The organism is Mesorhizobium sp. YR577, assembly GCF_900116595.1.
In the GTDB taxonomy this organism is placed as follows: Bacteria; Pseudomonadota; Alphaproteobacteria; order Rhizobiales; family Rhizobiaceae; genus Mesorhizobium_M.
This window is the reverse complement of the sequence record NZ_FPBI01000008.1, coordinates 169,046-281,351: the sequence shown is the minus strand read 5'-3', so window position 1 is coordinate 281,351 and position 112,306 is coordinate 169,046. Positions and strand designations below refer to the sequence as shown.

Genomic DNA, 112,306 nt, shown 5'->3' with positions numbered 1-112,306 from the left:
GAAGTTCAGCGGCACCGAAAGCTGCATCAGCATGGCGTTGATGAAGACGAAATCGCCGATCGTCTGCGTGCCGGCCATCACCTCGCGCGCCGACATCCACATCGCAACCGCCATGCCGACACCGAAGATGGCGCCCTGCCCGAAGTTCAGCCAGCCAAGCGAGGTCCAGGTTTTTGTCGCAGCGCTCTCGTAGCGCGCCATCGAACGGTCGAAGCGCTCAGCCTCCATGCGTTCATTGTTGAAATATTTGACCGTTTCGAAATTGAGCAGGGAGTCGATCGCCTTGGTATTGGCGTCGGTGTCGGAATCGTTCATCTCCCGGCGGATCGAAATGCGCCAGTCGCTCGCCCACACCGTGAACCAAGTGTAGAGCACGACGGTGACGGCGACGACCAACACATACAGCCAGCCATAGGCGACGGCGAAAATCACCGCCGTCAGCGCGAATTCGAGAATGGTCGGCAGCGTGTTGAGGATGGTGAAGCGGACGATCGTCTCGATGCCCTTGGTGCCGCGCTCGATGATGCGCGACAGGCCGCCGGTGCGCCGCTCCAGATGGAAGCGCAGCGACAGATTGTGCATATGCACGAAGGTGCGGAAGGCAAGCTGGCGCACCGCGTGCTGGCCGACCTGGGCAAACAGCGCGTCGCGCAGCTGGTTGAAGCCGAGCTGCACAAGTTTCACCACGTTGTAGGCAATGACCAGCATGACCGGCGCCAGCAGGAAATCCGGCAGCGGCGGTGCCGGCGCATGGTCGCCGGCGAGCGCGTTCGTGGCCCATTTGAAGAAATAAGGCACCGCGATCAGCACGAACTTGGCGACGAACAGATAGAACGTCGCCCATACCACCCGCGCCTTGAGATCGGCGCGATCGGCGGGCCACATATAGGGCCACAGATTGAGCAATGTTTTGAACGTTGTGCCGGAATCGGCGGAGACAGTCTTATCGGCCAAGAGTTTTACGCCTTTGAATTTCGGTCGTCGCGACTGGCGCAGCAATCTTCAACCAGAGCAGTCACAAGCCCGGAAAATCCGGCCAGTGCCTGCCGGTCGATCTCATAGCGCGACCGCTGCTTTTCGGGGGAAAACCGCACCAGCCCCGCATCGACCAGTATTTTCAGATGCTGCGACACCGTCGACTGCGCCAGATCGAGCTGTCCCACGACATCCTTGCAGCAGCATGCCTCGCTGCCCGAGAGGTAGCGCAGGATTTCTATGCGCGTCGGATGTGACAGCGCCGCGAACCGCAACGCCACGGCTTTCGTGGCGGCGGAACTGCAGGTCTGGAAATCGGGAGTAAGAGGAGCATTCATCGTTCATCGTCGATAGACGATGAACATGGTCCTCGCAAGGCTTTTCCCAGAGAAGGCGGTTTTTACTGCGTGGTGGTCGTTGCCTGGTCGCCGATGGTCTTCATGTCGGCGGCTTCGCCCTTGTCGGTCTTTTCGGGCACCTTGAAGACCTGACCCGGCCAGATGCGATTGGGGTCGCGGATCTGTTCCTGGTTGGCGAGATAGATCGTCGAATAGCGCACGCCGAGGCCATAAACGCGGCGTGAGATACGCCAGAGCGAATCGCCGCGACGGATGATGACCGCGCCGTCGACGCTCTGGAGCTTGGGCGACAGCGCCTCCGGTGCGGCGGCGGCGATCTCGCCGGAGCCGGCAGGCGGCGTGACTTGTGCCTCGGCCGTAGCGACGGGCGCAGTGCCCTGCGCAGGTGCTGCGGCCCCCGTTTCGGGCTGTGCGGGTTTCGGCTGTTCGGCGGAATCGGCAGGTGCTACTGCCGCCACCGCCTCGCCGGGCTCACGCGTAAACGGCACGGCCGCACGCGCCGCGACCTTGACGCCATCCGGCTCAAGCCCGTCGACACGGACGATATAATCGCCGACCGGCAGATCGCGCTCGGTTTCGATCAGGAAGCGTCCGCCGGGAGACGTGATGACTTCGCCCAGCAGAATATCGTTGGCATAGGCGCGCACCTTGCGTCCGGGATCGGCGGCACCGGCGATGAACACCTTGCGGCCCTCGATCTCCACGGCTTCCACCTTCACCGTCGGCCCGCTTGCCGGTGCGGCAGCGGCGGCCGGCTTTTCCGGCTGAGGTGTTGCGGCCGCCTGCTGGCTTGCAGGCTGTTGCGTGGCCGGCGCGGCGGCGGCTTCCCCTGCTGGCGCGGTGGCAGGCGGCGTCGTTTCCGTGGCGCCGGCTTCTGCGGGTTTCGCTGCGGGTTCAGGTTCTGGAATCGAGATCAGCTTGCTCGCAGCGCCCGGCTGCTCGACAAGGGCCAGAACCTGGCCGCTCTTATTCTCGGGGATGGAGACTACCGCGGTTTCAGGCGACGTCGCCACGACATTGTCGGGCGTTGTCGAGCGAAGGACGATCTGATGATCACCGGGCTTCAAAGGCTCTTCGACCACGACGGCGAAATCGCCTTCCGGCCCGGCGATACCGTTTCCGATGATCTTGGAACCGATGACGATTTCCACTTTCGAATTGGGCGCAGCCTTGCCGGCAATCACAACCGAGCCATCCGGCTCAGCGCGAACAACGTCGAAGGACGGCACGCTAATTCCGGGGGCAACCACGGCACCTGCGCCTGCGGCGGGCGCTTCGGCAGCGGGCTGTTCCGCCTTGGGAGCCGTTGTCTCGGGTGCTGCCGGCTGAGACGGCAATCTTGCCACCTTGGTATCAGCCTCGGGCGCTTTAGTGTCGGTCAGTGAGGCAGCCATCGGCGGCGTCTTGCCCAGATAGGGATCCAGCGCTCCGGACACATAGGCCGTTCCGACCGCAGCGGCCGTGCCGCCGGCCAAAAACAATAACGCCCTGATCGCTGTAACTGCCATGTTTCCCTACCCTTTAGCCACCTAAGGCGGGTCTACTCTGTTTTCACGAAGCCGACAAGAAAAAGCCCTAAGAAGGTCTTGACCTAAGTTACGCAGGCAATCACCAATCAGTTGCATGAACCCGATTCGATCCATTTGCGTTTATTGCGGCTCATCACCGGGCCGCAGCGACGTTTACCTCAAGGCCGGTCACACGCTTGGACGCTCGATTGCTGAAGCGGGCCTGCGCCTCGTTTATGGCGGCGGCACCAAGGGCATCATGGGAGCTGTGGCCGATGGCGCTATCCGGGCCGGCGGCAAGGTCACCGGCATCATTCCGCGCTTTCTCATCAACAAGGAAGCGACGGAAAACGCTCTGGGCCGTCTCGATGAACTGCTCATCACCGAGAACATGCATGAGCGAAAGCACATCATGTTCGAAAAATCGGACGCATTTGTGGCGCTGCCCGGCGGCATCGGAACCGTGGAAGAGATCGTCGAGATCATGACCTGGGCGCAGCTCGGCCATCATCGCAAGCCGATCGTCTTCGGCAATATCGAGGGTTTCTGGAACCCGATGCTGGCGCTGATCGAGCATATGAAGGCCGAGGGCTTCGTCCACACCACGCATCTGGTCAATCCGCTGGTCGTCGACCGTGTAGAAGCGATCGTCGCCGCGATCCTCGCCGAGGGCTCCGTAGTCGATGCGCCGACGACCGGCCTGCAATCGGTCATCGACAAGCTCTGACCCCGAACAAAACCCATGGCGGATCGCGCGCAATCGTCCGAAACCGCCAAGACGCCGGAGCTTGACGACGAAGGGCTCGTGCTCGCCTTCGACTTTGCGGCTGATGGCTATCAAACCGAGGATGCCGGCGCTGCAGGCTGGAACTGGAAGAACTATTCGCTGACCGACGCGCGCGGCAGGCGCAAGATCGAGGCGTTGGAGAATCTGCCGGCAATCGTGCGCGCCACGCTGCTTGCCGGCGACGACACGCTCCATATCGACTATGATGAAGGCTGGCTGCACGGCGCCATCACCGACACGCGCCACAAGCACTACACCGACGCCCGCGAAATCGGGCAGTTGCGCTTCGCCTTCAACGAAACCCTGCTCGTCAGCGCCCGCCGGCACCCGTTGCAGTCCGTCGATGATGTTCGCCGCGTCGTTGAGCAACGCAAGAAGCCGTTCCGCTCGCCGAGCGAGCTTATGGAAGCGATCATCGTCAACAGCGTGAACAGGCTTTCGGGCGAACTGATCAAGATCGCGGACGAGCTTGATTCGATCGAGGACAGCATCGTCGGCGATGCCTGGCATGGCGAGCGCGAGCGCCTGACGGCGGTCAGGCGGCAACTCGTCTTCATCCACCGCCACGTCGCAACCGTTTCGGGTCTGCTCCGGCACGTCGAGCACATGCATGACGACGAATTGCCGCCTGCCCTATCCAACACCGTCTCAAGGCTTGCGCAGCGCTCGATAGCACTGCTGCACGACAGTGAGCAGGTGCAATCCCGCGCCCGGCTGCTGCAGGACGAGTTGATCGCCAAGCTCGGTGCGGAATCGAACCGGCTTCTCTACGTGCTTTCGGTGATGACGGCTGTTCTGCTGCCGATGACGATCATCTCCGGCCTGTTTGGCATGAATGTCGGCGGGCTGCCCTTCATGGAAAATCCCGAAGGTTTCTGGCTGGTGGCCATCGGCTCGGGCCTGATAGCGGCAATCGTCTATTTCGCGGTCAGGCGGATCGGCGGAAGAAATTAAACCGGCTCGGTCACCGGTTCGGCGCGCCGGAAGAACATCGACCAGGTGTAGATCGCCAGCGCCAACCAGATAAGCAGGAAGGCAACGACGCGGACGCCGCTGAACGGCTCACCGAAAAGAAACACCGCGATCAGGAACACGATGGTCGGCGCGATGTATTGCATCAGACCGATCGTGGAGAGCCGGAGCAGCTTGGCCCCGAACGCATAGAGCAGCAACGGCACGGCGGTGACCGGGCCACAGCCGAGCAGCAGTGCGATATCGTGAGGGCTGGAAGCCAGGAAATGCCCCTCGCCTCGCGACTGCAACCAGACGATATAGGCAAGTGCCGGTACGAACAGGATCAGGATCTCGAGGAAAAAGCCCTGGCTCGGGCCGATCGGCAGCGTCTTGCGCAGATAGCCGTAGAGCGCGAAGGTGATTGCGAGCGCGAGCGAAACCCATGGTACCCCGCCGGCATCCAGCGCGAGGATGGCCACAGCCAAAACCGCCAGGCAGACGGCCGCGATCTGGAAGCGGTTGAGCTTTTCGCCCAGCAGCACCGCGCCCATGACAACGCTGACCAGCGGGTTGATGTAGTAGCCTAGCGCCGTTTCCACCGCCCTGTCCGAGGCGATCGCCCAGACATAGATGCCCCAGTTGCAGGTGATGATCGTCGCCGTCAGCGCCGCCATCATGATGGTGCGGGGCGAGCGAAGTGCTGCCTTCACATCCGCCGTACGGCCAAGCAGCAGCAGAACGACGCCGGCAATCGGCAGCGACCAGACGATGCGGTGTGCGACCACCTCCACCGCTGGAATGTAAGCAACCGCTTTCATATAGAGCGGCAGCAGGCCCCACAGCAGATAGGCCGAGAGCGCGAAGCCAAAGCCGCGCGTGGCCGCGTTTTCCGAATCCGAAGTCTGAGTCGTCATGCGGCCTCTATGCGCCCCCGAAACGCCCGGCACCATCGTAAACTTATGATGATCGCTTCAGTTTCGCTTATGCCAGGCAGCAGTTATTCCGCCGCCACCAGCCCGGCCATCTCGCGGTTCTTCATCAGCTTATAGACGATGGAATCCATCAGCGCCTGGAACGAGGCGTCTATGATGTTGTCGGAAACGCCCACCGTCCACCAGCGCGCGCCGGTGGCATCATGCGATTCGATCAGCACCCGGGTGACGGCTTCCGAACCGCCATTGAGGATACGCACCTTGAAATCGGCAAGCTCGAGGTCGCCGATCTCGTGCTGGAATTTGCCGAGATCCTTGCGCAGCGCAATGTCGAGTGCGTTGACCGGGCCGTGGCCTTCGGCCACAGACATCTTCTCCTCGCCGTCGACCAGCACCTTCACGATCGCCTCGGAAACAGTCTTCAACTGGCCGTTGACGTCGAAGCGGCGCTCGATCATGCAGCGGAAGGAGGTGACACGGAAGAATTCCGGCACGGTATGCAGCATCTCGCGCGCCAGAAGCTCGAAGCTGGCGTCGGCGCCCTCATAGGCATACCCCTCCGCCTCACGCTCCTTGACCACGGCAATCAGCGCATCGAGGCGATTGTCGTCCCGCGGCACGTCGATGCCGCGCCGCTTGAGCTCGGCGACGAAATTGGCCTTGCCGCCCTGATCCGACACCATGACCTTGCGCCGATTGCCGACGGCTTCCGGCGGGATATGCTCGTAGGTAGCCGGGTCTTTCGCCAGCGCGGAGGCATGAATGCCGGCCTTGGTGGCGAAAGCCGATGCGCCGACATAGGGCGCCTGCGCTTCCGGCGCGCGGTTCAGCAGTTCGTCGAAATTGCGCGACAGGCGGGAAATGCCGGACAGCGCTTCCGCCGAGATGCCGGTTTCGATGCGATCGGCAAAGGCCGACTTCAGCATCAGCGTCGGGATCAGCGTGATCAGGTTGGCGTTGCCGCAGCGCTCGCCGATGCCGTTCAGCGTGCCCTGAATCTGGCGCACGCCGGCATCGACTGCGGCAAGCGAATTTGCGACCGCCTGGCCCGTGTCGTCATGGGCATGAATGCCGAGATTGGCACCCGGAATGCCGGACGCGATGACCTTCTCGACGATGGCGCGCACTTCCGAGGGTTGCGTGCCGCCATTGGTGTCGCACAGCACCACCCAGCGCGCGCCGGCATCGAATGCCGTTCTGGCGCAGGCCAGCGCGTAGCCGGGATTAGCTTTGAACCCGTCGAAGAAGTGCTCGCAATCGACCAGCGCTTCCTTGCCGGCAGCGCGTGCCGCCTCGACGGATGCGGCGATGGCGGCGAGGTTTTCCTCATTGGTGCAGCCGAGTGCGACGCGGACATGATAGTCCCAGCTCTTGGCAACGAAACACACCGCATCCGACTTCGACTGCACCAGCGCGGCAAGCCCCGGATCGTTGGAAGCGGAAACGCCGACGCGCTTGGTCATGCCGAAGGCGACGAACTTTGCGCGCGCCGTTCGCTTCTGGCTGAAAAACGCGGTGTCGGTCGGGTTCGCGCCGGGATAGCCGCCCTCGACATAATCAATGCCGAATTCGTCCAGCATCTTCGCGATCGCAATCTTGTCCTCGACCGAAAAGTCGATGCCCGGCGTCTGCTGGCCGTCGCGCAAGGTCGTGTCGAAGAGATAGATGCGTTCGCGTGCCATCGTCATTTTCCCGCGAAATGGTCGGTCGCCCGGATCAACCGGTCGAGAATGCCCGGTTCGGAGAAGGCATGCCCTGCCCCCTCGACCAGATGAAATTCAGACTGCGGCCAGGCCTTGTGCAGTTGCCAAGCAGTCGCCGCAGGGCAGGCCATGTCGTAGCGGCCCTGCACGATGACGCCGGGAATATCGCCGAGCTTGCCGGCGTCGCGGATGAGCTGCCCATCCTCGACCCAGCCGCCATGGACGAAATAGTGGTTCTCGATGCGCGCGAAGGCCAACGCGTAGTCGTCGCCCCCACGCTGCGCGTTTACCGACGTGTCGGGCAGCAGCGTTATCGTCTGGCCTTCCCAGATGCTCCACGCCTTGGCCGCCTCGATCTTGATGGCATAGTCATCGCCGGTGAGACGCTTGCGGTAGGCAGCCATCATGTCGCCGCGCTCGGCCTCCGGGATCGGCTTCAGGAAGCGTTCCCACTTGTCGGGGAAGAATTGCGAAGCGCCATGCTGATAGTACCATTCGAGTTCGGCGCGGCGCAGCGTGAAGATGCCGCGCAACACCAGCTCGCTGACACGTTCCGGATGCGTCTCGGCATAGGCCAGCGCCAGCGTCGAGCCCCATGAACCGCCAAAAACCAGCCATTTGTCGAAGCCGGCCATTTCGCGCAGGCGCTCCATGTCGGCCACGAGATCCCAGGTGGTATTGTTGTCGAGACTGGCGTGCGGGGTGGATTTTCCACAGCCGCGCTGGTCGAACAGGATGACGTCGTAAAGCTTCGGGTCGAACAGCCGCCGATGTTTCGCCGAAATCGTTCCACCCGGCCCGCCATGCAGGAACACTGCAGGCTTCGCACCGCGCGTGCCGGAACGCTCCCAGTAGATCCGGTGGCCGTCACCGACGTCGAGCATGCCGCTATCGAACGGTTCGATCTCGGGATAGAGCGTGCGCAGTTCATGCATCATAGTTTCAAACCCTGTGTTGGCCAGGCGGGTGTTTCGTGATCGGGATGCTGGAAGGAAATGATGTTCTCCTGATGCATCGCGTCATCGTTGTCGGTGCGTTTCGGCTGATCGAAGATCGTCTCGACCCATGGCAGGCGCGAGCCGAAATTGACCTGGATTTTCGGATCGAGATCGGAACGGTCGTCGAAGGCGCCGATGGCAATCTCCAGCCCGTCCGGGTGGCGATAGGTCAGCGGCGTTCCGCAACGCGCGCAGAAACCGCGGTCGATATTGACCGAGGACTGGAAGTAGCTCGGCTCCTCGCGGGTCCACTCGACGCCATCCTTCGGAGCGCCGACCAGCGGACCGAAAAACCCGCCGAATGCCTTCTGGCACATGCGGCAATGGCAGATCGAGGCGCGCCCAAGCGCACCATGAATGCGAAAACGCACGGCGCCACACTGGCAGCCGCCGGTTCTAACAGATTCAGTCATGATTGTTTCTCCGGCGGCCAGGTTTCGGTGTCATGATCGGGATGCTGATAGGAAACGAGATCGGCAAGGAACGGTGCCGATTCCATGTCGGCCATCGTGTCCTCGCCCGGCAATTGCGGAATGGCGTCGACATAAGGCAGCTTCGCCTCCGTGCCCCACTGGATGGTCGGCGGGATGCTCGCCGGATCGTCGAAGGCAGCGATCGCCAGAGCGACGCCGTCGGGTGCCTCATATGTCAACGGCGTGCCGCAATCGCCGCAAAAGCCGCGATGGGCGAAGTTGGACGACTTGAACCGCTTCGGCTCGCCGCGCGTCCAGGTAAGCTTTGCCTGACGCACCGAGACCAGCGGCAGATAAAAATTGCCGCTCGCCTTCTGGCACATGCGGCAATGGCAGATCGAGGCATCGCCGAGTGTGCCTTCAACATGGAAACGCACCGCGCCGCACTGGCATCCACCGCTATAGACCGGCCTGTTGTCGAGGCTCATGCTTATCCTCCGCTACTCGGGCGCGTGACAGACGGCCTCGACATTGTTGCCGTCAGGATCGAAGACGAAAGCACCATAATAGTCGGCGTGGTAATGCGGGCGCAGACCCGGCGCGCCGTTGTCCTTGCCGCCGGCGGCGAGTGCCGCCTTGTGGAAGGCATCGACCTCGGCCCGCGTCCGCGCGGTGAAGGCATAATGCCGGCCGGGGCCAGTGGGCGAGGCCTCATGCAGCCAGAACACCGGACGCTCCCGCCCATAACCGCCGACCTTGACGCCGCCGGTATATTGCTCCGGCACCACGTAGAGCAGCGACGCGCCAAGCGGCGCAAACGCCTGATCGTAGAAGGTTTTCGAAGCGTCAAAATTGCTGACGCTTATGCCAAGATGATCGATCATCGCCTTACCTCCCAGGTTGTGATGCGCTCGCCGGTGGCGGGGTCCTTGCCGTCCTTGAGCTGGACGCCCTGGGCCAGCAATTCGTCGCGGACGCGGTCGGCCTCGGCCCAGTTCTTGGCTGCAATCAGCGCCAGCCGGTTGGCGATCACTTCGGCGACAGCACTTTCATCGACCTCGGCTACATCCAAGTCAAATCCGAGGAATGGCAAGGCTGCTCGGAGAGAAGCTGCAGCTTCGCCATTGCCGGCTGCTTCAGAAGCCAGTTGCGACAGGACTTGAAATGCTGCCGGCGTGGACAAGTCGTCAGCCATAGCCTCGATGAGCGCAGCCGGGATCGCCGCCGCGCCGTCTGGGGCTAGATCGGCCGCGCGCTTCCACTTGCGCAGCGTGTTCTCCGCCTCCTCCAGCTTGCGGACGCTAAAATCGATCGGCTCGCGGTAATGCGTCATCAGCATGGCCAGGCGCAGCACTTCGCCGGGCCATTTGCGGCCGCCGAATTTGTCCGTCTCCAGCAATTCGTTGATGGTGACGAAGTTGCCTTCGCTCTTCGACATCTTGCGACCCTCGACCTGCAGGAAGCCGTTGTGCATCCAGTAGTTGGCCATGACGTCAGTGCCATGGGCGCAACGCGACTGCGCGATCTCGTTCTCGTGGTGCGGGAAGATGAGGTCGAGCCCGCCGCCGTGGATGTCGAAGACCTCACCGAGATAGGCCGCACTCATAGCCGAGCATTCGATGTGCCAGCCGGGGCGACCCCTGCCCCATGGGCTTTGCCACCCCGGTTCGTTGTGGGAGGACAGCTTCCACAGCACGAAGTCGCCGGGGCTCTTCTTGTGGGCATCGACGGCCACGCGCGCGCCGGCCTGCTGCTCGTCCAGAGGACGCTTCGACAATTGGCCATAGTCGGGCATCGAAGCGGTGTCGAACAGGACTTCGCCTTGCGCTTCATAGGCATGACCGCGTTCGATCAGGCGTTGAATCAAGGTGATCATGTCGGCCTTGCCGTCGGCGCGCGGTTCGACGAATTCGGTGGCGCGCGGCTCGAAGGTCGGCTTCAGGCAGCCCAGCGTCGCGACATCGGCATGGAACTGGTCGGCCGTCTTCTTCGTCACCTTGCCGATCGCCTCGTTGAGCGGCAGGTCAGGGAAGTCGCGCAGCGCGCGCGCGTTGATCTTGTCGTCAACGTCGGTGATGTTGCGGGCATAGGTGACGTGGTCGGCGCCGTAGAGGTGGCGCAACAGGCGGTAGAGCACGTCGAAAACGATGACGGGCCGCGCATTGCCGATATGGGCGAAGTCGTAGACGGTCGGGCCGCAGACATACATGCGCACATTGTCCGCATCGATCGGCACGAAGTCTTCCTTCGTGCGCGTCAGCGTGTTGTAGATTCGCAGGCCTTTAAATCCGTCCGACATTCGAAATCCCAGTCCGTAAAGAAGATCGCCGCAAGGCGAAAACATGCTCCAGCCTGCTGGCCGGGCGTTTGTCCTGTCTGGGGAGAAAAGGCGAAAACGTCCTGACCAGCGCGTGCGCTAGCCGATAATGCAAATGCCACAAATGGCGTAAGGCGTTTTCATGGAAGGCTTTATCGCGCCCGATAGTGTTGCCGTCAAGTCGCATCTTCGCGGGAAACGCGTCGTCTTTTCGATGCCGGGGCGCATCGTAAGTTTTTATTAAACATGTCTATACATGAAATTGGTTAGCTGGCTCGAAATCACGGCACGCGTCACGATTTCGTCCCATTGCACCATCATTGCAGTGCCTTGACGGGACATAACCTTGGGGAAGATGACAATGTCAGCCACCACGAAGAGCGAAGCCGAGCGAATCCGCGCTCAATATGCCACGCTCACGAGCCACTATCGTGCCATCGGTCCGGCAGCGATCCTGGCAGCGGTACTTGCAGCCAAGAAGCGCAAGCCGGCCGCATCAGCCATAGGCAAGGCGGCCTAACAGGCTCAGCCCTATGCCGGCCATGACGAGGCCGATCAGCACGTCGAGTACGCGCCATGCAGCCGGGCGCGCAAATATCGGCTCAAGCAGGCGGGCGCCATAGCCCAGCCCGAAAAACCACACGAAGGAAGCGATAGCCGCACCTGCGCCGTAAGCGGCGCGGGCCGAACCTTCGTATCTGGCAGACAGAGAGCCCAAAAGCACCACCGTGTCGAGATAGACATGCGGGTTGAGGAAGGTGAAGGCCAGGCAGGCCGCGATTGCCGCCTTCAGGCTGCCCTCACCCTTTTTGGCCGCATGCAGCGCTTCCGGCTTCATGGCGCGCCGGAAAGCGATGACCGCATAGGAAAACAGGAATATCGCGCCGCCAATTGTCACGACATTGATCAGCATAGGCGAGGTCGCGATCAGCGTGCCGAGGCCGGCGACGCCCGCCGCGATCAGCAAGGCGTCAGATAGAGCGCAGATCAGGCTCAGGACGAAGACATGCTGGCGCAGCAGGCCCTGACGCAGGATGAAGGCGTTCTGCGCGCCTATCGCCATGATGAGCGAAGCGCCGAGAAGAAATCCCGACAGCGCGGCCGGCCAGAGGGCTGATGAGGGCATAGATGTTTACCTGAGCCTCTAAAACAGTGACATCTGGTCGTCTGAAGGCGGCTTTTTCTTCGGCTCGGGCTTCGGCGTTTCCTGAATCAGCGCCGGATCGATGCGATCCTGGATTTCCGGGCCGGTGTTGGCGACCTTGTTGACGAGATCCGACACCGGGATTGCCTCGAAGAACCCCTGCTCGGCCGGCCGCAACAGATCGGCGACGTCGCGTGGTTCCTGGAACCGGCAGTCAAGCCAGCGCGAGAAATCCTGGGCATGAATGACGATCGGCATGCGCTCGTGGATGTGAGCTATGTCGCTGTTGGCATGCGTGGTCAGGATCGCGCCGGTGTCCATTTCCGAGCCGCCGGGCTCCGCATAGGTCTCCATCAGGCCGGCGAAGGCGATGAGCCCGCCGTTCCGCGGCCGCACCCAAAAAGGCTGGCCCTTCTTCTTGCCGTCCTGGCGCCATTCATAAAAACCGGAAGCCGGGATGAGCGCGCGGCGATGCCGCATCGCAGTGCGGAACGAAGCTTTTTCGGACGCGCTTTCCGAGCGCGCATTGAACAGCAGCGGAAAGTTCCGCGTGTCCTTGACCCAGGTCGGAATCAGGCCCCAGCGCACCAGCAGCGACGTTCGATCGGGCAGGTTCGAGCCGGGCTGGCGCGGTTCGCCGGCCATGACCATCAGGATCGGCTGCGTCGGCGCGATGTTGTAGCGCGGTGGAAAAGCCTCAAGCTCGGGGAGCGAGAATGCCTCGTCCACCTCTTTTGGGCTGGAAGTGAGCGCGAAACGTCCGCACATTCTTGGCTTGGTACCGTTGATCTTGTGAAATCACTGTGGCGGTGGAAATCCGTTGCCGCAACCTGTATCGATTGGGCCATCCGGCCGATCCCCAAATCAATTCACGGCCACGGGAAAGCAGCAGACATGCAGGAAAGGCTGACCATACCCGCAGTTTCGGTCGCGCTCCTGCGCGGCGACCGGGTGCTTCTGGTGAAGCGCGGACAGGCACCCTCTCTGGGGCTTTATGCCTTTCCGGGTGGGCGCGTGGAGGCCGGAGAGAGCGAAGCGGAAGCAGCAGCGCGCGAGCTTTTCGAGGAAACCGGCCTGCGTGCGCGCAATCTCCAGACGCTGGAAGTCTTCATGATCGATGCCGAGCGCGACGGAAAAGCCATCACTTACCGGCTTCAGGTCTTTACCGGCGAGGATGCAGGCGGCGAACCGCATCCCGACAGCGACGCGGCAGAGGCCGGGTTCTTCACCCTGGCGCAGATGGAGGCCATGCCGGTCACAGATTCCGTCATGGAGGTTTCCCGCGCACTGCTTGCCGACGCTGCAATAAGCGGGGAATAGAGCGGCAAGCCGCCTTGCGGCTGTCAAATTGTTTCGCCACAAGGGCTTATGAGCCGCGCCACGCTGTTTTTCACCGCATTTCTCGCTGTCGCCTCCTCGGCCGCGACGGTGCCGGCGCGCGCGGTAGAGGCGCCGTTCGAAGGCAGCCTTATGCGCCTGTCCGAAGTGCTCGGTTCACTGCACTTCCTGCGCAACCTGTGCGGCGAGGAAGGAACCCAGTGGCGCGACCAGATGGAGAAGCTTCTGGAGGCGGAAAAGCCCGACCCGACGCGTCGCGCCAAATTCATCGCCAGCTTCAACCGTGGCTACCGTTCGTTCCAAGGCAGCTATTCGAGTTGCACACCCTCCGCGACGGAAGCCATCGCCCGCTACATGAAGGAGGGCGAGACGCTGACGCGCGATGTCGCCGCTCGTTATGGAAACTAGCCCGCCCCCTGCGATGACCGTCGAAACAACTCATCACATCGATGCGTCGGACCCGGACGAAAACGGCTACTACGACTATTTCTACGAGTACGACATCTATCGATTTTCAGACGGGCAATCGGCGTTTGTCGCCCGATCCTATGTCGACACACCGGCTGAAGTGCATTTCCTGAAATGCGGCCTCGGGTCGGAAGAACGTCTGCTGACCGCTCGCGATTTGCGCGAGCCGCTGTCTGCCGAAGCATGCGAGTACCTCAGGAATCTGGGGAAAACACAGATCAACTGGCTGGATAGAGAGGCCGGGGACTATCGGTCTGTTCCGGACATCGCCAGCATTCGGCCCAAGTGACTTATGCCGCTCTAAGCCTTTCGTTGGTGGCAGGTTGAATCGTGGCGGATTCGCCACACTTCTAAATCAAAGTTTAACCGCCATTTTGTGGGTTAACTTAAGTTTTAGTTATTCCTGTCGGCCCCGTGACGTTTGCGTTACGGTAGCCGTCAAATGACTCGGGGTTTTTGATCTATCGGCCATTTGCAAGGCGCAGACAGTAGAAACATCGCATTTGCAGTGGTCAGTTTTGTCCCTTTCTATCGGGACTTCGCAAGGGACAGCTCAAGGTGGTCCGACCGACCGGGACCATGACTTGAAAGGGTGGAAGATGAGTATGGAGCACACGATCAGCGATATCGACGCGCTGGTCCGGGAAGAAAAGCGCCTGACAGCGGTGGAGTGTCACAACGAAGCCTGGGCTGAAGGTCTGTCCGCCGGCATCGAAGCCGACATCATCGCGGAAGCTGCCCTTTCCACAGCGTTTGTCGAGATTTTGCGTACCAATGGCGAAGCCGCAGCCTTGGCTCTGCTGGACGAGATGCGCGAAAAAGTTATCGCCGGCGAGTTCGAGCCTGTTCGCCTGCGACATTGACACGTCCCCAAACCCTCTTTTTCAGTGTAAGAAACTGACGGGCATCGAATCTGTTGCGATGCCTCGGGAGAGGATGGGACATGCAGGTATCGACGCAGGCGAAATCGCAAAGCCGCAGAGGCGCGCATATGGCGGCTTTGTTGTGGTTTGCGGCAGTCGGCGTTGCGCTGCCCACCACCGTGCTTTTCGGAACTTTGCCCGCCTCGGCCCTGAGCGAAATCAAGCGCGAAGATGCTCCAGCCGCCCCGTCACAGGACGAGGCCGCGCCGGAAAATACCGTCCCCTCGCCTGATCCCATACAGAAAACACCGCTGCCGGACGTGCAGCAGCAGGATGACCAGGCCGAGCCCGACGAAGGACCGGCGGCACCCAACGGCTCCACACACACCAGCGAAGACCCCAACGCGCCGCTGCCGGAAATTCTTTACGACGTCCAGTCGCTGCCCGAACCCGTGAAGCGCATGCGCCAGTTGCTGCTCGACGTGGCAATGAGCGGCGATATCGAGAAATTGCGCCCGCTGATCGGCACCGGCGACGAAGCGACGCAATTGTCGCTCAGCGACCTGGAAGACGATCCGATCACCTACCTCAAGGACCTCTCCGGCGACAAGAACGGCGAGGAACTGCTGGCCATCATGGAAAACATCCTCAATGGCGGCTATGTCCATGTCGATGTGGGCAAGCCCGAGGAACTCTACGCCTGGCCCTATTTCTTCGCCATGCCGCTCGAAAAGCTGACGCCACGCCAGCGCGTCGAGCTCTTCAAGATCGTAACCGCCGGCGACTATGAAGACATGAAGAGCTACGGCGTCTACAATTTCTATCGCCTGGGCATCACGCCGGAAGGCAAGTGGGCCTTCTTCGTCGCGGGCGAGTGACGCGCCGACAGGCACCGCTCACACCGGTCTGAATCAAAAACACCCGCCAAGCATCTGCTTTGGCGGGTGTTTTCGTTTTCGGAACGATTCTGATCAGGCTTAGGCGGGCAATGCCTCGGAGAAGGCCACCGCCTGGCCCTGCCCCGGCGTGACGATCTCGCCTTCCCACATCACGCGGTTGCCGCGGATGATGGTGCCGACGGGCCAGCCGGTCACCTGCCTGCCGTCATAGGGCGTCCAGCCGGCTTTCGAGCCGGCCTGGGCGTTGGTGATGGTCTCGCGGCGCTTCAGGTCCACGATCGTGAAATCTGCCTCGTAGCCCGCCGCGATGCGGCCCTTTCGCGCCATGCCGAACAGCCGCTGCGGGCCATGGCTGGTGAGGTCGACCAGCCGCTCCAGCGAAAGCCTGCCTGCATTGACGTGGTCGAGCATGATCGGGACCAGCGTCTGCACGCCGGTCATGCCAGAGGGCGAGGCCGGATAGGGCTTTGCCTTTTCTTCCAGCGTATGCGGCGCATGGTCGGAGCCGAGCACGTCGACGATGCCTTGCGAGATGCCGTGCCAGACACCGTCGCGGTGCCGCGCGGCGCGAACCGGTGGGTTCATCTGGATCAAAGTGCCGAGCGTCGCATAATCGTCGGCGGAAAGGGTGAGATGATGCGGCGTCGCCTCGCAGGTGGCGACATCCTTGTGGTTTTCGAGGAACGCGATCTCCTCGGCCGTAGAGATATGCAGGACATGGATGCGGGCGCGCGCGGCCCGCGCAATGCGGACCAGCCGTTCCGTGCATTGCAAGGCTGCGATCTCGTCGCGCCAGACTGGGTGCGAGGAGGGATCGCCCTCAACGCGCTCGCCGAGGCGTTCGCGCAGGCGAAATTCATCTTCCGAATGGAAGGCGGCGCGGCGGCGGGTGTTCTTCAGGATCGAGAAAACGCCGTCATCGTCCTCGACCAGCAGGTTGCCCGTGGACGAGCCCATGAAAACCTTGATGCCGGCAGCGCCTGGCAGGCGCTCAAGCTCGGCAACATCCCCGGCATTCTCGCGCGTGCCGCCGACCCAGAAGGCGAAATCGCAATGCATGCGGTTCGTCGCGCGCGACACCTTGTCGGCAAGGGCTCCCTCGCTGGTGGTCAGCGGATTGGTGTTGGGCATCTCGAAGACGGCGGTGACGCCGCCGAGTACCGCGGCGCGGGAGCCTGTCTCCAAATCTTCCTTGTGCTCCAGCCCCGGCTCGCGGAAATGGACCTGACTGTCGACCACGCCGGGAAGGATATGCAGGCCGGTACAGTCGATGACCTCGCCGGCAGAAGCCTGGCCGAGATCGCCGATCGCCGCGATGCGCCCGGCGCGCACGCCGATGTCGCGCAGGCCTGTGCCATCATGATTGACGACCGTGCCGCCCTTGAGGATGAGGTCGAACGTCGTTGTCATCAGCGTCTCTTCCGGCTCTTGCCCCTGCGATGCGTGCGGCTTACGTAATGGCCAACAGATTTGCAAGATCAGGTCACGTCCGAATGCCAGTAGTTCAGCTTCCCGACCGCATTGTGATTTCCATCTCCGGCCCGGATGCCGAGCATTTCCTGCAGAACATTCTCACCACCGATCTGGACGCGCTTGGCGCCGAAGACGCCAAGCCGGGCGCGCTGCTGACGCCGCAAGGCAAGATCCTGTTCGATTTTCTCGTCTCGCGCGATGGCAAAGGCGGTTTGCTGCTGGAGTGCCGTGCCGACATCGCCGACGATTTCATCCGCCGGCTGACGCTCTACAAGCTTCGCGCCAAAGTCGATATTTCCAAGCAGGAACAACTGCTTGTATCCGTCTCATGGAATCCTGATTCAAACGCTTCAGTTTCTGATTCAAGTGCCTCACAAACTGATTCAATCGTGAGGCACGATCGGCGCTTTGCCGAACCGGCTCGCGTGTTCCGCATTTTTGGCCAAGACGCTCCTGCGGGCGACCAGATACAGGCGTGGGAGGATTTTCGTCTCGCCCACGGCATTGCCGAAAGCGGTCCTGACTATGCACTCAGCGACGCTTTTCCGCACGACGTGCTGCTTGACCAGACCGGCGGCGTCGGTTTCGGCAAGGGCTGCTATGTCGGGCAGGAGGTCGTCTCGCGTATGCACCATCGCGGTACGGCGCGCCGGCGCGTGCTGCTGGTTTCGGCGGAAGAACCGCTGCCGCCAAGCGGTACCGATATCAAAGCTGCCGGAAAGACCATCGGTGCGCTCGGCAGTGTTTCGGGCAACAAGGGTCTGGCAATCGTTCGCATCGACCGGGTCAAGGACGCTATGGATGCAGGCACCGCGATAACCGCCGGCGAGGTTGCGGTCTCGTTGGCTATCCCCGGTTGGGCAAAATTCACCTTCCCGCAGGAGCCGGCCTCGACGGAGGACGCATAATGGCCGACAAGGCCGGCGCGCCGGCGCGTGCCTGGCAGCGCATGCTGTCGGGCCGCAGGCTGGACCTGCTCGACCCGTCGCCGCTGGATGTCGAGATTTCCGATATCGCCCACGGCCTGGCGCGCGTTGCCCGCTGGAACGGCCAGACCGGCGGCGACCATGCATTTTCGGTGGCCCAGCATTCGCTGCTGGTCGAGGAAATTTTTGCGCAACAGGTCAAGGAGCCCTCGCCCGATGCGCGGCTTGCGGCACTACTGCACGACGCCCCGGAATATGTGATCGGCGACATGATCTCGCCGTTCAAGTCGGTGGTTGGCGGCGGCTACAAGGCTGTGGAACACAGGCTGCAGCGGGCGATCCATCTGCGCTTTTCGCTGCCCGCCGATATCAACGAGAAGCTGAAGAAAGAAATCAAACGGGCCGATCAGATCGCTGCGTACTTTGAAGCCACAGTTCTGGCCGGCTTCACGATCTCGGAGGCGACGCAGTTCTTCGGGCGGCCACGCGGTATATCGGCCGACAGTTTCGACCTGACCTGCCGACCCGCAAAAGCCGTTCAGTCTGCCTTTCTCAAGCGTTTTTCCGCAATCGAGCGTTTGCGTCAGGCAGGATAAGCCGCTCGTTCATCGAGTTGTTGACAGCCGGCCGCTCCAAACGGTCGAGGAACCATTGCGTCAGCCTCGTCCAGACCTCGTCCTTCTCGCCGGTATCCTCGCAGCCATGGTCGAGGTTGGGGTTGTCGTTGACCTCAATGACGAAAACGCCGTCGCGGGTTTCCTTCAGATCGACGCCATAAAGCCCATCGCCGATGCAGCGGGCGGCGCGCACCGCCGTTTCGACGACATGGGCGGGCGCATCCTTCAAGGTGAATGACTTGAAGCCGCCTTGGTCCGGCTTGCCATTGGCCTTGTGGTTGACGATCTGCCAGTGCTTCTTGGCCATCAGGTAATGGACCGCGAAAAGCGGCTGGCCGCCGAGCACACCTATGCGCCAATCGTAGTCCGTCGGGATGAATTTCTGCGCGATCAGCAGATCGGAATCTTCCAGCCACAGCGTTGCAAGCTGCTTCAATTCCTCGAAATTCGATGCCTTCTTCACGCCGCGCGAAAACGAACTGTCCGGGATCTTCAGCACCAGCGGAAAGCCGAGCGTCTGCGCCGCCAGTTCGAGATCGGCGGGTCCTGCGATCATTACCGTCGGCGGCACGGGCACGTTGTTGTAGGTCATCAACTCGTTGAGATAGACCTTGTTGGTGCAGCGGATCATCGACAGCGGGTCATCAATAACCGGCATACCTTCCTGCTGGGCGCGGCGCGCGAAGCGGTAGGTGTGGTTGGAGATAGAAGTCGTCTCGCGGATGAAAAGCGCATCGTAATTGGCCAGCTTGGCCAGATCCTTGCGCGAGATCGGCTCAACCTCGACGCCCATCTTCTCGGCGATCTTCGCCCAGTGACGCAGCGAACTGATCTCGGACGGCGGCAGTTCCTCATGCGGGTTCACCAGTGTCGCGAAGGTGTAGCGCGCCGGCGTGCGAGCCTTGGTGTCTCGCCATTCGCGGTTGGTGTAGGTCGCCAGGCTTTCGAGAAAGCGCGGCTTTTCCTCCGGTGTCATGCGCGCCAGCGGGTGAAAGCCGATCCTGTGGATCGAGGCCCATTGCTGGTTGTCCTTGATCGACACCTCCAGCGCCGGCGCGCGGAACCAGTCGAACAGCAGCTTGGCGAAACGGTCCCACGCCTTGGACGGGCCGATGCCGAAGAAGAACACCGCCTTGGCCGGAAAGGCGCCGCCAAGGTCCTTGCGGCATTTGTTGAGTGCCAGTTCCAGTTCCGGCAGCGCGTGCTCGTAGAGCTTGTGCTCGGACAGGTCGATCATCGTCTCGACAGTCGGGATGACCTTGTGCCCGCGCGAACTGGCCAGCAGCGAGGCGTAATAGCCGCGGCTCTGGTAGCTGTAGCTGTTCGACAGGTTGATGACCTTGGGGCGCTGCCCGCGAAACAGCGCCGGGTGCGCCAGATAATCGCGGTTGGTTATGATCTTGTGCGGTGTCGCCACCTGATCGAGATCGCTTTGCCTGCCTGTAAGAATGACCCAGGTCATTTTCTCTCACGCTGTTTCGGATGGTGATGTTGGCGGCGTCCGGCTTCCCGCCGGGCGAAGGACAATGAACTCATGGCGAGGAGGTTCCGGCGCCGTTTCCGGGCGGGCCGCTATCGCCGGGAGCACCAACGCCGAGCGGCTTTTCATAGCGCAAGGCGTCCGCCCCATCGGCGTAATAGGCAGGCTTGCGCCCGATCGGCCGGTAGCCGTTCCTCTCATAGAGATCGATCGCGCGAAGATTGTCCTCGCGCACTTCGAGGCGCATGGCCTTTCGCCGCTTGGCGGTTGCCGCGTTTTCGGCAGCCGTCAGCAAAGCGCGACCCAGCCCACCACCGCTGTTTGGCGCGACGGCCAGCGAATAGAGCCGTGCCTTGTTGCTTCCGGCGCGCAGCAGCAGCACGCAGTGACCGGCAAGCGCACCGTCGCGCTCGGCAATCAGGATTGACGCGCTCTTGCTGACGATCATGCGGCGGAAGGCGTTTCTGGACATGCGATCGGTCTCGAAAACCGCGTTTTCGAGCGCCACGAGTGCGCCGATGTCAGAGGCGCGGGCCGGGCGAATGTCTGCGTTCATAGGAGCCAGGAAACCTCGATCGAAAGCGTGCTCGAAGGTGGGCAGAACGTCTCTGACCGAGGCATTGGCGCGACGGCATCGAAAGCGCTATCGCTCCTCGAATTGGGCCGAATTGTGACTTCTTGCAGCGTATGGCGAAGCGCGGAAACTTTGATGACACGGATGGCCGTTCTTCATCCTGCCATGGGGAGAATCACCCCTTCATGCCGTCCAGAAGCTGACGGTAGGCCGAGTTCGCGATCGTCATCAGCGCTTCCTGCGGAAGCGTGCCGGTCACGGCACAGCCATAGCCGTCATCGAGCCAGTAGAGCGAGCGCGTGCCGCCCTCCTCCAGCAGCCGGAAGCCGGTTTCCTTGGTCGTGGCGTCGCTGATGATATAGAGCGACACGCGGTTTCCCGTATGGTCCTGATACATGAATTGCGCTGCCGCCTTGCTTTCAGCCGGCAGCAGCCGCCCGCCGACAAGCTCGAAGCCTTGCGCCGTCAGGTCGGGCGCGATCAGCTTGACGCCGACGCGCTTTGAAAGCCAGCCGACAAGATGATCCTTCTGGTCGGCGCCAACCTCGACGACATGTAGTTTCTCGGCCGCATAGAGCGTATGCGCGGCTATCGCACCATCGGCCAACTGGCTGGCGGCTGCATCGATCGAGCCCCAGCCTGTGACGCCGAGCAGATAGCCGCCGAGCCCACCGGCCACGAAAATCGCTGCAGCAGCAGCCATACGCCAACGCGGGGAGACGATGCGGCGTTGCGGTGTCTCGCCAGATAGCAATCGCTCGAAGCGTTCCGGAACCGGCTCGGTCAGCACGCCGCCGACTGATTTCTGCAAAGCGGCAAGATCGCTAGCAAAGCGCTGGCTACGCGCCTTCATGTCGGGATTGGCTTCCAGCCAAAGCTCGTAGGCTGCGCGTTCCTCGGCCGGCAACTCGCCGTCGAGTGCCATGTGGATGTCGCGTTCGGTGAAATCGCGTGCGGTCATTTCTCGATGACCCTTATTGCCCGGCGCCGCGATCCGTCCTCCAGTATCGTGCGCAATTCCTCACGGCCGCGCGCGATGCGCGACATCAGCGTGCCGGCAGGCACACCAAGCACGTTGGCGGCTTCGGCATAGGAAAAGCCCTCGACCGCGACCATCAGCAGCGCTGCCCGGCGATCCGGGCTGATTGCCTGAAGCGCGTCGAGGATCTCATGCGAGGCAACGCTTTCGGCCTGATGGGCCGGAACCGCCATCGCCTCGCTTGCCTCGATCGGCAGCATGGCAGTCTCGCCGCGCCGCTTTTCCCTTCGCATCTGGTCGACAAAAAGATGATGCATGATCGTAAACAGCCACCGCCTCGGATTATCGCCGGTTCGCCAGCCGTCGAGCTTGCCCAGCGCCCGCTCCAGGCAGTCCTGGACAAGATCGTCGGCGGAATCGCGGTTGCGCAGCAGAGCGCGCGCATAGCGGCGCAGGCGCGGTATTTCGGCGAGTATCGCTGCCCTTCTCTGGTCCATGATCCGGTCGGTATTGCCTTCGTTCCAGTCCGATTGAACTCCTGTTCAGCGAGCCCGACAAGGCGAAACCGAACCGTTTGTACAATTGCTTCAGTCATATAAGAACGCTCGGAACCGCGCCTTTATTCCCGCCGATCCATCAGCATCGCTGAACCTTCGATGCGACCAATTCATTTTGCGGATGCCTGTCGATCCGATAAAAACGGATACTGACTCGGGAGGAACGATGATGACGGCTGCAACGGCAAACACCAGCGCGCGGGCAACCGTTCCGTGGCTGATCATCATATGTGGCTGCCTGATTGCCGCCCTCACCTTCGGCCCGCGCTCGGCGATGGGCTTCTTCCAGCTGCCTATGCTCGCCGAAAAGGGCTGGGACCGCACCACCTTCGGTCTCGCCATGGCATTGCAGAACCTGTTCTGGGGCCTCGGCCTGCCATTCTTCGGCGCGATCGCTGACCGCTACGGCACATGGCGCGTGCTAACGCTGGGCGGCCTCATCTATGCCGCCGGCCTCTACATGATGGCGACGGCGACTTCGGTCGGCATGCTGCATATCGGCTGCGGCATACTGGTCGGCCTCGGCGTTGCGGCCGGTTCTTTCAGCATCGTGCTTGCCGCCTTTGCGCGCCACACACCGCCGGAGCGGCGCTCCATCGTCTTCGGCATCGGCACTGCCGCCGGCTCGGCCGGCATGTTCCTCTTCGCGCCGCTCAGCCAGGGCCTGATCACTGCCTATGGCTGGTCGGATACGCTGGTTTATATGAGCGCGATGATGCTCATCATTCCGGTTCTGGCGATCCCGCTGGCCGGCAATTCGCACAATCCGAATTCCGCCAATGCGATCGATCACCAGTCGGTTGGCGCGGCCTTGCGCGAAGCGCTCGGCCATCGCAGCTATGTGCTGCTGGTTTCAGGCTTCTTCGTCTGCGGTTTCCAGGTCGCCTTCATCACCGCGCATTTTCCCGCCTACATTGCCGATATCGGCATCGATGCGCGCTATGCGGTGATCGGGCTGGCCCTGATCGGCTTCTTCAACATCATCGGCTCGCTGGCCTCCGGCGTCATCGGCCAAAAGTACTCCAAGCCGATCTTCCTCGCCTGGATCTATATCGGCCGCTCTATCGCGGTCGCCGCCTTCCTTCTGCTGCCGCAGACGCCGACCAGCGTGGTGATTTTCGCCATCGTCATGGGGCTGTTGTGGTTGTCGACCGTGCCGCCGACCAACTCGCTGGTCGCCATCATGTTCGGCACCCGCCATCTCGGCATGCTCGGCGGGGTCGTCTTCCTCTCCCACCAGATCGGCTCGTTCCTCGGCGTCTGGCTGGGCGGCTATCTCTATGACCACTTCGGCTCCTACGATCCGGTGTGGTGGCTCGGCGTGGCGCTTGGCCTGTTCGCCGCTGTGGTGCATTGGCCGATCAAGGAGCGCCCGGTCGACCGGCCAGCGCTCGTGCCGGCCGAGTAGTCTCAGGCTGCCGTATCGCCCGGAACGCCTTGCGCGGCAGCGTTGCGTTTCCTCAGCGCATTGAGGAAACCGGCGCGCGCGTCGGGCGCCTGTATCCCGCGCGGTTCATAGACATGGCGGGCAAAGAAGAAGTCCGTCAGGCGGAAGGCCTGTTCGATCGTCGTGATGTCTGCCTGCGGGCTGGAACCGCGCAAAAGGAATGCCGGCAGCGCCAGCATCTTGTCATGCCACGGCAGGCCGGCCTCGCGCGACACGGCACGGCCTGATTTCGGCGAGACGTAAGCGAGGTCGTCGCGCTGCCCGGTCGCGGCACATTCGGTGAGGTCGAGGCCAAAACCAAGCTCCTCCAGCACCATCAGCTCGAAGCGTACGACAAGCTCGCCGGCAGCGGTGGCGTCATCCAGATGCTCGATCAGCAGCCCCAGCATCTCGTAGAGCCCGCCATGCGGGTCGCGCTCGGGCAAGAGCCGCAGATGGGCTGCCAGCGTCTGCAAGCCGTAGACGGCGCAGGCGCTTTCGAACAGGCGCGCAGCGTTGAGTTCCAGCGCTTCCGCCTGGAACATGCCGAGATGCTCGTCGAGCCGCGCGCGCCAGATGAGATCGACGCGGTTGCCTGCCTGAAGCAGCGGCTGGGCCTTGCGCGAGCGCCCGCCGCGCACCATGCCGAGATGGCGGCCATGGGCGCGCGTCATCACCTCAAGTATGACGCTGGTTTCGCCATGCTTGCGGGTTCCAAGGATTATGCCCTCGTCGCGCCATTCCATGGCTGGAGCTTCGGCCGCTCAGTGCGGGAATTCAAGACCCATTTCGCGGTAGCGCTCGGGGTCGTCACCCCAATTCTCGCGCACCTTCACAAACAGGAAGAGATGCACCTTCTGTTCCAGGATATCGCCGATATCCTTGCGGGAGGACTGACCGATGGAGCGGATCGTCTCGCCCTTGTGGCCGAGCACGATCTTCTTCTGGCTGTCGCGCTCGACATAGATGACCTGCTCGATGCGCACCGAGCCGTCGGGCTTTTCTTCCCACTTTTCCGTCTCGACATGGGACGAATAGGGCAGTTCCTGATGCAGCCGCAGATAAAGCTTTTCGCGGGTGATCTCGGCTGCGAGCTGGCGCATCGGCAGGTCCGAAATCTGGTCTTCCGGGTAATACCACGGGCCGGCCGGCAAGGCTTCGGCGAGATGATCGAGGATCGCCTGGCATCCTGCCCCGGTCAGCGCCGAGACCATGAAGGTGCGCTCGAACTTGACGCGCTCGTTGCAGGTGGCGGCGAGCGCCAGCAGGCTTTCCGGCTTGACCCGGTCGAGCTTGTTCAGGATCAGGATTTTCGGTTGGCGAACACCCTCCAGATTGGTCAGCATCGCGTCAGCGTCGCCCTTGATGCCACGCTCGGCGTCGATCAGCACCATGACCATGTCGGCGTCCTTGGCCCCGCCCCAGGCGGTCGTGACCATGGCCTTGTCGAGCCGGCGGCGCGGCTTGAAGATACCGGGCGTGTCGATGAAGACGATCTGCGCATTGTTGTGGGTGGCGATGCCGCGCACGATGGCGCGCGTCGTCTGCACCTTGTGGGTGACGATCGACACTTTGGCGCCGACGAGCTGGTTGACCAGCGTCGACTTGCCGGCGTTTGGAGCGCCGATCAGGGCGACAAAGCCGGAGTGGGTTGCGGGGGCGTCTTCGCTCACTTTTCGTTTCCTTCCTGGCCCCAGACGCCTTCGCGCTGGAGGATTGCCGCGGCGGCGGCCTGCTCGGCCTCGCGCTTGGAGCGGCCGGTAGCAGTCGCCGGCTCGAAATCACCGACACGCACGCTCACCGTGAAGAGCGGATCGTGATCAGGGCCTTCGCGGCTTTCGATCTGATAGGCAGGTGTAGCACTTGCCGCCTGATGTGCCCATTCCTGCAATTCGGTCTTCGGGTCGCGGCGGGCCGCACCGGTAACCTTGGAGCGCGGCTCCCAATAGCGCAGGACGAAGCGCTTGGCCGCCTCCATGCCGCCGTCGAGATAAAGCGCTGCGATCAGCGATTCCAGCGCGTCGGCACGGATGTTCACGCGCTTGCGGCCGGCGAGCGTCTTGACCTCGCTGCCGGCGCGGATCAGGTCCGGCAGGCCGATCTCGTCGGCGATTTCGGCCAGCGCCTCGGCATTGACCAGCGCGTTGAGCCGGACGGAGAGTTCACCTTCGGCAGCGTTCGGAAAGGCGTGAAACAGCATGTCGGCGATGATCAGGCCAAGCACGCGGTCGCCGAGAAACTCGAAGCGCTCATAGTCTGTTCCGGCCTTGGCGCCGCGGGCGCTTGCATGCGTCAGCGCGCGCTGAAGCCGCTCATGGTCGCGGAACACGTGGCCGGTGCGTTCCTTCAACGCCTCGGCAATGTCTTTTCCGGTCAGCCGTTTGAACGCCATCCTAACGAACGAAGTTGAACAGGCGCGAGGCGCGCATCTCGGACGGCCACTTCCAGATTTCGAGCGGGCTTGCGCCATCGGCGATCGAGAAGAAGATGATGTTGGCCTTGCCGACGAGGTTCTCGGCCGGCACGTAGCCGACGTTGAAGCGGCTGTCGGTCGAGTTGTCGCGGTTGTCGCCCATCATGAAGAAGTGCCCTTCCGGCACGACGAATTCGCGGGTGTTGTCGCCGATGGAGTTCGGCGTCAGGTCGAGCGTGTCGTAGGAAACGCCGTTCGGCAGCGTCTCGCGATATACGTCGACCGGGCGGTTGACCTCGGTGATGTCGGGATTGTTGATCTCGCCGACCTTCTCGCGCGGCACGGCCGTGCCGTTGATGAAGAGCTGGCCGTCCTTCATCTGGACCTTGTCACCCGGCAGGCCGATCACGCGCTTGATGTAATCCAATGACGGGTTCGGCGGGAACTTGAAGACCACGACATCGCCGCGCGCCGGATCGCCACCCCAGATGCGGCCCGAAAACAGGTCCGGTCCGAATGGCAGCGAATAACGCGAGAAACCGTAGGACCATTTGGTCACGAACAGATAGTCGCCTTCCAGAAGCGTCGGCCGCATCGAGCCCGAGGGAATCGAAAAAGGCTGAAACAGAAACGTGCGGATGACCAGCGCAAGCAGAAGCGCCTGAACGATGACGCTGACGGTCTCGCCAAGCCCCCCGGATTTCTTCTCGGATTTATCAGCCACGCTCATGTCGTCCTCAGTTTCTGCGTCGGGTTGGTATAAGGGCTCGACGCGCGCGGGGCAATCTTTGCCCTGATCGAAAAAACGCCACGAGCGCCATGAAAATGGCGGTTATTCGGCAGGCAAGGCTTCTATGATCACAAACGCTTGCGCGAGCGGAAAATCATCGGTGATTGTCAGATGGATCGCCGCGCGATGGCGCTGCGGCAGCATCTTGGCCAGTCTTGCAGCGGCTCCGCCGGTCAGATGCATGGTCGGCTTGCCACCCGGCAGGTTGACCACACCCATGTCGCGCCAGAAGACGCCGTGCGACAGGCCGGTGCCCAGCGCCTTGGAACAGGCCTCCTTGGCGGCGAAACGCTTGGCATAGGATGCCGCGCGCTGCTTGCGGCGATCGGATTTTTCCTGCTCGACCTCGGTGAAGATGCGGGCCGTGAAGCGCTCGCCGTAGCGCTCCAGCGATTTTTCGATGCGCCGGATGTCGATCAGGTCACTGCCGATGCCGATGATCATCGAACGACTGTCCTCAAATGTTCCGGCTTCCGGGCTTCGTCGCCGGAATGGCAGCCAGTTCGGGCGGAAGCTGGTCGACCGGATAGGCCGGAACCTCATATTCGGCGAGTGCTACCAGCGGCACGCCGACATCGGTCTTGCCCGCCGAACGATCGACAATGCAGGCGGCAGCAACTACCTCAGCGCCCAGCGCGCGCAGGCAGTCGATGGTCTCCCGGATCGACAGGCCGGTGGTGACGATGTCCTCGACGATGACGACGCGCGCGCCTTTCTCGAGCTCGAAACGGCGCAGGCGGAAGACGCCATTCTCACGCTCGACCCAGACCGCCGGCACGCCGAGATGCCGCGACGTTTCATAGGCCGGAATGATGCCGCCGATCGCCGGGCCGACGACATAGTCGATCTTGCCCGGCACCTCGGCGCGGATTTTCTCCGCCAGCGCGCGGCACAGTCGCTCGGTCTTGTCGGCATGCATGAAGACCCGGGCCTTCTGCAGGAAAACCGGACTGCGCAGGCCGGAAGTCAAGATGAAGTGGCCTTCCAGCACCGCGCCGGCTTCGCGAAAAATGTCCAGTACCTGGTTCGTGTTCATCCCGTTCCCGTCTTTAGAATAATCAGCCATTTACGCGCCGCGCATCGCTGACGCTCGAGTTTTCCTTGAGCTGAGAGATCAGCCGGTTGAGGTGCTTGAGATCCCAGACTTCGAGGTCGATCAGCATCTCGGTGAAATCGGGCGCAGTCCGCACCATGGAAAGCGTATGGATGTTGGCGTCGTTTTCGGCAATCACCTGTGCGATCTCCGCAAGCGATCCCGGCGCGTTGATGGCTACGACCGAGATGCGCGCCGGAAAGCGTTCCTTCGTCGCCTCGTCGATATCCCAGCGTACGTCGATCCAGCGCTCGGGCTGATCGTCGAAGGCTGTCAGCGACGGCGACTGGATCGGATAGATGGTGATCCCGGAACCCGGCTGGACAATGCCGATGATGCGATCGCCAGGCACTGCCCCTTCCGGCGCAAAACGCACCGGCAGATCGCCGCGCACGCCGCGGATGGGAACAGCGCCGCTTTCCTTGGCAGCCTGCCTGTCCTTGCGCGAGGCACGGCCCGGAATCTGGAACAGCATGCCGGCAGCGTTGCGGATTTTCGACCAGCCCTCTTCGCGCGGCTTGGGCGGCAGGGTGACGCGCTCTTCCTTGAAATCGGGATAGACGGCCTTCATCACATCCGTCGACGACAACTCGCCGCGGCCGACAGAGGACAGCACATCCTCGATGTCCTTGCGGGCAAGCCGGTGCAGCACCGGCTTCAGGCTGTCCTTGGAAAAGGTCTTTCCGGAGCGCTCGAAGGCGCGCTCGAGAATGCGGACGCCGAGGCCCGAATACTGCTTGCGAATGGCATTCTTGGTCGCCCGTCGGATGGCGGCGCGCGCCTTGCCGGTGACGACGACCGATTCCCACGCCGCCGGCGGCACCTGTGCCTTGGAGCGGATGATCTCGACCTCGTCGCCATTCTTCAATTCGGTCATCAGCGGCATGATGCGGCCATTGACCTTGGCGCCGACGCAGGTGTCGCCGACATCCGTGTGGACGGCATAGGCGAAATCGATAGGCGTCGCACCGCGCGGCAGCGCGATCAGCATGCCCTTAGGCGTGAAGCAGAACACCTGGTCCTGGAACAGCTCCAGCTTGGTGTTTTCCAGGAAGTCCTCGGGATTGTCGCCCTCGGACAATTGCTCGATGGTGCGCCGCAGCCAGGCGTAAGCGTTGGTTTCCTTGGAGATGGTGTGGCTGGCGTTCACCTTGCCGCCGGTGTCCTTGTAGAGCGCATGCACGGCGACGCCATATTCGGCGATCTTGTTCATCTCGCGCGTGCGAATCTGCAATTCGATGCGCTGGCGCGACGGACCGACGATCGTGGTGTGGATCGAGCGGTAGTCGTTCTGCTTCGGCGTCGAGATGTAATCCTTGAAACGGCCCGGAACCATCGACCAGGTCGTATGAATGGCACCGAGCGCGCGATAACAATCCTCGACGCTCTCCACGACCACGCGAAAGCCGAAAATGTCGGAAAGCTGCTCGAACGACAGCGCCTTGGCTTCCATCTTGCGGAAGACCGACCACGGCTTCTTCTGGCGGCTCTTGACGGTCGCGTTCAGGGCATATTTCTCGAAAAGCCCCGACAGCGAATTCTCGATCTCGACGATAACGCCGCGATTGCGCTCGGAAATGTCGGCCAGACGCGCCGTCACAGTGCGGTAGGCTTCCGGGTTGATATAGCGGAACGCCAGTTCCTCCAGCTCTTCACGCATGCCCTGCATGCCCATGCGGCCGGCCAGCGGCGCATAAATCTCCATCGTCTCTTCGGCGATGCGCAGGCGCTTGTCGTCACGCATATGATCCAGCGTGCGCATATTGTGCAGCCGGTCGGCGAGTTTGACGAGAAGGACCCGGACGTCCTCCGAGATCGCCAGCAGCAGCTTGCGCAGATTCTCGGCCTGCTCGGCCTTTTTCGAGACGAGGTCGAGCTTCTTGAGCTTGGTCAGGCCCTCGACAAGCTTACCGAGGTCGGGGCCGAAGAGTTCATCGATTTCCTGGCGGGTGGCGGTCGTATCCTCGATCGTGTCATGCAGGAGGGCGACGGCGATCGTCGCCTCGTCCATATGCATGTCGGTGAGGATCGCGGCGACTTCGAGCGGATGCGAGAAATAAGGATCGCCGGAAGCCCGCTTCTGATGACCATGCTTCTGCATGGCGTAGACATATGCCTTGTTGAGAAGCGCCTCGTTCACGTCGGGCTTGTAGCGCTGAACGCGCTCGACAAGCTCATATTGACGCATCATGGGCCAAATCTCACAAATCAATAAAAATCATGCGCCGCATCGGTCGATACGGCGCATGATAGATAGCCACGAAACGGCCGGCGCGAAAGTGCCGACAGTGTGTCTAAGGGTCAGTAATCGTCGCTTTTTTCCGGGGCGACGAGACCTTCGATGCCGGCAAGGAGGTCTTCCTCGGTCATGCGGTCGAAAGTGACGTTATCTTCTTCGCGATCTTCCTCGGCGGTGGCCACGGTGGCGTCGGCCTGGTCGATCAGTTCCTGACCGTCCGATTCCGGCTCGTCGACTTCGACATGCTTCTGCAGCGAGTGGATCAGATCTTCCTTCAGGTCGTCGGGCGACAGCGTCTCGTCGGCGATTTCGCGCAGCGCCACGACCGGGTTCTTGTCGTTGTCGCGGTTGACGGTGATCGCCGCACCCTGCGATATCTGACGGGCGCGGTGGCCGGCCAGAAGCACCAGTTCGAAGCGGTTGTCGACCTTATCAATGCAGTCTTCAACGGTTACGCGGGCCATGGATTGCCCCTTTCATACGTGGATGTGATGGAAAACAGGCGCGCTCATTAACCCGAAAGCCCACGAAATACAAGGGCGAAGCCTGTGCCAAGAGAGTAGCCGAACCAGTAAGACCGCGATAGCACGCGCTGTCCACCATTCTTTTGTCCGAAAGATAATATCACATTTTCTTGCGATACCACCCCAGCCCCTTGGAATGGCCGCAGTCGAGCGATATTTTCTCGTGCAATGGCTTGTGAAGTGATTTTCCAACGCAACCCAGCGGGCATCATCCGCGTATTTTATGAGATTGCCTATTTTTCCAAAGGATATTTCACATGTTTGATCCCCGTGAAAAAATTGCGCTCTTCATAGACGGCGCCAATCTTTATGCGACATCGCGCTCGCTCGGCTTCGATATCGACTATCGCAAACTGCTTTCGAGTTTCCAGAAACGCGGCTATCTGCTGCGGGCCTACTATTACACCGCGCTGGTGGAGGATCAGGAATATTCCTCGATCCGCCCGCTGATCGACTGGCTCGACTATAACGGCTTCAAGGTCGTAACCAAGCCAGCCAAGGAGTTCACCGACTCGACCGGCCGTCGCAAGATCAAGGGCAACATGGATATCGAACTGACCGTCGATGCGCTGGAGCTTTCCGATGTCGTCGACCACTATGTGATCTTCTCCGGCGACGGCGATTTCCGCACGCTCGTCGAAGCGTTGCAGCGGCGTGGAAGAAAGGTCAGCGTGGTCTCCACCATGGCCTCGCAGCCGCCGATGATTTCCGACGATCTGCGCCGTCAGGCCGACCATTTCATCGACCTGATGACGCTGAAGAACGAGATCGGCCGCGATCCCTCCGAAAGGCCGGTTCGCCGTCCTGAGCCCGCCGAAACCGACGCTGACGACGACGATTATTGATGCAGAACACATCTGTCGAACCGTCGCGCGACTGTCCGCTTTGTCCGCGCCTTCATGATTTCATTGCCCTGTGGCGCCAACGCGAGCCGGGCTGGTTCAACGCGCCAGTGCCGACATTCCTCCCGCCCGAGGGCGAAGACGCCGTGCGCTTCCTGATCGTCGGGCTGGCGCCCGGCCTGCGCGGCGCAAACCGCACCGGCCGCCCCTTCACCGGCGACTACGCCGGCGACCTGCTCTATGAGACGCTGATCCGTTTCGGACTCGCCCGAGGGCGTTTCGAGGCGCGGCCCGATGACAGTCTCGAACTGATCTCCACTGCGATCACTAACGCGGTTCGATGCGTGCCGCCCGAAAACAAACCGGTCGGGGCGGAGATCAACACCTGCCGCACATTTCTGGTACCGACGCTCAAGCGCTTCAAGAACCTCGAGGCCGTACTGACGCTAGGCACCATCGCCCATCAGTCCACCGTGCGCGCGCTTGGCGGACGTGTCGCCGCGCATCCTTTCAGGCATGGCGGGCGTCAGGAAATCGGTGATGTGACCGTGTTTTCCAGCTATCACTGCTCACGCTACAACACCAATACCGGGCGATTGACGACCGAGATGTTCGTGAGCGTTTTCAGTGAGGTAGCGGAGTTTCTACGCAAGTAGATTCAAGTTATCTATGGCTCTGATACTTATTCATTCGAAAAGCCAAATCAGTGGCTTTTCGTCCGCCAGCGAGACCTCTCACCCCCGCTCTTTGAGCAGGCGGCCTTTCTCTCGGTTCCAGTCGCGCTGTTTTTCGGTCTCGCGCTTATCGTGCAGTTTCTTGCCGCGGGCGATCGCCAGCAAAAGCTTGGCGCGGCCCTGGTCATTGAAGTAGATCTTCAACGGCACCATGGTCATGCCTTCGCGGTCGACGCTCTGGCTCATGCGCGCCATCTCGCGCTTGTTGAGCAGCAGTTTGCGGCGACGGCGCGGCTCGTGGTTGAAGCGGTTGCCCTGCAGATATTCCGGCAGATAGGAATTGATCAGCCAGAACTCGCCACCCTCCACCGAGGCATAGGATTCCTGGATATTGGCATGCCCCTGCCGCAGCGATTTGACCTCGGTTCCAGTCAGTACGATGCCGGCCTCGACGGTGTCGAGGACCTCATAGGAAAACCGTGCCTTGCGGTTTTCCGCGGCGATCTTGTTGTTGGGGTCGGATTTCTTCTGGTTCATGGCATCACATTGACACGGATTGGTGCGTCCTTCGAGGCTCGCTCCGCTCGCACCTCAGGATGAGGGAAGTAGGCGCATTTCTTAGTCCAAGTTTCCATCATACAGGCATTTCGGACTTGGCTTTAAGTGTGCAGCCTCCCTCATCCTGAGGTGCGAGCGAAGCGAGCCTCGAAGGACGCACCACAAGGCCCCTCAAATGGCCCTGCGAGCCGAATTCCGCAAGAGCTCTAATGATTTAGAGCGAGATGACTTTCACTTGAATCTCCATCTCGCTCTAAACTTTTGTTCTTGAAGCGTGATCTTTTCCGAAAAGTCTGCAACTTTTCGGGATCATGCTCTAGTTGAGCAATCCGGCGTGCTTCATGGCGGCTTCGATCTTTTCAGCGGTGGCGTCTTCAACGGTCACCAGCGGCGAACGCAGAACGTTTTCCATCTTGCCCAACCGAGACAGGGCGTATTTCGCGCCGGAGACGCCGGGTTCGATGAAGATCGCCTTGTGCAGCGGCATCAGGCGATCCTGCAACTCGATCGCCCGCTCCTTGTCGCCATTGAGCGTCGCCTCCTGGAATTCGGCGCAAAGCCGCGGCGCAACATTCGACGTCACCGAAATCGCACCGACGCCGCCATGCGCGTTGAAGCCGAGAGCCGAGGCGTCCTCGCCCGAAAGCTGGATGAAATCCTTGCCGCAGGTGATGCGCTGTTCCGAGACGCGCTCGACCTTGCCGGTGGCGTCCTTGACGCCGACGATGTTCTTGAAGTCGTGCGCCAGCCGTCCCATCGTCTCCGGCGTCATGTCGATCACCGAGCGCGGCGGGATGTTGTAGATGATGATCGGCAGGCTGGTGGACTGGGCAACCGCCGCGAAATGCGCATAAAGACCGCGCTGCGTCGGCCTGTTGTAATAGGGCGTGACAACTAGAACGGCATCCGCGCCGACCTTTTCGGCGTGCTCGACCAGTCCGACGGCCTCGGCCGTGTTGTTGGAACCGGCGCCTGCAACCACGGGCACCCTGCCCTTTGCGACCTCGACGCAGGCCTTCACGACAAGGCGATGCTCTTCGTGGGAAAGCGTTGGCGACTCGCCTGTCGTGCCGACAGGAACCAGGCCTGTCGTGCCTTCGGCTATCTGCCATTCGACGAATGCGCGAAAGGCTTTCTCGTCGAAACGCCCGCTCTTTTCGAACGGTGTAACGAGCGCGGTAAGCGAGCCTCTCAGCATTTCGTTCTACTCCCTGGAACCACCCGGTTCCGCAATAGTGTGATTGACGCCGGCTTTCTAACCGAAAGCAAGGCCGGGCACCATAGTCTTGACATCAGCTTGCGGCAAGGATCGAGCAAAGCAGAAAGCGGACAAAACAAGGAGCTGCGATAACCTTTCGTTAACCCGCCCTTCACCACCGACGACTAGGCTTTTTGTAACCCGACCCCATTTGTATCCTGTATGGACAGGGAATAGAAAAGAGCATGCCAGGCAACAGGCAACACCGTTTCGCGCTGATCGGCGCGATTTTCGCATTGACGCCCGCTCTCGCGATCGGCGCGAGCGTTGACGCGCAGACCACGTCGGCAATTCCGGCACGGCCCGGCGACTTCGTAGACGCCGGATCGACCGCGATCGGCAGCATCGCCAATCTGAAGAGCGGGCTCGATGCGCTTTCTGCGCAGGAGGTAGGCCGCGCGCGCGCCGTGCGCGACAGCCTTTCTGAAAATTCGCTCGATCGGCACATCCTCGCCTGGGCCATTGCGCTTCGCGGCGGCGATCTCGTGCCGAGCGGCGACATTGCTGCAGCCGCACAGGCGCTGCCCGGCTGGCCCGGCATGGCCGCACTGCGCCGAAACAGCGAAAAAGCGCTTTTCCGCGAAAATCCCGCCCCGCAGACGGTGGTGCGCGCCTTTGGCGGCTCGCAGCCGCAAACCGTCGAGGGCGTCACTCTTCTGTCGCGGGCCTATGTAGCGCTGGGAAACCGCGATGCGGCGCGTTCCGTCCTGTCGCCTTTCTGGCGGGTCGAGAAGCTCGAAGCCAAGGACGAAGTCTCGATCATCAATGAATTCGGCAGCCTCATCCCGGCGGCAGATCATCGCTTCCGCATGGAGCGCATGCTCTACGCTGAGCGCGTCAATTCGGCCAAGCGCGTGGCGGGCCTTGCCGGCGCGCAAGCATTGGCAGATGCCTGGAGCGCAGTGATCAAGGGCGACAAGGGCGCGCAAAAGCTGCTCGACGCAGTGCCTGCGGCACAACGGTCCGCCGGCTACATGTTTGCGCAGGCGCGGTATCTACGGCGCAGCGAAAACTTTACGCAAGCCGCCGCCGTGATGCTCAAGGCACCAACGGACAAGGCTTCGCTCGTCGATCCGGACTCCTGGTGGATAGAGCGGCGGTCTCTGTCGCGCGAACTTGTCGACAAGGGCGACATGAAGACCGCCTATCGCATCGTCGCCGCACATGCTGCGGAAAGCCCCACCAATGCCGCCGATGCCGAATTTCATGCCGGTTGGTATGCCCTGCGCGGCCTGAACGATGCAAAAACCGCCGAAAAGCATTTTGCACGCATCGCCGACCTCGCCGAGGGATCAATTTCGAAGTCGCGCGCCTATTACTGGCTCGGCCGCGCGGCCGAAGCCGGCGGACCAGGAAACTCGAAAGCCTATTTCGAACGCGCGGCTGGCTATGGCACCACCTTCTACGGCCAGCTTGCCGCCGAGCGCATCGGCCGCGGCGTGATAAATGTCGCCTACCCCTCGCCGACTGCCGCCGACCGGCGCGATTTTGCCCAACGCGAAGCCGTCAATGCCATCAAGCGGCTGGAAGACGCAGGCTATGCAAGCCTTGCCGACACGCTCTACCGCGATCTGGCCGGACAACTGACAAGCCCGGGCGAACTGGCCCTGCTCGCAGTCATGGCGGAAAAGCGCGACAACCATTTCCTCGCATTAAGGGTCGGAAAGATCGCCGCCGCACGCGGCATCGAAATCGGGGCGCTGTCGCATCCGATCGGCGTGATACCAGCCAACGCCAATATTTCCGGCTCAGGCAAGGCGCTTGCCTACGCCATCGCCAGACAGGAAAGCGAGTTCAACGTGGCAGCGGTTTCAAGAGTAGGCGCGCTCGGCCTGCTGCAATTGATGCCCGGCACTGCCAAGGATCTGGCGAGAAAGAGCGGCCTGCCCTATTCGCAGGCGCGTCTGACCACGGACGCCGGCTATAACGCCGCGCTGGGCGCGGCCTTCCTCGGTGAACAGCTCGGCCGCTTCAACGGCTCCTATGTGCTGACCTTTGCCGGCTACAATGCCGGGCCGCGCCGCGCGCAGGAGTGGATTTCACGTTACGGCGATCCACGCGGCAAGGATGTGGACGCTGTCGTCGACTGGATCGAGCGTATCCCCTTCTCCGAGACACGCAGCTACGTCCAACGTGTGATGGAGAATTATCAGGTCTACAAGATGCGCCTGTCGGGAAAATTCGACATCGTCGCGGATCTGGTGAACGGACGCGGCTGAGCCTGCACAAGCGTAGATTGAGAGTTTGCTTGCCGCGCACGGCTTGCATCATGCCTCGCGGCGGGTAATCCTGCAGACGCTTCGCATTCGCGGCGTGTTTTGGACAGGTGCCAATTGAGTTCTTCTCACGGATTTTCAGACTTCTTCTATTCCGCACCGGACGGGCTTCGGCTTCATGCTCGAATTTATGGGGAAAACATCACCGAATCGACGCCGGCGATCTGCCTTGCGGGTCTGACCCGCAACGCCCGGGATTTCCACGAACTGGCGCTGTTTCTTTCACGCAAGGCAAAAACACGACGTAAGGTTGTAGCGTTCGATTACCGCGGACGCGGTGAGTCGGCTTATGACAAGGACTGGCAGAACTACAATGTGGCCGTCGAAGCTGGCGACATCCTCGCGGGACTTGTTGCACTCGGCATCGAAAATGGCGCCTTTATCGGCACCTCGCGCGGCGGGCTTGTCATCCATGTGCTGGGGGCGATGCGCCCGACGGTTCTGAAAGCCATCGTCCTCAACGATATCGGGCCAGTGGTTGAAGGCGCGGGCCTTGCTCACATACGTGCCTATCTCGAGCGGGCGCCGAAACCCAAAAGCATCGCTGATGCGATTGCCATCCAGCGCGCGACGCATGGCCAGGCCTTCTCGGCACTGAATGATGCGGATTGGGAGCGCTTTGTCGGTGCGCTCTATCGCACCAATGGTGCCGTGCCGGTAGCGGATTTCGATCCGGCTCTGCTGAAAACCGTTACAAGCATGGATCTCAGCGTGCCGCTTCCGGTTCTCTGGCCGCAATTCGAGGGTTTGAAAGGCGTGCCGATGCTCGCCATTCGCGGCGAGAACTCAAAACTTCTATCGGCAGAGACGCTCAAGGAAATGGCCGCGCGTCACCCCGGGATCAAAACGATCACCGTCGAAGGCCAGGGCCACGCGCCGCTGCTTGAGACGGGAAAACTGCCCAGGCAGATCGCTACGTTTTTGGAACAGGCCGATCACTGCCCATAGTCCATCGGTTACGTAAACAACTGTTATTTCGATATATTTTTCAATCAATAAAAAACCCGGCGATCGCTCGCCGGGTTTTTCACGTTTAGCTTTGAAGCCGATTAGAAGTTGCGCTGGAAGCGCAGGAAGCCACCGAAGCCATCGCCAAGCTTTTCCTTGGTGACGTCGTCGTGCCAGGAATTCCAGGCCACTTCCGGCGTGATCTTGAAGCCCGGAACGAGCTCGTAAGCGACGTTGGCGACAATCGCCACATCCTTGTTGTCGGCATACTGCGCCTGCAGGTTGAAGGCAGCCTTCTCATTCAGCTTGACGGTACCACCGCCCCAGACACCCCAGTTGCCGCCCCAGGTCTTGTAGAAGCTGCGGGTGACATTGTCGTCGGTGCCGTAGCCAGCCATGATGAAGAGCGAGATGGTGTCGGTCGCGTTGACATCTAGGCGAACCTTGCCGGCCCATTCTTCATAGACCGAGTCGTAGCCGACGACGCCGGTGATGCCGCCCCAACCTTGCGTGTAGCCAGCACCGACAACCACGTGCGGAACGTAGGAGTCGATCGTGTACACGTCCGCGCCTTCTTCGAGGCCGACCGCCGCCGAGAAGCCGTTGGTGCCGGTGTAGGTGTAGACGATCTGATGCGTGTCGAAAGGACCATAACCGCCGTTCAGATCGTCTTCGATCACGTCCGCACCGTAATTGGTGAAGGTCGAGAACAGCGAGTCGGTCTTGCCGATGCGGAAGCCGCCAAGCTCAATATAGGCGTGCTCCATTTCAACGTCGGTGCCGCCGGCGACCGAGTCATTGTTAGCGTCGATGCCGTTGTCCCAGTTGAAATTGATCTGGAAGTAGGCGCGCAGGGTGCCGAGTTCCGTTTCCGAACGGGCGTCCAGTTCCAAGGCGGCGCGAGCACGCTTGTAGTAGGTGTCGTTGAAGTTCGTCTCGCCGTTCAGCGCATCGAGCTTATCATTGACGTCATTCAGGCCGCCGTAGCCGCCGTCACCAACGCCGATGTCGTAACGGACATAGCCGCCGACGCGCAGGCAGGTCTCGGTGCCCGGGATGTAGTAGAAGCCAGCGCCGTAAACGTCGCAAACACGAACATATTCCATCGGCTCGGGTTCAGCGACGACGACAGCGTCGGCCGCGCGGGCACCAGAGACTGCTGCGAGGGCCGCAGCGGAACCGAGAAGAAGGCCCTTAATGTTCATTTTCCGCTCTCCAATCAAAAATCGTTAAGTCCAGTCCGGGTTTCGTTGGGAGCCCGCCCGAACGGAGCCGACAGGAATAAGACGCCTGTTGCAGTCAGCTTTCGCGCAACTTCGGGCGGCATTCAACTGTGACTTGAGATTTTAGCTGGCGAAGGCGAATTGAGATTCGCTGCTGTGATGGAAAAGACACAAAATCGGGGATGAGATTCATCTTCCGTTAACAGATAAAGCCCGGCATGCAGGCATATGCCCAGAATTTCATCACAGCACGAACATCTGGCCACCATTTGCTGGAAGCAGCCGGCGATTCGAGGTCCGCAATGGCCTAAGATGCTCCGCAAAAAGAAAACCCGGCGATTGCCCGCCGGGTTTTCCTCAAATCAGCGTTAGAGCCGATTAGAAGTTGCGCTGGAAGCGCAGGAAGCCACCGAAACCGTCGGTGATCTTGTTGCCGTCGTCGTCGTGGACGGAATTCCAGGCAACTTCCGGCGTGATCTTCAGGCCAGGAACGAGCTCGTAAGCGACGTTGGCGATAACAGCCACGTCCTTGTTGTCAGCATAGGAAGCCTGCAGGTTGAAAGCAGCCTTCTCGTTCAGCTTGACGGTACCACCGCCCCAGACAGCCCAGCTACCGCCCCAGGTCTTGTAGAAGCTGCGGGTGACATTGTCGTCGGTGCCGTAGCCGGCCATCACGAAGAGCGAGATGGTATCGGTTGCGTTGACATCCAAACGAACCTTGCCGGCCCATTCTTCATAGACCGAGTCGTAACCGACGACGCCGGACACGCCGCCCCAGCCCTGCGTGTAAGCAGCGCCGACGACTACGTGCGGAACGTAGGAGTCGATCGTGTAGTCGCCCGTGCCTTCTTCGAGAGCCACGCCAGCCGAGAAGCCGTTACCACCGGTGTAGGTGTACGAAATCTGGTGAGTGTCGAAGGGACCGTAACCGCCGTTCAGATCGTCTTCGATCACGCCGCCGGCATAGTTGGTCATCGTGGTGAAGTACGAATCGGTCTTGCCGATGCGGAAACCACCGAGTTCGATGTAGGCGTGGTTGATCTTCGCCGTGGTGCCGCCAGCGTTGCTGTCGTTGTTGGCGTCGATGAAGCTATCCCAATCGAAGTTGAGGTGCATGTAGGCGCGCAGAGTGCCGAGTTCGGTTTCCGAACGGGCGTCGAGCTGCAGGGCAGCGCGAGCACGCTTGTAGTAGGTGTCGTTGAAGTTCGTCTCGCCGTTCAGCGCATCGAGCTTGTCGTTTACGTCGTTCAGGCCGCCGTAGCCGCCGTCACCCACGCCGATGTCGTAACGGACATAGCCGCCGACGCGCAGGCAGGTCTCGGTGCCCGGGATGTAGTAGAAGCCGGCGCCGTAAACGTCGCAGACGCGGACATATTCCATGGGTTCCGGCTCGGCGACGACGACAGCGTCGGCCGCACGGGCACCGGATACTGCAGCGAGGGCTGCAGCGGAGCCGAGAAGCAGGCTCTTGATGTTCATTTTCTGACCTCCAGTCAAAGTTAAAAAACGGGTCTGGGTTTTATTTGCTGAAGGACAGCTTCCCTGCCCCATCCCCAATACTGAAAAAGACACGAATGTTCGCCCCTTCCTCGAATCTGACATTACCCACCGTGCGCAGCCGTTCAACCACGATCGTATGCCTGCAGCAGCTCCTAGCGTGTGATCCCGTAACGCTGTGGCACAAATGACACGATTTGATACCCCGCGGAAAGAACTCATTAACTTCTCAACTCCCTGGAAGCCAGGGAACCAAGGGAAACGTGGGAATCGTCCTGCAGCTGATGCCTCACGATTCGCGAAACGTCGCGACAGGCATGCCGAAGCCGATCGTCCGCCCCTTGCCGATATAAAGGCGGGGTCGTTTTCCGATTGCCGGCGTTTATTTCATCAAACAGCGTCTCTCCTTATTGCGTGCGCGCGTCCTTTTCTTTATCCAGCGACCCAACGGAGAGGTGGCCGAGTGGTCGAAGGCGCTCCCCTGCTAAGGGAGTAGAGGTCAAAAGCTTCTCGAGGGTTCGAATCCCTTCCTCTCCGCCAGCGCCCAGCGCCAATCTCATATTTCCCAATTCTTTCAGTCCGTTAGAAGATTCAAGCTTTGGCGTGAGCGCTCTTTTTCGACCTCCAGACGTGATTCTGACTGGAGGTCAGAAAATGAACATCAAGAGCCTGCTTCTCGGCTCCGCTGCAGCCCTCGCTGCAGTATCCGGTGCCCGTGCGGCCGACGCTGTCGTCGTCGCCGAGCCGGAACCCATGGAATATGTCCGCGTCTGCGACGTTTACGGCGCCGGCTTCTACTACATCCCGGGCACCGAGACCTGCCTGCGCGTCGGCGGCTATGTCCGTTACGACATCCGCGCTGGTGAAGGCGGCTACGGCGGCCTGATCAACGTTGTTGACAAGCTGGGCGACGGCTTCAACGACACCTATTATAAGCGTGCCCGCGCTGCCTTGCAGCTCGACGCCCGTTCGGAAACCGAACTCGGCACTCTGCGCGCCTATTTCCACCTGAACTTCGACTATGACACCTCGGCTCCGGGCGGCTTCACCACTGCTGGTGGTACGGCAGCCAAGATGAACCACGCTTACATCGAACTCGGCGGCTTCCGCATCGGTAAGACCGATTCGCTCTTCACCACGCTGGTTGGTTATGCCGGTGGCGTGATCGAGGATGACATCATTGCGTCGGGCCCGTATGACACCCACCAGATCGCCTACACCTACAAGGGCAGCAATGGCTTCTCGGCCGGCGTGGCTCTCGAAGAGGGCAACGGTGCCTACACGATCGACTCCTACGTTCCGCACGTAGTCGTCGGCGCTGCTTACACGCAGGGCTGGGGCGGCGTGTCCGGCGTCGTCGGTTACGACTCGGTCTATGAAGAATGGGCCGGCAAGGTTCGTTTGGATGTCAACGCAACCGATACCATCTCGCTCTTCGTGATGGCCGGCTACGGCACCGACGACAATGTCGACAACAGCTTCTACAAGCCTTGGGGCGGCAGCTGGGCTGTCTGGGGTGGCGCTTCGGCTAAGCTGAACGAAAAGGCCACGCTGAACCTGCAGGCTTCCTACGCCGACAATAAGGATGTCGCGCTTGTTGCCAACGTTGGCTACGAGCTCGTTCCGGGCTTCAAGATCACGCCGGAAGTTGCCTGGAATTCCTGGCACGACAACGACGGCAACAAGCTCGGCGACGGCTTCGGCGGCATGATCCGCTTCCAGCGCAACTTCTAATGCGACTGGTTTAAAAACCTAATACACGGCCTGGGGTCTTTCGGTCCCGGGCCGTTTTTTCTTGGAAATAAAGCGTTGGCGGGCGGCCGGAAGACAGGGAGACAACTGCACTATCGCAAGGGGTTGACGTAAGGATCGGAGAAATTCACCGGTATGATTTTCCGGACTTTTGATCCGTTTCAGGAAAATAGGGTTTCCAACGTCCCGCGAAATATGTTTAGCAGCATATGGGCGGGATAATGACCATAGGTCACTATCGACTTGGGGACTGAAAAGTGAGCACACAGGAAAGCGCGAAAAGCGAATTCTCCAGCCATGTCGTCTCATATTCGACGAGTTATGGAGGGAGTCCGACTTTTAATGCCAATCCATTCAATGTCGTAAGCACCTTTTCGCTCGCCGAGCTTTTTGAAAAATACAAAAACATTCTGTGGGAAGACGGAAACCACAAATACAACGTTACCTTCTTCATAGGCGAGTTGAATGAGATTTTGCTCGGGGAGCGCTTCAGCACCTTCGATCAAAGCACTCTCGACGACCTTGTCGGCAAGCTACGCGAGCGTGGCAACAGCAACGCAACCATCAACAGGAAGATGGCTGCGCTCAGCAAATTGCTGCGAAAGGCGAGTCAGATGGGGGATATCCACAGCCTGCCGGAGTTTCGGCGGCAGAAAGAGCGGGCTGGACGCATCCGCTTCCTCGAACACGACGAGGAAGACCGCCTGTTCGGCGCCATCAAGGCGCGCTGCGAAGATAGCTACCGGCTCAGCCTGTTCCTGGTCGACAGCGGCTGCCGCCTTGGCGAGGCCCTCGGCCTGATCTGGAACGACATCCAGGAACACCGGGTGAGTTTCTGGATCACCAAGTCCGGACGCAGCCGAACCATCCCTATGACCATACGCGCCGAGGAGTCGGTCAATGTCAGCGCCGAAGGCCTTAAAGGTCCGTTCTCGATGCTGACCGGCGTTCGCTACCGCGCTATATGGAATGATGCGAAAGCGGAAGTCGGCCTCGGAAGCGACACCCAGGTCGTGCCGCATATCCTGCGCCACACATGCGCGTCGCGCCTCGTGCAGGGCGGTATCGATATCCGCCGTGTGCAGATGTGGCTCGGACATCAGACCCTGCAGATGACAATGCGCTATGCACATCTTGCAACGAACGATCTGGATTCCTGCGTGGTCGTACTCGACCGTGATCGCCTTCGTCCGCGCAACAAGGCCAAGGCCGCAGGAAAATAGGACAATCTGCCTGCAACGTCTGGCAAGTCGAAGCGTTGGTCGTTGTCAGGCGGCATCGCCATTGCGTGCCACTCGCCGCAGAGGGAGCGTGTTTAGCCGCGCCTGTTCGGGCTCGAACGTCATTTCCGTGAAATTCTGACTATTTCTGATTAGACTCCCAATATATATTAGAAAAAAGTAAACTATATCACGCAATCGGACTATTTTAGAATAGCATATCAATTCCAGATATATTTCTGGAACCTCTCACCCTTTCCGCCGTTGCCTAATTGATCGCTTCAAGTCGATCGAAATACAGGCAATCAGGGAAGGAATACGTCATGAAACTCAAGTTTCTTGCGACCGCAGCCATGACACTCATGCTGGCTTCCGGCGCCGCTTACGCCCAAACTTCAACGACGGCTGCCCCGGCAGCCAGCGATCCGGCAGCTGCAGACAAGATGAGGCCGCTGGAAGATCCAACGATGATGAAGTCGTTCTATAGCGATGACGCCATGACTACCATGCGCTCGGACGACGAGATCAAGGCAGCGTGGGCCGCAATGTCGGCGGACAATCAGAAAATGATGAAGGACGAGTGCGGTAAGACCGATAGCACGAAGTTCGCCGAGTTCTGCGGCAAGATCAAAGGCATGTAGCAAATCCAACCATGCGATTTGACAGTTTCGATCATTTACGGCGGGCATTTGGCCCGCCGTATTCGTGTGTTCGGGCATGCAGTGTCAGCCTCACCCCCATATCAATCGCCCTTCTCCAACGCCGCCCCCAGCGATGCAATCACCGCGTCTCGTTCGGCGGTCGACAAGATGTCGACATCGAAAAGGCGCTGGCTGCGCATGCCTTCGAGCGCAAGAAACAGGATCAGCGCGCTGTTTTCGTTTTTTGAGCCTGCCTTGAGCCGGTCGAGCAACGTGCGATTGAAGCGCTTTATCGGCATCAGGAAACCGGGATCCTCAGCCATTGCCGCGAGCAAGCCAGATGGCGGCGGCTGGCGCTGCTCCAGGTCGGTCACGAAAAGTTCAAGATAGGCAGAACCCAGGCTATTGGGCCTCCCCTCCCACTGCTTTTCCTTCGCCTCCAGGGCGGTATTGAACTCGCTCAGATGCTGCTCCACCAAAGCTTCGAGCAGCTTGGCCTTGCTCGGAAAATTGTAGAGAAGTCCGCCTTTTGAGACCCCCGCACGCTGCGCAACGGCGTCCAACGACAGGTGGCCGGGGCCTACTTCGCCGGCCAGTTCGGCGGCCGCAGCCAATATCTTTTGTCGGGAATTCATTTTGCCGTTCGTCATCTTGGAAATCCTCTCGGAGGGTCCATATAACGCAATTGACAATACCGTCCAGACGGTACAGTAAGCAACCCCGCAGTTTTCAAACTTCGCGTTTTGGTTTAGCGCGTTGGTTGAACGGAAATTTGTAAACGTCACGCTCATCTCACGCCCGGTGCCATCCATGATCAAGCGCTTCATCATTGCGTTCATTCTTCTTGTTCTGGTTTGCGGCGGCATCGTCGGTTTCAACATGTTCCGCGACAATGCCATCCAGCAATTTTTCGCCAACATGCCGGTTGCGAAGGTCACCGTTTCCTCCTCGACGGTGGAGCCGATCGACTGGATGCCCGGCATAGAGGCCATCGGCACGGTCAACGCCGCGCAGGGCGTGGACCTGACTGTGGAAGCTGCAGGCATCGTCAAGGAAATACTGTTCAAGGCCAACGAGCAGACCAAGGCCGGCGCGGTCCTGATCCAGCTCGACGACGCCGTCCAGCAGGCCGATCTTGCCGCTGGCAAGACACAGGCAGCCCTCGACAAGGTGACGCTCAATCGCGCAGCCGAGTTGCAGAAGCGCGGTGTCGGCACGGACGTCAATGTCGATTCCGCCCGCGCCGCGGCCGAGGCCTCTGCCTCGCAGGTTGCCAAGCTTCAGGCAGTGGTCGACCAGAAGCAATTGCGGGCGCCGTTTGCCGGCACGATGGGCATCCCCAAGATCGATATCGGACAGTATCTCGCGCCGGGAACGATCGTTGCGACTATCCAGGATCTTCAGACCATGCGTGCGGATTTTTCGATCCCCGAGCAGCAGCTGGACCTTTTGAAGATCGGCGAGCCGGTCAAGTTTGGCGTCAATTCGGATGATATGCCTTTCAAGGGCACAATCACCGGCATCGAACCCAAGGTCGACCCGACTTCGCGCCTCGTCGCCGTCCGCGCCGAGATCACCAATCCCGAAGGCAAGCTCAGCCCCGGCCAGTTCATTCAGGCCCAGGTCGTTCTGCCTGAGGAAAAGGACGTTCTGGCGATTGCGCAGACATCGGTAATCGCGAGCCTTTACGGCGACTATGTCTATGTCATCCGGCCTGCGAAGAAGGCAGATGCACCGACTGAGGCCGCAAAGCCTGCAACGCCGGCAAAGGCTGACGACAAGCCGGTGCCTGATGCGGCCAAATCTGCGGCAGAAACCGCGGGCGAACCGGCGCTTGAAGCCCATCAGGTCTTCGTCAAGACCGGCCGCCGCTCCAATGGCGTCGTCGAGATTCTCGACGGCATCGCCGCGGGCGACCAGATCGTGACTGCCGGCCAGAACCGTCTTTCCAACGGCACGCCCGTGACGATCGACAATACGATCAACCCCGCCAATCCGGCGCAACCCCAGCCGGCCGCAAAATGAGCTTCTCAGACATCTTCATCCGCCGCCCCGTCCTGTCGACGGTGGTTGCCTTCATGATCCTGCTGCTTGGCTTCCAGGGCATCTTCAACCTTTCGGTGCGCGAGTATCCTGAGGTCGAGGAGACCGTGATCACCATCACGACGCCTTACGCGGGCGCCAGCGCCGATCTCATCCAGGGCTTCATCACCGCGCCGATCGCTTCCGCCGTCTCGACGACGGAAAACATCGACTACGTCACGTCGCAGAGCCGCCCTTCGGCCAGCGTCGTGACCGTGCAGATGAAGCTCGGCTCGAACCCAGACGTCGCGCTCACCGAGGTCATGTCCAAGGTGCAGCAGGTCAAGAGCCAGCTTCCGACGGCCGCAGAAGACCCGACGATCGTCAAGGGGACGGGCCAGCAGTTTGCGATCATGTATCTGGCGCTGCAGAACCCCAACATGACGTCGGAGCAGCTTACCGAATATATCGAACGCGTCATCCGCCCACGCGTGTCGACCATCCAGGGCGTCGCCGAAGTGCAGGTTCTGGGTGCTGCAAACTATTCGATGCGCGTGTGGATCGACCCGATCAAGCTTGCCGCGCGCGGCCTGACCGCAGCAGAAGTGCTGAGCGCGATCAATTCCTCGAACTTCCTTGCCGCCCCCGGCAAGACCAAGAACGAATACGTCGCCTATTCGATCACCATGAAGTCGACGCTGCAGACGCCGGAAGCCTTCGGCGCCCTGCCCCTGCGTTCCGATAGCGAAAGCGTGGTGCGGCTGCGCGATGTTGCGGACGTGGAACTGGGCGCGGAAAGCACCGACACCGTCGTCAATTTCGACGGTAAGCCGGGCACTTTCATCGGCATATTCCCGACGCCGGCGGCAAACCCGCTGGACACGGCAGCAGCCGTGGTCAAGGAACTGCCGGCGCTTCAGGAGAGCCTGCCGCAGGGCATGACCATCACGATGGTCTATGATGCGACGCAGACCATCAGCGCCTCGATCGAGGAAGTGTTCAAGACGATCGGCGAAGCCGTCGCTATCGTCATCGTTGTCATCCTGCTCTTCCTCGGCTCGTTCCGCTCGGTGCTGATGCCGGTGGTCACGATCCCGCTCTCGCTGATCGGCGTGTGCGCCATCCTTCTGGCGATGGGCTATTCCATCAATCTCCTTTCGCTTCTGGCCATGGTTCTCGCCATCGGCCTTGTCGTCGACGACGCCATCGTCGTGGTGGAAAATATCCACCGCCACATGGAAGAAGGCCTGACGCCGATGCAGTCGGCATTCAAAGGCATGCGCGAGATTTTCTCGCCGGTGGTCGCCATGACCATCACGCTTGCCGCCGTGTTCGCGCCGCTGGCCTTCACTGGCGGTCTGACCGGCTCGCTGTTTCGCGAATTCGCCGTAACGCTCGCGGGTGCTGTGGTCATTTCCGGTTTCGTCGCAGTCACCATCACGCCGATGATGGCGGCGCGCATCCTGAAACCAGGCCATGGCAAATTCCAGGACTGGGTCGATAGAACCTTCGACAACATCGCCAACCGCTATGAGCGGCTGGTCTCCGGTTCGCTGAAATACCGTCCGGTGACCTTGATGATCGTCATCGCGCTCGTCAGCGTCACTGGTTTCATGTTCATGAAGACCTCCAGCGAGCTGGCGCCTGAGGAAGATTCAGGCGCGCTGTTCTCGCTTGTCACGGCGCCCCGCTACGCGACGACGGATTACACCAGCCTTTATACCGACCAGATACGCGATCTGACCAAGGACCTGCCTGAAGTTCGGGTGAACTTCTCGATCGTCGGTCTTGGTGGGGCTACGAACAGCGCATTCTCGATCTGGGGCCTGAAGGACTGGGCAGATCGGGACCGGTCGCAGAACGAGATCAAGACCGATATCCAGAACCGCCTGAAGAAGGTGGCCGGCGTCGAAGCGCTCGTCTTCGCGCCACCGTCCCTTCCCGGCGCGGGCGGTGGCTTGCCGATCTCGATGGTGATCCAGTCGACCGGCGACCCGAGCCAGGTCTACGAGATCGCCGAGCAGATCAAGCAGAAGGCACAGGCTTCGGGCCGCTTCATCGTCGTCCAGAACTCGCTGAACTTTGATGCGCCGCAGGTGACAGTCACTGTCGATCGTGACCGGGCGGCCGCCCTCAACGTGCCGATCAGCGATATCGGCACAACACTCGGCCTGCTTGTCGGTGGGGCCAAGGTCGCCCAGTTCGACCGCGACTCCAATAGCTACGACATCATTCCGCAGGTGCCAGACAAGTACCGCAACAATCCCGAAAAGCTCGGCGAGTTCTATATTCGCAGCGTGTCCGGCGAGATGGTGCCGCTTTCGGCTGTCGTGAAGATCACGACGAATGCTTCCCCTTCGTCGATCGATCAGTTCAACCAGTTGAACTCGGCGACGATTTCGGCGCTTCCGGTGCCGGGCGTGACTACGGGCACAGGCTTGCAGACGATCGAGGACATCGCCCGGCCGCTGCTGCCGACCGGTTTCTTCACTGACTATTCGGGCCAGTCCCGTCTCGAGAAGGAGCAAGGCAGCACGATCATCATCGCCTTCGCGCTGGCCGTCGTCGTGATCTATCTGGTTCTGGCAGCACAGTTCGAAAGCTTCCGCGACCCGCTGATCATCATGATGTCGGTGCCGCTGTCGATCTTCGGCGCCATCATCCCGCTCAATCTCGGGCTTGGTACGCTGAACATCTATACGCAGGTCGGCCTGATCACGCTGATAGGCCTGATCACCAAGCACGGCATCCTGCTGGTGGAGTTCGCCAACCAGCAGCGGGAAGAGCATGGGCTGTCACGCAGCGCGGCGATCATCGCCTCGGCCAAGGTGCGTCTGCGCCCGATCCTGATGACCACGGCCGCCATGGCGCTCGGCGTCGTGCCGCTCATCCTCGCCGCAGGCGCAGGTGCCGCGGCACGTTACTCCATGGGCCTTGTGATCTTCTCGGGCATCCTGATCGGCACGACCTTCACCCTGTTCGTGGTGCCGATGTTCTACACCTTCCTGTCGGCGAAGGACGTCGTTCACCGCGATGGCCTGGAACACACCCCCGACGCCGAACCCGTGCCTCACGCCTGATCGTTCGGCAAAGACAGGCCCAACAAAAAATCCGCGGCAAGTCCGCGGATTTTTGCTATGTGGCGAAACTTACTTGTTTTGACGCAATTTCCGGTCGGAAAACCGCTACATACTTTTCCTGGAATTGCTCGGATTGACGCCTGAAATTCAAGAGTATCGCCATGCCGAAACGCCCGCCGCTAACCCCGCTCATTGCCGCCCTGCCCTCGACGGTTCCCTTCGTCGGCCCGGAGGCGCAGCAGCGAGCCAGCGGGCGCAGTTTCCGCGCCCGCATCGGCGCCAATGAAAGCAGCTTCGGCCCTGCGCCCAGCGTCATTGCCGCCATGGACGAAGCCGCGCCCGGCATGTGGATGTATTGCGATCCCGACAATCACGATTTGAAGGTCGCGCTGGCAAAGCATCTCGGCGTCGAGCTGAAGAATGTCGTCGTCGGCCAGGGCATAGACGGCCTGCTCAACATCGTGGTGCGGCTCTATATCTCGGCGGGCGATACCGTCGTCACCTCGCTCGGTGCTTACCCGACCTTCAACTTCCATGTCGCGGCCAGTGGCGGACGTCTGGTGACCGTGCCTTACGAGAACGACCGGGAGAGCCTCGACGGCCTGCTGGCAGCCGTGCGGCGCGAAAAGGCGCCGATGGTCTACCTCTCCAACCCCGACAACCCCATGGGAACCTGGTGGGAGGCGGCCGAGATCGAGCGCTTCATCGCGGCATTGCCCGAGACGACCATGCTCATTCTCGACGAAGCCTATGGCGAGACCGGCCCGGCCTCGGCACTACCGCCGATCGACGTGTCGCGCCCCAATGTGCTGAGGATGCGCACCTTCTCCAAGGCCTACGGCCTTGCCGGCCTGCGCTGCGGCTACGCCGTCGGCGAAGAAGAAACCATCGCCGACTTCGAAAAGATCCGCGACCACTACGGCGTCAGCCGCATGGCCCAGATCGCCGGCGTGGCAGCCCTTGCCGATCAGGATTATCTCAAGACTGTCGCAAACAAAGTCGCAGCAGGACGCGACCGCATTTCCGCCATCGCCCGCGACAACGGGCTGGAGCCGATAGCGTCCGCTACCAATTTCGTGACCATCGATTGCAAGGCCGATGCCGATTTTGCCCTGAGGGTGATGCAGAATCTGCTCGCCCGCGACGTCTTCATCCGCAAGCCGATGGCGCCTGTGCTGAACCGCTGCATCCGGGTCAGCGTCGGTTTGGATCATGAACTTGATGTCTTCGCGGAAGAACTGCCGAAGGCCTTGGCGGCGGCACGGGCCGGGTAAGCGTTCGCAGCAAAAATAAAGGCGGCCGAAGCCGCCTCGTTTCATATCCAAGTGTAGACAGCCCCTCACCCTTACCCTCTCCCCGTGAAGAACGGGGAGAGGGAGGCGTGAGCGTTGGAGCTTACTTCTGCCAGCTCTTGACCAGTTCGTCGTAGTTGATGGTCTGGGGCTTTTCCTTTTCGTTCTCGATCTTGAGCTGCGGCGCGAGGTTGCCCTTGGAAACGGCATCCTTGTTCCAGAAGTCGAGATCGTGCTCTTCGGCCATCTTGGGTCCGATATCGCCCTGAACGCCGGCGCGTTCGAGGCGCTCCATCACCTTTTCCTGCTCGCCGCAGAGCGAGTCCATGGCTTCCTGCGCCGTCTTTGCGCCTGATGCCGCATCGCCGATCGCCTGCCACCAGAGCTGTGCCAGCTTCGGATAGTCCGGCACGTTGGTGCCCGTCGGCGACCACTGGACGCGCGCCGGCGAACGGTAGAACTCGATCAGGCCGCCGAGCTGCGGAGCCCGTTCGGTGAAGCTCTTGTCCTGGATGGTGCTCTCGCGGATGAAGGTGAGGCCAACATGGCTCTTCTTCACGTCCACGGTCTTGGAGGTCACGAACTGCGCATAGAGCCATGCGGCCTTGGCGCGATCGTCAGGCGTCGACTTCATCAGCGTCCAGGAACCCACGTCCTGGTAGCCGAGTTTCATGCCGTCCTTCCAGTAGACGCCATGCGGGCTCGGAGCCATGCGCCATTTCGGCGTGCCGTCCTCGTTCATCACCGGCAGGCCGGGCTTGACCATGTCGGCGGTGAAGGCGGTGTACCAGAATATCTGCTGCGCGATGTTTCCCTGCGCCGGCACGGGGCCGGATTCGGAGAAGGTCATGCCCTGGGCTTCGGCCGGTGCGTAGGCCTTCAGCCAATCGAGATATTTCTGGATCGAGTAGACTGCCGCCGGGCCGTTGGTGTCACCGCCGCGCGCAACGCAGGAGCCGACCGGGCGCGAGTTTTCATCGACCTTGATGCCCCATTCGTCGACCGGCAGGCCGTTCGGAATGCCCTTGTCGCCATTGCCGGCCATGGACAGCCAGGCGTCGGTGAACCGCCAGCCAAGCGACGGGTCCTTCTTGCCGTAGTCCATGTGGCCGAAGACCTTCTTGCCGTCGACGTCACGGCCGGTGAAGAATTCGGCGATGTCCTCATAGGCCGACCAGTTGACGGGAACGCCGAGATCGTAGCCATATTTGGCCTTGAAGTCGGCCTTGTTCTTCTCGTCGTTGAACCAGTCGTAGCGGAACCAGTAGAGGTTGGCGAACTGCTGGTCGGGAAGCTGGTAGAGCTTCTTGTCAGGTGCTGTGGTGAAGGACGTGCCAATGAAATCGGCGAGGTCGAGGCCCGGATTGGTGACGTCCTTGCCTTCATTGGCCATGAAGTCGGTCAGGTTGCGCACCTGCTGATAGCGCCAGTGGGTGCCGATCAGGTCGGAGTCGTTGACCCAGCCGTCATAGAGGTTCTGGCCGGTCTGCATCTGTGTCTGGATCTTTTCGACGACGTCACCCTCCTGGATGATGTCGTGCGTCACCTTGATGCCGGTGATCGCGGTGAATGCAGGCGCCAGCACATCCGATTCATACTGGTGCGTGGTGATGGCTTCGGAGACGACCTTGATTTCCATGCCGGCAAAAGGCTTGGCGGCATCGATGAACCACTGCATTTCCTTTTCCTGATCGGCGCGCGGAAGCGACGAGAGATCGCCGATTTCCTTGTCCAGGAAGGTCTTGGCCTCGTCCATGCCGGCATAGGCATTGCCTGCGCCGAACAAGAGGACAATGGCGGTCGTAGAAGTCAGTAAGTGCCGTCGCATGTGTTTCCTCCACAAAAACAGGTTTTCAAACTTCCTGGAGCGGCCACCTGCACCCGGCCGTTCCGACTGTTTCCCCCTCTATACGTAGCGAAACACCCCCACGGCGTAGACTACGGAGAGAGCGAGAGCCCACCACAGATTGGGTCCGACGAGACCCAGCCATGCGATATGAATGAAAGCGCTGCCAAGCAGCGAAACGAAGAGGCGATCGCCGCGCGTCGTCTCGAAGCGCAGGATGCCGATGCGCGGATTGCCGCCGGGCGAAACATATTCCCAGACGCCCATGCCGACGAGCATCAGGAAGATCGTGCCGAAGAAGGCGGCGGTCGGCCAGGTCCATGCCATCCATGAGAAGTCGATGTTCATGGGCGAGGCTCCGATGTCTTGGCCAAAACCGAGGTCAAGTTGCCATCTAGATCGGCGCGAGCGACAAACTTCATCAATCCGGACAGGTGCTCGAAAGCATGCCAGGCGACAAGCGTGGTTTCCGGGTCTTCTTGCATGACCTCCGACCTCAGATCAGCCAGATCATCCAGAACATCGCTCATGGTTGGCTCCGGTGCGTCACCCGAACCGAACGCCTCCGAGACAAAGACCGTCCAATACTGATTTTGTGTCACCGGAATGCGGTCGATGCCGGCCTGCTCGAGCGTTTCAAAAAGCCGGTTGGTCAGCGCTTTCAACTCGCTCACCTCAATCGAGGTTTGGTTTGGCTTCATGGCGTCCATCACACCCTCCCCAGGGCAAAGCCCTTGGCGATGTAGTTGCGGACGAACCAGATGACGAGCGCGCCAGGGATGAGCGTCAGCACGCCGGCGGCCGCGAGCAGCCCCCAGTCCATGCCGGAGGCCGAGACCGTTCGCGTCATGGTCGCGGCGATCGGCTTGGCGTCGGTCGTCGTCAGCGTGCGGGCGATCAGCAGTTCCACCCATGAGAACATGAAGCAGAAGAAGCAGGCGACGCCGATGCCGCTGGCAATCAGCGGCATGAAGATCTTCACGAAGAAGCGCGGGAAGGAATAGCCGTCGATATAGGCGGTCTCGTCGATCTCCTTCGGCACGCCCGACATGAAGCCTTCGAGGATCCACACCGCCAGCGGCACGTTGAACAGGCAATGCGCAAGTGCCACCGCGATATGGGTGTCGATCAGCCCGAATGCCGAATAGAGCTGGAAGAACGGCAGCGCGAACACCGCCGGCGGCGCCATGCGGTTGGTGAGCAGCCAGAAGAACAGGTGCTTGTCGCCGAGAAAGCGGTAGCGCGAGAAGGCGTATGCCGCAGGCAGAGCCACCGCGACCGAAATCACCATGTTCATGACCACATAGATGATCGAGTTGATGTAGCCGGAGTACCAGGCTGAATCGGTGAAGATAATGCGGTAATTCCGCAGCGTCGGCTCATGCGGATAGAGCGTCAGCGACGACACGATCTCGGTGTTGGTCTTGAAGCTCATATTGATGAGCCAGTAGATCGGCAGCAGCAGGAAGATGATGTAGAGCGTCGGCACGATCCACCACCAGCGCGACTCCTCGCCCCGCCGACGCATGCGCCGTTCGATCTCCTGTTTCGACAGGTTGCCTGAAAGCCCGCCTGCCGCCCCGCTGTCGCTGACCGCACCTTCCCGCGCACTGGTCGTCCGTTCGTTCACGCCCGTCATCTCAGCGCCCCGCGTCGTAGTTGGTCATGACTGTGTAGAACACCCATGACAGCAGCAGGATGATCAGGAAGTAGACAAGCGACATTGCCGCCGCCGGTCCGAGGTCGAACTGGCCGAGCGCCATCTTGACCAGGTCGATCGACAGGAAGGTCGTCGAGTTGCCCGGCCCGCCGCCGGTGACGACGAAGGGCTCGGTGTAGATCATGAATGAGTCCATGAAGCGCAGCAGCACCGCGATCAGAAGCACACGCTGCATCTTGGGCAACTGGATGTAGCGGAACACGGCCCAACGCGATGCGCCATCGATCTTTGCCGCCTGGTAGAAGGCGTCGGGGATCGAGACCAGACCGGCATAGCAGAGCAGCACGACGAGGCTCGTCCAGTGCCAGACATCCATGACAATGACGGTGACCCAGGCATCGAACGGGTCGCGCACGTAGTTGTAGTCGATGCCGATCCGGTTGAGATAATAGCCGAGCAAGCCGATGTCGCCGCGCCCGAACACCTGCCAGATGGTCCCGACGACGTTCCACGGGATCAGCAGCGGCAGCGCCATCAGCACGAGGCAGACCGGCACGCCCCAGCCTTTACGCGGCATGTTCAGCGCAATGAGGATTCCGAGCGGCACCTCAATCGCCAGGATGATGCCGGAGAATACCAGGTTGCGGCCAATCGCGGCCCAGAACCGGCTCGATGACAGCAATTCCTGGAACCATTCGGTTCCGGCCCAGAAGAACTGGTTGTTGCCGAAGGTGTCCTGCACGGAATAGTTCACCACCGTCATCAGGGGGATGACCGCAGAGAACGCCACCAGCACCAGCACAGGCAGCACCAGGAACCAGGCCTTGTTGTTCAAGGTCTTTTCCATGGATTACGCTCCCATCTCGACGCGCCAGGAATCGGCGTAGATGTTTATCCCTGCCGGGTCGAAGCGGACCTTGGGTTCGGCCGGAATGTCGTCATCCTCACCGAGGATCGCCGCGATGCCGCGCCCTTCCAGTTCGGCGCGCACGATCTTGTGGCGGCCTATGTCTTCCACTTTGGTGACCGATATCGGCATTCCCTCGCGGCCCAGCCGCACATACTCCGGCCTGATGCCGAGTTCGACCTTGCTCTCCCCGGCCGTCTTCGGCACGCCGGGCAGCGCGATCGACTGGCTGCCAAGCCGCGCATTCTTGCCTTGTATATCGACCGGCATGAGATTCATGCCGGGCGAGCCGATGAAGTAGCCGACGAATGTATGCCGTGGCCGCTCGAACAGTTCCGCCGGCGTGCCGATCTGGACGATCTCGCCCTCGAACATCACCACAACCTTTTGCGCGAAGGTCAGAGCTTCAGTCTGGTCGTGCGTCACATAGATTTCGGTGTAGCCGAAGCGCTGGTGAAGCTGCTTCAGCTGCGAGCGCAGCACCCATTTCATATGCGGGTCGATGACCGTCAGCGGCTCGTCGAACAGGATGGCGTTGACGTCGGAGCGCACGAGGCCGCGGCCGAGCGAAATCTTCTGCTTCTGGTCGGCTGTGAGGCCCCGCGCCTTGCGGTTCGCCCAGTCCCCCAGATCGATCATCTTCAGCGTCTCACGAACCTTCTTGTCGACTTCGCTCTCGGTGACGCCTCGGTTGCGCAGCGGAAAGGCGAGATTATCGTAGACCGTCATCGTGTCGTAGATGACCGGGAACTGGAACACCTGCGCGATGTTGCGCTCCTGCGTCGACAGTTCGGTGACGTCGCGACCGTCGAAACGCAGGCGGCCGTGCGACGGGTGCAGCAGCCCGGAGATGATGTTGAGCAACGTCGTCTTACCGCAACCGGACGGCCCGAGCAGCGCGTAAGCACCGCCATCCTCGAATGTGTAGTGGATTTCCTTCAGCGCGTAGACGGTGGCTGCTTTCGAGGGCCCTGCGTAGGCGTGGCGGATATGGTCGAGTTCGATGCTTGCCATGATCCCCCCTACGCCGCCTGCGCCTGAACGATTTCGGCAGAACGGCCCGTCTCATCGAACACCATCAGATGCCGCGGATCGATGAAGACCTCGATCGTCTGGTCCGGATCGAACACCTGGATGCCATGCGCCAGCATCACCCAATGAACGTCGGCGAAGTCGAGATGAACGAAGCTTTCCGAGCCGGTCACCTCCGTCACCTTTACCTTGGCCGTCACCGACACCGCCTCGCGGTTCGGACGTTTCAGCGACAGGTGATGCGGCTGGAAGCCGACCGTGTAGGTGGCGTCCGCGATGCCCTTGAGTTCGGACGGCACTGGCAGGTTGACGCCGCCGTCTAGGAGGAAACTCGCCCCCCTCTTGCGCAGCACGATCGTGTTGAGCGGCGGGTCGGAAAAGGTTCTCGCCGTCACCAGGTCGTGTGGCCGGCGGAACACGTCGATGGTCGGGCCGAACTGCGTTACCCTGCCCTGCGACAGCGTCGCGGTGTTACCGCCTAAGAGCAGCGCCTCGGACGGTTCGGTCGTCGCATAGACGAAAATCGCACCAGATTCGGCGAATATCTTCGGCAGTTCGGCGCGCAGTTCCTCGCGCAACTTGTAGTCGAGATTGGCCAAAGGCTCGTCGAGCAGCACCAGCCCGGCATTCTTGACGATGGCGCGCGCAAGCGCGGTACGCTGTTGCTGGCCGCCGGACAGGTTGAGCGGCGTGCGGTCAAGATAAGGTGCGAGTTTCAGAAGCTCAGCCGCGCGGCGAACCTCCTTGTCGATCTTCGCGCTGTCGACACCGGCAACCCGCAGCGGCGAAGCGATGTTTTCATAGACGGTCATCGCGGGATAATTGATGAACTGCTGGTAGACCATGGCCACCCGGCGCTTCTGCACCGGCATGCCGGTCACATTCACGCCGTCGAACCACACCGTTCCGGAGGTCGGGACGTCGAGACCTGCCATCAGCCGCATCAGGCTGGTCTTGCCCGAAAGCGTCGGCCCGAGAAGCACGTTGAGGGAGGCGTGATGAAGCGTTAGGTCGACCGCATCGATATGCGTGTCGGCGCCGACAACCTTCGTTACCCGTTTGAGTTCAAGCATAGTCGCCACGCTCCTCCCTGCGGCAGGCCATTTTTCGATCATGTTTGATCTTCGAACATTTTGCAATTCGTTTTCGCTTTTGTTTCGTTAATGGCTCAAATGAATTGCATATCGGTTCAGTTGACGCAGCGTATTGCTATCCCACCGGCGCGCTGGAGACGCGCCGGCTGGCTGAAAACAAGCCGGAAATATGAGAACGCAGACGCCGGGACGCCCATTCACGAGCGCCCGAGAAGCTGACGCGGCGTGATCAGGTCGAATCAGCTTCGGTCGGAAATGAAGCCTACTTCAATGCATTACGCCCCTTGAATTAATTGAACGTTCGTTTTATTATCACTTCATCAAGCTGGAAAACGCTATGGCGCGTACGATTGGTTCCGACGGCGGCAGGACGGAAGCCGCAATCCGCGAGGCGGCGATCAGCCTCATGGCCCGCTTCGGCTACGAGGCGGTTTCCATGCGCCAGCTTGCAGCCGAAGTCGGCGTGCAGGCCGCTGCGCTCTACCGCTATTTTCCGACTAAGGAAGACCTGCTCTTCACACTGATGCGCGAGCATATGGATGGGTTGCTTGCGACGTGGGAGGCGGCGCGCCCGGCCAAGGCCGATCCGCGCGCGCGCCTTAACGCGTTCGTGCGCAACCATATCCATTTCCATGTCGCGCGCCGGCACGCCACCCATGTCTCCAACATGGAACTGCGCGCCCTTTCGCGCAATAATCTCACGCAAATCCTGCGCCTGCGCACCGCCTATGAGAAGGAATTGCGCCAGATCCTGCGCGACGGCGCGGAGGCCGGGACCTTCGTGATCGACGACTCCGGACTGACCGCGATCGCCATCATCCAGATGATCACCGGGGTCATCGTCTGGTTCCGCCCGGACGAGCGGCTTTCAGTGGAAGAAGTAGCCGAGACCTATCTCGCAATGACAATGCGCCTGACAGGCGCGGAAAACGCCAGGGAGAACACCCATGTACACGCACACGCTTGACTTCGGGCACGGCGAGGACATCGATGCGCTGCGCGACATGGTGCGCCGCTTCGCGCAGGACCGCATCGCGCCGAACGCCGCCGAGATCGACCGGAGCAACGAGTTTCCCGCGCATCTGTGGGCAGAAATGGGTGCGCTCGGCCTCCTCGGCATGACCGCCGACCCGGATTTCGGCGGCACCGGCATGGGCTATCTCGCGCATGTCGTGGCCATGGAGGAGATTTCCCGCGCGTCGGCCTCGGTCGGCCTGTCCTATGGCGCGCATTCCAATCTCTGCGTCAACCAGATCAACCGATGGGGGACCGCAGCGCAGAAGGAGAAATACCTGCCTGCGCTCTGCTCGGGCGAGAATATCGGCGCGTTGGCCATGTCAGAGCCGGGCGCGGGTTCTGATGTCGTGTCGATGCGCCTGCGCGCCGAAAAGCGTAACGACCGCTTCGTGCTCAATGGCAACAAGATGTGGATCACCAATGGACCGGATGCCGATACGCTGGTGGTCTATGCCAAGACCGAACCGACAATGGGCTCGCGCGGCATCACCGCCTTCATCATCGAGAGCAAGATGAAGGGTTTTTCTGTCGCCCAGAAGCTGGACAAGCTGGGCATGCGTGGCTCCAATACCGGCGAACTCGTCTTCGAGGATGTCGACGTGCCTTTCGAGAATGTGCTCGGGCAGGAAGGACGCGGCGTCGAGGTGCTGATGTCGGGGCTGGACTATGAACGCACCGTGCTCGCCGGCGGCCCGCTCGGCCTCATGGCGGCATGCCTGGATGTCGCCGTGCCTTACGTGCAGACCAGGCGCCAGTTCGGACAGGCCATCGGCGATTTCCAGCTCGTTCAGGGCAAACTTGCCGACATGTACGCCAACATGAATGCCGCCAAGGCTTACGTCTATGCTGTCGCCTCAGCCTGCGATCGCGGCCAGACGACACGCAAGGATGCCGCCGGCTGCGTGCTCTTCGCCGCAGAAAAGGCAACCCTGATGGCGCTCGACGCGCTGCAGCTTCTCGGTGGCAACGGCTACATCAACGACTATCCGACCGGCCGCCTGCTGCGCGACGCCAAGCTTTACGAGATTGGCGCCGGCACTAGCGAAATCCGCCGCTGGCTGATCGGGCGGGAGATTATGGCGGAGGGCGTGTGACAACGCTCCCCGCCAAATCACTGGAAGGCCTTCGGCAAATCCACAGTGGGCTTGGAGACGATCTGGTGCGAATCCTTCCAGAGAAGCTCGCGCTCGCCAGCGGTTCGGATGCTGCGAACAGGCAAGCCCCCCTCCTCGATCAGCCATGCGCAATAACGCGCCCGGCTGATCGCCTCCGCGGCGTGCGGATCGAACCAGCAAATACCCCAGATCGAATTGCGCCGCTTGAAATGCCGGCCAATTTGCTTTGGTACCGGCAAGTGCAAGCTGAACCAATCGAACTGATGTTCCAGTTCGTCCAGAATCCAATAAGGACAGCCGTTCCGGTAGAGGTACCAGGACGCCTGAAAAAAGCCGGCCTCCACCCGGCTCGCCGGATGGATGAGCGGCGTCACGAACCGCACATACATGGTGATCGCCGCGCCGATTACGCGCGGCGCGTTCCTCTCAAGTTTCGAGATATTCAGGGTGCAGAAATGCCGCCTTCGGCGGCTCTAGGCCTCTGCCGAAGGGAGACTTTTCAGAGGGCGCATATGGATGCGTCTCATTGGTCATCTCCTCGAGGATACGATACGATCCGCCTGGGCGGGGAGCGGGCATCTACACGCTTTCCCTTGCCTGATCAAGATTTTTCATAAAGCAGGTCTTCATGCCCGCCCTAACCTCTTCTATCTCCCCCGCCTCCGACGCCTTCAAAACCAATGCCGGGCGCATGCGCGAACTGGTTGCCGATATTGCCGAGAAGGCGGCAACCGTCGAGCTGGGTGGCTCGCAGGAAGCGCGGGAGCGCCATGTCTCGCGTGGAAAGCTGCTGCCGCGCCAGCGGCTTGCCCAGCTTGTCGATCCCGGCTCGCCCTTTCTGGAAGTCGGCCAGTTTGCCGCCTGGAACATGTATGACGGCGATATCTCCGCCGCCGGCATGATCGCCGGCATTGGTCGGATCGAAGGCCGCGAGGTGATGATCGTCGTCAACGACGCCACCGTGAAGGGTGGCACTTATTATCCGATCACGGTGAAGAAGCATCTGCGGGCGCAGGAAATTGCCATGCAGAACAATCTGCCTTGCGTCTATCTGGTCGACAGCGGCGGCGCCAATCTGCCGAACCAGGACGAGGTGTTTCCCGACCGCGACCATTTCGGCCGCATCTTCTACAACCAGGCCAACATGTCAGCGGCAGGCATTCCGCAGATCGCCTGCGTCATGGGCTCGTGCACGGCGGGCGGCGCTTACGTGCCGGCGATGTCGGACGAAACCATCATGGTGCGCAACCAGGCCACCATCTTTCTCGGCGGCCCGCCGCTGGTGAAGGCGGCGACCGGCGAGGATGTGAGTGCCGAAGATCTCGGCGGCGCCGAGGTCCACACGCGCCAGTCGGGCGTGGCCGACCACTACGCCATGGATGACGAGCACGCGCTGGCGATCACACGGCGCATCGTCAAAAACCTGAATCGGAACAAGAGCGTAAGCCTGAACTTACAGAAGCCGATTCAACCGCTTCACGATCCGCATGAGATCTACGGCGTCATTCCCGCCGACATCCGCCAGCCCTATGACGTGCGCGAGGTCATTGCCCGCATCGTCGACGGCTCGGAGTTCGACGAGTTCAAGCAGAACTATGGCACGACGCTGGTCACCGGCTTTGCCCATCTTTACGGCATGCCCGTCGGCATCATCGCCAACAATGGCGTACTGTTTTCCGAAAGCGCGCTGAAGGGCGCGCATTTCATCGAACTGTGCTGCCAGCGCAAGATTCCACTGATCTTCCTGCAGAACATCACCGGCTTCATGGTCGGCCGCAAATACGAGGCCGGCGGCATCGCCAAGGACGGCGCCAAGCTGGTGACGGCGGTCGCCACCGCGCAGGTGCCGAAGGTGACGATGATCATCGGCGGCTCGTTCGGCGCCGGCAATTACGGCATGTGCGGCCGCGCCTATTCGCCCCGCTTCCTGTGGATGTGGCCGAACGCACGCATATCGGTGATGGGCGGCGAGCAGGCTGCAACCGTGCTTGCCATGGTCAAGCGCGAGGGCATCGAGCGCAAGGGCGGCGAATGGACCGCTGAGGAAGAAGCGAAATTCCGCAAGCCGATCCTGATGAAATACGAGCATGAGGGCCAGCCGCTCTATTCGTCGGCGCGCCTGTGGGACGACGGCATCATCGACCCGGCGAAATCGCGCGAGGTGCTGGCGCTGAGCTTAAGTGCTGCGCTGAACGCGCCGGTGGCGGAGACGAAATTCGGCGTGTTCAGGATGTGACAACAGGCTCACGCGCCGCAGCAGCTACACGATCAACCAAACCGCGAGACACCATGTCCCTTTCTCTCTACGACATTTCGATACCCGTCTTCATCACGGCGCTCAGGAACCTGTCGCACAATCTGCATAAAGGCGAAGCTTACGCCGTTGAACAGGGAATAGCAGAAGAAGAGCTGACCACCGCTCGGCTCTTTCCCGACATGCTGCCGTTGACGGGCCAGATACAGCGAGCTTCGGATACGGCCCGTTTCGTGGCAGTGCGCGTAGGCCAGACCGAGCCGCGCCCGATGGCGGATAATGAGGTTTCCCTTGCCGATCTTCAGGCCCGCATCGCGGCCACGATCGACTATCTGAGTGCTGTCGCACCCAATAGCATGGATGGCCGCGAGACCTCCGCTGTAAGTTTCAAGGCCGGGCCACGGACGCTGGACTTCACCGGCACGAGCTACATTCTCGGCTTTGCGCTGCCCAACTTCTATTTCCACGTAACGACGGCCTACGCCATTCTTCGGCACAAGGGCGTCCCGCTCGGCAAGACAGACTTTCTTGCCGGCGCAAGCGCCCGTTCGTAGAGAGACACCGGCTCCGAGGAACCGCCATGTTCACCAAAATCCTGATTGCCAACCGCGGCGAGATCGCGTGCCGGGTCATCCGCACGGCGCGGCGCATGGGTATTGCCACCGTGGCGGTCTATTCCGACGCCGACGCGAAATCGCTTCATGTCGCCATGGCTGACGAGGCTGTACATATCGGCCCCTCACCCGTCGGTGAAAGCTATCTGCGCGGCGAAAAGATCATCGCTGCCGCCAAGGCGACCGGCGCCGAGGCAATTCACCCCGGCTACGGCTTTCTTTCGGAGAACCCGGCTTTCGTCGATCAGGTGACTGAAGCCGGCCTCGTCTTCATCGGCCCTTCAGCGGCGTCGATCCGCGCCATGGGGCTGAAGGACGCCGCCAAGCGGCTGATGGAAAAGGCCGGCGTGCCGGTCGTTCCGGGCTATCACGGCGAAGCGCAGGAAATCGTCATTCTCGCCTCCAAGGCGCGCGAGATCGGCTATCCCGTCTTGATCAAGGCGCGCGCCGGCGGCGGCGGCAAGGGCATGCGCAAGGTCGAGCGTCCGGAGGATTTTCCCGAGGCACTTTCAAGCGCGCGGCGCGAGGCCAAGGCGGCGTTTGGCGACGACCGGGTGCTGGTGGAAAAATATGTCGACAAGCCGCGCCATATCGAGGTGCAGGTGTTCGGCGACAATCACGGCCACGCTGTGCATATGTTCGAGCGCGACTGTTCCGCCCAGCGCCGCCACCAGAAAGTCATCGAGGAGGCTCCCGCCCCCGGCATGACCGCGGAAATGCGCAAGGCGATGACCGACGCGGCGGTGAAGGCGGCGAAGGCCATAAGCTATTCGGGCGCCGGCACGATCGAGTTCATCGTCGATGCCTCGCAAGGGCTCAAGCCCGACCGCTTCTGGTTCATGGAGATGAATACGCGCCTGCAGGTCGAGCATCCGGTGACGGAGATGATCACCGGCGTCGATCTGGTCGAATGGCAGTTGCGGGTCGCGGCCGGTGAAAAGCTGCCGAAGACGCAAAGCGAGATCAAGCTCGACGGCCATGCTTTCGAGGCCCGCATCTATGCCGAAGACCCGGCCAAGGGCTTTCTGCCGGCCATCGGCACGCTGCACCGCCTCGGCTTCCCGGTCGAGGCTCCAGCAGGTGCCACCATGCGCGTCGAGACCGGCGTGCGCGAGGGCGATGCGATCTCGCCCTTCTACGATCCGATGATCGCCAAGCTGGTGGTTCATGCAGCCGACCGGCAGGTCGCACTCGATGCGCTGGGCGAGACGCTAAAGGCTACCGAAATCGCCGGCTCGGTCACCAATGTCGCATTTCTCGCGGCGCTGGCGGCGGATGCGGATTTTGCCAGCGGCGATGTCGATACCGGCCTGATCGACCGTAAGCAGGCGGCGCTGACGGTGACGGCCGTGCCGGATAATCGCACCATCGCGCTGGCAGCGCTCGCCGCATCCGGCATGGGCGAGCAGCAGCCGACGGACGATCCGTGGTCGGCACTCGCCGGTTATTCGCATTTCCACCCGATTGCCCGGCGGACGACGCTTCGGTTTGGCGAGGAGGAGTTCGCGGCGAGTGTTGTCGTGAAGCAGGATGGGCGGCTCGAAGTTATGATCGACAGCGCTGCCCCTCATCCGCCTGCCGGCACCTTCTCCCCGTATAGTGACGGGGAGAAGAAGGCTGGCCGCAACCTTGCCGCCTCTTCCTTCTCCCCGTTCACGGGGAGAAGGTGGCCCGAAGGGCCAGATGAGGGGCAGCGCCAAGGTTGCAATTTCACCCGCTGGCCTGGCCACATAACCGTGTTCGAAGGTGGTCACGCCTTCACCTTCGTCGTTCCCGATCCCTTCGCGCATGCAGCGGACGCCGGCAGCAGCGGTTCCATGCGCGCGCCGATGCCCGGCTTGGTCAAGGTCGTGCGGGCGATGAAGGGCGATGCCGTGATCAAAGGCCAGCCGCTGCTCATTCTCGAAGCCATGAAGATGGAGCACACGATCGCCGCCCCGCATGACGGTGTCATCGCCGAGATCGCGGTCGAAGGTTCTCAGGTGACTGACGGGACCGTGCTTGTGCGGTTTGCCGAGGAAGCGGGATAGGGTCGGCTTCGGCCTTTGTGCGTCCTTCGAGGCTCGCTACGCTCGCACCTCAGGATGAGGGAGGATGTGCGGGCGGAAGCCTTCATTCTGAAACGCGCCCACACTTCAAGATCAGGATCGTAAGGCGCCAACCTCCCTCATCCTGAGGTGCGAGCTTAGCGAGCCTCGAAGGGCGCACCGAGGACAGTTTACTTTTTGCCCCTTGCGCGAGATCGCAATTGCCGCGCCCTGCCGAGGCAAAAAGTAAACTGTCCCCTGCACCCAAACGAAAATGGCCGGGACATGCCCGGCCATCAACGCATTTATCAGTATGGTTCGAGCTTACTGCGCGATGGGCGCGTATTTGCCGTCGTGCCACTGGTTGATGTCGTAGCTGGCGTTCTTGAGATCGCCCTTTTCGTCGAAGGTGACGTCACCAACCACGGTCTGGATCGGCTGGCCGTTCTTCAGCGCCTCGGCAACCTTCATCGGGTCGTCGCTGCCGGCGCGCTCGATGCCCTGCGCGAACGCCTGGATGGTGGCGTAGGAGAACAGGGTGAAGCCTTCCGGCACGAAGCCGCCGGCCTTGATCTTCTCGACGGCTTCCTTGGCTTCGGGCTTCGCCTGCGGGTCGGATGGGAAGACGAACATGGTGCCTTCACCGGCCGGGCCGGCGATCTGCCAGAATTCCGGCGAGGCGATCGAGTCAGGCATGATCAGCTGGAACTTGAAGCCCTGCTCGGCCGACTGGCGCAGCATCAGGCCGGCTTCGGGGTGATAGCCGCCGAAATAGACCACGTCTGCCTTCATTTCCTTCATCTTGGTCACCAGCGCCGAGTAATCCTTCTCGCCGGCGTTGATGCCTTCATACATAACCTCCTTGAGGCCACCTTCGTTCATGGTCGCCTTGACGGCATCCGCCACGCCCTGACCGTAGGCGCTCTTGTCGTGCAGGATGACGACGTTCTTGCCGGCGTATTTCTTGGCGATCCACGGACCGATGAAAGCGCCCTGCGCATCGTCACGCGTGTAGAGACGCATGATCGTCGGCCAGCCCTTCGCAGCCGCGTCGTCGGTCAGCACCGGGTTGGACGAAGCCGGGCTCATCATCAGCGCGCCGCTTTCGGCATAGACGGCCGATGCCGGAATGCTGGAGCCAGAGCAGGCGTGGCCATCGATGAACATGATGCTGTTGGCAACGATGCGGTTTGCAACCGACACGGCCTGCTTCGGATCACAGACGTCGTCCTCGACCGAGATCTTGATCTGGCGGCCCATGACGCCGCCCTTCTCGTTGATCGCCTTGGCGGCAGCTTCGGCGCCCTGACGGAACTGGTCGCCGATATTGGCAAGCTGGCCGGTCATCGGACCGACGACAGCAAATGTGATGTCATCGGCGTAAGCAGACGCTGACATCATGAGGCCGGCAAAGACCGCGCCCAGAAGTGTTTTCTTGATCATTTTCGTTTCCTCCGCAGCGTCGCCCTCGACGCCGAAAGTGACCCTGATATCGCAGGCACATGGCAAAGGCCACTCGCCAGATCGGCGATCCGGCAAGGCCAGCGGAAAAGATCGTGGAAAAATGAAAAAGCCGCGCCGGTGTGTTTCCACCGGTCACGGCTTTTGCTGGTTTCGCATTGCGGTCCCTGTTTTACCGCAAAACGCTGTAGTCGCCCGTTTTCGACATGCGCGGCTGGCCCGCCTCCAAGCTGCCGCGTTCTTTCTATTGAGACCCAGCCGTCTGCGCGGCTTGAGCCTTTTAATTCAAATCCTGGCCTGCACGATCAGTGCATGGTCATCCATTCGCGCGCTTCGCGCAGTGCCCTGGCGATTTCGAGCTTCGACATCGAAGCCGAAAGTTCGGAGCGCAGTTCCGCAGCGCGGGCCGAGCCCTTGATCGCGGCGATGTTGAACCATTTGTGGGCGGCGATGGTATCGACTTCACAGTCGCGGCCGGTCGCATACATCATGCCCAGTTCAAAAAGGATATCGGCCTGGGCGGTTGTTCCCATCGTGCCGAACCCGGCTTCAAGCATTTCAAAACGTGCCATTTCGAAGGTCCCTGTCCGTTGCTGGAAAGCCGCCTCTTTTGTCGTCCTGGGCTGCTCTTCCGATGCTTCGAAGAATGAACCTGAGCCTTGAATCCGTCGTTAAATCACGTGCTTAATTTGGCGCAAACAAAGTTCAAACAAGAGGTAAACGCCTGAATTTGTTAAGGATAGGGATGCGGGGATTCCGGGCTTTCTCAGAAAATTTGAAGAAAATGCATGCGGTGGAAGGAAACCCTTCCGTAACCACGAAAACCGGTCGCATGAGAGCCGAACATGAAAATCGGCCGGTTGCGGACCGTTTTGCCTCCGCAAAAAACCTGCTTTCCTTCCGCAAGGACACCGCTTTTGTTTTTCCAGCGACTGGATTAGCTTACGTTTGCGTAAACGGCGGAATGGCGGGAGAGAGCAGGCCGGACCGATAGACGCTCAAAAAGGGAGGACATCGATGTTTCGTAAGATGAGCATGGCAATTGCGGCGACGCTTTTGATGGCGGGCGCGGCCTATGCCGATCCGATCGAAGGCAACTGGAAAACAAAAAGCGGCGAAACCGCTGCCATCGCCAGTTGCGGCGGCGGCTTCTGCATCACGTTGAAGACAGGCAAATATGCCGGCAAGTCGATCGGCAAGATGAGTGCCAGCGGTGGCAGCAATTATTCCGGCTCGATCACCGACCCGGCTGACGACAAGACCTATTCCGGCTCGGCCTCGCTCTCCGGCGCGAAGCTGAATATGACCGGCTGCGCGCTCAAGATTTTCTGCAAGACACAGGTCTGGTCGAAGCTCTGACCCTTCGACCATAAAAAGGCCGCTGCCGGAAGTTTCCGCCAGCGGCCTTTTCACATCAGGCGCGGGCCTTCTGCCCGAACAGCACCTTCTGGGCTTCCTTGTCGTCGGCGAGATTGCGGCGGTGATCTTCACCGACAGTAATCGCCTTCTGGACTGCGGGACGCGCCAGAATGGCATCGAACCAGCGCTTCAGGTTCGGGAAATCCTCGATCTCCTGACCCTGGTTCTTGTAGGGCCTTACCCAGCCGATGCTGGCCATGTCGGCGATGGAGTAGTCACCGGCAAGGAATTCGCGGTCGGCAAGGCGCTTGTTCATCACGCCATAAAGGCGGTTCACCTCGTTCGTATAGCGGTCGATGCCGTACTGGATTTTTTCCGGTGCATATTGGCGGAAATGGTGCGCCTGCCCGGCCATCGGTCCAAGACCACCCATCTGCCAGAACAGCCACTGATCGACCTCGACGCGCAGACGCTCGTCGGCGGGGTAGAACTTGCCGAATTTGCGGCCGAGATATTGCAGGATCGCACCGGATTCGAAAACGGAGATCGGCTCGTCACCGGGGCCCTCGGGATCGACGATGGCCGGCATGCGGTTATTGGGTGCGATTTTCAGGAATGACGGCTCGAACTGCTCGCCCTTGCCGATATTCACATATTTGACCGTGTAGGGAACGCCGAGTTCCTCAAGCATGATCGTGATCTTCCAGCCGTTCGGTGTCGGCCAATAGTAGAGTTCGATCGGCTTGGTCTGCGTCGTCATGGGAGGGTTCTCCGTTTCGGGAATGCTTTCAGCACATAGGCAGGCGGCGGCGAAACACAAGCCAACAAACCGAACACGTCGATTAATAAAATTGAACCGAAGATGAACGGCCGTCTCAGAGGTCGTTCAGCCGCGTTCGGGCATTCTCCCCGTCATTGAAGGAGACACCCAATGCTTGCTCGCCGGTTCACCATAGTCTGCCTGCTGATGACCCTGTTCGGAATGACCTTCTCGATCCTGGTCGCGCAGGCAAACCGTTCGACGCGCTCCTGGGAACAGGGAATGACCAGACTCTGCTCCAACGATCCGACCTGCATCACAAGCTTCCGCCCGTAACCGAACACCGGACCAGAAAAGCACCACGTCCATGAACAAGATCGCCGCCACCTCGATGAATACCCTTCGGCTCCTGCCGCGGGCGGCGCTTATCCTGGCCATGCTGGCAGCTCCGGTCCTTGCTGTGCCCGCAGCCCGCGGCTCGACCGGCACGACGATCGAAGCACCGGCACACAAGAAGGTCGGCGCGGGGTTCGTCCTGCTGATGAGCCTGCAGCGCGGCTGACCAATAAAAAAGCACCGCTGACCCAGTCGTCCCCCTCCCAAGGTTGGAAGCAAGTCTCTATATTGGGTCATGGAAAAGAGAATCTACCCAGAACCCATTGAATTGATTGCCAGCCCGGAATCTTACGGGCTGCATAGCTTTAACGATGCCAACGAGGCCGTTGCGGCGCTCCAATTCCTTTACAGCCGAAACACCGCGTTTTTGCGGGACTCATTCACCGCCCTTGCAAATGGCGGTGATCTAAACAGGCGATATCGCGCCTTCTACCCCGAAGTCGGGGTAACGACTGCTTCCTACACGCAGGTCGATTCCCGCCAGGCCTACGGCCATATGCCTTTGCCGGGCCACTATGCCACGACCATCACCCGCCCGGATCTGTTCGAAAGCTATCTCCTCGAGCAGCTTGGCATGATCATGCGGAACCATGGCGTGCAGATCACCGTGTCGGAATCGGGAACGCCGATCCCGCTGCATTTTGCATTCCTCGAAGGCACCCATGTCGACGGATCGATTGCCGACCGCATCAAACGCCCGATCCGCGATCTCTTCGATGTGCCGGACCTCGATGGCACCGACGACCATATCGCCAACGGCACTTTCGAGTCCCTACCGGGCGATACGCGGCCGCTCGCGCCCTTCACCGCGCAGCGCATCGACTATTCGCTGCACCGCCTGTCGCACTACACAGCGACGGCGCCGAACCATTTCCAGAATTTCGTGCTTTTCACCAACTACCAGTTCTACATCGACGAGTTCTGCGTCTACGCGCGGGATTTGATGGCAAGTGGCGGTGGCGGCTACGACGAATTCGTGGAGCCCGGCCATGTCATCACCAAAGCCGGCGAAAACAGGCCGTCCGAGGGCGCGACGCCGCCGCGCATGCCGCAGATGCCGGCCTATCACCTGAAGAAGGCCGGCCATGCCGGCATCACCATGGTCAATATCGGCGTCGGCCCGTCCAACGCCAAGACCATCACCGACCATGTCGCCGTGCTGCGGCCTCATGCCTGGCTGATGCTCGGCCACTGCGCCGGCCTGCGTAACACGCAGGCGCTCGGCGACTATGTGCTGGCGCATGCCTATGTGCGCGAGGACCACGTGCTCGACGACGACCTTCCGGTCTGGGTTCCCATCCCGCCATTGGCCGAAATCCAGGTGGCGTTGCAGGAAGCGGTCGCCGAGGTGACAGGGCTTTCCGGCTACGAGCTGAAGCGCATCATGCGCACCGGCACAGTCGCGACCATCGACAACCGCAACTGGGAGCTGCGCGACCAGCGCGGCCCGGTTCAGCGGCTGTCGCAGTCGCGGGCGATCGCGCTTGATATGGAGTCTGCCACGATCGCAGCGAACGGCTTCCGGTTCCGCGTGCCTTACGGAACGCTGCTCTGCGTTTCCGACAAGCCGCTGCATGGCGAGCTGAAACTTCCCGGCATGGCCAGTGAGTTTTACAAGCGCCAGGTGGCCCAGCATCTCACCATCGGCATCAGGGCGATGGAGAAGCTGGCAGAGATGCCGATGGATCGCCTGCATTCACGCAAGCTTCGCAGTTTCTCGGAGACGGCATTTCAGTAGGAAAATCGAGATCAGAAAGGCCAAGGCCTCAACGGTCGAAAAAATTACAATAATCCACCCGGGCGAAGGGCTTCGCCCGATTGCATATCTTGAATGAGCCGCATTCTTGCCGATAAGGACGGGAATGAGTACAAATAACACACGAAACAAGCTGACCACGGGGGCGTTCATCGCCGTCCTCGTGCTTTCGCTACCCCTGATTGCCGGCTTCTTCGGAAGGCTGCACCCGGTTTTCGATTCCTTCGCTCATTTCCGCGTGCACCTTGCCGTGCTGATGGCAATTGCCGCGCTTCCCCTGTTTGCGAGCAGGTATCGGAAGGAAGGTGTGGCAGCATTGCTGCTGGCGGTTGCTGCCTTCGCGACGACATCGAATTCCCTCGGCCTCGGCGCGGTCCACGCCGGCAGCTTCCAGCCCAAGAGCGACGAGCAGCCGACCTACAAATTGCTGCAGCTCAACCTTCGCTACAACAACCCGGAACCGAACAAGGTGCTGTCACTGATCGGACGGCTTCGGCCGGACGTCGTGACGCTGGAGGAAGTCTCCGACATGTGGAAGGAGAAGCTGGCGCTGCTGTCGTCGGCATATCCCTACAGCATCATCTGCCCCTATCCCAACCGCGTCTTCGGCGTCGCGATCCTCTCTAGCCGGCCGATGGCTGACGGTGCCCAGGCGAATTGCTACGAACGCGGCTCGCTGGCCATCGCCCCGGTCAATTTCGGCGGCAAGACGGTGGAGGTAGCGGCACTTCATCTTGGCTGGCCGTGGCCGTTCAAACAGTCACGGCAGATTTCGGCAGTGGCCCAGCCACTGTCGCTGCTTGGTGGCACCGCATTGCTGGCCGGGGATTTCAACGCGACGCCGTGGAGTGCCGCGACCGCACGCGTCGGAAAGCTCGGCGATCTCACCATGGTGCCGTCGGTGGGCCCGACATGGCAATGGTGGCGGCTGCCGGAGTTCCTGCGCTTCAGCGGCTTGCCGATCGATCAGGTTTTTCACAAGGGCGACGTGATCGTGAATTCCGCGCACACGCTGGTGGAAGCAGGCTCAGACCACCTGCCCGTGCTGGTAGAGTTCTCGCTTAAGCCGACGGAAAAAGAACAGGAGACGGTTACCGCGACAGTCTCCGCCGGAAAACCTGTCCTTCCGAGTAGTTGACGTCCAGAACCTTATTTCTGCTTGGCGGTCAGCAGCGCAAGCATGCCGTCGACGTTGCCGCCATAGTGGTGTTCTTTAGCGTCGAACTGCCGCTGCTTGCCTTCATACGTTGACTCGACACCGCGAACGCGGCGCAGCCGCTCCAGGTTCGACTTCGAGCAATCGGGGTCATTGTCGTTGGCGATACCGGCCACGGCTTTTTCCGCAGCGTCGACCATTTCACGCGCTATGCGGCCATGGGTTTCTTCATGCGTGCGCACACTGTCCATGAATTTGGCCCAGCGTTTCTGCAGATCGGGCGACATCCCCCCCTTCACCCAGGGATAGCGGTACGTGATGTAAAGCGTTGCGCCGGGGTTCGCCACACGGCATCCGCCGCCTGATTTGTCCCACTTGGTGTTCCAGCGAAGGGAGTAACGCGTCTGCGCCATGGCGTGCACCATGTAGCCCTTCTTGGGGCCGGTTCGCTTCATGGCTGCAAGCAATTCTTCCCCGGTCTTGCCGGTGATCGTGTAGTTTTCTTTCATGACGACTACGTTTGAACCTGCCGAAGCGGCATTGGTCAGGCCGAGAACGGCGGCAAGCACTGCTACTCCAACACAACGCATGGCTTTGCTCCAGCAAGGAAAGCCAAGCCAAGCACATCGCCAGGGCGATTTCAACAATTTGTGAACCATAACGGCACAATTCATATTGCGCCGCCCGCACCGCCGTCATTTACGGCGGTTTCCCACAGTCACCGAAATATGACCGTCACATGCTGGTATAAACTGGACCCTCTCCGCCCTGCGGCGGCACCCAGTTGATGTTCTGGTTCGGATCCTTGATGTCGCATGTCTTGCAGTGGACGCAGTTCTGCGCGTTGATGACGAAGCGCACATTCTTCGCCGTAGGGTCGGCGGCAGCGTTGCCATCCTTGTCGACCCATTCGTAGACCCCTGCCGGACAGTAGCGCGTCGACGGGCCGGCGAAGACGTCATGCTCAGAGCGCTCCTGCAAGGGCATGTCCTTGACCTGGAGATGGACCGGCTGGTCTTCCTCATGGTTGGTGCTGGACAGGAACACGGACGATAGCCGGTCGAAGGTCAGGACGCCGTCCGGCTTGGGATAGGCGATCTTCTTGTGCTTGGCGGCGGGCTCAAGGGTCGCATAGTCGGCCTTGCCGTGCTTCAGCGTGCCGAAAGGCGAGACGCCGAACAGCGTGTTGAGCCACATGTCCAGACCGCCGATGCCGACGCCGATGATGGTGCCGAACTTCGACCATAGCGGCTTGACGTTGCGAACGCGCTTGAGATCCTTGCCGATGTCGGAGGCGCGCCACTCGTTTTCATAACCGACGAGCTCGTCGTTGGTGCGGCCGGCAGCGATGGCGGCGGCGGCATGTTCAGCAGCCTGGATGCCCGACAGAACCGCATTGTGCGAACCCTTGATGCGCGGCACGTTGACGAAGCCCGCGGCGCAGCCGATCAGTGCGCCACCCGGGAACGAAAGCTTCGGCACCGACTGCCAGCCGCCTTCGGTGATCGCACGCGCGCCATAGGAAATGCGCTTGGCGCCTTCGAAGGTGCCGCGGATCGCCGGATGGGTCTTGAAGCGCTGGAATTCCTCGAAAGGCGACAGATAGGGGTTCTTGTAGTTCAGGTGGACGACGAAGCCGACCGCGACCTGATTGTCTTCCAGATGATAAAGGAACGAACCGCCGCCTGTCTTCATGTCGAGCGGCCAGCCGAAGGAGTGCTGTACCAGTCCGGGCTTATGGTTCTCCGGCTTGACCTGCCACAGTTCCTTGAGGCCGATGCCGTACTTGCCGGGTTCACGGCCTTCGTCGAGCTTGTATTTGGCGATGACCTGCTTGGAGAGCGATCCCCGCGCGCCCTCGCCCAGCAGCACATATTTGCCGAGCAGCGCCATGCCGGGCGCAAACGCAGGCCCATGCGAGCCATCGCGCTCGACGCCCATGTCGCCGGTGATGACACCGGTCACCGCACCGGCATCGTTGTAGGTCAGGCTGGCGGCGGCAAAGCCCGGGTAGATCTCGACGCCCAGCGCTTCGGCATGACCGGCAAGCCAGCGGCAGACATTGCCGAGCGAGACGATGTAGTTGCCGTGGTTGTTCATCAGCGGTGGCATCAGGAAATTCGGCAGGCGGACGGACCCGGCCGGTCCCAGCACCAGGAAATGGTCGTCTGTCACCGCGGTCTTGAAAGGATGGCCCTCTTCCTCGCGCCAGCCGGGCAGCAGGCGGTCGATGCCGATGGGATCGACGACAGCGCCGGAGAGGATATGCGCGCCGACTTCACCGCCCTTTTCGAGAACGACGACGGAAAGCTCTGGATTGACCTGTTTCAACCGTATCGCAGCGGCAAGGCCGGCAGGCCCCGCACCGACGATTACTACGTCGAACTCCATGCTTTCGCGTTCGATCTCGCTCATCCAATCCTCCGCACTGGCTTTTGCCGATCAGGCAATTCTTGCTGGCTTCAGCGTTCCCTTAGCGCATCCGAAAGCGACGCGAAACCGCGCAACTGTCATATTCACATTGCGGATTTTGCCAAGCGTCGCCATTCGCCGCAGTCCAAGCTAAACGACGTTAACGTAAACGTCAATTAAAGCGGTAAGAAGCCTCGCAACAAAGCTCTGAACATCCCTGCTTTCATGGATTTTCGTCGGCGCACTTCTCGGTCATACTCACCAGATGCGGAAGGCTGAGATTTTCCGGTCCGTATCGTGGTTTCCGAGCTCGGCTTGCCGTGATTTGCTACGCATTCTCGCTTCTGCCCTGCTTCTGTTGCTTGTCTGCGCCATCAGCGTCGACGCGCAGGAGGAGAAACCTGAGGCCAAGCGCTGGCTTGCCGGCGCCTATTCCTTCTCTGACGAACTCGGCGGCTTCAAGATACGGGCGATAGGCGGAACGGGAACCCGAGAAGACCCGATCGTCATCGAAGAGGAACTGGTCTCGGCAAGTCCGGTAACGATGGTCATCCGCACGACCAAGCCGATCCGCCCGTTCGATTTCTCCGGCAAATATGCCAACGGCTTCATCCATCTGAAACTGATCATCTGGAACGGCAGCGAGCAGGCCTGGATCGAGGTCGAATTCGAGCTTCAGGAGATACTCGGCCAGCCGAGCCTGTTCGGCGACGGGCTTTCCTTCGATCAAAGGCGAACCGATTCCAAGAACATCTATTCAGACAGCTTTGCCGACTTCAGCCGGGATTTCGAGCCTTATGACAGGCTGCTCTACCGGAACGGCAAGGTGGACCCGCGCCGATCTGCCTCATTCGGCTTTCTCATCAGCGACTACACGCCGAAGCGGCAATTTTATCTGGTACAGGACCCACGCATCCCCTCGACCTGACTTGCTTTCGCAGCCGCCACGGAAGATTGTAGGACATGACTTCCATCGCCAGACAGGATCCGCCGGGACTTGCCGAGCTTTTCGTCTTTTATGCGGAGGCAGGCGCTTACGACGCGCTGACGGAAGAGCCCGTTGACCGTTTCGCGGAAGGCGCTCGGCTGGCGCAGCCCGCACAGCCACCGGCTCAAGACGGCGCGCGCCAGTCCCCTGTTTCCGAGGCGGCTCCCTCTGCTCCACGCACACCGTTTCGCGACCAGCAGGCAAGCCCGGCCCCACGGCCGGCGGCGACCGCTGCCGTCCCCGATGAGGCGCAGGCGGCCCTTGCCCGTGAACTCGCCGCCAACGCAAGCACGCTCGATGAACTGCGCCAGCACATGGCCGCGTTCGACGGCTGCAACCTGAAATTCACCGCCAAGAGCATGGTGTTTGCAGACGGCAACCCGGATGGCGCAGTGATGCTTGTCGGCGAAGCACCGGGGCGCGACGAGGACATTGAGGGCCTACCCTTCGTCGGACGTTCGGGCCAGTTGCTCGACCGCATTCTCAGCGCAATCGGCCTCGACCGAACCAGCGTCTATATCGCCAATGTCATTCCCTGGCGCCCGCCGGGCAATCGCACGCCGACGCCGCACGAAACCGAAATCTGCCGTCCCTTCATCGAACGGCAGATCGAACTGGCCAATCCGAAACTACTGGTAACGCTGGGTGGTCCGTCAGCAAAGACGCTGCTCAACACCACCGAGGGCGTTTTGCGGCTGCGCGGGAACTGGCGTTCGCACACCACGAAAACCGGCACGGTCATCCCGACCATGCCGACGCTGCACCCGGCCTACCTCCTGAGAAATCCCGCCCACAAGAAACTTGCGTGGCGGGACTTTCTGGAAGTGAAGGCCAGGCTCAGAAGCTTGACCTAAGTCTCTGTTCGTCAGGCCGTCTGTACACTGGCCCGGCGCATTCCGATGAATTGCAGTTCGGCGAACAGAGCCACGGCAACCGCCTGGGCGCTAACAAAGGCTATGCCAAGTGCCGTAGGCGAGACCAGACCGGAAACCAGCAGGCCAAAGCTTGCGACCACCCATAAAACATTGATGCCGATGATGTCGATCAAGGTCATTCGCGCCAGCGTCTCGCGCCGGGCCATGGCAACCAGAAAGGCAACAAACGGTACGAGCACCACACCCGACCAGAAAAGGAGGTCGGCCGGCAGGCCGAGCCACGGCGCGAGAAAGGAAGCACCGCCCATCGCCAGAATGGCCGTTGCGCCGCTGGCGACCGCGTCGAGCAGCAGGGCATTGCGAAGGAAGGGCGAAACAGTGATGGTCATGGTTCTTCTCCAGCTTTGAGAGTCTTGGCGCTTCGGACGTTCATCGCCCTGAGCTGGCCGAACCATGTCTGCCGGAAAGCCGCCCGGCGATTACGCGAGAGGTAATAGAATTGACAACGCGCCTCGCCTAAGGTGACGCCATGACAACGCAACAGCCCTCCACCGCCGGTTCTCTCATTCGCGAATGGCGCAACCGGCGCCGCATGAGCCAGCTCGACCTCGCCGCCGAGGCGGACATCTCGCAACGCCATTTGAGTTTTGTGGAAAGCGGCCGGGCCGCTCCGTCGCGCGAGATGGTGCTGCATCTGGCCGAGCAGCTTGATATCCCGCTGCGCCAGCGCAACCAGTTATTGCTGGCGGCAGGCTTTGCACCGAGCTTCAGCGAAAGGGCGCTCAGTGACACCTCGCTGGCCCCGGCAATGGCGGCGGTGGAACTGGTGTTGAAAGGGCATGAGCCCTTCCCCTCGATAGCCGTCGACCGAAACTGGAATCTGGTCGCGAGCAACGGGGCCATCGCGCCGCTTCTGGCAGACATTGCCGATCAATCCTTGCTGACCCCGCCGGTCAATGTGCTGCGGCTCAGCCTTCATCCCAAGGGGCTCGCGCCACGCATCGTCAATCTGCATGAATGGCGCACGCATCTGATCGAGCGCCTCAAACATCAGGTCGATGCCTCCGGAGACGCTACACTGGCCGAGCTGGAGCGCGAATTGCGGACCTATCCGAGCGGCCCGCCGAATTCGCGGCCGACACACCCCGACATTGCGGCGATCGCTCTTCCGCTTCGGCTGCGGTTGGGTAAGGACATCCTGTCGTTCATCAGCACGATCACCGTGTTCGGCACACCGCTCGATGTAACGCTATCGGAACTGGCGATCGAATCCTTCTTTCCGGCGGATGCCGAGACAGCCGCCCTCCTCCAGAAGCTGGCGGACGATCGCGGCGCCGCGCCAAAGCCTTCGTGAATTGATCAGGCTGGCGGCGGCGCAGCCTTGCTTGCCGCCCTGCGCTCCAGTCCGAGCCGCTGTTCGCGCCATATGATGAAGATGCCGGCACCAACCACGATCAGGCCGCCGACCAGCATATGGATCGTCGGAACATCTCCGAAAGCGAAATAGCCGACCGCGATGCCGAGGATCATCGAGGTGTATTCAAAGGGAGCGACAGTGGAGACTTCGGCGTGGCGATAGCCTTCGGTCATGAGCAGCTGCGCCAGGCCGCCGCAAAGACCTGATCCGATCAGGAGCGCAGCCTGCATCCCCGTCAGCGACGCCCAGCCGAAAGGATAGGTCACAAGCGATATGACCGTGGCCGTCAGCGAAAACCAAAGCACGATCGTGCCGGTTCTTTCGGTATGGACAAGGCTGCGCACCAGGATCAAGGCCACCGCCGAGACGGCAGCGGCGGCAAGGGCTGCGATCACGCCAAGCGCCTCTTCATTGCCCATGGCCCCACCGCCGGTGAAAAGCGTGAGCGTGGGCCAGGAAATGATGAGCACGCCGACCAGCCCGACGACGACCGCGCTCCATCGGAAAACGCGGATGGTCTCGTGGAGGAAGATCGCGCTGAACACGACGACCAGCAATGGCTGCGCATAGTTCAACGTGATCGCTTCCGGCAGCGGCAGGCGGGTGAGAGCAAAGAAGCCCAGTGCCATGGACGTAACGCCGACCATACCCCGCGCGATGTGGTTGAAAGGGCGCGCGGTGTGAAAGGCGGTGCGCAACTCGCCACGAAACCCTAAGAAAACCAGGATAAGCAGCATGGCGAAGAACGAGCGGAAGAAGACGATCTGCCCGCTCGGCAACGGCCCTGCCGCCTTGATCAGCGACGACATGGCCACAAAGACAGCGACCGACGAAACCTTGAAGGCAATGCCGATCAGCGGGCTGCTGGCCCGCCTCCCCCCAGATGAATTCACTTTTTAGCCGATGCTTTCCTGAATTGTTGCCCAGATACGCGCAGGCGTTGCCGGCATCTCGATATGACCGATGCCGTAAGCCCGGTAAAGGGCATCTGCAACGGCATTGAGTGCGGCAGGCGTTGAGCCAATGGTGCCAGCCTCGCCCGCGCCCTTGATGCCGAGCGCATTTGTGGTCGAGGGCACGTTGCGGGTCTCAAAATGGAAGGACGGGACGTCGTCGGCGCGCGGCACGGCATAGTCCATGAAGCTCGCGGTGAGCAGCTGGCCGTCCTCGCCATAGACAGTGTTCTCGGTCAGCGCCTGGCCGATGCCCTGAACCACGCCGCCATGGACCTGGCCGGCAAGCAGGATCGGGTTCACTGTAACGCCGAAATCGTCGACGATGGTGTAGCCGACGATTTCCGTCTCGCCCGTATCGGGATCGATCTCGACCTCGCAGATATGCGTGCCATTGGGATAGGTGCATTCGTCCTGAAGGAACTCGCCGAAACCCTTGAGATCGTCAGGTTTCTTGGCCGCCTTGGCTATGGCGGAAAAATCAATCGCGCGATCGGTGCCGACGATGCGAGCGACGCCGTCGGAAAGCTCGATGTCTCCGGCGGAAGCTTCCAGCTCGTCCGCTGCGATGCGCTTGATCTTTTCGGCAAGATCCTCACCCGCACGCGCGGCCGATACGCCGCCGAGCGGAATGGAGCGCGAGCCGCCGGTGCCGCCGCCTGCCTTCAACTCGTCGGTATCGCCCTGCCGAACATGGATCTTGTCGATGTCGAGGTTCAGCTTCTCGGAGATGAACTGAGCGTAGGCTGTGGCATGGCCCTGCCCGTTGGTCTGGGTGCCGATCTTCATCGTCACCGTGCCGTCGCCGTTCAATTCGACGAAAGCCGGCTCCGAGCCCGGAAAGGCACACGCCTCGATATAGGTCGCCATACCGATGCCGCGGACCTTGCCGTTCGCCTTCGACTGATCGAGGCGTTTGGGGAAAGTCTTCCACCCGGCCCGCTCGATCGCGGCATCCATATGACCTTCGAACTCGCCGGTGTCATAAAGCCTGCCGGTGGCCGTGCGGTAAGGCATCTGCTCGGGGCGGATGAAGTTGCGCCGGCGGATTTCATCGGAAGACAGGCCCATTTCGTTTGCGCAAACGGACACCAACTTTTCCAGAAGGAACGCAGCCTCCGGCCTGCCGGCGCCGCGATAGGCATCCACCGGGCAGGTGTTGGTGTAGAGCCCGGTCACGGAAACATCGAGCGCCTCGATATCATATACGCCGGTCGACATGGTGATGCCGACATAGGGAATGAACGGGCCGTATTGCGAAATGTAGGCGCCGATATTGGCCAGCAGATTGACGCGTAGGCCAAGGAAACGGCCATCCTTGTCCATCGCCATTTCGGCGGTCACGACATTGTCGCGCCCTTGCGCGTCGGTCAGGAAATGCTCGGTGCGGTCGCCTGCCCATTTGACCGGGCGGCCAAGCCGCTTTGCCGCTTCCAGCACCAACGCATGCTCGCGGTACACAAAACTCTTCGGGCCAAAGCCGCCGCCGACATCCGGCGTGATGACGCGCAACTGCTTCTTTTCGATGCCGAACAGGTTCGCAAGGATGTACTGCATCGAATGCACGCCCTGCGAGCCCGTGGTCAGCACGAAGCGGTTTTCATCCGCCTTCCACTCACCGATGGCAGAGCGCGGCTCCATGTAATTGCAGACGAGGCGGTTGTTAACGAAGTCGATGCGCGTAACCTTTGCCGCCTTGGCGAAAGCCGCATCGCTCTTGGTCTTGTCACCCATGTGATAGCTGAACGCCCGGTTGGAGCCGAGTTCCGGCCAGACCAGCGGCGTTTCGGGATCGAGCGCGGTGGCAGTCGCGCCGGCGGCGTCCTCGCTGTCATAATCGATCTCGATCAGTTCGGCCGCGTCCTGCGCCAGCGCCCGGCTGTCTGCCACGACGAAGGCCACGGCATCGCCGACATAATTGACCCGGTCGCGGCAAAGGATCGGGATATCGCGGGTCGGCGCACGCGTGCCGTCCGGCTGCGGCTGCATGACGCCGGACTTGAGGTCGCCGAGATGGGCAAGGTCGGCTCCGGTAAGCACCAGATGCACGCCAGGTGCCGATTTCGCCGCTTCCACCGTTGTTATGTTGAACGCCGCCTTGGCCGTGGGCGACCGCAGCACGTAGCCATGCAGCAGGCCCTCCGGCACGATGTCGTCGGTGTAACGACCTGCCCCGGTGATGAAAGCCCGGTCTTCGACGCGCAAGACAGATGCGCCCATCCCGAATTTCGGAGTGACGACGGTCATGATTGCCCCGCAATGTTCGGTGGAGAATGTCGGCCTGAAATAGGCTCCCTCATAGTTTTGTCGAGGGGACCTTTCGTGTAAAGAGCACAACCTTCATTTTTTTGGCCAGCTTTGGCCGTTCAATTCTCCCGGAACGCCGGAATTTCGACAGGAAAGTCAACGAAATGCGCACAGATACCGGCCAGGTCTTCCGGCTCGAGGACTACCGCCCGAGTGATTATCACATTCCGCTGACCGACCTTACCTTCAGGCTGTCGCCCGACAGCACCCGCTTAATTTCGGAGCTGACGATCGAACGTCGCGATGGCGTTTCCGGCACGCCGCCGTTTGTTCTCGATGGCGATGGGCTTGTTCTCAAGCGCGTCGAGCTCGATGGAAAGGCGCTCGCGCCGTCGGGCTATCAGGCCACACCGGAAAGTCTTCTGATCGCCAATCCGCCGGCGGCCAAGCGGTTCCGGCTTGTGGTCGAAACCGAGATAGCACCATCTCAGAACCAGGCGTTGATGGGCCTCTATCGCTCGAACGGCGTCTATTGCACGCAGTGCGAGGCCGAAGGCTTTCGCCGCATCACCTATTTCCTCGACCGCCCCGACATTCTTTCGGTTTACACCGTGCGCATCGAAGCGAAACGAGATGAAGCGCCGCTGCTTCTGGCGAACGGCAATCCCGGCGAACGGGGCGACCTCGGTGACGGCTGGCACTTCGCCGTCTGGCACGACCCCTTCCCCAAGCCGTCCTATCTGTTTGCGCTGGTCGCCGGCGACCTTGGCCTCGTCAGCGACAGCTTTGTCACCGCGTCCGGCCGTGAGGTCGCGCTCGGCATCTATGTCGAGCACGGCAAGGAAAGGCTGGCGGCCTATGCGATGGACTCGCTCAAGCGCTCGATGCGCTGGGACGAGGAGGTGTTCGGGCGGGAATATGATCTTGATGTCTTCAACATCGTTGCCGTGTCCGACTTCAACATGGGCGCGATGGAAAACAAGGGCCTGAACGTCTTCAACGACAAATACGTCCTTGCCGACGAGGAAACGGCAACCGACGTCGACTTCGCCAATATCGAAGCGATTATCGCGCATGAGTATTTCCACAATTGGACAGGAAACAGAATCACTTGCCGCGACTGGTTCCAGCTTTGCCTCAAGGAAGGCCTGACCGTCTTCCGCGACCATGAATTCTCGGCGGACCAGCGTTCGCGCGCGGTCAAGCGCATTGCGGAAGTGCGCACGCTGAGAGCGCACCAGTTTCCGGAGGACCAGGGTCCGCTGGCGCATCCCGTGCGGCCGCGCCGCTACCGCGAGATCAACAATTTCTACACGGCAACCGTCTACGAAAAGGGTTCGGAAGTGGTGCGGATGATCCGCACCATCCTCGGCGCGGATATGTTCCGCAAAGGCATGGACCTCTATTTCGAGCGCCATGACGGCGATGCCGCTACGATCGAGGATTTCCTGCAGGTCTTCGAGGATGTTTCCGGCCGCGACCTGTCGCAATTCTCGCTCTGGTATCATCAGGCCGGCACGCCGAATGTGACTGTCACCGCCTCGCATAATGCGGCAGCCGCCGAGTTCACGCTTGAGATCGAGCAGTCAGTGCCGCCGACACCTTCGGAAAGCCGCAAGCGGCTGATGCATATTCCCCTTGCTTTCGGGCTGGTCGGGAAGGACGGCAAGGATATAGCCTATACCGCGGTCGATGGCGCGAGCGTCGAGGATGGCGTGCTCCATTTGCGCAAGCGCCGTCATGTCGTGACGTTCTCGGGCGTTGCCGAGCGGCCGGCGGTCTCGCTCAACCGTGGCTTTTCAGCGCCGATCACCCTCTCAATAGAGCAGAAGCCGGAAGACCAGATGTTCCTGGCGCGGCACGACGGCGATGCCTTCTCGCGGTGGCAGGCCTTCAACACCTTGCTTACGGACGCGCTTATCACCGCGACCCGGGGCATGCTCGGCGGCAGGAAGCCCGCATTTGCGCAGGAACTGATAGAACTGGCCGGCACGATTGCCGGTGATGAAACGCTTGAGCACGCATTCCGCGCACTGGCGATCAGCCTGCCGGGCGAAGCCGACATTGCCCGCGAGATCGGCGCCAATATCGACCCCGACGCGATCTACGCAGCGCGCGAAGCACTTGTTGGCGCCATCGCCAAGACGAACCAGAGTCATTTCAAAGCGCTATACGAAAAACTTGGCGCTTCAGGTTCATTCAGCCCCGATGCAGCCAGCGCCGGACGCCGGGCGCTGCGCAACGTGCTGTTAGACTATCTCTCCGTTCTGCCGAAGGGTGAGACGCTTGCAGCAGATCACTTCACTGCCGCCACCAACATGACGGATCGCGCCACAGCGCTGATGGTGCTGGCGCATCGCCATACGAAGTCGGCGGAAGCCACGAATGCGCTGGCTGCTTTCGAAGAAAAATACCGCAGCGATGCGCTCGTCATGGACAAATGGTTCCAGATCCAAGCGGCAACGCCCGGCCTGGATGCCGTCGATCTGGTCCGCAGATTGACGGCTCACCCCGCCTTCTCGATGGCCAATCCCAACCGCGTGCGCTCGCTGATCGGCACCTTCGCCAGCGCCAACCAGACCGGGTTCCACCGTGCCGACGGGACCGGCTACAAGTTCTTCGTGGAAACGGTGCTTGCAGTCGAGAAACGCAACCCTCAGGTCGCGGCCAGGCTGGCGACCGCCCTGCGCTCCTGGCGTTCGCTGGAACCCGGCAGGCAGGCAAAGGCACGCGAGGCGCTGCTGGCAATCAGCGCGGCTGAGAATCTTTCTGCCGATCTGCGCGATATCGTCGAGCGAACTCTGGCCTAAATAGCGCCTGCGAGAGGCTATTTACGATCTTTTCACTTCCGACCTCTGGACAAGGCGAATCACCTCTGATTCCTTATGGATGATTCGGATGTACGGTGTAGCCGGATCGTTTTAGGGGAAAGATTTCGGGGAGCCTTTCATGGCGAAGACGGACGCGTGGCGCGCGCCCGGAGGCAGCGCTTTTGTCAAAAACAAAAGCGCCAGTCTGGCAGGGAGTGCAAGGATCATAGCCGAGCCGGCTTACCGGCGTCTGCTTGCCGCCGAGCCGCTTTTGCGCCGCTCCATCCCCGTCCTGATCGTCATCTTCCTTCTTGTCGTGGCTGCTGCCCGCTTCCTGTCGCTGATGGCGTGGCATGACGACGTCGAGCGCAACGCCAAGGCAATACTCGGCCTGGGTGCCTCCGAACTCGCCAACTCGGTCACCATCACCGGCATGGGCGGCTCCTTCGCGCAGGAAAGCCAGGATCTGCTCGAGCGCACCATGCAGCAGGGAGCCATGAGCAGCCGGCACGTGCTGGCAATCATGGACGGAAAGTTCAACGTCGTTGCCGTGTCGCCGGAATCCACGCGCTGGCAGGGCCGGGCGCTGGACGGGATCGTTTCCGGCGGACAGCCATTGTTCATGTTCGGCGAGCGCGCCGGCGTCATCGAGGTTCGCGTCAACGGCGAGGACTGGTATGCAGCACTCAGCCTGACGGAGGACCGCAAGGCCGCCGCTGCCGCGCTAATTCCGCAGGACGCCGTGTTTGCCGAGTGGCGCAAGACGGTGTCGCTCAATGTCACGCTGTTCGTGCTGACGGCGGGTGTGCTGATCATCATCCTCTACGCCTATTTCAGCCAGGCGACGCGGGCGCAGGAAGCGGACCGCATCTACCTTGAAGCCCATCAGCGGATCGACCTTGCGCTGGTGCGTGGCCGATGCGGTCTGTGGGACTGGGACATGGTGCGCGGCAAGATGTACTGGTCGCGCTCGATGTACGACATGCTCGGCTACGAGCCCTGCGACACGATGCTGTCCTTCGGCGAGGTCGACGACATCATCCATCACGAGGACGGCGACCTGTTCCAGCTCGCCAACCGTATCGTGTCACGCGAAATCGACCATATCGACCAGGTCTTTCGCATGCGCCACGCCGATGGGCGCTGGGTCTGGATGCGCGCCCGCGCGCAGGTCATCGATCCGGACGCGCCGGAAATCCAGCTCATCGGAATTGCCGTGGACGTCACCGAACAGCGTCACCTGGCGCTGCGCTCAGAAGCCGCCGACATGCGCCTGCGCACGGCGATCGAAAACATCAACGAGTCCTTCGTCCTGTGGGACGCCCAGCAGCGTCTCATCATGTGCAACAGCAAATACCAGCAGGACAATGGCCTGTCCGATCGTGACGTCGTTCCGGGCGTCTCGCGTCATGTGCTCGAACAGCGCATGGCTGCATTTGCCTCCGAACGCCGTCTTCCCTCTCCGAACGGCAATCGTGGCGGCGCGACCTATGAGCGCCAACTGAACGACGGGCGCTGGCTGCAGGTCAATGAACTCAGGACCCGAGACGGCGGCATCGTGTCCGTCGGCTCCGACATCACGCCGATCAAGCAGCATCAGGACAAGCTCGTCGACAGCGAACGGCGCTTGATGGCGACCATCCACGACCTCAGCGTTGCGCGGCGCGCCGAGCAGGAGCGCGGTCGCGAAATGGTCGAGCTCAACAAGAAATACATGAAGGAAACCGAGCGCGCCGAGGCGGCCAATCGGGCGAAATCGGAATTCCTGGCGAACATGTCGCACGAACTGCGCACGCCATTGAACGCGATCATCGGTTTCTCGGAACTGATGGAATCCGGGCTTTTCGGACCACTCGGCTCCGACCGCTACGAGGAATACACCAAGGACATTCTCAGCAGCGGCAAATATCTGCTCGGCGTCATCAACGACATCCTCGACATGTCGAAGATCGAGGCTGGACAGTTCTCTATCGACAGCGAGGAGATCAACCTCTGCCCGCTCATCAGCGAAACGGTGCGGGTCATCTCGCTGCAGGCGGCGCAGAAATCGATCACGGTGGAGACGCAGATCGCGGACTCTCTCACCCTGTTTGCCGACCGCCGCGCTATCAAGCAGATCGTCATCAATCTGCTGTCAAACGCGGTAAAATTCACCGGACAAGGCGGGCATATATCGGTGCGGGCGCGCAATGCTTCCGGCGCGCTAATGATCACCATTGAAGACACTGGCTGTGGTATTCCCAAAGGTGCCTTGAGCAAGCTCGGGCGACCGTTCGAGCAGGTTCAGAACCAGTTTTCCAAGAACCACACCGGGTCAGGTCTCGGCCTCGCAATCTCGCGCTCGCTTGCCGAGCTTCACGGCGGTGCGCTGAAAATCCGCTCGAACGAGGGCGTAGGCACCATCGTTTCGGTTCGGATTCCGATGCGCAAACCGCCAAAGCCGATGCAGCAGGCGGCCTGAGGGCAGCAAACTCCGGATGCCGGTGGCATCCGAGAAAATCCTTATTCAGCGCTTGTTTTTATGGTTGTGCGGACCGAAATCTCGTCCCTATTTCCCATCGCGGTCATTTGCGTTTTGTACGCAGCAGAAGGTCGAAATAGGTTCTGACCCTTTGCGACGTTTCCTTGACGTGTGCCTCGAGCACGCTGAAATCCGGAAGATCGGTAATAGCCAAGAGCATGTCCGAAAGGCCCGGCGGCACATCCTGCCGCTCGAAATGGCCGGTCAGGCAAAGCCGGATCATCTGTGTTAGCGAAACGTAGAGCGAAAAGGCTTCGCCTAGCTCCTGGCGCACCTGCGCGTCGGCAAAACCGGGCGCAAGCCGTGCGAGAATTTCACCGGTACCGGTGGTGCGTTCTCCGGCCTCAACCTGGCCAGTCAGGATTGCAACCTGGGCGATGAATTCAAGGTCGATCAATCCGCCAGGAATGAGCTTGATGTCCCATAAGTCTCTCGGCGGCTTTTCCTCCTCGATCATCTTGCGCATGTCGCCCGCTTCCTTGGCGACCTTAGCGGCATCGCGCGGCAAGGCGATGATTTCGGCAACCTCGGCTTCGGCGGCATCGCAAAGCGTCTCGTCACCCGCAACGGCACGTGCGCGGGTCAGTGCCATATGCTCCCAGATCCAGGCCTCTCCGCGCTGGTATTTGCGGAACGCATCTATATGCGTCGCCACCGGACCCTTGTTACCTGATGGCCGCAGGCGCAGGTCGAGTTCGTAGAGAACGCCCTCGGCAGTGGGCGCGGAAACGGCGGCAATCAGCCTCTGGGTCAGGCGCGTGTAATAATGCGAGGGCGCTAGCGGCTTTTCGCCGTCGGATTCCTCCGCATCGGCATCATGGTCGTAGAGCAGGATGAGATCGACGTCGGAGCCGGCGGTCAGCTCGCGGCTGCCAAGCTTGCCCATGCCGAGAATTGCGGTCTTGCCGCCCTTAACCTTGCCGTGGCGCGACGAAAACTCCTCGATCACCGCATCGAGTGCTGCGCCAATGGTCAAATCGGCTAGATCGGAAAAAGCCCTTCCCGCCCTTCCAGCATCGATGGAGCCAGCCAGCAGGCGCACGCCGATCAGGAATTTCTGCTCGGCGGCAAAGATGCGCAGCCGGTCGAGCGTTTCCTCATAAGTCTTTGCGGCTTCCAGGAAAGCTGCGAGCCGACCTGCAAGATAGGCCCTGTCGGGCAGTTCGGACAAAAGGGCCGGATCGAGCAGGCCGTCAAAGACATGCGGCCGCCGCGTGATGATGCCCGCAAGTCGGGGGGCGGCTCCCATGATCGTCGCCAGCAGCTTCAAAAGTGCCGGATTGGATTGCAGCAGCGAAAAGAGCTGAATGCCAGCGGGCAAGCCAGCCAGAAAATCGTTGAAGCGCAACAACGCTTCGTCGGCACGCCGCGTCTTGCCGAAGGCTTCGAGCAGCGCTGGTGTCAACTCGGTCAGCCTCTCGCGCGCCTCGGCAGACTGCGTGGCGCGATATCGCCCGAAATGCCAGGTGCGGATCACGCGGCAAATGTCGCTGGGCCGCTCGAAGCCGAGTCGATGCAAGGTTTGAAGCGTATCGGGATCGTCGACATCGCCGGTGAAGACGAGATTGCCGATGCCGGAAGAGAGTTCCGGGGCTGTCTCGAAAAGAGCTGCGTAATGCTGCTCGACCTGCTGCAGAGACGCCCGAAACTCCTTTGAGAACGCATCCGCATCAGCAAATCCGAGCATATGGGCGATGCGTTCCAAGCCTTCGTTGTCCTCGGGCAAGGTATGCGACTGCTCATCGGCCACCATCTGGATCGCATGCTCGACACGGCGCAGGAACCAGTATTGGCGCGTCAGAGCATCCCTCGCCTCGGCGGTGATCCAGCCGCGCGCGGCGAGCTGCCCGAGCATTTGCACGGTTTCACGGCCGCGCAGTTCCGGAAAACGCCCGCCGGCGATAAGCTGCTGGGTCTGGACGAAAAACTCGATTTCGCGGATGCCGCCGCGTCCGAGCTTGACGTTGTGGCCCTTCACCGCGATTTCGCCGTGGCCCTTGTGGGCGTGGATCTGGCGTTTGATCGAATGCACATCGGCAATCGCGGCGTAATCCATATATTTGCGCCAGACATAGGGCTGCAATTCCCTAAGGAAGGCCGCACCCGCTTTCAAATCGCCGGCAACCGGACGCGCCTTGATCATGGCGGCTCGCTCCCAGTTCTGGCCGCGGCTTTCATAGTAGAGCAGTGCCGCCTGGACCGGGATCGCCAGCGGCGTCGAGCCAGGGTCAGGGCGCAGGCGCAAATCGGTGCGGAAGACATAGCCATGCTCGGTGCGGTCCTGAAGGATGCGGACCAGACGCCGCGTCAGGCGCGCGAAGAGCTCTGATGCGTCGAGCGGATCGATGACCGCAGGCGCTTCAGGCTCGAAGAACACGACCAGATCGATATCCGACGAAAAATTCAGCTCATGCGCACCCAGCTTGCCCATGCCGAGCAGTATCCAGCCTGACCCTTCCGACGGATTTTCGGGATCAGGCAGTTTCAGCTTGCCCTGGAAATGCGCTTCGCGAAGCAGGAAATCCACTGCGGCACCCGTGCATGCATCCGCCAGGTCGCTCAGGCGGCGAACAGTGGTCGCGGTGTCGGCTTCGACCGCAAGATCGGCGAGCGCGATCAGGAAATGCGCTTCCAGCTTGAGCTTGCGCAGCGCCATCATCAGCGTCTTTTCCGAGACGTCCTCTGCACGCGCCGCGGCGGCGATAGCGGCCCGGATCGAGAGCAGCCGCTCATCGATAGTCTCGTCGAACAACGCATCGAGGATGTCCGGCCGCCTTCGGGCGGAATCGCGCATGAAACTGGAAAGGTCGAACACCGCTTCCAGGAATGCGGCCAGCTTGCTTTTCCCGGCCAGCAATTCGGCGACCCGCGGAAAGCCATCTTCTTCGGCCGAGGCAGCAATCTCGGAAAGCTCGCGCCTAGCCCGCGCGCGATCCAAAGGCGTCAAGCTGGCGGTCGATCCCCGGAACCAGTTCTCGGTTTCCGCTTTTGCCGTCTTCGCAGTCGACCCTGCCGTCATTTCCCTGCCTCCCTCTGTGGAAAGGTCATAATGACAGATAATCCCGGATTGGCTGACGAAAGTTCGAGCCGCCCATGGTGAAATTTCATGATTGCCTTGGCGAGGCTGAGCCCCAGGCCGGAGCCTGGTTGCGAGCGGCTTTTCTCAAGCCGCACGAAGCGTTCAGTGACGCGTTCCCTGTCGGTATCATCGGGGATGCCTTGGCCATTGTCGGTGACGCCGAGCCTGATTTCACCGGCATTTCTTTCAAGCGTTACCCGAACCATGGGTTTTTCCGTCGAATCCACCGAATATTTGATGGCATTGTCGACGATGTTGGACAGCGCCTGGGCAACCAGTTCCCGGTTGCCATCGATAATGAAGGAGCCATCGACCGCCGTTTCCAATCCAACGCCCACTTCTTCGGCCACAGGCTCGTAAAGCTCGACCACGTCGCGGACGGCGGCGGCAAGATCGACTTTCGAAACCGCCTCGGCCGAGTACCCCGCTTCCAGCCGCGAGATCATCAGGATGGCGTTGAAGGTGCGGATCAACTGATCGGATTCAGCGATCGTGCCTTCAAGCGCGGCACGATATTCAGCAGGCTTCTGCTGCCCGGACAAAGCCGCCTCAGCGCGATTGCGCAGCCGGGTCAGCGGCGTCTTCAGGTCGTGGGCGATATTGTCAGAGACCTGTTTCAGCCCCTCATTCAGATTGGCGATCCGGGCCAGCATCGTGTTGAGGTTCTCGGAGAGGCGGTCGAATTCGTCACCGGCTCCGGTCACCGGAAGACGGCCTGACAGGTCGCCACCCATGATGCGGCGGCTCGCTTCGGAAACGCTGTCGATATGTCTGAGGGCGGTTCGACCGACAAAATACCAGATGAGTGCCGCGCCCAGTCCCATCATGCCGAGCGCGACCATCAAGGCGCGGCGCACGACAGCGCGGAAGCGTTCCGGCTCGCCGAGATCGCGGCCGACCATCACGATCATCTGGTTGGGTAATCTGAGCACGACGGCGATTGCATTGTGCCGTGCCTCGACGTCCATTTGGGCAGGCTCCGGATCGGTCGAGTTGTTAGTGCGCCGGTCGGCACCCTCGCCGAACCGCTGGTAGGAAAATGGTATCTCGGTCCAGCCGTCGGTGTTGAGAACGCCGGGCTGAAGGCTCTGGACATTGCCGGAAAGGATGCGGCCATTGGCGTCGGCAATCAGATAGAGATTGGCACCGGGCTGGCGCGACCGCCTCTCGATCGTGCGCACCAGCAGCGGCAGCCCACCGCGTTGATAGGCACTGCCAAGGCCCTGCACTTCCTCGTTGATCGTCTCCATGGTTTGCCCCGTCAGCATGCGCGCCGACAGGGACGTCATGTAGAAGACCAGAAGAACCGCACACAGCGTGAAAAGGATCAGATAAAGTGCCGACAGTCGGGCTGCCGTCGTTTTCATGATGGCAGGCAGTCTCAAGGCCATGTGTTATCCGGCCTTGAGCATGTAGCCCGCACCACGAACCGTATGCAGTATCGGACTGTCGAAGCCCTTCTCGATCTTGCCGCGCAACCGCGAAACATGCACGTCGATGACATTGGTCTGCGGATCGAAATGGTAGTCCCAGACATTTTCGAGCAGCATGGTGCGCGTAACCACCTGCCCCGCGTGACGCATGAGGTATTCGAGCAACCTGAATTCGCGCGGCTGGAGCGTGATGTCCTGCGAAGCGCGGCGAACGGTATGCGAGAGACGGTCGAGTTCAAGATCGCCGGTGCGATAGACCGTCTCGGCCTCGCGGGAGGCAGCGCGGCGATTGAGGACTTCGATCCGCGCCAGCAATTCGGAGAACGCGTAAGGTTTTGTCAGGTAGTCGTCGCCGCCGGCGCGCAAGCCCGTGACGCGATCATCGACTTCGCCCAATGCTGAGAGAATAAGCACAGGAGTGGTGTTGCCCCGCGATCTCAGGCCAGCGATCACGGAAAGCCCATCGCGGCGCGGCAGCATGCGGTCCACGATCATGGCATCGTAGTCACCGGAATCGGCCAGCGCGAAGCCTGTTTCGCCGTCGCCGGCGACATGGGCCGTGTGCCCTGCCTCGGCAAGCGCCTTTTCCAGATACTCCGCTGCCTCGCGGTCGTCTTCGATAACGAGAATCTTCATCGCACCACTATACGCGATTTCTGCCTGTTCCATGATGTTAGCGTTCATTCGCGATCTCCGGAAGTTTGCGGCAACAGGCCGATGGGAGCCTGTTGCCGCTGGAGCCGATGCGGACTGACAAATCGCGCCTGCCCCCTTTTTCTCCGGCGCGACGCCCGGGGGGTGTTGAAATCGCCGCGCCGAAGGAACTCTATCTGCGGGTCAGCCCTTTGCTACCGGCAGCGTTACGAAGCGATTGGCATCGTCACGAGAGACCTGCACCAGAACTGCCTTGCGGCCAGCCTTGGCGGCGTCGGACATGGCCTTGGTAACGTCGTCCGCGCCCTTCACCTCAACCGAGTTCACCGCCATGATGACGTCGCCGGCTTGGATGCCGCGCTCGGCAGCGTCGCTGTCGGGTTCGACCGCAGTCACGACCAGACCCTTGCCGTTATCCGCACCGGTGACGGTCAAGCCGAGATCGGCAAGCGCATCCGCCGGCACTTCAGGCGCAGACTGCTGGTCGTTCGACGCCTGCTTGTCGGAGCCGGGCAACTCGCCAAGGTCAAGCTTGACGGTTTCCGACTTGCCATTGCGCCAAAGCGTAACGTCGACCGAGCTGCCGGGTGCAAAGCCGCCGATGAGACGGGCGAGCTCGCGGGGCGAGGCTACGTCCTTGCCGTTGATCTGGGTGATGACGTCGCCGGCAACAATCCCAACCTTCTTGGCCGGGCCGTCCTCCTGCGCCTCGGAGACCAACGCACCCTTGGCGCCACTCAGGCCGAGGGACTCGGCGATTTCCCTGCTGACAGGCTGGATCTGGACACCGAGCCAGCCGCGCTGGACCGAGCCGTTCTTCATCAGGTCCTGAACAACAACCTTGGCGGTGGACGCGGGAATCGCAAAGGCGATACCGACATTGCCGCCCGAAGGCGAGAAGATGGCCGTATTGATGCCGACGACCTGGCCGCTGAGATTGAAGGCGGGACCGCCGGAGTTGCCACGGTTCACCGCCGCGTCAATCTGGATGAAATCGTCGTAAGGGCCAGCACCTATGTCACGGCCGCGTGCCGAGACGATGCCGGCCGTAACCGTGCCGCCCAGGCCGAATGGGTTGCCTATCGCGACGACCCAGTCGCCGACGCGAACCTTGGAGTCGTCAGCAAAGTCGACATAGGTGAACTTGCCATCGCCTTCGACCTTCAGAACGGCAAGGTCGGTGCGCTGATCGGAGCCGATCAGTTTGGCGTCGAGTTCCTTGCCGTCATCCATGACAACAGTGAAGGATGAACCTCCGTCGACAACGTGGTTGTTGGTGACGAGATAGCCGTCTTCGGAAATGAAGAAGCCAGAGCCTTGCGAGACAGGCCGCGGGCCACGCTCACGGTCCGGGCGGTTGAAACGCCTCTGTCCACGCTGGTCGCCTTCGCCGTCGCCACGGAACTGGCGGAAGAAGCGCTTCATCGGATGATCGTCAGGGAGATTGTCGAAGCCACGTGGGCCGGGGGTGAAATCGCCGCCGTCATCGGAGGTCGGCTGGATTTTGGCCTTCACCCGAACACTGACCACTGCGGGCGTTACACGTTCGACCACATCGGCAAAACCGGGGGCCTGGGGGGCGTCGACGCGCACTGCCTCGGCGAAAACCGGGACGGTGCCGGAAGTGACCGCGCCAAGGCCGATAGCCCCGGCTATAGCCATGGAAGCAGCGGCGGCCAACAGCCGGCTGCGAGTCTTCGAAACGGGCGTGGGGGAGTTGGTCATGAAACTATCCTCTTCAAAGGGATGCGTCTGAACCGCATCCTCTGAAAGATGGATAGAGAAACCTACATTACAACGCTCTTTCCGCTGGATGAAACTTTCGTAATGTTTCGTTGGAACCCAGCGGTTCTCAGTCCTTGCGCAGAATTTCTTCGAGCGCTTCGTTTTCCTTGGCCGTAAGTGCCGGCACATCGGAAACGCGCCGGTTTCTGGCGGCATAGAACATCACCACACCGCCGCACAGAAGCAGGATCAGCGGCGCGCCCCACAGCAGCGCATTGCGCAAGCTGAAACGCGGCTTCAGGAGCACGAACTCGCCGTAGCGGGCAACAACGTAATCCAGAACCTGCACGTCGTTGTCGCCGGCAACCAGGCGTTCTCTCACCAACACCCGCAGATCGTGGGCAAGCTCGGCATCCGACATATCTATGGACTGGTTCTGGCAGACCATGCAGCGCAGTTCTTCGGAAAGCAGGCGCGCACGTGCCTCAAGAGCCGGATCCTGCAGCACTTCATTGGGCAGCACCGCATAGGCCGCACCGCTCCAGACCAAGGCCAGAAACAACCCGACAGCGGCGAAAGGCGACGCGCGTTTCATGACGTCGCAGGGCTCGGCCTGGCAGGTTTCGCTCGCCGCGCCGGTGCGCCGACGCGCAACCGCCGGTCGGTCAGCGATACGGCACCCGCTATCATCATCACCAGCCCGCCGAGCCAGATAAGCGTGACCATCGGCTTCCACCACATGCGCACGACAACTGCACCGTCCGTCGTCTCGTCACCCAGCGAAATGTAAAGCTGGCTGAAGCCCAGCGTCTTGATGCCGGCCTCCGTTGTCGGCATGCGGCGCGCGGGATAGAAGCGCTTGGACGAGATGATTTCGCCCGTTGCATTGCCGCTTGCACCCAGAATGACGAAGCGTCCCTGGTCTTCGGTGTAGTTCGGCCCCTGGAACGGATGCAGACCTTCGAAGCGTACCGTATGACCGGAAAGCTCGACGGTCTCGCCAGCACGCATGGTCAGTATCTTTTCGGTCTCGAACGAGACGACACCAACGATCCCAAGCACGGAAAGCCCGACGCCAAGATGGGCAAGAGTGGTGCCGAATACCGATCGCGGCAGGCCGACGAAACGGCTCAACATGACGCGTGGAGCAACGTTGCCGAAGCCGGACTTCAAGACAATATCGGTGAGCGCGCCAAGAATGAGCCAGAAGGCAAGCCCGATGCCGAGGGCGGCGAAGACCGTTTCCCCTTCGACGGCGAGCATCGTGACCAGCACGGCCAGCAATGCGCCGCCGAATGCGAACATCAGCCGTTGAGCGGCACCGAAGATATCACCGCGCTTCCATGCCAGGAGCGGCCCGAACGGAACGAGCATCAGCAACGGCACCATCAGCGAGCCGAAGGTAAGGTTGAAGAAGGGGGCACCAACCGAGATCTTGTCGCCAGTAATCGCCTCTATGACCAGCGGATAGAGCGTGCCTATGAGAACCGTGGCGGCAGCCGTCGTCAGGAACAGGTTGTTGAGGACAAGCGCGCCCTCGCGGGAAACCGGCTGGAACATCCCGCCGGTGGTCAAGCTGCCGGCGCGCAGGGCAAAGAGCGTCAACGAGCCTCCGATAAACAGCATCAGAATGCAGAGGATGAAAACACCACGGCTCGGGTCGGTGGCGAATGCGTGAACCGAAGTCAGTACACCCGATCGAACAAGGAAGGTTCCCAGCAGCGAAAGCGAGAAAGTGAGGATCGCAAGAAGCAGCGTCCATATTTTCAGGGCCGAGCGCTTTTCCATGACGATCGCTGAATGAAGCAGCGCCGTTCCGGCGAGCCACGGCATGAAGGACGCGTTCTCGACCGGGTCCCAGAACCAGAAGCCGCCCCAGCCAAGTTCGTAATAGGCCCAGTATGAACCCATCGCGATACCGCCGGTCAGGAACAGCCAGGCGGCAAGCGTCCATGGACGGACCCATCGCGCCCAGGCGGCGTCGATCTTGCCCTCGATCAGGGCCGCAACGGCGAAGGAAAAACAGACGGAGAAGCCGACATAACCGAGATAGAGAAGCGGCGGGTGTATGGCCAGGCCGATATCCTGAAGGATCGGGTTGAGATCCCGCCCCTCGATCGGCGCCGGCACCAACCGCGCAAAGGGGTTGGACGTCGCCAGGATGAAAAGGAAGAAAGCAGCACCGATCCAGCCCTGAACGGCCAAAACATTAGCACGCAACGTGTTTGGAAGGTTGGTGCCAAACACCGCGACCAGCGCGCCGAAGAACGTCAGGATCAGCACCCAGAGCAGCATCGAGCCTTCGTGGTTGCCCCATGTGCCGGTGATCTTGAACAGCATCGGCTTGAGCGAATGCGAGTTCTCCCAGACATTGGCGACCGAAAAATCGGACTGCACATAGGCCATGGTGAGGGCGGCAAAGGAAAGTGCCGTCAGCGCAAAACCGGTGACAGCGACCGGGCCACCAACAGCCATCAGCCGCTCATTGCTGGTGCGCGCGCCAAACAGCGGCACCAGCGACTGTACCAGGGCCAGCGCAAAGGCCAGAACAAGCGCAAAGTGACCGGTTTCAACCATTACGAACCGCCCCCTGCCTGTTCATCCTGCCAGACGCCCTTGGCTTTCAGGCTATCGGCAACCTCTTTCGGCATGTAGTTTTCATCATGCTTGGCAAGCACGCTGTCGGCAACAAAGACGCCGTCGGCGCCAAAGGTGCCTTCGGTGATGACGCCCTGATCTTCCCGAAAAAGATCGGGAAGAATGCCGGTATAAGTCACTTTAACCGAATTTTCCTTGTCGGTTACGCCAAAGCTGACCTCAGTGCCCTGCCCTCGAACGATCGTGCCCTTTTCGACAAGGCCGCCGAGGCGAATGCGCTGACCTGGTTCGAGTGTGGCCGTCTGCAGATCAGCAGGCATGTAGAAATAGGATGCCTTCTGGCCAAGCGCGTAAAATGTAAGGCCGGTCGCGGCGATCAGAAATGCGGCGCCCGCTGCGATGACCGACAATCTCTTCTGTTTACGCGTCATACCAGCTACTCCGTCGCCGAGAGGCCAAGAGTGGCTGCAAAGTCGGCGAATTTCCGACCGTCCTCGGTCGAAGCGCCCAAAGCGGACAAACCGCGATTGAACGCTGTGCGCGCATCATCCTTTTTGCCAAGCACGAGATACGAGCGCACAAGCCGCATCCAGCCTTCCGGATCGTTCGGATTCTCGCGCAGCTTTTCGTCCAACCCTGCCACCATGGTTTCGATCATGGCGGTCCGGTCCGTCGGCGACATGGAAGCCACGGCATCGATCTCGGTCTGGGTCGGGCCTGTGGAGGGCTTTTGTGGACCAGCTTCCGCCAGACGCTTCCTGGTCTCGGCCAGTGCCTGTTCCGTGGGGCTTCGCCAGGGCGAGTCACCGGGAAGGAGCGCCAGCATGGCCTCCCAGGCCTTGGCGGCCTCCGTCATCTTGCCATCCTGAACCAGCGCTGTGGCCAGATAAAAGCTTGCTTTCGGTTGTGTAGGCTCAAGTTTCAGCGCCCGTTCGAAAGCACGCTGCGCGTCTGAAGATACAATGCCCTCACCGGCATCGGTAATCGCCTCGCCCAACCCTGCTTCACGCGTTGCGGTAGAGCCTTCCAGCCGGATAGCATTGCGGTAGGCCGTGGCGGCTTCATCGAAACGGCCGAGCCTCAGATAGACCGGCGCCAACACGTCCCAACCGCGTCCATCCTGCGGATTGGCAGCGAGATGGCCTTCTGCCCGCGCGATGAGTTCGTCAACCGAACCGTCCGCCGGGTTCTGCGCCAGCCTCTCCTGCAGCGGCTGGGACGGGACATCCGGCGACCCGATGGCCGCATAGAGCCCCCAACTTATCAATGGAATTGCAAGGACGGCCACACCGCCGAGTACCCGACCGCTCGTCGCAAAGCGCGGAACAGAGCCGCCTTCGCCGCCACTGCCGGCCCGGATGATCCTGCGCGCGATCTCGGCGCGAGCCTGTTCCGCGTCCGCGGGAGCGATCAGACCCCTTGCCATATCCCGGTCGAGTTCCGAGAGCTGATCCCTGTAAACTTCGAGATCATGCTCATTGCCGCCGGAATCGCCCTTCGGCCGGCTAGCAAGCGGCAATAAAACCGCAAGGCTAGCACCGAGCGTGAGCAGGGCTGCAACGATCCAGAACATCATGCACTCTTAATAGACGCCACCAGATTCCATGCCAACATCATCCGCCTGCGGCGGATTAGCGTCCAACCCTACCTTATGCCAACAAGCCGAAAGGGGCGTCAGGTCAGCGGCGTCCAGCTGCCATCGGTGTTTCGGCAGGCCGTCCCACGCGCGGTTCGGGTCTGGCCGGAGGCATAGACCGTATGGGTATACTGTCGGCAATCCTGCGATCCAACGCGATAGGGCTGCGCCGCGACCACCTGACCCGAGAAACCCGATCGCTCGCTTTTCCATGAAACGGGCTGGCCACTTTGTGTGTATTCAAGCGCCTTGTATTCGGCTTCGAGCGCGCTTCGACGATCCCGATCGTCCATGCCTGCGCCGGCCGAGCCGCCAATCAGTCCATTGCCCATCGCAGCGAGGATTGTCGAGGCGACTTTTCCATTTGCCGAACCGGCCTGATTTCCGGTTACGCCGCCCACGATAGCGCCGGCGGCGGCGCCCACTTTCGTGTCGGACAAACCGGTCGTCGTGCACCCCGAGACGGCAAGCAGTCCGGCAACCAGTGTCACGCGAAATTTCATGCTTACCACCAGCTCCGAATTTGCAACCATGATCAAGGGCTTGGACGTTGCGTTAGTGTTGATATTTGGCCGAAATTTGGCCGCTTGCCTATGGCCGAACGGCGCATTCTTCCTATTGCACACTGCGAAGTTGAACAATCGCACTAAGACCGCCCATTGCAGACCGCTCGAGCATGAGCTTGCCGCTGTATTCGTTGACGAGATCCGCAACGATCGCAAGGCCCAAACCCGAGCCTGGCTTAGTTTCGTCGAGACGCCGACCGCGTTTTAGCGCTTCGCGCGCCTTTTCCTCGGGTATACCCGGTCCATCGTCCTCGATCGTTATCGAGAACATGCCCACCGCATCCTCGCCGTGGGCTACCTGGTCAACCGACACGCGCACAGTGCTATTTGCCCATTTCATGGCATTTTCCAGCAGATTGCCGACGATTTCCTCCAAGTCTTCACGTTCACCGCCGAATACGATTTCAGATGACGGTTCCACGAGCGTAAGCTGGTTCTCCGGCTTCAGCTTCTCCATCACTCGCACCAACCGGTGCAAAATCGGGGAAATGGGCGTCCGGTAGACGACGCTGTCGCGCTGCGCCGCCACACGAGCGCGCTGGAGATAGTGATCGACCTGGCTTTGCATGGCTGTTGCCTGGTCGGAGATGAGCTTTCCCTTCTTGCCGCCCAGAGCCCGCCCCTCATTGATGAGTACGGCAAGAGGCGTTTTCAGCGAATGTGCCAGATTTCCGACCTGAGTGCGCGATCGCTCGACGATGCGCCGATTGTTGTCGATGAGCGCATTGGTTTCGTTGGCCAGCGGCTCGATCTCGGCAGGAAACTTGCCGTCCAGCCTCTGGGCGGTCCCCTCACGCACCATAGCCAGCGCCTCACGAACCCGGCCAAGCGGTCTCAGGCCCAAAAGAATCGCGATCGCATTGATGGCGATCATCCCCACGCCAAACAGCGAGAGATAGGTTAGGAGACGTCGTTCGAAGACGCCGATCTCATCTTCCAGTTCCGTCCGGTTCCCCATGACGCGAAAGCGCGCGATCCGATTCTTTGCATCGAGCACGAACTCGCTTTCAAACACTTCGAGATCTTCGCCGGCGATGCCCTTGGTTTCGTAATTGCGCTGGAAGCTGGAGTTGAACGGAACCTCTTCGGCAGTCGGCGACGGAATCGGCTCCGTCATCGACAGCGAACGAAGCGAACCGCTCAGGCCAGGTGAGGCTGGCTCGACCACCCAGTACCAGCCCGAATTTGGTTCGGAAAATCTGAGATCGCCGAGATCAGGGCCACCGGTCAGCACGCCGGGCTCCGACACGCCAACAGACCCGATCAGGTTGAAGAGATGGGCGGACAAAAGGCTCTCGAAACCCCGTTCGCTCGTCTGTTGATAGAGCGTGGCGATCACCGTGTAGATGGCAATGAGAGCAAGAACCGCCCAGATGGTTGAAAAGGCGACGACGCGAAATGCCAGCGAGCGGGGTCCGACGGTCATCTGATATGTCCGCCGGACAAAATCGATGGCTGGAGACGTTCGGGCCTCACACGCTGGGCTCACGCATGCGATAGCCCATACCCCGCACCGTCTCGATCATGTCGATGCCCATCTTCTTGCGAAGCCGGCCGACGAACACCTCGATCGTATTGGAATCCCGATCGAAATCCTGATCATACAGATGCTCCACCAGTTCGGTGCGTGAAACAACCTCGCCCATGTGATGCATGAGATAGGCAAGCAGCCTGAATTCGTGGGAGGTCAATTTGAGTGGCACGCCGTTGACGTCCGCTTTCGAGGCTTTTGTATCGAGCCGCAACGGACCGCATGTCAATTCCGAGGAAGCATGGCCCGCGGCCCTGCGAATGAGCGCACGCACGCGCGCCAGGATTTCCTCGATATGGAAGGGCTTCGTCACATAGTCGTCGGCCCCTGCGTCGATGCCGGAAACCTTGTCGCTCCAGCGGTCGCGCGCCGTGAGAATAAGCACAGGCATCTTGCGGCCGTTTCGCCGCCAGCGTTCGACCACGCTGATCCCATCCATCTGCGGCAGACCGATATCGAGCACGACAGCGTCATAAGGTTCGGTATCACCGAGGAAATGCCCTTCCTCACCGTCGAATGCCGTGTCGACGACATATCCGGCATCGCTGAGCGCCTCTGACACCTGACGGTTCAGGTCCTTGTCATCTTCTACGACCAGTATGCGCATGATTTTATTCGCCTGTTACCGCAAACGGGGGTCAGATATAGGCCGATTCCAAGCTGTGGGGAAACAACGCAAACCGGAACTCAGTTCTGCGGAACGACGAACTCGGAACGTCGCGGCCGCTCGCCATCCTTGCCAGGCACCAGGACGACGATCACGCAGACAGCCTGACCGCCGCGGGTTGCCGAGCTCGCTTTGGCAAGCGTGCCGCCGTTTTGAGCGGCGACCTGCTGGCCGATCGAATAGCAATCGGCAGCAGCCATGATCAGCGGCTGTTCATCGGAAAATTCGTCCGCTCCTGCCGGGAGAGAGAATACCCCCGACAACAATACGCCTGAGGCGCTGAGCGCCAGGGCAGCAGACCGGAATTTTGAGCGAAGCGTTTTCATGCGTGTCGTTCTACCCAATGACTGCTGAACGTGAAATGAACGATAGATCAGCAGTATTGGAGCAGGCTGGCAAGCCTGCGACGATCCCTGTCGTTTCAGCCGATCCGGTCCGTAGCCGACAGCCGCGCAATAATGGCAATAATGCCCGCCAGCCCTGTAACAACCTGAAGTATAGTGTCCGTCAGGACAGCCTGATCGGCATCGTCGACAGAAAGACCAATCAGCCCGGCCGTTGCGGCCATAACGGTGATCACAGACGCCCAGATCGTGCGCGAGAGATACCAAGGTTTGCTTTCGTTCATCGCTTGTTTCTTTCCTTTCAGGAGAAATGGAACACTAATTCAGCACAAACCGCCGGCTGGCCGGGATGCCCCAACCAACGGCTACGCTGAGTTGCCTCACGGTCACGTCGATCTCGACGGCCGCGGAACCCAGATCCGATGCGATGGAAGTTGCCTGATAAAGCCACCTCGGCTCCGAAACGGTCACGGTGCGAAGCGCAACCCCGTTCGGCCGGGCGATCTCGATCTGATATTCTTCACGTTCTTCGCCGAGCGGGATTTCACTTGCCGACCAGCTATCGGCATCGATGCGGCCCCGCCGTATCCATGAAATCGAGAGGTCGCCATTTGTCCTTCGTGTCGCGCGCAGATGGACCGGCGATAGCGGTAACTGCGCGCGCAAACCTCCGGTTGCCGATTGCGTTACAAAACTGGCGCTCGAAAAATCCGTTCCCACAGGCCCGACACGCCAGTTGAGAGGAAGGCCGATTTCGCTGGCCAACAGGCCCCCTGCCTGAACCGCATCGTCCAGCATGACAAAACTGGCGCCGGCAGCGGCACCGGCCATCATCGCGTCGTTCGTTCCCAACTGACCGCGCAACAGATCGCCAAGCCGCCAGACATCGGGAGCTATTTCTTCTGCCGTCCGGAACTGCACGATTTCCCAGACGCCGGCCGTCGATCTGATTGCTGCTGCGTTCGCGCCGTTCAGATACTGAAGGGAGCTGACGCTCGCCACTTCCGCATCGAACAATTCCACGACGAGGGAGCCGACCTGATCGACGCGTCCCTCAAATCCTGGCGTCAGCGCCTCGACCAAACGGCCGACATCTGCCGGGCGGGAAACCGATGCACGTTGTACGAAGCCCGTCTCTTCCGGGGATACGAAAACCAACTGGCTCTTCCAAGGCTTTTGCCAGACAGCGACCTTGAACTGATCTTGAGGCAGACCGCCGGACAAGGCGGGCAAATCGAGGAATTCCACATGTGGCAGGCCAACGAGTTGCGCAAGCACCGGCTTTGCTTCGATCTTTGCTGATTGCCACGGCGCGGGGGCCGAGCGCACTATCTGCCGCGCAGCAACCTTGCGGACCAAACCCTCCTCTATTCCTGTGACCAGAAATTCAGAGCCGCCGGCCAAGGACGGCAGACGCACGATTGCGCCCGGAACAATGTCCACCGTTTGCGCGGCAACAGCGAAAGTCACGGTCTCACGTTCGCACCAGACACGCCGCATCCAGTCTGCCAGAAGCGCCTGGCCCTGCCCTTTTTCCAGCACGCCCGGGAACGAAACGGTCTGCAGGCGGCTGCCCGGTGCGCCGAAACGAACGGTTCTGACGGATGCCGCCTGATACTCCGTCAAAGGGTCTCGAAATGCGAGGATGCCTTCAACCGGCAGTTCATGGTCGGGCACGCGAACGGTTTCAACCATGGCATCGCCATAGTTCCAGACCAATTCATCGATCTCAATCGACCCGGAAACCTGCGAACCGGCGCTTCGAAAGACGAGCCGATCGGGCTCTTCGGTGACAGAAAGATCAAAGAGTTCGATGATCGGCTCCAGCGCTGAGCGCGCCGTAGTCGGATCGGAGATGACATAGCCATGAACCGTACCATCTGCGTCCGAGACCTCGGCAGGCGGAAGACCATGATCCCTAAGTATCTGGTTCACCAGTGCGCCAACGCCCGGGCTTTGAAGCCGCCCATTCAGCCAATGGCCACGCTGCCAGTTGTCGCCATCTCTCCAGATATCGGTGCGAAGCGGGAACGCCGGAAATGGCCGTGCATCCCACGCCCATAGATACATGCGCGCCGGATCGACCATGCGCCCGCCATAGACGGGGGAGACCGGGTTCCAATCGTCGATGAAATCCAGCCCTGCCGGGTCCCAATGCCGAAAGTGAGCATCCAGAAACCGTTTCTGCGCCAGATCAGACCGGCCGCCATTTGAAAAATACGGCTCCGCGGTTTCAGCCGATTTCGGATCCGGAAAGACATTCGGCTGGTTCGGCCCCTTGTCCACGGCAGGGCAGCCGAGTTCGGTAAACCAGATCGGCTTCGAACAGGGCACCCAACCGGTCGGCGCCGGGACCTCCTGTCCCGCCACGCGATCGTAATGCGGATTGCTCCACCAGCTTACCAAATCCTTGTATCGGTAGACCCACGGCTTTCCGTAGGCTCCATCCGTAATCGACGAGCGGTCACGCAGCTTTCGAGCGCCATCAGACACATAATACCAGTCGTAGCCCTCGCCGCCGGCTATCGCGCCGCTCATGCCGCCTTCGTCATAAGGCCCTGAAAAACCGTCAGGATTTTGCGAGGAATAGTCTGAATCATGCCAGTCGGAGAGTGGCATGTAGTTGTCTATGCCGATTGCATCGATAGCCGGATGCGCCCACAAGGCGTCCAGATGAAAGCAGACGTCACCGCTGCCGTCGGCCGGGTGATGGCCAAAATATTCGCTCCAGTCGGCGCCGTAGGTGATGGCGGTATCAGGGCCCAGGATTTCGCGCGCATCGGCGGCCAGCGCGCACAGTGCCTCGACGAACGGGAATTGGCCTTCTCCATCGCGCAGCGTGGTCAGTCCGCGCAACTCGGTTCCGATCAGGAAAGCATCGACCCCGCCGGCAGCCCGCGCCAGATGCGCGAAGTGAAGCACGAAACGGCGATAGCCCCAGTCATCCGCCGATCCCGAAAACAGGATCGTTCCATCTGAAGCGGCGAACTGATTTCTCTGTGCGCCGCCGCAGAATGCCGACACCTGCGTACGTGCCGCCATCGTCTTGTCGGCGGCCCCCGGTCGCATAGCAGCCGGATTGGCTGTAATCCTGCCGCGCCATGGGTAGCTGGCCTGAGCAGCATCTCCATAAGGATCTGGCAACGTGTTTCCGGCCGCAATGTCCATCATGATGAACGGATAGAGCGTCACTTTCAGGCCGCGCGCCTTGATCTCGCGGATCGCGGATATGATGCTCCGGTCGGACGGCGTGCCACCATAGGCAGCGCTGCCGTCAACCGAAGATACAAGCATCGCAGCGTCGCGACCGACGCCCGAGGCTCTCCAGCTTTGGGAAAAGCCTGCAGAAAGCCGGCTGGTCACGCCCGGGCGAACCTTGCAATTCCCGGCCCGCAGATCATCGCCATACCAAGTGGCAACCAGAGCCACGCGCTCGAGATTTGGGCATAGCATCTGGAGTTCGTCCAGCGATGCCGCCAGATTCGTGCCGGCATGGAGAATATGGCGATTCTCGGCCTCAGTCTCGCCGGGCCTTTTCTGACGCGTCACCAGTTCCGCTGAAAGGCCGTATTCGGTCGCCCCAGGAATGAGCGAGATGGCGCGAACGTTTCTGGCCGTATTCCCGACCGGCCGCAGGATTTCGAATTGGAGCTGCGGTATCCGGTTGCCGTATTCGCCAAGCGCAAAGCGATCGATCACGACATAGGCAAGACCGCGGTAGGCCGGCGCATTGCCGCTGCCCTGCTTGGCTTCTATCAGCGGATCGACGGGTTGATCCTCGGTTCCGCGATAAATCCTGATCTCAAAATTGTTTCGGTCTATTTCGCGGCCATCCGCCCAGATACGGCGAACACCAGCGATTTCACCTTCGCACAGCGCAAAGGCGACATTGGCGAAATAGGAATACTCCGTGACGCGCGCGCCGCCCTTGGAGCCTTGGCGCTTCGTCGAACGGGTTTCCTCGAAATGCGTCGCCCAGATCAAGGTACCGCCCAGACGGGCCGCGCCATAGACGCGTGGGATCGAGGCCCCCTCCTCTGCCGTAAACGCGCGCGCGCCCGTCAGGCGCGGTCCTTCGACGTGGCGGGTGCTGTCGATCAAGGCCCGGTCGATGGCATAGCCGGCCAGGGCACCAGCGGCCGATCCAATCGCGCTTCCGACAGGACCGAGCGCGCCGCCAAGAAACGCCCCGGCGGCTTGCAGCAGAATGGTCGCCATTAAGGCCTCCGGAGCTCAGTTTGTCTTGGGATATTCGGGAAGGCGAACACGCCGGCGATGCGGCGTCTCCACTGCGGCACCAGTGCCGAAACGACCACCGCGCTGCCTTGATAAGCGTGAATGAAACGATCCGGTTCGAGCAGAATTCCCGCGTGCTTTGCCGGCAGATGCGGACGCCAGCGAAACAGGATCAAATCACCCGCCGCAAGCTCATCCGCTGCTTTTTCAGGGCAATGCCGTCGTGTCGCCAAGAGCAGCAAGTCTTGCTCACCCGCCTCCGCCCAGTCCGGAGCATAGGCACCGGGTAGCTCCGGCTCCATCCCGTAAATCTCGCGCCAGACCTCGAGGACCAGGCCGAGGCAATCGCAGCCCACGCCCTTGCGCCGGCCCTGATGGCGATAAGGCGTGCCGAGCCAGCTTCGCGCCTCGGCCAGAATTGCCGCCGATATCTCTCCAGGGCTCATGGTACGACTGGACGTCCATCGAACTGGCCGCCCTCCGTGACATAGCCATAGGCGGCGTCATTGCCCGGAAGATGCGGAAATCCTCGGAAATTCAGCGAGTTCGAGAACTTTACCTTACAGGTCGCGAAGGTCTTGTCGCAGCCGGCCTTGATCGAAAAGCCGTCGCCTGAGCCGATGGCAGGGCCGTTTACGGGTCGTAACATCAACACGATACCGCGTATGTCGCGGCGATGATCAGCCACGCGATCGGTTTGTCCGGCTCGCGTACCGCCCGTCCAGGTCAGGACGCCATGGGAGAACCAGCCAGCTTCGAATGCTTCAAGTCCGGAAACCACAATCGTATCGGCACCATCCAGGGACATTACCGTGCCTGCTGCGCCGTAGCCGGGTCGGTTGAGGTGAAATTTGCAGCGCGCATCGCCCAATTCAGCGTCGCAGGAACGGGTCACGTAGCGCCCGTTCGGCTGATCCAGCGCATGCGTCATGCTTTCCAGCTCGGCGACAAAACGCTGGTCGCTGCGGGTGATCTTTCCGATCGTCGCCGTACGCAGCAAGGCAAAATTGCCGGGCTCGCGCCAATCGACGAGAAAAGTCTCGACTTTCGCGCGATCATAAAGTCCTGCGGCGACATCATCATCGCTGATAAGCGCGGACGAAAGCGCGCCCTCGATATCGACCGTATCGACGGCCAGTCCGATTGTTTTTCTCGCTTCGCTCGCGCTGAAACCCGATTCAGGCTCAAACGAAGTTCCATCGAAGCGCAAAGCACGGTCATGGTCGGTGTAGCCGGTGACCTGTCCATCGACCCGAGTCATCCGCCAACAGTTGCAGACGGTGGTGATGTCGCGCGACAAATGCTCGGCAAGAGCTTGCGGATAGGCGTTCAAAGCTGCACCTCGATCAACGGAATGGACGGTATCTGCCCCGCCTTGAAGGCCGTCAGGCTCATCGACATGCGCTCTATGTCGAACCGCACAGGAACGTCGAACTCGTAGCCGGCTGTGACTGCAGCCCCAAATGGGGGGATCGCATTTGCAGCAAAGACGATCTCGCCTGTTTCATCATCGAAGGCAAAGGATCCTGCCGATACCTCGACGCCACCAACGGCAACCTTCAACGTGCCCGGCGCGGGCTTTCGCACGAAGCGAAGATAAGCCTCGTCGCCGGTCCCATAGCGTTTCACCAGCGCATATCGAGCCGTCGCACCGTCGCCGCTTCCCAATGCCTGATCTCGCGCCGACGGCGTATCGGCCGGACAGCAGGATTTCATGTCGAAGGGGTCGCGAAAACGAAACGCGTGCAGCGACCCGCGTCTGGCTTCGAAGAAAACCAGCACGTCGTGAAGGTCCTCCAGCGATCTTACGCCGGTCCCAGCGTCGTAGTGATGCCGTGACTGCGAGAACCGGGCATTGCGTTTTTCGCGGCCAGAGGTCAGTGCGACAATCTCATTGCGTCTTTCGGGTCCGCCGGTCGCACCGAAGGAGATCGCAAGCGGAAACCGCACATCGTGAAAACCGGAAAGTTCCGTCATGCTCGTCCTCAAAAGGTTCTTGTGCCGCGCGATACGGCACGCGCCAGCATGCCGGTTATCTGCGCTTCGGATTTACGGAACGAGGCCGCGTCCTGAACCGTGACATTGAACACCACGTTGACCGGCGAGCCGCCTCCCGAAGCCGCGACCCCCAGCCGCCCATCGGCCGATCTCTGCAGCGGCAGGATCGCCTCCGATCCCGCCTCTCCCATCAGGCCGATATTGCGGCCCATCGGAAAATAGCTGGGCGTGGAAACCACGCCACCGCTGGCGAACGGCACCACATGACCGGGAACGCCGCCCTTGGCGAAGGGCAAAATCCCGCCAAGTCCGCCGAGCAGTCCCGAAAACAGTGATCCAGCCAGCGATTGAAGCGGCTTCAATCCTTGCTCAAGCGCCATCCCGGCCAGGTTCAACCCGACGCGGCGCAGAACATCGTCGAGTTCCCGGCCGTTGATCGCGGCATTTTTCAGCGCTCCCGTCAGCTGGGTGCCGAAGCGGTCCGACATTTTCTCCAGATTTTCGAGCGCCGTCTGGAAGGGTGTCGTGTCGGCATTTATCGAGACGATCACGTCTTCGGCCATGCTTCCTCCTGTAAGGATTTGTCGGGAAAGGCGCGCATGAGTGACACAAGATCACTGCGTCGCGGCGCAGCGCCCTTGCTCGGAGACAGCGCGCTGATCGCGCGTTCAAACTCGCGGGGCGTCATCGACCAGAATGTCTTTGGAGAAAGCCGCAGCAGGCCGAAACCCATGGCCATGACGTGGTCCCACGGGAATTCGCTTTGTTCTGCCGCTGCGGCCTTCAAGGGTTTGGCGAAGGCTCACCCTCTGCGGTGCCGAATGTCGCGGTCAGCAAGTCGGACACGATTGCTGCAAAGCCTGTCGCGCCGTTTGCTGCCTGCATTCCACCGACGTCATCGTCCGATATGTCGTGGCCAGCACCACGCAATCCAGCTCCGATGATACGGATCATGTCGAGCGCCGACAGGCGCCCGCGGGAAAACCGCTCGACCAGCGCGCCGAGATCGTCGGCCGCATAGGCAGCTTCCAGTTCCGCCAGCGCCCCGAGCGTCAGGCACAGCCGATATGTCTTGCCGTCGAGTTCTGCAGCGATCTCGCCGCGCCTTCGGTTTACCGTCATGGCATCACCGTGAAGCTGACCGGCCCCGCGGATTCGAGAGACATTTCGAAAGTCACTTCACCGTCGTGGCTGCCGGTATATTCGAGCGAGGTGATCTGGAACGCTCCCTGGACAGTCCCGAAATCCGGGACCAGAAACTGCCAGCTGGAGATTTCACCAGCGAAGAAACGCTGCCGGATGGTCGCGTCGGACTGCGCATCCTTGAAAATCCCCGAGCCGCCGATTGAGGCCCGCTGCACGCCGCTGCCGGCAAGCAATTCCCGCCAGCGTCCCGCAGAATCAGAATCGGTGATATCGACGGTCTCGCTGTTGAAGGCGATACGCTTCGACCTCAGGCCGGCAACCGTGACGAAACTGCCCGTTCCATTGGAGTCGAGCTTGAGAAGAAGGTCCTTGCCCTTCTGTGCGACCATGGTGGTCTCCTGATTTTTTGTTGGAAGTGTGCGGCCGCGCCGGAGCGCGAATACTCAGGCCGCTTCTTCGGTCACCGCGCGATAGCGCAGCAAGCCGTGATGGACCGAAAGGTCCTCGTCATATCGCGCCTCGGCGAATTCGAGGCGCATGTTCACAAGGTGATGTTCGTCGAGCGCAAGGGAACCGCCGTCCAGACACGCCCGCGCAGCTTCCATGACATCGAGCGTTTCCTTCTTGCCCTTGGCCTTCGACCAGACATGCAGCGTAAAAAGCTGCTCGGTTCCGCTTTCGGTTCCGGTGCTCCAGTCGTAGATGCTTGTGCGCCCGAAGGTGATGTAGGGAAACGCGATATTGGCCGGAGCATGATCGTAGATCTTGCCGCCGCCGAGAAGCACCGTCAGGGCCGGGTCGCCGCCGAGCGCGACAAAAATCGCCTTCTGCAATTCAGCGGCTGGTGCGGTCATCGTCCTGGTCCCCCATCCTTCGAGCCGCGCGATCGGGGATATCCTCTCCGGTCAACGCAGTTCGCGGTTGCGTACGGTAGCGGCGTTCGGCGTTCTCCGCCAGATCGTGCGCCTTCCAGCGCAGGGAACGCAAAAGGCCGTCGAGCGTCATTGCCATCGCCACTTTCATCGCCCCTCCTCCCGTACCCTGCATACCTGATATCGGCCGGTCTCGTCGGGATCATGAACGGTGACGATTTCGAACACGCGCTCCTGCCTGACGAAGCGCATGCCGCTTGCCACGCCGTCGCGCCGCCTGATCGTGACACGATGGGTCACCGTCTCCAGTGACTGCCCGGCGCCGAAGACGCTTTGTGCCCCCACCGGCTCGACCATAGCAAAGACAGAGGCAATCTCGGACCAGGTCTCGCCATGCCCGCCCAGACCATCAGACGTTACAACGCATTCCTGCAACGCCAGCTCGGTCCTCAGTCGGCCCGGGTCGATAAAGGTTGCGTTCATCACAGCCTCCGCTCGCGATAGCCGGCAATCAGCCGGTCGTAGCCCGCCGGATAGGAAACCGGCTGATCTGCCGCCCCGTAGCTGGCGCGAAACTCGTACCAGTGGGTAACCAGCATCATGACCGCGCGCTTCAACAGGTCCGGCACGTCCGTCCCGGCCTCGCCGAAACCAGCAGAAAAATCGATCTCGATGCCGTTCATCGCCCGCATCGGCTCGGGACGCCGTTCGAAATGAATACGCGCGGGCCGCGAAAGCGTGTCGACCTGATAGTCCGCCGGATCGACCAGCGAAGCTTCTCCTTCACTGCCGAAGACCGTCACGGAAAGGATTTCCTGCACCGGATAGCGCGCCAGCACCACGCGACCGCTGCGCGGCCAGCGATCCATGGCCAATCGCCAGCTCTGGCTGATCATCGCAACGCCGGTTACCCGCTCGACATCCTCGCGTGCCGCCTTGATCAACCCGGACAGCAACTCATCTTCGGTGTCGTGCGATAGGCGCAGATGGCTTTTCACCGCCGTCAGCGTCACCGGTTCGACGGCCGGATCGACCGTTCGGAAAAGCGTCATTTGCGCACCTCGTTTTCGGATTTCAAAAAGAAAACGGCCCCGGCTGGAGGAACCGGGGCCGCCGCGACAATGCGATCGGCGAGAGGGGGTGGCTCGCCGTTTAACATTGTCGATCGGGAGGTCAGAAGATCTTAGTTAGTGCCGAATTTGAGCAACTTGATCGCGTCGAAATCCTGCACGCCGCCGCCGACGCGCTTGGTCGTGTAGAACAGGACGTAGGGCTTGGCGGAGTAAGGATCGCGCAACACGCGAACGCCCGTGCGATCCACGATCAGATAGCCGCGGGCAAAGTCGCCAAAGGCGATCGGCGTTGCATTAGCGCCGGCATCGGGCATGTCTTCCGCTTCGACGAGCGGAAAGCCCATCAGCATGGCACGCTGGCCAGGGGCTGCCGGAGGCTGCCACAGGTAGTTGCCGTCAGCGTCCTTCAGCTTGCGGATCGAGGCCTGCGTCTTGCGGTTCATCACCCAGTTGGCGTTCTGGCGATAACCGGCCTTCAACGCGTAGACCGTATCGATGAGGACATCGGACGGGTCGTCGGCCGGCAGTTCACCGGTGTCGCCGGTCAGCGTGTAGCCGATCTTGCCCCAGGCCCAGTTTCCCTCGGCCACTGTCGTGTAGTCGAGAAAGCCCTTGGGTTTGTTGGTGCCATCGCCATTCACGAAGGCTGCACCCTCCTGCTCGGCGAATGCCGCTTCGACTTCGCTCGAAATCCACTGGTCGAGATCGACCACCGCATCTTCCAGCAGCGACGGCGTCGCGGCCGGCATGGCATAGAGTTCCATGGTCGGGAACTGCAATTCCGCGAGCGTCGGCGCTGCCGTCTGCGGCCGCGCCGCCGTCTCACCGACCCAGCCGACCGCCGGGCCGTTGATGGCGAATGGCTTCTTCAGAACCGCTGCAGACACCTGCCGCACCGAAGCGATCGAACGGATCGGTGAAAGCGCCGAAAGCCGCCTGCCGATTTCCATCTCGGTTTCGTCCGGCACCAGATAGCCGCCATCCTGGCCGGAACCGTAGGACATCGCCTTGGTGTCGAGTGCACGAAGCTGGCGATCGTCGCCATTGCGGACATAAGCCTCGAACGCGCTCTTGTGTTCGCTGTATGCGAGCCTGCCGCCTTCGCGCCCAAGTGCGGGGCGGATCTTCTTCAGTGAGAGATTGTCGAGGGCGCGTTTCTGCTCGTCCAGTGCGCGCGAGATACGATCGACCTTTTCGGTCGTCACGACATCGGTGCCGCGCCGTTCGAGTTGCGCCAGCCTTTCATTGTTGCTGTCCTTGAACGCCTCGAAGGTCGTCATGAACTCGCCGAAGGCATCGGAAAGATCGAGATGCTCGCCCGAAGCCGATTTGGTTTCGAGCGCACCGCAATTGTGTGCTGCATTCATATGAGGGATTTCCTTGTTTCGTTGATCATCCGCGTCGCTTCGCGGATCGTGGCCGCGAGGCCTGTGGGTGTTCCCGCCGCGGCATCCCGCCCGCTCACGAGATTGGCGAAGCCCTTGGCGATGACCGCCCTGGCTTCGCTCCTTGTCAGCCCCGCATCCCGCGTGAGCCAGCATTCGAATTCGCGTATTGTCGGCAGCGGACGCTTTCGCACTTTCACCGTTTCGATGCGCGCCTCGGGCAACATCGGAAAGGTGACGACGGATATCTCCCAGAGGTCCGCCTCGAAGATATGGCGAATGCCGCTTGCCGCGTCTTTCCTGGCGCGAACGGCGCGAAATCCGATCGACAGACCGTCGAGAGCGCCACCGCGCATCAGGCCGAGCACATCGCGAGCCCGGCCTACGTCCTTCGCCAGCCGCCCGCGAACGAACAGGCCCCGCGCATCTTCCTTCACTTCGGTCCAGACCCCGATCGGTTCATTGGGGTCGTGCTGGAAAAGCATCCGGATACCGGGCGCTCCGCGCGTCCGCAGCGACTTGGCGAAGGCTCCGCGCTCGACGATATCCTTGCCGAGATCGACCCGCCCGAACAGGCTGGCGTAGCCGGAAAAGGAGCCGTCCGTTTCAACTTCGTCGAGCACCAGATCGACGAATTTCCGTTCGCAAAACCTTGCCGCATCAACGCCCATCGCCATTCATCCTCTCATGTCTCCTTTCGATGAACCGGGCGAGGCTGCTATGCTGGAAGGCGCGCATGACGAACCCCAGCGCCCACCAGGCACAAAGGCTTGCGATCGCCGATCCCATCAGCACGAGTTCGCCCGGCGCGATCATGTCCTGAACGCCGAGTTCGGCTGCGACCTTGAGGCCGGCGGTTCCGCCGAACACCAGGCCGCACACCACGCCAACCGCGAAGCGTGCCGCCGCGTCGTGCCGCCCGTGCGGCAGAATGTAAGCCAGCGAAATCGCCGAGCCGGCGACCGCGCCAGCGCTTTTGGCGAACCAGATCCAGGCTGCCTGTGACATCTCGGTCATGATGAACCTCCTCGTTTGGAGCGAACGATCACGCCATATCGCGCGGCTGATAACCCACCGCGTCGCGCTTCTCGTCATCGCTCAGGAATGTTGCTGCCCCCACTCGCGCCCACAGTGCGTCGCGCTCCCCGGACAGCCCGTCGACACGGTCGGCGTCGTACCAGAGCCGCAATTCCTCGCCGAACACCGGGCCAAGCCAGCCGGAAAGCTCTTTGGAAATACGGGCCACCAGCGGCAGGATCGTCAGTCGGTAGAAAGCCCGGTTCGCCTCCTGATAGTTCGCATAGGTGTTGTCGCCGGGAATGCCGAGCAGCATCGGCGGCACGCCGAAGGCCAGCGCAATATCGCGGCTCGCCGAGTGTTTCGCCTCGATGAAGTCCATGTCCTTCGGCGTCATGCCCATGGCCTTCCAGTCCAGCCCACCCTCCAGCAGAAGCGGCCGGCCGGCGCGGGTCGTGCCCGAATACCCTTCCTCGAGCTCAGTCTTCAGCCGCTCGAACTGTTCGTCGGTGAGGTTGCCGCCTTCCTTCGGCGCATAAACCAGCGCACCGGAGGGGCGGGCGGAATTGTCGAGCAGCGCCTTGTTCCAGCGTCCCGCCGCATTGTGCGTATCGAGCGCCATCAGCGCTGCTTCGAGCGGCGGAAAGCCGTAATGATCGTCCAGCGGATGGAACAGCGTCAGATGCAACGCCCCACCGCCCGAAACGACGCCCATGGGCGCTTTTCGCTTGCCCGTGCCTTCGCGGTATTCGAGCGCTGAAGGCCATCCGGAAGCATCCGTCAGAACGGTCACACGATCGGGCCGCAGGAGATGTAGCTCCCGCGCGCCCTCGCCTGCCTCGATCAGCTCGACATAGGCATTTCCCGCCAGCAGGAGATGCCCATAGAGCGCCTCCAGAAACGACGCCCCTGCCTGCCGCTGGTTGGGCCGCTCAAGCAGCCTCAAAAGCGGATGCTCGTCGAGTTCCGCAACCCCTTCGTAAAGCAGCCACGGTATCGCGGAGGCCGTCTCGGAGATCAGCCGGACCGCCCGGTGCACGACCGGATTGCGCATGAAACCTTCACGCGACAGCGTCGCATAATCACGCCGTGTCCAGCGGGCTTCGCCCTGGGCATGGATGGCAACAAAACCACCCGGATTGCCGCTTTTGCGTTCAGGCCGCACACTGCCGTTCCCCGCATCGCGGGGCCAGGGCCATTTCCAAGCCATATGTCCATCCTGTTTGAATTTGAGCCGTATCGACGCGTCTGACGACGCGTTGCGCGCTACAAAAGGTCCCGGATACGCGGTCGCGCCATTTGATCCGGCATCAGTTCATTTATCGCCCAGACAAGCGCATCGACACGATCCGGCGACCGGCTGCCGGACAATCCGTTCGGGCCGAGGTCGCACATCTCGTCTTCAAGCTCGATAAAACGCCCGGCGTGGCGCACCCTGCCTTGCTCGTAAAGTGCCGCAACCGGCTCGGCGCGCAGCCATTTCCCACGCGTCGCCCGCACCGCCCTTACCGGGATAGACGGGTCCACTGTCCGGATCACCGCCGTCACCATGTCGCCGCCCTGATTGACCTCTGCAACCAGGCAATCGGCCTCCAGACGATGAAACAGCGCAACGGCAGCAGCGGCCCACTCATGTG

The 112,306-nt window shown here is 61.1% G+C and carries 112 protein-coding genes and 1 tRNA gene (2 of these 113 cut by a window edge); 37 read left to right on the top strand and 76 right to left on the bottom strand.

The window, feature by feature from the left end; all coding sequences use genetic code 11:
- From BM413_RS14215 to BM413_RS14205, 3 genes are all read right to left on the bottom strand, one after another.
- Nucleotides 1–954 carry the 5' portion of an ABCB family ABC transporter ATP-binding protein/permease gene (locus tag BM413_RS14215; RefSeq protein WP_091914040.1) on the bottom strand. The gene continues 930 nt to the left of window position 1, outside the view, so the window shows 954 of its 1,884 coding nt (coding positions 1–954); the start codon lies at nucleotides 952–954; its stop codon lies off the left edge, out of view.
- 5 nt (nucleotides 955–959) lie between these two features.
- Entirely contained in the window at nucleotides 960–1,313 is a 354-nt protein-coding gene (locus BM413_RS14210) for an ArsR/SmtB family transcription factor (RefSeq protein WP_091914038.1), read from the bottom strand.
- Between the two features lie 62 nt (nucleotides 1,314–1,375).
- Nucleotides 1,376–2,842 carry a LysM peptidoglycan-binding domain-containing protein gene (locus tag BM413_RS14205; protein ID WP_091914036.1) on the bottom strand — a complete coding sequence of 489 codons (1,467 nt, stop codon included), beginning with the start codon at nucleotides 2,840–2,842 and terminating at the stop codon, nucleotides 1,376–1,378.
- A gap of 115 nt (nucleotides 2,843–2,957) precedes the next feature.
- Between BM413_RS14205 and BM413_RS14200 the strand changes: the two genes are divergently transcribed.
- Together BM413_RS14200 and BM413_RS14195 are read left to right on the top strand one after the other, a co-directional pair.
- Entirely contained in the window at nucleotides 2,958–3,569 is a 612-nt protein-coding gene (locus tag BM413_RS14200; protein ID WP_091914034.1) for an LOG family protein, read from the top strand.
- Between the two features lie 15 nt (nucleotides 3,570–3,584).
- On the top strand, nucleotides 3,585–4,583 hold the full coding sequence (locus BM413_RS14195) for a CorA family divalent cation transporter (protein ID WP_091914033.1): 999 nt from the start codon (nucleotides 3,585–3,587) through the stop codon (nucleotides 4,581–4,583).
- Here BM413_RS14195 and rarD read toward each other — a convergent pair.
- From rarD to cysS, 7 genes are all read right to left on the bottom strand, one after another.
- Nucleotides 4,580–5,497: an EamA family transporter RarD gene (gene rarD / locus BM413_RS14190; protein ID WP_091914031.1), complete on the bottom strand. Its 918-nt coding sequence runs from the start codon at nucleotides 5,495–5,497 to the stop codon at nucleotides 4,580–4,582. The two genes, BM413_RS14195 and rarD, sit on opposite strands and share 4 nt — an antisense overlap.
- A gap of 83 nt (nucleotides 5,498–5,580) precedes the next feature.
- Complete coding sequence (gene cimA / locus BM413_RS14185) at nucleotides 5,581–7,203, bottom strand: citramalate synthase (RefSeq protein WP_175544321.1); 1,623 nt, start codon at nucleotides 7,201–7,203, stop codon at nucleotides 5,581–5,583.
- Nucleotides 7,200–8,156, bottom strand: coding sequence for a prolyl aminopeptidase (gene pip, locus BM413_RS14180; RefSeq protein ID WP_091914026.1), 957 nt, complete (start codon nucleotides 8,154–8,156; stop codon nucleotides 7,200–7,202). The genes cimA and pip overlap by 4 nt, the downstream gene beginning before the upstream one ends.
- Entirely contained in the window at nucleotides 8,153–8,629 is a 477-nt protein-coding gene (locus tag BM413_RS14175; protein ID WP_091914025.1) for a GFA family protein, read from the bottom strand. Before BM413_RS14175 ends, pip begins: the two co-directional genes overlap by 4 nt.
- A complete protein-coding gene (locus BM413_RS14170; RefSeq protein WP_091914024.1) occupies nucleotides 8,626–9,117 on the bottom strand; it encodes a GFA family protein in 492 nt (163 codons plus the stop codon). The genes BM413_RS14175 and BM413_RS14170 overlap by 4 nt, the downstream gene beginning before the upstream one ends.
- Nucleotides 9,118–9,129: 12 nt before the next feature.
- Nucleotides 9,130–9,513, bottom strand: coding sequence for a VOC family protein (locus tag BM413_RS14165; RefSeq protein ID WP_091914023.1), 384 nt, complete (start codon nucleotides 9,511–9,513; stop codon nucleotides 9,130–9,132).
- Nucleotides 9,510–10,928, bottom strand: coding sequence for a cysteine--tRNA ligase (cysS, locus tag BM413_RS14160; protein WP_091914022.1), 1,419 nt, complete (start codon nucleotides 10,926–10,928; stop codon nucleotides 9,510–9,512). Before cysS ends, BM413_RS14165 begins: the two co-directional genes overlap by 4 nt.
- A 379-nt stretch (nucleotides 10,929–11,307) precedes the next feature.
- Between cysS and BM413_RS14155 the strand changes: the two genes are divergently transcribed.
- On the top strand, nucleotides 11,308–11,466 hold the full coding sequence (locus BM413_RS14155; protein WP_091914021.1) for a transcriptional regulator: 159 nt from the start codon (nucleotides 11,308–11,310) through the stop codon (nucleotides 11,464–11,466).
- Here the strand turns inward: BM413_RS14155 and BM413_RS14150 are convergent.
- Complete coding sequence (locus BM413_RS14150; protein WP_091914020.1) at nucleotides 11,443–12,072, bottom strand: LysE/ArgO family amino acid transporter; 630 nt, start codon at nucleotides 12,070–12,072, stop codon at nucleotides 11,443–11,445. The two genes, BM413_RS14155 and BM413_RS14150, sit on opposite strands and share 24 nt — an antisense overlap.
- A gap of 18 nt (nucleotides 12,073–12,090) precedes the next feature.
- Entirely contained in the window at nucleotides 12,091–12,858 is a 768-nt protein-coding gene (locus BM413_RS14145; protein ID WP_091914019.1) for an SOS response-associated peptidase, read from the bottom strand.
- A 126-nt stretch (nucleotides 12,859–12,984) separates the two neighbouring features.
- On the opposite strand from BM413_RS14145, the gene BM413_RS14140 reads away from it, so the two are divergent.
- From BM413_RS14140 to BM413_RS14120, 5 genes are all read left to right on the top strand, one after another.
- Entirely contained in the window at nucleotides 12,985–13,410 is a 426-nt protein-coding gene (locus BM413_RS14140; protein ID WP_091914018.1) for an NUDIX domain-containing protein, read from the top strand.
- A gap of 48 nt (nucleotides 13,411–13,458) precedes the next feature.
- Nucleotides 13,459–13,836 carry a TIGR02301 family protein gene (locus BM413_RS14135; RefSeq protein ID WP_091914017.1) on the top strand — a complete coding sequence of 126 codons (378 nt, stop codon included), beginning with the start codon at nucleotides 13,459–13,461 and terminating at the stop codon, nucleotides 13,834–13,836.
- Nucleotides 13,837–13,849: 13 nt separating this feature from the next.
- Entirely contained in the window at nucleotides 13,850–14,185 is a 336-nt protein-coding gene (locus BM413_RS14130; RefSeq protein WP_091914016.1) for a hypothetical protein, read from the top strand.
- 316 nt (nucleotides 14,186–14,501) lie between these two features.
- A complete protein-coding gene (locus tag BM413_RS14125) occupies nucleotides 14,502–14,759 on the top strand; it encodes a hypothetical protein (RefSeq protein WP_091914014.1) in 258 nt (85 codons plus the stop codon).
- Between the two features lie 80 nt (nucleotides 14,760–14,839).
- The gene (locus tag BM413_RS14120; RefSeq protein ID WP_119818959.1) at nucleotides 14,840–15,637 is read left to right on the top strand and encodes an APA family fibronectin-binding glycoprotein; all 798 of its coding nucleotides are present in this window, start codon (nucleotides 14,840–14,842) and stop codon (nucleotides 15,635–15,637) included.
- 99 nt (nucleotides 15,638–15,736) lie between these two features.
- Here the strand turns inward: BM413_RS14120 and BM413_RS14115 are convergent, their stop codons facing one another.
- Nucleotides 15,737–17,068, bottom strand: coding sequence for a dihydroorotase (locus BM413_RS14115; RefSeq protein ID WP_091914012.1), 1,332 nt, complete (start codon nucleotides 17,066–17,068; stop codon nucleotides 15,737–15,739).
- 83 nt (nucleotides 17,069–17,151) lie between these two features.
- Here BM413_RS14115 and BM413_RS14110 point away from each other — a divergent pair, with 83 nt between their 5' ends.
- Together BM413_RS14110 and BM413_RS14105 are read left to right on the top strand one after the other, a co-directional pair.
- The gene (locus BM413_RS14110; RefSeq protein WP_091914010.1) at nucleotides 17,152–18,039 is read left to right on the top strand and encodes a CAF17-like 4Fe-4S cluster assembly/insertion protein YgfZ; all 888 of its coding nucleotides are present in this window, start codon (nucleotides 17,152–17,154) and stop codon (nucleotides 18,037–18,039) included.
- Nucleotides 18,036–18,653 (top strand): YfbR-like 5'-deoxynucleotidase, encoded by a 618-nt coding sequence (locus BM413_RS14105; protein WP_091914098.1) that lies wholly within the window; start codon nucleotides 18,036–18,038, stop codon nucleotides 18,651–18,653. Before BM413_RS14110 ends, BM413_RS14105 begins: the two co-directional genes overlap by 4 nt.
- On the opposite strand, the gene BM413_RS14100 is transcribed toward BM413_RS14105, so the two are convergent.
- The 4 genes from BM413_RS14100 to BM413_RS14085 form a co-directional block, all read right to left on the bottom strand.
- Nucleotides 18,610–20,136, bottom strand: a complete 1,527-nt coding sequence (locus BM413_RS14100; RefSeq protein WP_244537867.1) for a RimK family protein — start codon at nucleotides 20,134–20,136, stop codon at nucleotides 18,610–18,612. The genes BM413_RS14105 and BM413_RS14100 overlap by 44 nt on opposite strands.
- A gap of 70 nt (nucleotides 20,137–20,206) precedes the next feature.
- On the bottom strand, nucleotides 20,207–20,710 hold the full coding sequence (locus BM413_RS14095) for a GNAT family N-acetyltransferase (RefSeq protein ID WP_091914008.1): 504 nt from the start codon (nucleotides 20,708–20,710) through the stop codon (nucleotides 20,207–20,209).
- 193 nt (nucleotides 20,711–20,903) lie between these two features.
- The gene (locus BM413_RS14090; RefSeq protein ID WP_091914006.1) at nucleotides 20,904–21,689 is read right to left on the bottom strand and encodes an anti-sigma factor family protein; all 786 of its coding nucleotides are present in this window, start codon (nucleotides 21,687–21,689) and stop codon (nucleotides 20,904–20,906) included.
- Nucleotides 21,686–22,204: a sigma-70 family RNA polymerase sigma factor gene (locus tag BM413_RS14085; RefSeq protein WP_091914004.1), complete on the bottom strand. Its 519-nt coding sequence runs from the start codon at nucleotides 22,202–22,204 to the stop codon at nucleotides 21,686–21,688. The genes BM413_RS14090 and BM413_RS14085 overlap by 4 nt, the downstream gene beginning before the upstream one ends.
- Before the next feature lie 226 nt (nucleotides 22,205–22,430).
- Between BM413_RS14085 and BM413_RS14080 the strand changes: the two genes are divergently transcribed.
- Nucleotides 22,431–23,672: an MFS transporter gene (locus BM413_RS14080; RefSeq protein ID WP_091914002.1), complete on the top strand. Its 1,242-nt coding sequence runs from the start codon at nucleotides 22,431–22,433 to the stop codon at nucleotides 23,670–23,672.
- Between the two features lie 2 nt (nucleotides 23,673–23,674).
- On the opposite strand, the gene recO is transcribed toward BM413_RS14080, so the two are convergent.
- The 8 genes from recO to rpoZ form a co-directional block, all read right to left on the bottom strand.
- The gene (gene recO, locus BM413_RS14075; protein WP_091914000.1) at nucleotides 23,675–24,436 is read right to left on the bottom strand and encodes a DNA repair protein RecO; all 762 of its coding nucleotides are present in this window, start codon (nucleotides 24,434–24,436) and stop codon (nucleotides 23,675–23,677) included.
- A gap of 18 nt (nucleotides 24,437–24,454) precedes the next feature.
- Nucleotides 24,455–25,363, bottom strand: a complete 909-nt coding sequence (gene era / locus BM413_RS14070) for a GTPase Era (RefSeq protein WP_091913998.1) — start codon at nucleotides 25,361–25,363, stop codon at nucleotides 24,455–24,457.
- On the bottom strand, nucleotides 25,360–26,082 hold the full coding sequence (gene rnc / locus BM413_RS14065) for a ribonuclease III (RefSeq protein ID WP_091913996.1): 723 nt from the start codon (nucleotides 26,080–26,082) through the stop codon (nucleotides 25,360–25,362). The genes era and rnc overlap by 4 nt, the downstream gene beginning before the upstream one ends.
- Nucleotide 26,083: 1 nt before the next feature.
- Complete coding sequence (gene lepB / locus BM413_RS14060) at nucleotides 26,084–26,833, bottom strand: signal peptidase I (RefSeq protein ID WP_091913994.1); 750 nt, start codon at nucleotides 26,831–26,833, stop codon at nucleotides 26,084–26,086.
- 102 nt (nucleotides 26,834–26,935) lie between these two features.
- Nucleotides 26,936–27,337 (bottom strand): holo-ACP synthase, encoded by a 402-nt coding sequence (gene acpS / locus BM413_RS14055; RefSeq protein ID WP_091913992.1) that lies wholly within the window; start codon nucleotides 27,335–27,337, stop codon nucleotides 26,936–26,938.
- A gap of 13 nt (nucleotides 27,338–27,350) precedes the next feature.
- A complete protein-coding gene (pyrE, locus tag BM413_RS14050; RefSeq protein WP_091914096.1) occupies nucleotides 27,351–27,929 on the bottom strand; it encodes an orotate phosphoribosyltransferase in 579 nt (192 codons plus the stop codon).
- Nucleotides 27,930–27,951: 22 nt separating this feature from the next.
- A complete protein-coding gene (locus BM413_RS14045; protein WP_091913990.1) occupies nucleotides 27,952–30,177 on the bottom strand; it encodes a RelA/SpoT family protein in 2,226 nt (741 codons plus the stop codon).
- A gap of 110 nt (nucleotides 30,178–30,287) precedes the next feature.
- Nucleotides 30,288–30,689 (bottom strand): DNA-directed RNA polymerase subunit omega, encoded by a 402-nt coding sequence (gene rpoZ / locus BM413_RS14040; RefSeq protein WP_091913988.1) that lies wholly within the window; start codon nucleotides 30,687–30,689, stop codon nucleotides 30,288–30,290.
- A 317-nt stretch (nucleotides 30,690–31,006) separates the two neighbouring features.
- On the opposite strand from rpoZ, the gene BM413_RS14035 reads away from it, so the two are divergent.
- On the top strand, nucleotides 31,007–31,594 hold the full coding sequence (locus BM413_RS14035; protein ID WP_091913986.1) for a LabA-like NYN domain-containing protein: 588 nt from the start codon (nucleotides 31,007–31,009) through the stop codon (nucleotides 31,592–31,594).
- Nucleotides 31,594–32,247: a uracil-DNA glycosylase gene (locus BM413_RS14030; protein ID WP_175544319.1), complete on the top strand. Its 654-nt coding sequence runs from the start codon at nucleotides 31,594–31,596 to the stop codon at nucleotides 32,245–32,247. The genes BM413_RS14035 and BM413_RS14030 overlap by 1 nt, the downstream gene beginning before the upstream one ends.
- Nucleotides 32,248–32,325: 78 nt before the next feature.
- Here the strand turns inward: BM413_RS14030 and smpB are convergent, their stop codons facing one another.
- Together smpB and dapA are read right to left on the bottom strand one after the other, a co-directional pair.
- Complete coding sequence (gene smpB / locus BM413_RS14025) at nucleotides 32,326–32,802, bottom strand: SsrA-binding protein SmpB (RefSeq protein ID WP_091913982.1); 477 nt, start codon at nucleotides 32,800–32,802, stop codon at nucleotides 32,326–32,328.
- 337 nt (nucleotides 32,803–33,139) lie between these two features.
- The gene (gene dapA / locus BM413_RS14020) at nucleotides 33,140–34,021 is read right to left on the bottom strand and encodes a 4-hydroxy-tetrahydrodipicolinate synthase (protein WP_091913980.1); all 882 of its coding nucleotides are present in this window, start codon (nucleotides 34,019–34,021) and stop codon (nucleotides 33,140–33,142) included.
- Between the two features lie 245 nt (nucleotides 34,022–34,266).
- Between dapA and BM413_RS14015 the strand changes: the two genes are divergently transcribed.
- Together BM413_RS14015 and BM413_RS14010 are read left to right on the top strand one after the other, a co-directional pair.
- Nucleotides 34,267–36,300, top strand: coding sequence for a lytic transglycosylase domain-containing protein (locus BM413_RS14015; protein ID WP_091913978.1), 2,034 nt, complete (start codon nucleotides 34,267–34,269; stop codon nucleotides 36,298–36,300).
- Between the two features lie 114 nt (nucleotides 36,301–36,414).
- Complete coding sequence (locus BM413_RS14010) at nucleotides 36,415–37,305, top strand: alpha/beta fold hydrolase (RefSeq protein ID WP_091913974.1); 891 nt, start codon at nucleotides 36,415–36,417, stop codon at nucleotides 37,303–37,305.
- Between the two features lie 101 nt (nucleotides 37,306–37,406).
- On the opposite strand, the gene BM413_RS14005 is transcribed toward BM413_RS14010, so the two are convergent.
- On the bottom strand, nucleotides 37,407–38,510 hold the full coding sequence (locus BM413_RS14005) for a porin (protein ID WP_091913973.1): 1,104 nt from the start codon (nucleotides 38,508–38,510) through the stop codon (nucleotides 37,407–37,409).
- Between the two features lie 396 nt (nucleotides 38,511–38,906).
- Complete coding sequence (locus tag BM413_RS14000) at nucleotides 38,907–40,007, bottom strand: porin (RefSeq protein WP_091913972.1); 1,101 nt, start codon at nucleotides 40,005–40,007, stop codon at nucleotides 38,907–38,909.
- 467 nt (nucleotides 40,008–40,474) lie between these two features.
- Here BM413_RS14000 and BM413_RS13995 point away from each other — a divergent pair.
- The 4 genes from BM413_RS13995 to BM413_RS13980 all read left to right on the top strand — a co-directional run bounded on the left by BM413_RS13995 (nucleotide 40,475) and on the right by BM413_RS13980 (nucleotide 43,638).
- Nucleotides 40,475–40,565: transfer RNA gene (locus BM413_RS13995), tRNA-Ser, on the top strand.
- A gap of 114 nt (nucleotides 40,566–40,679) precedes the next feature.
- On the top strand, nucleotides 40,680–41,759 hold the full coding sequence (locus tag BM413_RS13990; RefSeq protein WP_091913970.1) for a porin: 1,080 nt from the start codon (nucleotides 40,680–40,682) through the stop codon (nucleotides 41,757–41,759).
- Between the two features lie 275 nt (nucleotides 41,760–42,034).
- Complete coding sequence (locus tag BM413_RS13985; protein WP_091913968.1) at nucleotides 42,035–43,000, top strand: tyrosine-type recombinase/integrase; 966 nt, start codon at nucleotides 42,035–42,037, stop codon at nucleotides 42,998–43,000.
- 320 nt (nucleotides 43,001–43,320) lie between these two features.
- Nucleotides 43,321–43,638 (top strand): hypothetical protein, encoded by a 318-nt coding sequence (locus BM413_RS13980; protein WP_091913966.1) that lies wholly within the window; start codon nucleotides 43,321–43,323, stop codon nucleotides 43,636–43,638.
- Nucleotides 43,639–43,739: 101 nt separating this feature from the next.
- On the opposite strand, the gene BM413_RS13975 is transcribed toward BM413_RS13980, so the two are convergent.
- Nucleotides 43,740–44,468: a TetR/AcrR family transcriptional regulator gene (locus BM413_RS13975; protein ID WP_348272905.1), complete on the bottom strand. Its 729-nt coding sequence runs from the start codon at nucleotides 44,466–44,468 to the stop codon at nucleotides 43,740–43,742.
- Between BM413_RS13975 and BM413_RS13970 the strand changes: the two genes are divergently transcribed.
- The 3 genes from BM413_RS13970 to BM413_RS13960 all read left to right on the top strand — a co-directional run bounded on the left by BM413_RS13970 (nucleotide 44,449) and on the right by BM413_RS13960 (nucleotide 50,014).
- Nucleotides 44,449–45,663 (top strand): efflux RND transporter periplasmic adaptor subunit, encoded by a 1,215-nt coding sequence (locus BM413_RS13970; protein ID WP_091914094.1) that lies wholly within the window; start codon nucleotides 44,449–44,451, stop codon nucleotides 45,661–45,663. The genes BM413_RS13975 and BM413_RS13970 overlap by 20 nt on opposite strands.
- Complete coding sequence (locus BM413_RS13965) at nucleotides 45,660–48,740, top strand: efflux RND transporter permease subunit (RefSeq protein ID WP_091913962.1); 3,081 nt, start codon at nucleotides 45,660–45,662, stop codon at nucleotides 48,738–48,740. Before BM413_RS13970 ends, BM413_RS13965 begins: the two co-directional genes overlap by 4 nt.
- A gap of 161 nt (nucleotides 48,741–48,901) precedes the next feature.
- Nucleotides 48,902–50,014: a pyridoxal phosphate-dependent aminotransferase gene (locus BM413_RS13960; RefSeq protein WP_091913960.1), complete on the top strand. Its 1,113-nt coding sequence runs from the start codon at nucleotides 48,902–48,904 to the stop codon at nucleotides 50,012–50,014.
- 121 nt (nucleotides 50,015–50,135) lie between these two features.
- Here the strand turns inward: BM413_RS13960 and BM413_RS13955 are convergent, their stop codons facing one another.
- From BM413_RS13955 to BM413_RS13925, 7 genes are all read right to left on the bottom strand, one after another.
- Complete coding sequence (locus tag BM413_RS13955) at nucleotides 50,136–51,860, bottom strand: ABC transporter substrate-binding protein (RefSeq protein ID WP_091913958.1); 1,725 nt, start codon at nucleotides 51,858–51,860, stop codon at nucleotides 50,136–50,138.
- A 78-nt stretch (nucleotides 51,861–51,938) separates the two neighbouring features.
- Complete coding sequence (locus tag BM413_RS13950) at nucleotides 51,939–52,226, bottom strand: DUF2160 domain-containing protein (RefSeq protein ID WP_091913956.1); 288 nt, start codon at nucleotides 52,224–52,226, stop codon at nucleotides 51,939–51,941.
- On the bottom strand, nucleotides 52,223–52,588 hold the full coding sequence (locus BM413_RS13945; RefSeq protein WP_091913954.1) for a hypothetical protein: 366 nt from the start codon (nucleotides 52,586–52,588) through the stop codon (nucleotides 52,223–52,225). Before BM413_RS13945 ends, BM413_RS13950 begins: the two co-directional genes overlap by 4 nt.
- Nucleotides 52,588–53,517, bottom strand: a complete 930-nt coding sequence (locus BM413_RS13940) for a carbohydrate ABC transporter permease (RefSeq protein ID WP_091913952.1) — start codon at nucleotides 53,515–53,517, stop codon at nucleotides 52,588–52,590. Before BM413_RS13940 ends, BM413_RS13945 begins: the two co-directional genes overlap by 1 nt.
- A gap of 1 nt (nucleotide 53,518) precedes the next feature.
- Complete coding sequence (locus BM413_RS13935) at nucleotides 53,519–54,385, bottom strand: carbohydrate ABC transporter permease (protein ID WP_091913950.1); 867 nt, start codon at nucleotides 54,383–54,385, stop codon at nucleotides 53,519–53,521.
- Nucleotides 54,386–54,388: 3 nt separating this feature from the next.
- The gene (locus BM413_RS13930) at nucleotides 54,389–55,459 is read right to left on the bottom strand and encodes an ABC transporter ATP-binding protein (RefSeq protein WP_091913948.1); all 1,071 of its coding nucleotides are present in this window, start codon (nucleotides 55,457–55,459) and stop codon (nucleotides 54,389–54,391) included.
- A gap of 8 nt (nucleotides 55,460–55,467) precedes the next feature.
- Nucleotides 55,468–56,550 (bottom strand): ABC transporter ATP-binding protein, encoded by a 1,083-nt coding sequence (locus BM413_RS13925; protein WP_091913946.1) that lies wholly within the window; start codon nucleotides 56,548–56,550, stop codon nucleotides 55,468–55,470.
- 358 nt (nucleotides 56,551–56,908) lie between these two features.
- Between BM413_RS13925 and BM413_RS13920 the strand changes: the two genes are divergently transcribed.
- Nucleotides 56,909–57,538 (top strand): TetR/AcrR family transcriptional regulator, encoded by a 630-nt coding sequence (locus BM413_RS13920; protein WP_091913944.1) that lies wholly within the window; start codon nucleotides 56,909–56,911, stop codon nucleotides 57,536–57,538.
- Nucleotides 57,519–58,682 carry an isovaleryl-CoA dehydrogenase gene (locus BM413_RS13915; RefSeq protein ID WP_091913942.1) on the top strand — a complete coding sequence of 388 codons (1,164 nt, stop codon included), beginning with the start codon at nucleotides 57,519–57,521 and terminating at the stop codon, nucleotides 58,680–58,682. The genes BM413_RS13920 and BM413_RS13915 overlap by 20 nt, the downstream gene beginning before the upstream one ends.
- Nucleotides 58,683–58,699: 17 nt before the next feature.
- On the opposite strand, the gene BM413_RS13910 is transcribed toward BM413_RS13915, so the two are convergent.
- The gene (locus tag BM413_RS13910) at nucleotides 58,700–59,092 is read right to left on the bottom strand and encodes a hypothetical protein (protein WP_091913940.1); all 393 of its coding nucleotides are present in this window, start codon (nucleotides 59,090–59,092) and stop codon (nucleotides 58,700–58,702) included.
- A gap of 239 nt (nucleotides 59,093–59,331) precedes the next feature.
- Here BM413_RS13910 and BM413_RS13905 point away from each other — a divergent pair, with 239 nt between their 5' ends.
- From BM413_RS13905 to BM413_RS13895, 3 genes are read left to right on the top strand one after another with little or no spacing between them, the layout of a single operon-like run.
- Entirely contained in the window at nucleotides 59,332–60,939 is a 1,608-nt protein-coding gene (locus BM413_RS13905) for a carboxyl transferase domain-containing protein (RefSeq protein WP_091913938.1), read from the top strand.
- 53 nt (nucleotides 60,940–60,992) lie between these two features.
- Nucleotides 60,993–61,511 (top strand): DUF1993 domain-containing protein, encoded by a 519-nt coding sequence (locus tag BM413_RS13900; protein WP_091913936.1) that lies wholly within the window; start codon nucleotides 60,993–60,995, stop codon nucleotides 61,509–61,511.
- 26 nt (nucleotides 61,512–61,537) lie between these two features.
- The gene (locus BM413_RS13895; protein WP_091913934.1) at nucleotides 61,538–63,601 is read left to right on the top strand and encodes an acetyl/propionyl/methylcrotonyl-CoA carboxylase subunit alpha; all 2,064 of its coding nucleotides are present in this window, start codon (nucleotides 61,538–61,540) and stop codon (nucleotides 63,599–63,601) included.
- Nucleotides 63,602–63,922: 321 nt separating this feature from the next.
- On the opposite strand, the gene BM413_RS13890 is transcribed toward BM413_RS13895, so the two are convergent.
- Nucleotides 63,923–65,041: an ABC transporter substrate-binding protein gene (locus BM413_RS13890; protein ID WP_091914092.1), complete on the bottom strand. Its 1,119-nt coding sequence runs from the start codon at nucleotides 65,039–65,041 to the stop codon at nucleotides 63,923–63,925.
- A gap of 323 nt (nucleotides 65,042–65,364) precedes the next feature.
- Nucleotides 65,365–65,631, bottom strand: coding sequence for an SEL1-like repeat protein (locus BM413_RS13885; protein ID WP_091913932.1), 267 nt, complete (start codon nucleotides 65,629–65,631; stop codon nucleotides 65,365–65,367).
- A gap of 445 nt (nucleotides 65,632–66,076) precedes the next feature.
- Between BM413_RS13885 and BM413_RS13880 the strand changes: the two genes are divergently transcribed.
- Entirely contained in the window at nucleotides 66,077–66,418 is a 342-nt protein-coding gene (locus BM413_RS13880) for a DUF2147 domain-containing protein (RefSeq protein ID WP_091913930.1), read from the top strand.
- 55 nt (nucleotides 66,419–66,473) lie between these two features.
- Here the strand turns inward: BM413_RS13880 and BM413_RS13875 are convergent, their stop codons facing one another.
- On the bottom strand, nucleotides 66,474–67,178 hold the full coding sequence (locus BM413_RS13875) for a glutathione S-transferase family protein (RefSeq protein ID WP_091913928.1): 705 nt from the start codon (nucleotides 67,176–67,178) through the stop codon (nucleotides 66,474–66,476).
- 171 nt (nucleotides 67,179–67,349) lie between these two features.
- Here BM413_RS13875 and BM413_RS33115 point away from each other — a divergent pair, with 171 nt between their 5' ends.
- From BM413_RS33115 to BM413_RS13860, 4 genes are all read left to right on the top strand, one after another.
- Entirely contained in the window at nucleotides 67,350–67,514 is a 165-nt protein-coding gene (locus tag BM413_RS33115) for a hypothetical protein (protein WP_162931644.1), read from the top strand.
- A 31-nt stretch (nucleotides 67,515–67,545) separates the two neighbouring features.
- Nucleotides 67,546–67,740, top strand: a complete 195-nt coding sequence (locus BM413_RS13870; protein ID WP_091913926.1) for a hypothetical protein — start codon at nucleotides 67,546–67,548, stop codon at nucleotides 67,738–67,740.
- A gap of 69 nt (nucleotides 67,741–67,809) precedes the next feature.
- Nucleotides 67,810–69,312: an AMP nucleosidase gene (locus BM413_RS13865; RefSeq protein ID WP_091913924.1), complete on the top strand. Its 1,503-nt coding sequence runs from the start codon at nucleotides 67,810–67,812 to the stop codon at nucleotides 69,310–69,312.
- A gap of 124 nt (nucleotides 69,313–69,436) precedes the next feature.
- A complete protein-coding gene (locus tag BM413_RS13860) occupies nucleotides 69,437–70,468 on the top strand; it encodes an endonuclease/exonuclease/phosphatase family protein (RefSeq protein WP_091913922.1) in 1,032 nt (343 codons plus the stop codon).
- 11 nt (nucleotides 70,469–70,479) lie between these two features.
- Here BM413_RS13860 and BM413_RS13855 read toward each other — a convergent pair whose 3' ends face one another.
- Nucleotides 70,480–71,076, bottom strand: coding sequence for a DUF922 domain-containing protein (locus BM413_RS13855; protein WP_244537866.1), 597 nt, complete (start codon nucleotides 71,074–71,076; stop codon nucleotides 70,480–70,482).
- Between the two features lie 145 nt (nucleotides 71,077–71,221).
- Nucleotides 71,222–72,901 carry an electron transfer flavoprotein-ubiquinone oxidoreductase gene (locus BM413_RS13850; protein WP_091913920.1) on the bottom strand — a complete coding sequence of 560 codons (1,680 nt, stop codon included), beginning with the start codon at nucleotides 72,899–72,901 and terminating at the stop codon, nucleotides 71,222–71,224.
- Nucleotides 72,902–73,223: 322 nt separating this feature from the next.
- Between BM413_RS13850 and BM413_RS13845 the strand changes: the two genes are divergently transcribed.
- Nucleotides 73,224–73,826 carry a hypothetical protein gene (locus tag BM413_RS13845; protein ID WP_091913918.1) on the top strand — a complete coding sequence of 201 codons (603 nt, stop codon included), beginning with the start codon at nucleotides 73,224–73,226 and terminating at the stop codon, nucleotides 73,824–73,826.
- 35 nt (nucleotides 73,827–73,861) lie between these two features.
- Nucleotides 73,862–74,740, top strand: coding sequence for a uracil-DNA glycosylase (locus BM413_RS13840; protein ID WP_091913916.1), 879 nt, complete (start codon nucleotides 73,862–73,864; stop codon nucleotides 74,738–74,740).
- An 11-nt stretch (nucleotides 74,741–74,751) separates the two neighbouring features.
- Here the strand turns inward: BM413_RS13840 and BM413_RS13835 are convergent, their stop codons facing one another.
- On the bottom strand, nucleotides 74,752–75,150 hold the full coding sequence (locus BM413_RS13835; RefSeq protein ID WP_091913914.1) for a hypothetical protein: 399 nt from the start codon (nucleotides 75,148–75,150) through the stop codon (nucleotides 74,752–74,754).
- Between the two features lie 140 nt (nucleotides 75,151–75,290).
- Between BM413_RS13835 and BM413_RS13830 the strand changes: the two genes are divergently transcribed.
- Nucleotides 75,291–76,115 (top strand): helix-turn-helix domain-containing protein, encoded by an 825-nt coding sequence (locus tag BM413_RS13830; protein WP_091913912.1) that lies wholly within the window; start codon nucleotides 75,291–75,293, stop codon nucleotides 76,113–76,115.
- A gap of 5 nt (nucleotides 76,116–76,120) precedes the next feature.
- Here the strand turns inward: BM413_RS13830 and BM413_RS13825 are convergent, their stop codons facing one another.
- Both BM413_RS13825 and BM413_RS13820 read right to left on the bottom strand, forming a co-directional pair.
- On the bottom strand, nucleotides 76,121–77,071 hold the full coding sequence (locus BM413_RS13825) for a DMT family transporter (RefSeq protein WP_244537865.1): 951 nt from the start codon (nucleotides 77,069–77,071) through the stop codon (nucleotides 76,121–76,123).
- A gap of 3 nt (nucleotides 77,072–77,074) precedes the next feature.
- Nucleotides 77,075–79,378, bottom strand: coding sequence for a xanthine dehydrogenase family protein molybdopterin-binding subunit (locus BM413_RS13820; RefSeq protein WP_091913910.1), 2,304 nt, complete (start codon nucleotides 79,376–79,378; stop codon nucleotides 77,075–77,077).
- Between the two features lie 164 nt (nucleotides 79,379–79,542).
- Between BM413_RS13820 and pepN the strand changes: the two genes are divergently transcribed.
- Together pepN and BM413_RS13810 are read left to right on the top strand one after the other, a co-directional pair.
- Nucleotides 79,543–82,188, top strand: a complete 2,646-nt coding sequence (pepN, locus tag BM413_RS13815; protein ID WP_091913908.1) for an aminopeptidase N — start codon at nucleotides 79,543–79,545, stop codon at nucleotides 82,186–82,188.
- A gap of 139 nt (nucleotides 82,189–82,327) precedes the next feature.
- Complete coding sequence (locus BM413_RS13810; protein ID WP_091913907.1) at nucleotides 82,328–84,649, top strand: PAS domain-containing sensor histidine kinase; 2,322 nt, start codon at nucleotides 82,328–82,330, stop codon at nucleotides 84,647–84,649.
- Nucleotides 84,650–84,752: 103 nt separating this feature from the next.
- Here the strand turns inward: BM413_RS13810 and BM413_RS13805 are convergent, their stop codons facing one another.
- The 30 genes from BM413_RS13805 to BM413_RS13660 form a co-directional block, all read right to left on the bottom strand.
- Complete coding sequence (locus tag BM413_RS13805; protein WP_091913906.1) at nucleotides 84,753–87,728, bottom strand: bifunctional [glutamine synthetase] adenylyltransferase/[glutamine synthetase]-adenylyl-L-tyrosine phosphorylase; 2,976 nt, start codon at nucleotides 87,726–87,728, stop codon at nucleotides 84,753–84,755.
- A complete protein-coding gene (locus tag BM413_RS13800; RefSeq protein ID WP_091913905.1) occupies nucleotides 87,725–89,179 on the bottom strand; it encodes an ATP-binding protein in 1,455 nt (484 codons plus the stop codon). Before BM413_RS13800 ends, BM413_RS13805 begins: the two co-directional genes overlap by 4 nt.
- Nucleotides 89,180–89,182: 3 nt before the next feature.
- Nucleotides 89,183–89,857: a response regulator transcription factor gene (locus BM413_RS13795; protein WP_091914086.1), complete on the bottom strand. Its 675-nt coding sequence runs from the start codon at nucleotides 89,855–89,857 to the stop codon at nucleotides 89,183–89,185.
- A gap of 201 nt (nucleotides 89,858–90,058) precedes the next feature.
- Entirely contained in the window at nucleotides 90,059–91,600 is a 1,542-nt protein-coding gene (locus BM413_RS13790; RefSeq protein WP_091913904.1) for a Do family serine endopeptidase, read from the bottom strand.
- A gap of 127 nt (nucleotides 91,601–91,727) precedes the next feature.
- Nucleotides 91,728–92,195 (bottom strand): cytochrome c-type biogenesis protein, encoded by a 468-nt coding sequence (locus BM413_RS13785; protein ID WP_091913903.1) that lies wholly within the window; start codon nucleotides 92,193–92,195, stop codon nucleotides 91,728–91,730.
- The gene (locus BM413_RS13780; protein WP_091913902.1) at nucleotides 92,192–94,177 is read right to left on the bottom strand and encodes a heme lyase CcmF/NrfE family subunit; all 1,986 of its coding nucleotides are present in this window, start codon (nucleotides 94,175–94,177) and stop codon (nucleotides 92,192–92,194) included. The genes BM413_RS13785 and BM413_RS13780 overlap by 4 nt, the downstream gene beginning before the upstream one ends.
- Complete coding sequence (gene ccmE / locus BM413_RS13775) at nucleotides 94,177–94,629, bottom strand: cytochrome c maturation protein CcmE (protein WP_091913901.1); 453 nt, start codon at nucleotides 94,627–94,629, stop codon at nucleotides 94,177–94,179. Before ccmE ends, BM413_RS13780 begins: the two co-directional genes overlap by 1 nt.
- A 5-nt stretch (nucleotides 94,630–94,634) precedes the next feature.
- Nucleotides 94,635–95,774: a c-type cytochrome biogenesis protein CcmI gene (gene ccmI, locus BM413_RS13770; RefSeq protein WP_091913900.1), complete on the bottom strand. Its 1,140-nt coding sequence runs from the start codon at nucleotides 95,772–95,774 to the stop codon at nucleotides 94,635–94,637.
- A gap of 98 nt (nucleotides 95,775–95,872) precedes the next feature.
- A complete protein-coding gene (locus tag BM413_RS13765; RefSeq protein ID WP_091914084.1) occupies nucleotides 95,873–96,337 on the bottom strand; it encodes an RT0821/Lpp0805 family surface protein in 465 nt (154 codons plus the stop codon).
- A gap of 112 nt (nucleotides 96,338–96,449) precedes the next feature.
- On the bottom strand, nucleotides 96,450–97,826 hold the full coding sequence (locus BM413_RS13760) for an ATP-binding protein (protein WP_091913899.1): 1,377 nt from the start codon (nucleotides 97,824–97,826) through the stop codon (nucleotides 96,450–96,452).
- A 46-nt stretch (nucleotides 97,827–97,872) separates the two neighbouring features.
- Entirely contained in the window at nucleotides 97,873–98,538 is a 666-nt protein-coding gene (locus BM413_RS13755; protein WP_091913898.1) for a response regulator transcription factor, read from the bottom strand.
- Nucleotides 98,539–98,618: 80 nt separating this feature from the next.
- A complete protein-coding gene (locus BM413_RS13750; RefSeq protein ID WP_091913897.1) occupies nucleotides 98,619–98,924 on the bottom strand; it encodes a hypothetical protein in 306 nt (101 codons plus the stop codon).
- Nucleotides 98,925–99,019: 95 nt separating this feature from the next.
- Nucleotides 99,020–99,226, bottom strand: coding sequence for a hypothetical protein (locus BM413_RS13745; RefSeq protein ID WP_091913896.1), 207 nt, complete (start codon nucleotides 99,224–99,226; stop codon nucleotides 99,020–99,022).
- Between the two features lie 34 nt (nucleotides 99,227–99,260).
- The gene (locus BM413_RS13740; protein WP_091913895.1) at nucleotides 99,261–103,160 is read right to left on the bottom strand and encodes a baseplate multidomain protein megatron; all 3,900 of its coding nucleotides are present in this window, start codon (nucleotides 103,158–103,160) and stop codon (nucleotides 99,261–99,263) included.
- Nucleotides 103,160–103,624 (bottom strand): NlpC/P60 family protein, encoded by a 465-nt coding sequence (locus BM413_RS13735; protein WP_091913894.1) that lies wholly within the window; start codon nucleotides 103,622–103,624, stop codon nucleotides 103,160–103,162. Before BM413_RS13735 ends, BM413_RS13740 begins: the two co-directional genes overlap by 1 nt.
- Nucleotides 103,621–104,511, bottom strand: coding sequence for a DUF2163 domain-containing protein (locus BM413_RS13730; protein WP_091913893.1), 891 nt, complete (start codon nucleotides 104,509–104,511; stop codon nucleotides 103,621–103,623). Before BM413_RS13730 ends, BM413_RS13735 begins: the two co-directional genes overlap by 4 nt.
- Nucleotides 104,508–105,155, bottom strand: coding sequence for a DUF2460 domain-containing protein (locus tag BM413_RS13725; protein ID WP_091913892.1), 648 nt, complete (start codon nucleotides 105,153–105,155; stop codon nucleotides 104,508–104,510). The genes BM413_RS13730 and BM413_RS13725 overlap by 4 nt, the downstream gene beginning before the upstream one ends.
- 8 nt (nucleotides 105,156–105,163) lie before the next feature.
- A complete protein-coding gene (locus BM413_RS13720) occupies nucleotides 105,164–105,739 on the bottom strand; it encodes a phage tail tape measure protein (protein WP_091913891.1) in 576 nt (191 codons plus the stop codon).
- Nucleotides 105,724–105,963, bottom strand: a complete 240-nt coding sequence (locus BM413_RS13715) for a rcc01693 family protein (RefSeq protein WP_091913890.1) — start codon at nucleotides 105,961–105,963, stop codon at nucleotides 105,724–105,726. Before BM413_RS13715 ends, BM413_RS13720 begins: the two co-directional genes overlap by 16 nt.
- Complete coding sequence (locus BM413_RS13710; protein WP_091913889.1) at nucleotides 105,960–106,298, bottom strand: gene transfer agent family protein; 339 nt, start codon at nucleotides 106,296–106,298, stop codon at nucleotides 105,960–105,962. The genes BM413_RS13715 and BM413_RS13710 overlap by 4 nt, the downstream gene beginning before the upstream one ends.
- Entirely contained in the window at nucleotides 106,295–106,711 is a 417-nt protein-coding gene (locus BM413_RS13705) for a phage major tail protein, TP901-1 family (RefSeq protein WP_091913888.1), read from the bottom strand. The genes BM413_RS13710 and BM413_RS13705 overlap by 4 nt, the downstream gene beginning before the upstream one ends.
- A 54-nt stretch (nucleotides 106,712–106,765) precedes the next feature.
- Nucleotides 106,766–107,176, bottom strand: a complete 411-nt coding sequence (locus BM413_RS13700; RefSeq protein ID WP_091913887.1) for a DUF3168 domain-containing protein — start codon at nucleotides 107,174–107,176, stop codon at nucleotides 106,766–106,768.
- Nucleotides 107,157–107,345: a hypothetical protein gene (locus BM413_RS13695; RefSeq protein WP_091913886.1), complete on the bottom strand. Its 189-nt coding sequence runs from the start codon at nucleotides 107,343–107,345 to the stop codon at nucleotides 107,157–107,159. The genes BM413_RS13700 and BM413_RS13695 overlap by 20 nt, the downstream gene beginning before the upstream one ends.
- A complete protein-coding gene (locus tag BM413_RS13690) occupies nucleotides 107,342–107,677 on the bottom strand; it encodes a phage head closure protein (protein ID WP_091913885.1) in 336 nt (111 codons plus the stop codon). Before BM413_RS13690 ends, BM413_RS13695 begins: the two co-directional genes overlap by 4 nt.
- Nucleotides 107,677–108,246: a head-tail connector protein gene (locus BM413_RS13685; protein ID WP_091913884.1), complete on the bottom strand. Its 570-nt coding sequence runs from the start codon at nucleotides 108,244–108,246 to the stop codon at nucleotides 107,677–107,679. Before BM413_RS13685 ends, BM413_RS13690 begins: the two co-directional genes overlap by 1 nt.
- Nucleotides 108,247–108,377: 131 nt before the next feature.
- Complete coding sequence (locus BM413_RS13680; protein WP_091913883.1) at nucleotides 108,378–109,634, bottom strand: phage major capsid protein; 1,257 nt, start codon at nucleotides 109,632–109,634, stop codon at nucleotides 108,378–108,380.
- The gene (locus BM413_RS13675) at nucleotides 109,631–110,323 is read right to left on the bottom strand and encodes an HK97 family phage prohead protease (protein WP_091914082.1); all 693 of its coding nucleotides are present in this window, start codon (nucleotides 110,321–110,323) and stop codon (nucleotides 109,631–109,633) included. The genes BM413_RS13680 and BM413_RS13675 overlap by 4 nt, the downstream gene beginning before the upstream one ends.
- Nucleotides 110,313–110,669 (bottom strand): DUF6107 family protein, encoded by a 357-nt coding sequence (locus BM413_RS13670; protein ID WP_091913882.1) that lies wholly within the window; start codon nucleotides 110,667–110,669, stop codon nucleotides 110,313–110,315. Before BM413_RS13670 ends, BM413_RS13675 begins: the two co-directional genes overlap by 11 nt.
- A 28-nt stretch (nucleotides 110,670–110,697) precedes the next feature.
- Nucleotides 110,698–111,879, bottom strand: coding sequence for a phage portal protein (locus BM413_RS13665; RefSeq protein WP_091913881.1), 1,182 nt, complete (start codon nucleotides 111,877–111,879; stop codon nucleotides 110,698–110,700).
- 56 nt (nucleotides 111,880–111,935) lie between these two features.
- A protein-coding gene (locus BM413_RS13660) for a DNA-packaging protein (RefSeq protein ID WP_091913880.1) crosses the window boundary here: on the bottom strand, nucleotides 111,936–112,306 show its 3' end. Its footprint extends 913 nt past the window's final position; only the last 371 of its 1,284 coding nucleotides appear in the window; the start codon falls outside the window, past its right edge — the gene reads right to left on this strand; it ends in the stop codon at nucleotides 111,936–111,938.

Bases quoted from the DNA above. Each gene is read 5' to 3' on its own strand.
- BM413_RS14210 (WP_091914038.1), bottom strand. From the start codon at position 1,313: ATGAATGCTCCTCTTACTCCCGATTTCCAGACCTGCAGTTCCGCCGCC.
- BM413_RS14205 (WP_091914036.1), bottom strand. From the start codon at position 2,842: ATGGCAGTTACAGCGATCAGGGCGTTATTGTTTTTGGCCGGCGGCACG.
- BM413_RS14200 (WP_091914034.1), top strand. From the start codon at position 2,958: ATGAACCCGATTCGATCCATTTGCGTTTATTGCGGCTCATCACCGGGC.
- BM413_RS14195 (WP_091914033.1), top strand. From the start codon at position 3,585: ATGGCGGATCGCGCGCAATCGTCCGAAACCGCCAAGACGCCGGAGCTT.
- rarD (WP_091914031.1), bottom strand. From the start codon at position 5,497: ATGACGACTCAGACTTCGGATTCGGAAAACGCGGCCACGCGCGGCTTT.
- cimA (WP_175544321.1), bottom strand. From the start codon at position 7,203: ATGACGATGGCACGCGAACGCATCTATCTCTTCGACACGACCTTGCGC.
- pip (WP_091914026.1), bottom strand. From the start codon at position 8,156: ATGATGCATGAACTGCGCACGCTCTATCCCGAGATCGAACCGTTCGAT.
- BM413_RS14175 (WP_091914025.1), bottom strand. From the start codon at position 8,629: ATGACTGAATCTGTTAGAACCGGCGGCTGCCAGTGTGGCGCCGTGCGT.
- BM413_RS14170 (WP_091914024.1), bottom strand. From the start codon at position 9,117: ATGAGCCTCGACAACAGGCCGGTCTATAGCGGTGGATGCCAGTGCGGC.
- BM413_RS14165 (WP_091914023.1), bottom strand. From the start codon at position 9,513: ATGATCGATCATCTTGGCATAAGCGTCAGCAATTTTGACGCTTCGAAA.
- cysS (WP_091914022.1), bottom strand. From the start codon at position 10,928: ATGTCGGACGGATTTAAAGGCCTGCGAATCTACAACACGCTGACGCGC.
- BM413_RS14155 (WP_091914021.1), top strand. From the start codon at position 11,308: ATGTCAGCCACCACGAAGAGCGAAGCCGAGCGAATCCGCGCTCAATAT.
- BM413_RS14150 (WP_091914020.1), bottom strand. From the start codon at position 12,072: ATGCCCTCATCAGCCCTCTGGCCGGCCGCGCTGTCGGGATTTCTTCTC.
- BM413_RS14145 (WP_091914019.1), bottom strand. From the start codon at position 12,858: ATGTGCGGACGTTTCGCGCTCACTTCCAGCCCAAAAGAGGTGGACGAG.
- BM413_RS14140 (WP_091914018.1), top strand. From the start codon at position 12,985: ATGCAGGAAAGGCTGACCATACCCGCAGTTTCGGTCGCGCTCCTGCGC.
- BM413_RS14135 (WP_091914017.1), top strand. From the start codon at position 13,459: ATGAGCCGCGCCACGCTGTTTTTCACCGCATTTCTCGCTGTCGCCTCC.
- BM413_RS14130 (WP_091914016.1), top strand. From the start codon at position 13,850: ATGACCGTCGAAACAACTCATCACATCGATGCGTCGGACCCGGACGAA.
- BM413_RS14125 (WP_091914014.1), top strand. From the start codon at position 14,502: ATGGAGCACACGATCAGCGATATCGACGCGCTGGTCCGGGAAGAAAAG.
- BM413_RS14120 (WP_119818959.1), top strand. From the start codon at position 14,840: ATGCAGGTATCGACGCAGGCGAAATCGCAAAGCCGCAGAGGCGCGCAT.
- BM413_RS14115 (WP_091914012.1), bottom strand. From the start codon at position 17,068: ATGACAACGACGTTCGACCTCATCCTCAAGGGCGGCACGGTCGTCAAT.
- BM413_RS14110 (WP_091914010.1), top strand. From the start codon at position 17,152: ATGCCAGTAGTTCAGCTTCCCGACCGCATTGTGATTTCCATCTCCGGC.
- BM413_RS14100 (WP_244537867.1), bottom strand. From the start codon at position 20,136: ATGACCTGGGTCATTCTTACAGGCAGGCAAAGCGATCTCGATCAGGTG.
- BM413_RS14095 (WP_091914008.1), bottom strand. From the start codon at position 20,710: ATGAACGCAGACATTCGCCCGGCCCGCGCCTCTGACATCGGCGCACTC.
- BM413_RS14090 (WP_091914006.1), bottom strand. From the start codon at position 21,689: ATGACCGCACGCGATTTCACCGAACGCGACATCCACATGGCACTCGAC.
- BM413_RS14085 (WP_091914004.1), bottom strand. From the start codon at position 22,204: ATGGACCAGAGAAGGGCAGCGATACTCGCCGAAATACCGCGCCTGCGC.
- BM413_RS14080 (WP_091914002.1), top strand. From the start codon at position 22,431: ATGATGACGGCTGCAACGGCAAACACCAGCGCGCGGGCAACCGTTCCG.
- recO (WP_091914000.1), bottom strand. From the start codon at position 24,436: ATGGAATGGCGCGACGAGGGCATAATCCTTGGAACCCGCAAGCATGGC.
- rnc (WP_091913996.1), bottom strand. From the start codon at position 26,082: ATGGCGTTCAAACGGCTGACCGGAAAAGACATTGCCGAGGCGTTGAAG.
- lepB (WP_091913994.1), bottom strand. From the start codon at position 26,833: ATGAGCGTGGCTGATAAATCCGAGAAGAAATCCGGGGGGCTTGGCGAG.
- acpS (WP_091913992.1), bottom strand. From the start codon at position 27,337: ATGATCATCGGCATCGGCAGTGACCTGATCGACATCCGGCGCATCGAA.
- pyrE (WP_091914096.1), bottom strand. From the start codon at position 27,929: ATGAACACGAACCAGGTACTGGACATTTTTCGCGAAGCCGGCGCGGTG.
- BM413_RS14045 (WP_091913990.1), bottom strand. From the start codon at position 30,177: ATGATGCGTCAATATGAGCTTGTCGAGCGCGTTCAGCGCTACAAGCCC.
- rpoZ (WP_091913988.1), bottom strand. From the start codon at position 30,689: ATGGCCCGCGTAACCGTTGAAGACTGCATTGATAAGGTCGACAACCGC.
- BM413_RS14035 (WP_091913986.1), top strand. From the start codon at position 31,007: ATGTTTGATCCCCGTGAAAAAATTGCGCTCTTCATAGACGGCGCCAAT.
- BM413_RS14030 (WP_175544319.1), top strand. From the start codon at position 31,594: ATGCAGAACACATCTGTCGAACCGTCGCGCGACTGTCCGCTTTGTCCG.
- smpB (WP_091913982.1), bottom strand. From the start codon at position 32,802: ATGAACCAGAAGAAATCCGACCCCAACAACAAGATCGCCGCGGAAAAC.
- dapA (WP_091913980.1), bottom strand. From the start codon at position 34,021: ATGCTGAGAGGCTCGCTTACCGCGCTCGTTACACCGTTCGAAAAGAGC.
- BM413_RS14015 (WP_091913978.1), top strand. From the start codon at position 34,267: ATGCCAGGCAACAGGCAACACCGTTTCGCGCTGATCGGCGCGATTTTC.
- BM413_RS14005 (WP_091913973.1), bottom strand. From the start codon at position 38,510: ATGAACATTAAGGGCCTTCTTCTCGGTTCCGCTGCGGCCCTCGCAGCA.
- BM413_RS14000 (WP_091913972.1), bottom strand. From the start codon at position 40,007: ATGAACATCAAGAGCCTGCTTCTCGGCTCCGCTGCAGCCCTCGCTGCA.
- BM413_RS13990 (WP_091913970.1), top strand. From the start codon at position 40,680: ATGAACATCAAGAGCCTGCTTCTCGGCTCCGCTGCAGCCCTCGCTGCA.
- BM413_RS13980 (WP_091913966.1), top strand. From the start codon at position 43,321: ATGAAACTCAAGTTTCTTGCGACCGCAGCCATGACACTCATGCTGGCT.
- BM413_RS13970 (WP_091914094.1), top strand. From the start codon at position 44,449: ATGATCAAGCGCTTCATCATTGCGTTCATTCTTCTTGTTCTGGTTTGC.
- BM413_RS13975 (WP_348272905.1), bottom strand. From the start codon at position 44,468: ATGATGAAGCGCTTGATCATGGATGGCACCGGGCGTGAGATGAGCGTG.
- BM413_RS13965 (WP_091913962.1), top strand. From the start codon at position 45,660: ATGAGCTTCTCAGACATCTTCATCCGCCGCCCCGTCCTGTCGACGGTG.
- BM413_RS13960 (WP_091913960.1), top strand. From the start codon at position 48,902: ATGCCGAAACGCCCGCCGCTAACCCCGCTCATTGCCGCCCTGCCCTCG.
- BM413_RS13955 (WP_091913958.1), bottom strand. From the start codon at position 51,860: ATGCGACGGCACTTACTGACTTCTACGACCGCCATTGTCCTCTTGTTC.
- BM413_RS13950 (WP_091913956.1), bottom strand. From the start codon at position 52,226: ATGAACATCGACTTCTCATGGATGGCATGGACCTGGCCGACCGCCGCC.
- BM413_RS13945 (WP_091913954.1), bottom strand. From the start codon at position 52,588: ATGGACGCCATGAAGCCAAACCAAACCTCGATTGAGGTGAGCGAGTTG.
- BM413_RS13940 (WP_091913952.1), bottom strand. From the start codon at position 53,517: ATGACGGGCGTGAACGAACGGACGACCAGTGCGCGGGAAGGTGCGGTC.
- BM413_RS13935 (WP_091913950.1), bottom strand. From the start codon at position 54,385: ATGGAAAAGACCTTGAACAACAAGGCCTGGTTCCTGGTGCTGCCTGTG.
- BM413_RS13930 (WP_091913948.1), bottom strand. From the start codon at position 55,459: ATGGCAAGCATCGAACTCGACCATATCCGCCACGCCTACGCAGGGCCC.
- BM413_RS13925 (WP_091913946.1), bottom strand. From the start codon at position 56,550: ATGCTTGAACTCAAACGGGTAACGAAGGTTGTCGGCGCCGACACGCAT.
- BM413_RS13920 (WP_091913944.1), top strand. From the start codon at position 56,909: ATGGCGCGTACGATTGGTTCCGACGGCGGCAGGACGGAAGCCGCAATC.
- BM413_RS13915 (WP_091913942.1), top strand. From the start codon at position 57,519: ATGTACACGCACACGCTTGACTTCGGGCACGGCGAGGACATCGATGCG.
- BM413_RS13910 (WP_091913940.1), bottom strand. From the start codon at position 59,092: ATGTATGTGCGGTTCGTGACGCCGCTCATCCATCCGGCGAGCCGGGTG.
- BM413_RS13905 (WP_091913938.1), top strand. From the start codon at position 59,332: ATGCCCGCCCTAACCTCTTCTATCTCCCCCGCCTCCGACGCCTTCAAA.
- BM413_RS13900 (WP_091913936.1), top strand. From the start codon at position 60,993: ATGTCCCTTTCTCTCTACGACATTTCGATACCCGTCTTCATCACGGCG.
- BM413_RS13895 (WP_091913934.1), top strand. From the start codon at position 61,538: ATGTTCACCAAAATCCTGATTGCCAACCGCGGCGAGATCGCGTGCCGG.
- BM413_RS13890 (WP_091914092.1), bottom strand. From the start codon at position 65,041: ATGATCAAGAAAACACTTCTGGGCGCGGTCTTTGCCGGCCTCATGATG.
- BM413_RS13885 (WP_091913932.1), bottom strand. From the start codon at position 65,631: ATGGCACGTTTTGAAATGCTTGAAGCCGGGTTCGGCACGATGGGAACA.
- BM413_RS13880 (WP_091913930.1), top strand. From the start codon at position 66,077: ATGTTTCGTAAGATGAGCATGGCAATTGCGGCGACGCTTTTGATGGCG.
- BM413_RS13875 (WP_091913928.1), bottom strand. From the start codon at position 67,178: ATGACGACGCAGACCAAGCCGATCGAACTCTACTATTGGCCGACACCG.
- BM413_RS33115 (WP_162931644.1), top strand. From the start codon at position 67,350: ATGCTTGCTCGCCGGTTCACCATAGTCTGCCTGCTGATGACCCTGTTC.
- BM413_RS13870 (WP_091913926.1), top strand. From the start codon at position 67,546: ATGAACAAGATCGCCGCCACCTCGATGAATACCCTTCGGCTCCTGCCG.
- BM413_RS13865 (WP_091913924.1), top strand. From the start codon at position 67,810: ATGGAAAAGAGAATCTACCCAGAACCCATTGAATTGATTGCCAGCCCG.
- BM413_RS13860 (WP_091913922.1), top strand. From the start codon at position 69,437: ATGAGTACAAATAACACACGAAACAAGCTGACCACGGGGGCGTTCATC.
- BM413_RS13855 (WP_244537866.1), bottom strand. From the start codon at position 71,076: ATGCGTTGTGTTGGAGTAGCAGTGCTTGCCGCCGTTCTCGGCCTGACC.
- BM413_RS13850 (WP_091913920.1), bottom strand. From the start codon at position 72,901: ATGAGCGAGATCGAACGCGAAAGCATGGAGTTCGACGTAGTAATCGTC.
- BM413_RS13840 (WP_091913916.1), top strand. From the start codon at position 73,862: ATGACTTCCATCGCCAGACAGGATCCGCCGGGACTTGCCGAGCTTTTC.
- BM413_RS13835 (WP_091913914.1), bottom strand. From the start codon at position 75,150: ATGACCATCACTGTTTCGCCCTTCCTTCGCAATGCCCTGCTGCTCGAC.
- BM413_RS13830 (WP_091913912.1), top strand. From the start codon at position 75,291: ATGACAACGCAACAGCCCTCCACCGCCGGTTCTCTCATTCGCGAATGG.
- BM413_RS13820 (WP_091913910.1), bottom strand. From the start codon at position 79,378: ATGACCGTCGTCACTCCGAAATTCGGGATGGGCGCATCTGTCTTGCGC.
- pepN (WP_091913908.1), top strand. From the start codon at position 79,543: ATGCGCACAGATACCGGCCAGGTCTTCCGGCTCGAGGACTACCGCCCG.
- BM413_RS13810 (WP_091913907.1), top strand. From the start codon at position 82,328: ATGGCGAAGACGGACGCGTGGCGCGCGCCCGGAGGCAGCGCTTTTGTC.
- BM413_RS13805 (WP_091913906.1), bottom strand. From the start codon at position 87,728: ATGACGGCAGGGTCGACTGCGAAGACGGCAAAAGCGGAAACCGAGAAC.
- BM413_RS13800 (WP_091913905.1), bottom strand. From the start codon at position 89,179: ATGGCCTTGAGACTGCCTGCCATCATGAAAACGACGGCAGCCCGACTG.
- BM413_RS13795 (WP_091914086.1), bottom strand. From the start codon at position 89,857: ATGAAGATTCTCGTTATCGAAGACGACCGCGAGGCAGCGGAGTATCTG.
- BM413_RS13790 (WP_091913904.1), bottom strand. From the start codon at position 91,600: ATGACCAACTCCCCCACGCCCGTTTCGAAGACTCGCAGCCGGCTGTTG.
- BM413_RS13785 (WP_091913903.1), bottom strand. From the start codon at position 92,195: ATGAAACGCGCGTCGCCTTTCGCCGCTGTCGGGTTGTTTCTGGCCTTG.
- BM413_RS13780 (WP_091913902.1), bottom strand. From the start codon at position 94,177: ATGGTTGAAACCGGTCACTTTGCGCTTGTTCTGGCCTTTGCGCTGGCC.
- ccmE (WP_091913901.1), bottom strand. From the start codon at position 94,629: ATGACGCGTAAACAGAAGAGATTGTCGGTCATCGCAGCGGGCGCCGCA.
- ccmI (WP_091913900.1), bottom strand. From the start codon at position 95,774: ATGATGTTCTGGATCGTTGCAGCCCTGCTCACGCTCGGTGCTAGCCTT.
- BM413_RS13765 (WP_091914084.1), bottom strand. From the start codon at position 96,337: ATGAAATTTCGCGTGACACTGGTTGCCGGACTGCTTGCCGTCTCGGGG.
- BM413_RS13760 (WP_091913899.1), bottom strand. From the start codon at position 97,826: ATGACCGTCGGACCCCGCTCGCTGGCATTTCGCGTCGTCGCCTTTTCA.
- BM413_RS13755 (WP_091913898.1), bottom strand. From the start codon at position 98,538: ATGCGCATACTGGTCGTAGAAGATGACAAGGACCTGAACCGTCAGGTG.
- BM413_RS13750 (WP_091913897.1), bottom strand. From the start codon at position 98,924: ATGAAAACGCTTCGCTCAAAATTCCGGTCTGCTGCCCTGGCGCTCAGC.
- BM413_RS13745 (WP_091913896.1), bottom strand. From the start codon at position 99,226: ATGAACGAAAGCAAACCTTGGTATCTCTCGCGCACGATCTGGGCGTCT.
- BM413_RS13740 (WP_091913895.1), bottom strand. From the start codon at position 103,160: ATGGCGACCATTCTGCTGCAAGCCGCCGGGGCGTTTCTTGGCGGCGCG.
- BM413_RS13735 (WP_091913894.1), bottom strand. From the start codon at position 103,624: ATGAGCCCTGGAGAGATATCGGCGGCAATTCTGGCCGAGGCGCGAAGC.
- BM413_RS13725 (WP_091913892.1), bottom strand. From the start codon at position 105,155: ATGACGGAACTTTCCGGTTTTCACGATGTGCGGTTTCCGCTTGCGATC.
- BM413_RS13720 (WP_091913891.1), bottom strand. From the start codon at position 105,739: ATGGCCGAAGACGTGATCGTCTCGATAAATGCCGACACGACACCCTTC.
- BM413_RS13710 (WP_091913889.1), bottom strand. From the start codon at position 106,298: ATGACGGTAAACCGAAGGCGCGGCGAGATCGCTGCAGAACTCGACGGC.
- BM413_RS13705 (WP_091913888.1), bottom strand. From the start codon at position 106,711: ATGGTCGCACAGAAGGGCAAGGACCTTCTTCTCAAGCTCGACTCCAAT.
- BM413_RS13700 (WP_091913887.1), bottom strand. From the start codon at position 107,176: ATGACCGCACCAGCCGCTGAATTGCAGAAGGCGATTTTTGTCGCGCTC.
- BM413_RS13695 (WP_091913886.1), bottom strand. From the start codon at position 107,345: ATGAAAGTGGCGATGGCAATGACGCTCGACGGCCTTTTGCGTTCCCTG.
- BM413_RS13690 (WP_091913885.1), bottom strand. From the start codon at position 107,677: ATGAACGCAACCTTTATCGACCCGGGCCGACTGAGGACCGAGCTGGCG.
- BM413_RS13685 (WP_091913884.1), bottom strand. From the start codon at position 108,246: ATGACGCTTTTCCGAACGGTCGATCCGGCCGTCGAACCGGTGACGCTG.
- BM413_RS13680 (WP_091913883.1), bottom strand. From the start codon at position 109,634: ATGAATGCAGCACACAATTGCGGTGCGCTCGAAACCAAATCGGCTTCG.
- BM413_RS13675 (WP_091914082.1), bottom strand. From the start codon at position 110,323: ATGGGCGTTGATGCGGCAAGGTTTTGCGAACGGAAATTCGTCGATCTG.
- BM413_RS13670 (WP_091913882.1), bottom strand. From the start codon at position 110,669: ATGACCGAGATGTCACAGGCAGCCTGGATCTGGTTCGCCAAAAGCGCT.
- BM413_RS13665 (WP_091913881.1), bottom strand. From the start codon at position 111,879: ATGGCTTGGAAATGGCCCTGGCCCCGCGATGCGGGGAACGGCAGTGTG.